96 protein-coding genes, 2 tRNA genes and 1 riboswitch are annotated in these 94,455 nt (G+C 71.3%); of the genes, 48 read left to right on the plus strand and 50 right to left on the minus strand.

The features are described 5' to 3' along the window. Positions 1-386: 386 nt before the first annotated feature. The 6 genes from ACIBF7_RS28990 to ACIBF7_RS29015 all read right to left on the minus strand — a co-directional run bounded on the left by ACIBF7_RS28990 (position 387) and on the right by ACIBF7_RS29015 (position 8,338). Positions 387-2,960, minus strand: a complete 2,574-nt coding sequence (locus ACIBF7_RS28990) for a valine--tRNA ligase (protein ID WP_397198593.1) — start codon at positions 2,958-2,960, stop codon at positions 387-389. Between the two features lie 70 nt (positions 2,961-3,030). After that, positions 3,031-4,314 carry an ATP-dependent Clp protease ATP-binding subunit ClpX gene (gene clpX, locus ACIBF7_RS28995; RefSeq protein ID WP_148029965.1) on the minus strand — a complete coding sequence of 428 codons (1,284 nt, stop codon included), beginning with the start codon at positions 4,312-4,314 and terminating at the stop codon, positions 3,031-3,033. Between the two features lie 176 nt (positions 4,315-4,490). Further along, on the minus strand, positions 4,491-5,114 hold the full coding sequence (locus ACIBF7_RS29000; protein WP_148029964.1) for an ATP-dependent Clp protease proteolytic subunit: 624 nt from the start codon (positions 5,112-5,114) through the stop codon (positions 4,491-4,493). Between the two features lie 9 nt (positions 5,115-5,123). Beyond that, the gene (locus ACIBF7_RS29005; RefSeq protein WP_148029963.1) at positions 5,124-5,756 is read right to left on the minus strand and encodes a ClpP family protease; all 633 of its coding nucleotides are present in this window, start codon (positions 5,754-5,756) and stop codon (positions 5,124-5,126) included. A gap of 183 nt (positions 5,757-5,939) precedes the next feature. Continuing rightward, a complete protein-coding gene (tig, locus tag ACIBF7_RS29010) occupies positions 5,940-7,322 on the minus strand; it encodes a trigger factor (protein WP_148029962.1) in 1,383 nt (460 codons plus the stop codon). Between the two features lie 149 nt (positions 7,323-7,471). Beyond that, a complete protein-coding gene (locus tag ACIBF7_RS29015; protein WP_397198594.1) occupies positions 7,472-8,338 on the minus strand; it encodes a helix-turn-helix domain-containing protein in 867 nt (288 codons plus the stop codon). Positions 8,339-8,571: 233 nt separating this feature from the next. On the opposite strand from ACIBF7_RS29015, the gene ACIBF7_RS29020 reads away from it, so the two are divergent. Further along, positions 8,572-9,048: an ATP-binding protein gene (locus ACIBF7_RS29020; protein ID WP_148029960.1), complete on the plus strand. Its 477-nt coding sequence runs from the start codon at positions 8,572-8,574 to the stop codon at positions 9,046-9,048. A 10-nt stretch (positions 9,049-9,058) separates the two neighbouring features. Here the strand turns inward: ACIBF7_RS29020 and ACIBF7_RS29025 are convergent, their stop codons facing one another. Together ACIBF7_RS29025 and ACIBF7_RS29030 are read right to left on the minus strand one after the other, a co-directional pair. Further along, positions 9,059-9,211, minus strand: a complete 153-nt coding sequence (locus ACIBF7_RS29025; protein ID WP_187281012.1) for a hypothetical protein — start codon at positions 9,209-9,211, stop codon at positions 9,059-9,061. 182 nt (positions 9,212-9,393) lie between these two features. After that, positions 9,394-9,470, minus strand: a tRNA-Pro gene (locus ACIBF7_RS29030). A gap of 90 nt (positions 9,471-9,560) precedes the next feature. Between ACIBF7_RS29030 and ACIBF7_RS29035 the strand changes: the two genes are divergently transcribed. From ACIBF7_RS29035 to ACIBF7_RS29055, 5 genes are all read left to right on the plus strand, one after another. Beyond that, a tRNA-Gly gene (locus ACIBF7_RS29035) sits at positions 9,561-9,634 on the plus strand. Between the two features lie 103 nt (positions 9,635-9,737). Beyond that, positions 9,738-9,893: a hypothetical protein gene (locus ACIBF7_RS29040; protein ID WP_187281011.1), complete on the plus strand. Its 156-nt coding sequence runs from the start codon at positions 9,738-9,740 to the stop codon at positions 9,891-9,893. Positions 9,894-9,982: 89 nt separating this feature from the next. After that, positions 9,983-10,615: a uridine kinase gene (locus ACIBF7_RS29045; protein ID WP_148029957.1), complete on the plus strand. Its 633-nt coding sequence runs from the start codon at positions 9,983-9,985 to the stop codon at positions 10,613-10,615. 9 nt (positions 10,616-10,624) lie between these two features. Next, positions 10,625-11,515: an LLM class flavin-dependent oxidoreductase gene (locus ACIBF7_RS29050; RefSeq protein WP_397198595.1), complete on the plus strand. Its 891-nt coding sequence runs from the start codon at positions 10,625-10,627 to the stop codon at positions 11,513-11,515. Positions 11,516-11,556: 41 nt separating this feature from the next. Beyond that, positions 11,557-12,867, plus strand: a complete 1,311-nt coding sequence (locus ACIBF7_RS29055; RefSeq protein WP_397198596.1) for a TrpB-like pyridoxal phosphate-dependent enzyme — start codon at positions 11,557-11,559, stop codon at positions 12,865-12,867. Between the two features lie 39 nt (positions 12,868-12,906). Here the strand turns inward: ACIBF7_RS29055 and ACIBF7_RS29060 are convergent, their stop codons facing one another. Next, entirely contained in the window at positions 12,907-12,984 is a 78-nt protein-coding gene (locus ACIBF7_RS29060) for a 50S ribosomal protein bL37 (protein WP_371252575.1), read from the minus strand. 142 nt (positions 12,985-13,126) lie between these two features. Between ACIBF7_RS29060 and ACIBF7_RS29065 the strand changes: the two genes are divergently transcribed. From ACIBF7_RS29065 to ACIBF7_RS29075, 3 genes are all read left to right on the plus strand, one after another. Further along, on the plus strand, positions 13,127-13,906 hold the full coding sequence (locus tag ACIBF7_RS29065) for a DeoR/GlpR family DNA-binding transcription regulator (RefSeq protein ID WP_148029954.1): 780 nt from the start codon (positions 13,127-13,129) through the stop codon (positions 13,904-13,906). Next, on the plus strand, positions 13,903-14,985 hold the full coding sequence (galT, locus tag ACIBF7_RS29070) for a galactose-1-phosphate uridylyltransferase (RefSeq protein WP_397198597.1): 1,083 nt from the start codon (positions 13,903-13,905) through the stop codon (positions 14,983-14,985). The genes ACIBF7_RS29065 and galT overlap by 4 nt, the downstream gene beginning before the upstream one ends. 70 nt (positions 14,986-15,055) lie before the next feature. Continuing rightward, positions 15,056-15,195, plus strand: a riboswitch (cyclic di-AMP (ydaO/yuaA leader). Between the two features lie 5 nt (positions 15,196-15,200). Then, positions 15,201-16,163: a hypothetical protein gene (locus ACIBF7_RS29075; protein WP_364237156.1), complete on the plus strand. Its 963-nt coding sequence runs from the start codon at positions 15,201-15,203 to the stop codon at positions 16,161-16,163. Positions 16,164-16,180: 17 nt separating this feature from the next. Here ACIBF7_RS29075 and ACIBF7_RS29080 read toward each other — a convergent pair whose 3' ends face one another. The 5 genes from ACIBF7_RS29080 to ACIBF7_RS29100 all read right to left on the minus strand — a co-directional run bounded on the left by ACIBF7_RS29080 (position 16,181) and on the right by ACIBF7_RS29100 (position 20,304). After that, complete coding sequence (locus ACIBF7_RS29080) at positions 16,181-16,825, minus strand: response regulator (protein WP_397198598.1); 645 nt, start codon at positions 16,823-16,825, stop codon at positions 16,181-16,183. Further along, a complete protein-coding gene (locus ACIBF7_RS29085; protein WP_397198599.1) occupies positions 16,822-18,081 on the minus strand; it encodes a sensor histidine kinase in 1,260 nt (419 codons plus the stop codon). The genes ACIBF7_RS29080 and ACIBF7_RS29085 overlap by 4 nt, the downstream gene beginning before the upstream one ends. A 36-nt stretch (positions 18,082-18,117) precedes the next feature. Beyond that, entirely contained in the window at positions 18,118-18,870 is a 753-nt protein-coding gene (locus tag ACIBF7_RS29090; RefSeq protein WP_397198600.1) for an ABC transporter permease, read from the minus strand. 26 nt (positions 18,871-18,896) lie between these two features. Continuing rightward, complete coding sequence (locus tag ACIBF7_RS29095) at positions 18,897-19,817, minus strand: ABC transporter ATP-binding protein (protein WP_397198601.1); 921 nt, start codon at positions 19,815-19,817, stop codon at positions 18,897-18,899. A 154-nt stretch (positions 19,818-19,971) separates the two neighbouring features. Continuing rightward, positions 19,972-20,304 (minus strand): hypothetical protein, encoded by a 333-nt coding sequence (locus tag ACIBF7_RS29100; protein WP_397198602.1) that lies wholly within the window; start codon positions 20,302-20,304, stop codon positions 19,972-19,974. 115 nt (positions 20,305-20,419) lie between these two features. Here ACIBF7_RS29100 and ACIBF7_RS29105 point away from each other — a divergent pair, with 115 nt between their 5' ends. After that, complete coding sequence (locus tag ACIBF7_RS29105; RefSeq protein ID WP_397198603.1) at positions 20,420-21,073, plus strand: response regulator transcription factor; 654 nt, start codon at positions 20,420-20,422, stop codon at positions 21,071-21,073. After that, complete coding sequence (locus ACIBF7_RS29110; protein ID WP_397198604.1) at positions 21,070-22,167, plus strand: sensor histidine kinase; 1,098 nt, start codon at positions 21,070-21,072, stop codon at positions 22,165-22,167. The genes ACIBF7_RS29105 and ACIBF7_RS29110 overlap by 4 nt, the downstream gene beginning before the upstream one ends. Before the next feature lie 9 nt (positions 22,168-22,176). Here the strand turns inward: ACIBF7_RS29110 and ACIBF7_RS29115 are convergent, their stop codons facing one another. The 3 genes from ACIBF7_RS29115 to ACIBF7_RS29125 all read right to left on the minus strand — a co-directional run bounded on the left by ACIBF7_RS29115 (position 22,177) and on the right by ACIBF7_RS29125 (position 25,050). Next, complete coding sequence (locus tag ACIBF7_RS29115; protein ID WP_397198605.1) at positions 22,177-22,530, minus strand: MmcQ/YjbR family DNA-binding protein; 354 nt, start codon at positions 22,528-22,530, stop codon at positions 22,177-22,179. A gap of 5 nt (positions 22,531-22,535) precedes the next feature. Further along, positions 22,536-23,840 carry a M50 family metallopeptidase gene (locus ACIBF7_RS29120; protein ID WP_397198606.1) on the minus strand — a complete coding sequence of 435 codons (1,305 nt, stop codon included), beginning with the start codon at positions 23,838-23,840 and terminating at the stop codon, positions 22,536-22,538. A 97-nt stretch (positions 23,841-23,937) separates the two neighbouring features. After that, a complete protein-coding gene (locus ACIBF7_RS29125; RefSeq protein WP_397198607.1) occupies positions 23,938-25,050 on the minus strand; it encodes a PP2C family protein-serine/threonine phosphatase in 1,113 nt (370 codons plus the stop codon). Positions 25,051-25,167: 117 nt separating this feature from the next. Between ACIBF7_RS29125 and ACIBF7_RS29130 the strand changes: the two genes are divergently transcribed. Together ACIBF7_RS29130 and ACIBF7_RS29135 are read left to right on the plus strand one after the other, a co-directional pair. Then, complete coding sequence (locus ACIBF7_RS29130) at positions 25,168-26,397, plus strand: GNAT family N-acetyltransferase (RefSeq protein WP_397198608.1); 1,230 nt, start codon at positions 25,168-25,170, stop codon at positions 26,395-26,397. 14 nt (positions 26,398-26,411) lie between these two features. After that, positions 26,412-26,558 (plus strand): hypothetical protein, encoded by a 147-nt coding sequence (locus tag ACIBF7_RS29135; protein WP_187281010.1) that lies wholly within the window; start codon positions 26,412-26,414, stop codon positions 26,556-26,558. Here the strand turns inward: ACIBF7_RS29135 and ACIBF7_RS29140 are convergent. Beyond that, positions 26,555-27,025, minus strand: coding sequence for a ribose-5-phosphate isomerase (locus ACIBF7_RS29140; RefSeq protein WP_148029941.1), 471 nt, complete (start codon positions 27,023-27,025; stop codon positions 26,555-26,557). The genes ACIBF7_RS29135 and ACIBF7_RS29140 overlap by 4 nt on opposite strands. A 105-nt stretch (positions 27,026-27,130) precedes the next feature. Between ACIBF7_RS29140 and def the strand changes: the two genes are divergently transcribed. Both def and ACIBF7_RS29150 read left to right on the plus strand, forming a co-directional pair. Next, the gene (gene def / locus ACIBF7_RS29145) at positions 27,131-27,616 is read left to right on the plus strand and encodes a peptide deformylase (protein WP_148029940.1); all 486 of its coding nucleotides are present in this window, start codon (positions 27,131-27,133) and stop codon (positions 27,614-27,616) included. A gap of 9 nt (positions 27,617-27,625) precedes the next feature. Next, the gene (locus tag ACIBF7_RS29150; protein ID WP_397198609.1) at positions 27,626-28,354 is read left to right on the plus strand and encodes an SDR family oxidoreductase; all 729 of its coding nucleotides are present in this window, start codon (positions 27,626-27,628) and stop codon (positions 28,352-28,354) included. Between the two features lie 3 nt (positions 28,355-28,357). Here ACIBF7_RS29150 and ACIBF7_RS29155 read toward each other — a convergent pair whose 3' ends face one another. Both ACIBF7_RS29155 and ACIBF7_RS29160 read right to left on the minus strand, forming a co-directional pair. Next, positions 28,358-29,761, minus strand: a complete 1,404-nt coding sequence (locus ACIBF7_RS29155) for an aldehyde dehydrogenase family protein (RefSeq protein WP_397198610.1) — start codon at positions 29,759-29,761, stop codon at positions 28,358-28,360. Between the two features lie 106 nt (positions 29,762-29,867). Next, the gene (locus ACIBF7_RS29160) at positions 29,868-30,488 is read right to left on the minus strand and encodes a DsbA family protein (protein WP_148029937.1); all 621 of its coding nucleotides are present in this window, start codon (positions 30,486-30,488) and stop codon (positions 29,868-29,870) included. Between the two features lie 81 nt (positions 30,489-30,569). Between ACIBF7_RS29160 and pepN the strand changes: the two genes are divergently transcribed. The 9 genes from pepN to ACIBF7_RS29205 all read left to right on the plus strand — a co-directional run bounded on the left by pepN (position 30,570) and on the right by ACIBF7_RS29205 (position 43,301). Then, complete coding sequence (gene pepN / locus ACIBF7_RS29165) at positions 30,570-33,098, plus strand: aminopeptidase N (RefSeq protein ID WP_397198611.1); 2,529 nt, start codon at positions 30,570-30,572, stop codon at positions 33,096-33,098. Positions 33,099-33,398: 300 nt separating this feature from the next. Further along, positions 33,399-34,622 carry an ROK family protein gene (locus tag ACIBF7_RS29170; protein ID WP_397198612.1) on the plus strand — a complete coding sequence of 408 codons (1,224 nt, stop codon included), beginning with the start codon at positions 33,399-33,401 and terminating at the stop codon, positions 34,620-34,622. A 95-nt stretch (positions 34,623-34,717) separates the two neighbouring features. Next, positions 34,718-35,563, plus strand: coding sequence for a carbohydrate ABC transporter permease (locus tag ACIBF7_RS29175; protein ID WP_397198613.1), 846 nt, complete (start codon positions 34,718-34,720; stop codon positions 35,561-35,563). Further along, complete coding sequence (locus ACIBF7_RS29180; protein ID WP_148029934.1) at positions 35,556-36,362, plus strand: carbohydrate ABC transporter permease; 807 nt, start codon at positions 35,556-35,558, stop codon at positions 36,360-36,362. The genes ACIBF7_RS29175 and ACIBF7_RS29180 overlap by 8 nt, the downstream gene beginning before the upstream one ends. Before the next feature lie 12 nt (positions 36,363-36,374). Continuing rightward, a complete protein-coding gene (locus ACIBF7_RS29185) occupies positions 36,375-37,634 on the plus strand; it encodes an ABC transporter substrate-binding protein (protein ID WP_397198614.1) in 1,260 nt (419 codons plus the stop codon). 28 nt (positions 37,635-37,662) lie between these two features. Beyond that, positions 37,663-38,760: a glycoside hydrolase family 15 protein gene (locus tag ACIBF7_RS29190; RefSeq protein ID WP_397198615.1), complete on the plus strand. Its 1,098-nt coding sequence runs from the start codon at positions 37,663-37,665 to the stop codon at positions 38,758-38,760. Beyond that, positions 38,757-40,967 (plus strand): TIM-barrel domain-containing protein, encoded by a 2,211-nt coding sequence (locus ACIBF7_RS29195; protein ID WP_397198616.1) that lies wholly within the window; start codon positions 38,757-38,759, stop codon positions 40,965-40,967. The genes ACIBF7_RS29190 and ACIBF7_RS29195 overlap by 4 nt, the downstream gene beginning before the upstream one ends. Positions 40,968-41,071: 104 nt before the next feature. Next, positions 41,072-42,364 (plus strand): protein kinase, encoded by a 1,293-nt coding sequence (locus ACIBF7_RS29200; RefSeq protein ID WP_364237203.1) that lies wholly within the window; start codon positions 41,072-41,074, stop codon positions 42,362-42,364. A 73-nt stretch (positions 42,365-42,437) separates the two neighbouring features. Then, a complete protein-coding gene (locus ACIBF7_RS29205) occupies positions 42,438-43,301 on the plus strand; it encodes a hypothetical protein (RefSeq protein WP_364237206.1) in 864 nt (287 codons plus the stop codon). On the opposite strand, the gene rarD is transcribed toward ACIBF7_RS29205, so the two are convergent. After that, a complete protein-coding gene (gene rarD / locus ACIBF7_RS29210) occupies positions 43,195-44,157 on the minus strand; it encodes an EamA family transporter RarD (protein ID WP_148029928.1) in 963 nt (320 codons plus the stop codon). The genes ACIBF7_RS29205 and rarD overlap by 107 nt on opposite strands. Positions 44,158-44,226: 69 nt before the next feature. Between rarD and ACIBF7_RS29215 the strand changes: the two genes are divergently transcribed. Continuing rightward, positions 44,227-45,174 (plus strand): hypothetical protein, encoded by a 948-nt coding sequence (locus ACIBF7_RS29215; RefSeq protein WP_148029927.1) that lies wholly within the window; start codon positions 44,227-44,229, stop codon positions 45,172-45,174. On the opposite strand, the gene ACIBF7_RS29220 is transcribed toward ACIBF7_RS29215, so the two are convergent. Both ACIBF7_RS29220 and ACIBF7_RS29225 read right to left on the minus strand, forming a co-directional pair. Further along, positions 45,171-45,533: a DUF5130 family protein gene (locus ACIBF7_RS29220; protein ID WP_187281009.1), complete on the minus strand. Its 363-nt coding sequence runs from the start codon at positions 45,531-45,533 to the stop codon at positions 45,171-45,173. The genes ACIBF7_RS29215 and ACIBF7_RS29220 overlap by 4 nt on opposite strands. Before the next feature lie 5 nt (positions 45,534-45,538). Further along, positions 45,539-45,829 carry a hypothetical protein gene (locus ACIBF7_RS29225; RefSeq protein WP_219547040.1) on the minus strand — a complete coding sequence of 97 codons (291 nt, stop codon included), beginning with the start codon at positions 45,827-45,829 and terminating at the stop codon, positions 45,539-45,541. A 257-nt stretch (positions 45,830-46,086) separates the two neighbouring features. On the opposite strand from ACIBF7_RS29225, the gene ACIBF7_RS29230 reads away from it, so the two are divergent. The 4 genes from ACIBF7_RS29230 to ACIBF7_RS29245 all read left to right on the plus strand — a co-directional run bounded on the left by ACIBF7_RS29230 (position 46,087) and on the right by ACIBF7_RS29245 (position 49,531). After that, the gene (locus ACIBF7_RS29230) at positions 46,087-46,908 is read left to right on the plus strand and encodes a nuclease-related domain-containing protein (protein WP_148029924.1); all 822 of its coding nucleotides are present in this window, start codon (positions 46,087-46,089) and stop codon (positions 46,906-46,908) included. 187 nt (positions 46,909-47,095) lie between these two features. Beyond that, entirely contained in the window at positions 47,096-48,064 is a 969-nt protein-coding gene (locus tag ACIBF7_RS29235) for a TIGR03885 family FMN-dependent LLM class oxidoreductase (protein ID WP_397198617.1), read from the plus strand. Beyond that, positions 48,061-48,303: a trehalase-like domain-containing protein gene (locus ACIBF7_RS29240; RefSeq protein ID WP_397198618.1), complete on the plus strand. Its 243-nt coding sequence runs from the start codon at positions 48,061-48,063 to the stop codon at positions 48,301-48,303. The genes ACIBF7_RS29235 and ACIBF7_RS29240 overlap by 4 nt, the downstream gene beginning before the upstream one ends. Beyond that, positions 48,275-49,531, plus strand: a complete 1,257-nt coding sequence (locus ACIBF7_RS29245; RefSeq protein ID WP_397198619.1) for a glycoside hydrolase family 15 protein — start codon at positions 48,275-48,277, stop codon at positions 49,529-49,531. Before ACIBF7_RS29240 ends, ACIBF7_RS29245 begins: the two co-directional genes overlap by 29 nt. Here the strand turns inward: ACIBF7_RS29245 and ACIBF7_RS29250 are convergent. After that, a complete protein-coding gene (locus ACIBF7_RS29250; RefSeq protein ID WP_397198620.1) occupies positions 49,510-50,199 on the minus strand; it encodes a TetR/AcrR family transcriptional regulator in 690 nt (229 codons plus the stop codon). The two genes, ACIBF7_RS29245 and ACIBF7_RS29250, sit on opposite strands and share 22 nt — an antisense overlap. 61 nt (positions 50,200-50,260) lie before the next feature. On the opposite strand from ACIBF7_RS29250, the gene ACIBF7_RS29255 reads away from it, so the two are divergent. From ACIBF7_RS29255 to ACIBF7_RS29275, 5 genes are all read left to right on the plus strand, one after another. Next, positions 50,261-51,070 carry a thioesterase family protein gene (locus ACIBF7_RS29255; RefSeq protein WP_397198621.1) on the plus strand — a complete coding sequence of 270 codons (810 nt, stop codon included), beginning with the start codon at positions 50,261-50,263 and terminating at the stop codon, positions 51,068-51,070. Between the two features lie 85 nt (positions 51,071-51,155). Further along, positions 51,156-52,994: a dihydroxy-acid dehydratase gene (gene ilvD / locus ACIBF7_RS29260; RefSeq protein ID WP_364237221.1), complete on the plus strand. Its 1,839-nt coding sequence runs from the start codon at positions 51,156-51,158 to the stop codon at positions 52,992-52,994. Positions 52,995-53,073: 79 nt separating this feature from the next. Next, on the plus strand, positions 53,074-53,568 hold the full coding sequence (locus tag ACIBF7_RS29265; protein WP_148029918.1) for a YafY family protein: 495 nt from the start codon (positions 53,074-53,076) through the stop codon (positions 53,566-53,568). A gap of 261 nt (positions 53,569-53,829) precedes the next feature. After that, positions 53,830-55,242, plus strand: coding sequence for a glycosyltransferase (locus ACIBF7_RS29270; RefSeq protein WP_397198622.1), 1,413 nt, complete (start codon positions 53,830-53,832; stop codon positions 55,240-55,242). Positions 55,243-55,333: 91 nt separating this feature from the next. Beyond that, positions 55,334-56,977: a polysaccharide deacetylase family protein gene (locus ACIBF7_RS29275; protein ID WP_397198623.1), complete on the plus strand. Its 1,644-nt coding sequence runs from the start codon at positions 55,334-55,336 to the stop codon at positions 56,975-56,977. Here the strand turns inward: ACIBF7_RS29275 and ACIBF7_RS29280 are convergent. Next, positions 56,974-57,180: a zinc ribbon domain-containing protein gene (locus ACIBF7_RS29280; protein WP_397198624.1), complete on the minus strand. Its 207-nt coding sequence runs from the start codon at positions 57,178-57,180 to the stop codon at positions 56,974-56,976. The two genes, ACIBF7_RS29275 and ACIBF7_RS29280, sit on opposite strands and share 4 nt — an antisense overlap. A 143-nt stretch (positions 57,181-57,323) precedes the next feature. After that, positions 57,324-57,830, minus strand: a complete 507-nt coding sequence (locus tag ACIBF7_RS29285) for an HNH endonuclease (protein ID WP_148034362.1) — start codon at positions 57,828-57,830, stop codon at positions 57,324-57,326. 294 nt (positions 57,831-58,124) lie between these two features. On the opposite strand from ACIBF7_RS29285, the gene ACIBF7_RS29290 reads away from it, so the two are divergent. The 3 genes from ACIBF7_RS29290 to ACIBF7_RS29300 are packed head-to-tail and all read left to right on the plus strand — an operon-like array spanning position 58,125 to position 61,338. After that, positions 58,125-60,188: a prolyl oligopeptidase family protein gene (locus tag ACIBF7_RS29290; protein ID WP_397198625.1), complete on the plus strand. Its 2,064-nt coding sequence runs from the start codon at positions 58,125-58,127 to the stop codon at positions 60,186-60,188. An 8-nt stretch (positions 60,189-60,196) separates the two neighbouring features. Then, complete coding sequence (locus ACIBF7_RS29295) at positions 60,197-60,997, plus strand: helix-turn-helix domain-containing protein (protein WP_397198626.1); 801 nt, start codon at positions 60,197-60,199, stop codon at positions 60,995-60,997. Continuing rightward, positions 60,994-61,338 carry a VOC family protein gene (locus ACIBF7_RS29300; protein WP_148029913.1) on the plus strand — a complete coding sequence of 115 codons (345 nt, stop codon included), beginning with the start codon at positions 60,994-60,996 and terminating at the stop codon, positions 61,336-61,338. Before ACIBF7_RS29295 ends, ACIBF7_RS29300 begins: the two co-directional genes overlap by 4 nt. 237 nt (positions 61,339-61,575) lie before the next feature. Here ACIBF7_RS29300 and ACIBF7_RS29305 read toward each other — a convergent pair whose 3' ends face one another. The 9 genes from ACIBF7_RS29305 to purU all read right to left on the minus strand — a co-directional run bounded on the left by ACIBF7_RS29305 (position 61,576) and on the right by purU (position 68,512). After that, positions 61,576-62,376, minus strand: a complete 801-nt coding sequence (locus ACIBF7_RS29305) for a polyphosphate polymerase domain-containing protein (RefSeq protein ID WP_148029912.1) — start codon at positions 62,374-62,376, stop codon at positions 61,576-61,578. After that, a complete protein-coding gene (locus tag ACIBF7_RS29310) occupies positions 62,373-62,918 on the minus strand; it encodes a DUF4956 domain-containing protein (RefSeq protein ID WP_219547127.1) in 546 nt (181 codons plus the stop codon). The genes ACIBF7_RS29305 and ACIBF7_RS29310 overlap by 4 nt, the downstream gene beginning before the upstream one ends. A gap of 155 nt (positions 62,919-63,073) precedes the next feature. Beyond that, complete coding sequence (locus ACIBF7_RS29315) at positions 63,074-63,652, minus strand: class F sortase (protein ID WP_397198627.1); 579 nt, start codon at positions 63,650-63,652, stop codon at positions 63,074-63,076. A 2-nt stretch (positions 63,653-63,654) separates the two neighbouring features. Continuing rightward, a complete protein-coding gene (locus ACIBF7_RS29320) occupies positions 63,655-64,176 on the minus strand; it encodes a hypothetical protein (RefSeq protein WP_397198628.1) in 522 nt (173 codons plus the stop codon). A gap of 95 nt (positions 64,177-64,271) precedes the next feature. Continuing rightward, positions 64,272-64,946 (minus strand): response regulator transcription factor, encoded by a 675-nt coding sequence (locus tag ACIBF7_RS29325; protein WP_271279716.1) that lies wholly within the window; start codon positions 64,944-64,946, stop codon positions 64,272-64,274. Beyond that, positions 64,943-66,325 carry a HAMP domain-containing sensor histidine kinase gene (locus ACIBF7_RS29330; RefSeq protein WP_219547011.1) on the minus strand — a complete coding sequence of 461 codons (1,383 nt, stop codon included), beginning with the start codon at positions 66,323-66,325 and terminating at the stop codon, positions 64,943-64,945. The genes ACIBF7_RS29325 and ACIBF7_RS29330 overlap by 4 nt, the downstream gene beginning before the upstream one ends. A gap of 12 nt (positions 66,326-66,337) precedes the next feature. Next, positions 66,338-66,685 (minus strand): hypothetical protein, encoded by a 348-nt coding sequence (locus tag ACIBF7_RS29335; RefSeq protein WP_148029908.1) that lies wholly within the window; start codon positions 66,683-66,685, stop codon positions 66,338-66,340. 70 nt (positions 66,686-66,755) lie between these two features. Next, a complete protein-coding gene (locus ACIBF7_RS29340; RefSeq protein ID WP_148029907.1) occupies positions 66,756-67,619 on the minus strand; it encodes an SDR family oxidoreductase in 864 nt (287 codons plus the stop codon). Between the two features lie 41 nt (positions 67,620-67,660). After that, positions 67,661-68,512, minus strand: a complete 852-nt coding sequence (gene purU, locus ACIBF7_RS29345; protein ID WP_148029906.1) for a formyltetrahydrofolate deformylase — start codon at positions 68,510-68,512, stop codon at positions 67,661-67,663. 133 nt (positions 68,513-68,645) lie between these two features. On the opposite strand from purU, the gene ACIBF7_RS29350 reads away from it, so the two are divergent. Together ACIBF7_RS29350 and ACIBF7_RS29355 are read left to right on the plus strand one after the other, a co-directional pair. Continuing rightward, positions 68,646-69,590, plus strand: a complete 945-nt coding sequence (locus tag ACIBF7_RS29350; RefSeq protein WP_219547005.1) for an inorganic phosphate transporter — start codon at positions 68,646-68,648, stop codon at positions 69,588-69,590. Next, entirely contained in the window at positions 69,587-70,237 is a 651-nt protein-coding gene (locus tag ACIBF7_RS29355; protein WP_261808368.1) for a DUF47 domain-containing protein, read from the plus strand. The genes ACIBF7_RS29350 and ACIBF7_RS29355 overlap by 4 nt, the downstream gene beginning before the upstream one ends. A gap of 61 nt (positions 70,238-70,298) precedes the next feature. Here the strand turns inward: ACIBF7_RS29355 and ACIBF7_RS29360 are convergent, their stop codons facing one another. After that, complete coding sequence (locus ACIBF7_RS29360) at positions 70,299-71,183, minus strand: TIGR03620 family F420-dependent LLM class oxidoreductase (RefSeq protein WP_148029904.1); 885 nt, start codon at positions 71,181-71,183, stop codon at positions 70,299-70,301. A 34-nt stretch (positions 71,184-71,217) separates the two neighbouring features. Here ACIBF7_RS29360 and ACIBF7_RS29365 point away from each other — a divergent pair, with 34 nt between their 5' ends. After that, entirely contained in the window at positions 71,218-71,571 is a 354-nt protein-coding gene (locus tag ACIBF7_RS29365; protein WP_148029903.1) for a helix-turn-helix transcriptional regulator, read from the plus strand. Beyond that, the gene (locus tag ACIBF7_RS29370; protein ID WP_271279711.1) at positions 71,568-72,014 is read left to right on the plus strand and encodes an NUDIX hydrolase; all 447 of its coding nucleotides are present in this window, start codon (positions 71,568-71,570) and stop codon (positions 72,012-72,014) included. Before ACIBF7_RS29365 ends, ACIBF7_RS29370 begins: the two co-directional genes overlap by 4 nt. A 53-nt stretch (positions 72,015-72,067) precedes the next feature. Here ACIBF7_RS29370 and ACIBF7_RS29375 read toward each other — a convergent pair whose 3' ends face one another. Both ACIBF7_RS29375 and ACIBF7_RS29380 read right to left on the minus strand, forming a co-directional pair. Further along, on the minus strand, positions 72,068-72,844 hold the full coding sequence (locus tag ACIBF7_RS29375; RefSeq protein WP_148029901.1) for a hypothetical protein: 777 nt from the start codon (positions 72,842-72,844) through the stop codon (positions 72,068-72,070). Positions 72,845-72,893: 49 nt separating this feature from the next. Next, positions 72,894-73,523 (minus strand): TetR/AcrR family transcriptional regulator, encoded by a 630-nt coding sequence (locus tag ACIBF7_RS29380; protein ID WP_271279710.1) that lies wholly within the window; start codon positions 73,521-73,523, stop codon positions 72,894-72,896. An 89-nt stretch (positions 73,524-73,612) separates the two neighbouring features. Between ACIBF7_RS29380 and ACIBF7_RS29385 the strand changes: the two genes are divergently transcribed. Beyond that, positions 73,613-74,557, plus strand: coding sequence for a zinc-binding dehydrogenase (locus ACIBF7_RS29385; RefSeq protein WP_271279709.1), 945 nt, complete (start codon positions 73,613-73,615; stop codon positions 74,555-74,557). A 69-nt stretch (positions 74,558-74,626) separates the two neighbouring features. Here ACIBF7_RS29385 and ACIBF7_RS29390 read toward each other — a convergent pair whose 3' ends face one another. The 4 genes from ACIBF7_RS29390 to ACIBF7_RS29405 all read right to left on the minus strand — a co-directional run bounded on the left by ACIBF7_RS29390 (position 74,627) and on the right by ACIBF7_RS29405 (position 80,047). Continuing rightward, positions 74,627-76,333 carry a tetratricopeptide repeat protein gene (locus ACIBF7_RS29390; RefSeq protein ID WP_364237457.1) on the minus strand — a complete coding sequence of 569 codons (1,707 nt, stop codon included), beginning with the start codon at positions 76,331-76,333 and terminating at the stop codon, positions 74,627-74,629. 193 nt (positions 76,334-76,526) lie between these two features. Then, the gene (locus ACIBF7_RS29395) at positions 76,527-77,750 is read right to left on the minus strand and encodes a DMT family transporter (RefSeq protein ID WP_364237455.1); all 1,224 of its coding nucleotides are present in this window, start codon (positions 77,748-77,750) and stop codon (positions 76,527-76,529) included. 279 nt (positions 77,751-78,029) lie between these two features. After that, positions 78,030-78,509, minus strand: coding sequence for a GNAT family N-acetyltransferase (locus tag ACIBF7_RS29400; protein ID WP_271278058.1), 480 nt, complete (start codon positions 78,507-78,509; stop codon positions 78,030-78,032). Continuing rightward, complete coding sequence (locus ACIBF7_RS29405) at positions 78,506-80,047, minus strand: XRE family transcriptional regulator (protein ID WP_271278057.1); 1,542 nt, start codon at positions 80,045-80,047, stop codon at positions 78,506-78,508. The genes ACIBF7_RS29400 and ACIBF7_RS29405 overlap by 4 nt, the downstream gene beginning before the upstream one ends. A 306-nt stretch (positions 80,048-80,353) precedes the next feature. On the opposite strand from ACIBF7_RS29405, the gene ACIBF7_RS29410 reads away from it, so the two are divergent. From ACIBF7_RS29410 to ACIBF7_RS29425, 4 genes are all read left to right on the plus strand, one after another. Continuing rightward, complete coding sequence (locus ACIBF7_RS29410; protein ID WP_271278056.1) at positions 80,354-80,632, plus strand: hypothetical protein; 279 nt, start codon at positions 80,354-80,356, stop codon at positions 80,630-80,632. A 405-nt stretch (positions 80,633-81,037) separates the two neighbouring features. Then, the gene (locus tag ACIBF7_RS29415; protein ID WP_271278055.1) at positions 81,038-82,015 is read left to right on the plus strand and encodes a mechanosensitive ion channel family protein; all 978 of its coding nucleotides are present in this window, start codon (positions 81,038-81,040) and stop codon (positions 82,013-82,015) included. Positions 82,016-82,030: 15 nt separating this feature from the next. Continuing rightward, positions 82,031-82,411, plus strand: a complete 381-nt coding sequence (locus tag ACIBF7_RS29420; RefSeq protein WP_364237451.1) for a globin — start codon at positions 82,031-82,033, stop codon at positions 82,409-82,411. 5 nt (positions 82,412-82,416) lie between these two features. Then, on the plus strand, positions 82,417-83,937 hold the full coding sequence (locus tag ACIBF7_RS29425; protein ID WP_271278054.1) for a glycoside hydrolase family 13 protein: 1,521 nt from the start codon (positions 82,417-82,419) through the stop codon (positions 83,935-83,937). On the opposite strand, the gene ACIBF7_RS29430 is transcribed toward ACIBF7_RS29425, so the two are convergent. Next, positions 83,930-85,111, minus strand: coding sequence for an MFS transporter (locus ACIBF7_RS29430; protein WP_271278053.1), 1,182 nt, complete (start codon positions 85,109-85,111; stop codon positions 83,930-83,932). The genes ACIBF7_RS29425 and ACIBF7_RS29430 overlap by 8 nt on opposite strands. Then, a complete protein-coding gene (locus ACIBF7_RS29435) occupies positions 85,108-85,482 on the minus strand; it encodes a thioesterase family protein (protein WP_246640532.1) in 375 nt (124 codons plus the stop codon). The genes ACIBF7_RS29430 and ACIBF7_RS29435 overlap by 4 nt, the downstream gene beginning before the upstream one ends. A 151-nt stretch (positions 85,483-85,633) precedes the next feature. On the opposite strand from ACIBF7_RS29435, the gene ACIBF7_RS29440 reads away from it, so the two are divergent. After that, positions 85,634-86,539: an SDR family oxidoreductase gene (locus ACIBF7_RS29440; RefSeq protein ID WP_148029891.1), complete on the plus strand. Its 906-nt coding sequence runs from the start codon at positions 85,634-85,636 to the stop codon at positions 86,537-86,539. Here ACIBF7_RS29440 and ACIBF7_RS29445 read toward each other — a convergent pair. Further along, positions 86,526-87,128, minus strand: coding sequence for a TetR/AcrR family transcriptional regulator (locus tag ACIBF7_RS29445; protein ID WP_148029890.1), 603 nt, complete (start codon positions 87,126-87,128; stop codon positions 86,526-86,528). The two genes, ACIBF7_RS29440 and ACIBF7_RS29445, sit on opposite strands and share 14 nt — an antisense overlap. A 104-nt stretch (positions 87,129-87,232) precedes the next feature. Here ACIBF7_RS29445 and ACIBF7_RS29450 point away from each other — a divergent pair, with 104 nt between their 5' ends. Further along, entirely contained in the window at positions 87,233-88,387 is a 1,155-nt protein-coding gene (locus tag ACIBF7_RS29450; RefSeq protein ID WP_148029889.1) for an acyl-CoA dehydrogenase family protein, read from the plus strand. Positions 88,388-88,430: 43 nt separating this feature from the next. Here the strand turns inward: ACIBF7_RS29450 and ACIBF7_RS29455 are convergent, their stop codons facing one another. From ACIBF7_RS29455 to ACIBF7_RS29475, 5 genes are all read right to left on the minus strand, one after another. After that, entirely contained in the window at positions 88,431-89,561 is a 1,131-nt protein-coding gene (locus ACIBF7_RS29455; RefSeq protein WP_148029888.1) for a thiolase C-terminal domain-containing protein, read from the minus strand. Continuing rightward, positions 89,558-89,959 carry a Zn-ribbon domain-containing OB-fold protein gene (locus tag ACIBF7_RS29460; protein ID WP_148029887.1) on the minus strand — a complete coding sequence of 134 codons (402 nt, stop codon included), beginning with the start codon at positions 89,957-89,959 and terminating at the stop codon, positions 89,558-89,560. Before ACIBF7_RS29460 ends, ACIBF7_RS29455 begins: the two co-directional genes overlap by 4 nt. A gap of 56 nt (positions 89,960-90,015) precedes the next feature. After that, complete coding sequence (locus ACIBF7_RS29465; protein WP_364237443.1) at positions 90,016-90,525, minus strand: VOC family protein; 510 nt, start codon at positions 90,523-90,525, stop codon at positions 90,016-90,018. A 120-nt stretch (positions 90,526-90,645) separates the two neighbouring features. After that, on the minus strand, positions 90,646-92,310 hold the full coding sequence (gene ettA / locus ACIBF7_RS29470; RefSeq protein ID WP_219546977.1) for an energy-dependent translational throttle protein EttA: 1,665 nt from the start codon (positions 92,308-92,310) through the stop codon (positions 90,646-90,648). Positions 92,311-92,396: 86 nt separating this feature from the next. Next, positions 92,397-93,590, minus strand: a complete 1,194-nt coding sequence (locus ACIBF7_RS29475; RefSeq protein ID WP_246640523.1) for a GGDEF domain-containing protein — start codon at positions 93,588-93,590, stop codon at positions 92,397-92,399. Between the last annotated feature and the right edge of the window lie 865 nt (positions 93,591-94,455).

The following is a 94,455-nucleotide window of genomic DNA, read 5'->3' on the forward strand; positions in this document are numbered from 1 at the left end:
TGACGGGGTTGTGCATCATGCACTGGCTTTTAACACACTGTTGAGTTCTCAAGAAACGGACGCGTACACCCCGGCAAGACCCGACCAGCGGCCCCCGCCGAAGAGGCGTTCATTCGTTTCGTCTTCCGAAGTTTACCAGATCTGGACGATTTTCGCAAACCGCCTGATTCCGGGATCTTCCGGACGCCTCTTCCGAGGCAACCCTTCTAACTTACCTGAACTTTCAGCCTCTGTCCAATGACGCGCATCGAACCAGACCGGAAGCCCCGGGCCATCAGTTGGGTTGTCGGGGCGAGCTCCGCCCCACACAGAAAACTCTAGCAGCCCCTGCGGGGTCGGAAGACCTGTTCTCGGTAACGAATAGGCCTTCCCCCCGTCCGTATGGCTCAAACCCTCAGAGCGGCGAGCTGCCCTTCGAGGCGCGCGATGTCGGCCTCGGCCTGGTCGGCACGCGCCCGGACCTTTGCCACGACCTCGTCGGGCGCCTTGGCCATGAACTGCTCGTTGCCCAGCTTGGCGGCCGCCTGAGCAGCCTCCTTGCGCGCGACCGCGAGGTCCTTCTCCAGGCGCTTGCGCTCGGCGGCCACGTCGATGGCGCCGGCGGTGTCGATCTCCACGGTCACGCCGCCCACGGTCAGCCGGGCCGTCGCCGAGAACGTCTCGGCCGGCTCGGTGAGGCGGAGCAGCGAGCGGATCGCCGCCTCCTGCCGCTCCACGGCGCTGCCCGCCAGCCCCAACCTGGCGGCCACCTTCTGGCCGGGCTTGAGACCCTGGTCGGAGCGGAACCTGCGGACCTCCGTGACGACCTCCTGGAGGGCGGCGACCTCCGCCTCCGCCCGCGGATCGGCGTAGCGGGGGTCGGCCTGGGGCCAAGGGGCGACGACGATGGACTCGGCGCCGGTCAAGGCCCGCCACAGCTCCTCGGAGACGAACGGCACCAGCGGATGGAGCAGCCGCAGCAGCGCGTCGAGCACCTGGCCGAGCACCAGCCGAGTGTGGTCGAGGCCCTCACCGAGCTGGATCTTGGCCAGCTCCAGGTACCAGTCGCAGACCTCGTCCCAGGCGAAGTGGTAGAGCAGCTCGGAGGCCTTGGCGAACTCGTAGTCCTCCAGGGCGGCGTCGGCCGCCGTGATGACGCTCTGCAGCCGGGAGAGGATCCACCGGTCCGCCGCGGTGAGCTCGGCGTCGTCGAGCGGGCCCACGGCAGCGCCGTTCATCAGCGCGAAGCGGGTCGCGTTCCAGATCTTGTTGCAGAAGTTGCGCGAGCCGGCCGCCCATTCCTCGCTGATCGCCACGTCGGCGCCGGGGTTGGCGCCGCGCAGGAGCGTGAAGCGGGTGGCGTCGGCGCCGAAGCGCTCGATCCAGTCGAGCGGGTCGACGACGTTGCCGAACGACTTCGACATCTTCTTGCCGTACTGGTCGCGGACCATGCCGTGCAGGGCGACGACGCGGAACGGCGGCTCGCCGTCCATCGCGTACAGGCCGAACATCATCATCCGGGCGACCCAGAAGAACAGGATGTCGTAGCCCGTCACCAGGACGGAGGTCGGGTAGAAGCGCTCCAGCTCGGGGGTGCGCTCGGGCCAGCCCAGGGTGGAGAACGGCCACAGCCCGGAGGAGAACCAGGTGTCGAGGACGTCAGGATCCTGGATGTAGCCCTCGGGCGGCGTCTCGTCGGGGCCGACGCAGACGACCTCGCCGTTGGGGCCGTACCAGACCGGGATGCGGTGGCCCCACCAGAGCTGGCGGGAGATGCACCAGTCGTGCATGTCGTCGACCCAGTCGAAGTAGCGCTTGGCCATCTCCGGCGGGTGGATGCTGGTGCGGCCGTCACGCACCGCGTCGCCGGCCTCCTTGGCCAGCGGGCCCACGTTGACGAACCACTGCAGCGACAGCCTCGGCTCGACGACGGTCTTGCAGCGCGAGCAGTGGCCGACCGAGTGGACGTACGGGCGCTTCTCCTCGACGATGCGGCCCTCGGCGCGCAGCGCGGCGACCACGGCCGGGCGTGCCTCGAACCGGTCGAGGCCCTGGAACGGGCCGTGGGCGGTGATGACGCCGCGCTCGTCCATGACGGTCATGGACGGCAGCGAGTGGCGGCGGCCGATCTCGAAGTCGTTGGGGTCGTGGGCGGGGGTCACCTTGACCGCGCCGGTGCCGAACTCGGGGTCGACGTGCTCGTCGGCCACGACGGGGATGCGGCGGCCGGTCAGCGGCAGCTCGACGGTCGTGCCGACGAGGTGCGCGTAGCGCTCGTCGGACGGGTGGACGGCCACGGCGGTGTCGCCGAGCATCGTCTCGGCCCGGGTGGTGGCCACCACGATCTCGTCGGAGTAGCGGATCGAGACCAGCTCGCCGTCGTCCTCGCTGTGCTCCACCTCGATGTCGGACAGCGCCGTCAGGCAGCGCGGGCACCAGTTGATGATGCGCTCGGCGCGGTAGACCAGCCCGTCGTCGTACAGCTTCTTGAACATGGTGAGGACGGCCCGCGAGAGGCCCTCGTCCATGGTGAAGCGCTCGCGCGACCAGTCGACGCCGTCGCCGAGCTTGCGCATCTGGCCGAGGATCTTGCCGCCGGACTCTTCCTTCCACTCCCAGACCCGCTCGACGAACGCCTCGCGGCCCAGGTCGTGGCGGGACATGCCCTGCTTGGCGAGCTCACGCTCGACGACGTTCTGGGTGGCGATGCCGGCGTGGTCCATGCCGGGCAGCCAGAGCGTCTCGTGGCCGCGCATCCGGGCGCGGCGGGTCAGCGCGTCCTGGACCGAGTGGTCGAGCGCGTGGCCGATGTGGAGCGAGCCGGTGACGTTGGGTGGCGGCAGGACGATGCTGTAAGGCGTGCGCGAGCTGCCCGGGTCGGCGTGGAAGTAGCCTTCGGTTACCCACCGCTCGTAGCTGCGGGTCTCGACGTCGGCCGGGGTGTACTGGGTGGGCAGCTCTGGCGTTGTCACGGTGACCAATTCTAGGGAGACGGGAAAGGGAAACGCCCCATGGAGGGTGTCCACGGGGCGCTGGCCTTGCCTGGGAGGCTCAGGCCGACTTCTCTCGTGGAGTGCGTTGCTGCTTGGCGGCGAGCTGGTCGCGGGGTACGAGGGTCGGGATCGCGTGTTCGAGCACGGACTCGCGGGTGATGACGACCCGGGCGACGTCCTGCCTGGAGGGCACCTCGTACATGACGGACTGGAGCACCTCCTCCAGGATCGCGCGCAGCCCGCGGGCGCCGGTGCCGCGCAGGATGGCCTGGTCGGCGATGGCCTCCAGGGCGCCGTCGGTGAACTCCAGCTCCACCCCGTCGAGTTCGAGCAGCTTGCGGTACTGCTTGACCAGCGCGTTGCGCGGCTCGGTGAGGATCTGGATGAGGGCCTCGCGGTCGAGGTTGTGGACCGAGGTGATGACCGGCAGGCGCCCGACGAACTCGGGGATCATGCCGAACTTCAGCAGGTCCTCGGGCATCACGTCGGCGAAGATGTCGGCCGTGTCGGCCTCTTCCTTCGACCGGATGATGGCGTTGAAGCCGATGCCCTTCTGACCGACCCGCGACTCGATGATCTTTTCGAGGCCGGCGAACGCGCCACCGCAGATGAACAGCACGTTGGTGGTGTCGATCTGGATGAACTCCTGGTGCGGGTGCTTGCGGCCGCCCTGCGGCGGCACCGAGGCCGTCGTGCCTTCGAGGATCTTCAGCAGCGCCTGCTGCACGCCCTCGCCGGAGACGTCACGCGTTATCGACGGGTTTTCGCTCTTGCGGGCGATCTTGTCGACCTCGTCGATGTAGATGATGCCGGTCTCGGCCTTCTTGACGTCGTAGTCAGCGGCCTGGATGAGCTTCAGAAGGATGTTCTCGACATCCTCGCCGACGTAGCCGGCCTCGGTGAGGGCCGTCGCGTCGGCGATGGCGAAGGGCACGTTGAGCATCTTCGCCAGGGTCTGCGCGAGCAGCGTCTTGCCCGAGCCTGTCGGTCCGAGCAGCAAGATGTTGCTCTTGGCCAGCTCAAGGCCGTCGTCTCTGCCCCGGTCGCCGGACTGCACCCGCTTGTAGTGGTTGTAGACCGCCACCGAGAGCGCCTTCTTCGCCTTGTCCTGACCGATGACGTAGGCGTCGAGGAACTCGTAGATCTCCCTCGGCTTGGGCAGGTTGTCCCACTTGAGCTCGGAGGACTCGGAGAGCTCCTCCTCGATGATCTCGTTGCAGAGATCGATGCACTCATCGCAGATGTAGACGCCTGGACCGGCGATGAGCTTCTTGACTTGCTTCTGGCTCTTTCCACAGAACGAGCACTTCAGCAGGTCTCCCCCGTCGCCGATGCGTGCCACCCCAGATACTCCTTTGCGTGGGACCGCCCTGCTCTCCGCGATCCGTATCCTCCGGACCCGGTCCGAACCGCTCAGGTTTCGACGTTACCGTCTTCTGGGCCCTCAGTGAGCCCCCTAGCGGCGAGTCGCACCGGAACGTGCCCTCTTGGGCAGCGCTCCGGTGCCTCACGTCTCGTCTAGGAAGCTACGGGCTGAGCTCGCTTCTTCCTTGACGGGATTATGTCATCGATCAGACCATACGCCTTCGCCTCATCGGCGTTGAGAATTTTGTCGCGTTCGATGTCCTTTCGGACCTCGGCGGCGGACCGTCCGGCATGCCGCGCCACGATCTCCTCGAGGAGCGAGCGCATGCGGAGGATCTCCCTGGCCTGGATCTCGATGTCGCTGCCCTGGCCGCCGCCCTCGGTGGACGGCTGGTGGATCAGCATCCGGGCGTTGGGCAGCGCGAACCGCTTGCCCGGCGTGCCGCCGGCCAGCAGCACAGCCGCGGCGGAGGCGGCCTGGCCGAGGCAGACGGTCTGGATTTCCGGCCGGACGAACTGCATCGTGTCGTAGATCGCCGTCATGGCGGTGAAGGACCCGCCGGGCGAGTTGATGTAGATGCTGATGTCACGGTCGGGATCGAGCGACTCCAGCGTCAGCAGCTGGGCCATGACGTCGTTGGCCGACGCGTCGTCGATCTGCACTCCGAGGAAGATGATGCGGTCCTCGAAGAGCTTGTTGTACGGGTTCATCTCCTTCACGCCGTAGGACGTGCGTTCGACGAAGGAGGGGAGAACGTAACGGCTCTGGATGTTCACTTGCTCCCCCTAGGAGACGGGGCCCTGCGAGGGCACCTGCCGAGCGCTGCGCACGACGTGGTCGATGAAGCCGTAGTCCTTGGCCTCGTCGGCCGTGAACCAGCGGTCGCGATCGGAGTCGCGCTCGATGACCTCGAGCGGCTGCCCGGTGTGGGCGGCGATCCGCTCGGCCAGCATCTTCTTCACGTAGAGCATCTGCTCGGCCTGGATGGCGATGTCGGCGGCCGTGCCGCCGATGCCGCCGGACGGCTGGTGCATCATGACCCGCGCGTGCGGCAGCGAGTAGCGCTTGCCCCTGGCGCCCGCCGACAGCAGGAACTGCCCCATCGAGGCGGCCATGCCCATGACGACCGTGGAGACGTCGTTGGGCACGTATTCCATCATGTCGTAGATCGCCATGCCGGCGCTGACCGAGCCGCCCGGCGAGTTGATGTAGAGAGTGATGTCGCGCTCCGGATCGTCAGCGGCCAGGAGCAGCAGCTCGGCGCAGATCCGGTTGGCGATCTCGTCGTTGACCTCCTGACCGAGCACGATGATGCGCTCGCGCAGCAGGCGCTGGTAAAGCTGATCCTCAAGCCGGAAGGCCGAGCCGTTTTCACGGCCTCGCGACTCAGGCTGGAAGAAGGTCGGCGGGCTGCTCACAGCTTCACCTTCCGATGCGTCGTAATCGATGGGCTTTGCTTGTGACCCTAACGCGCGCCGCCCACAGGTCATGCCCGGTCCACGGGGTGTTCGCTGACGGCGCATGCCGCCGGGAACGCACGAAGCCTCCGGCCCGCCCGCGACATCGGGCCGGCCGGAGGCTCCGGACGGGCGTGTGCGTGGCTACGCCTCGGCCTTCTGCTCCTCGGACTCCTCAGCCGGCTCCTCGGAGGCCTCTTCGCCGTTGATCTCGGTGTAGATGGCCTTGAGGTCGACCTCGCCGCCCTCGCTGTCGACGACTTTGGCGGCATCGCCGAGCACGGCCTTGGCCTTGTCGCGGACGATCTCGACCATGGCCAGCGTCAGCTGGTCGTTGTCGGCGAGGTGCTGGGCCAGCTGGTTGGGCTGGACGCCCATCTCCATGGCGCGGCGGACCACGAAGTTGGTGAGCTCCTGCTCGGAGACGCCGAGCTCCTCAGCCTTGACGATCTTGTCGAGCACGAAGCCGACCTTGATGGCGCGGGCCGAGGCGGTCTCGAACTCGGCGAAGCGCTCCTCCTCGGTCGTCTGGTAGAGCCGGAAGTAGGCGTCGCGGCTCAGGCCGCTCTCGGCGATCTGGTGCTCGAGGTTGTGCTTGCGGGCGTCGATCTCGGCCTTGAGCGCGCTCTCGGGGATCGGGACGTCGATCTTCTCCAGGAGCGTGTCGAGCGCCTTGTCGCGGGCCTGCACCACCTGGTCGATGAGCTTGGTGCGGCGGACCTGCTCGCGGATGCTGCCCTTGAGCTCGTCGAGCGTGTCGAACTCGCTGGCGAGCTGCGCGAACTCGTCGTCGAGCTCCGGAAGCACCTTCTCCTTGACCGACTTGACGTTGATGATGACGTCGGCCTCCTGGCCGGCGTTCTCACCGCCGACGAGCTCGGTGCGGAAGCTCTTCTCCTCGTCGGCGGACATGCCCACGAGGGCGTCGTCGAGGCCCTGGAGCACGGAACCGGCGCCCACCTCGTAGGAGACCTCGCTGGCCTGCTGCTCCTCGATGTTCTCGCCGTCGATCTCGGCCCGCAGGTCCATGACGACGTAGTCGCCGACGGCGGCCGGGCGCTCGACGCCGGTCAGCGTGGCGAAACGCTGGCGGAGCGCGTCGAGCTGCTCGTCGACGTCGGAGTCGGCGACCTCGGCGGAGTCGACGGTGATCTCGACGCCCTGGTAGTCGGGGACGTCGAAGTTGGGACGGATGTCGACCTCGGCGGTGAACTCGATCTGCTCACCGTCCTCGATCTTCGTGACCTCGATGTCCGGCTGGCTGACCGGGAACACGTCGACCTCGTCGACGGCCTGGCCGTAGAGCTTGGGCACCGCTTCGTTGAGGGTCTCCTCCAGGACGACCGCCCGGCCGAAGCGCTGCTCGATGATGCGCGCCGGGACCTTGCCAGGGCGGAACCCGGGGACCCGCACCTGCTGCGCGACCTTCTTGTACGCCGCATCCATGCTCGGGCGCAGCTCGTCGAACGGCACCTCGACAGTGAGCTTCACCCGGGTCGGGCTGAGCTCCTCGACAGCGGTCTTCACGGGGTGGTCTCCTTGATCAAGCTTCGAGTGTTCGCAGGCGCGTCCATTCGGTACGGCTCGCGCGCCGCGCCCACGTAATCGGTGCTGGGCATGCTCCGCAACGGCGGCATCCAAGCGCCACGGTCAGTCTAGGGCAGACCCAGCAGCTCTCAGAACTCATCCGCGATGGCGCGCAGCAGCTCCACAGTCTCGTCAGGCGTGGTGCTGACGGCGCACAACCGTTCCATGACCTCGGTGTAACGATCGACGTCCTCACGCTTGTCCAGGTAGAGGGCGCCGGCGAGCTGCTCGACGTAGATGACGTCGGGCAGGTCGTTGTCCGGGAAGCGCAAGATGGCGAACGCGCCGCCCTCCGCGCTGTGACCGCCGAAGCTGAACGGCATGATCTGAATCGTGATGCTCGGCTGGCGCATCAGATCGATCAGATGCTCGATCTGGGCGCGCATGACCTCGGCGCCGCCGATGGGCCGGCGCAGCGCCGCCTCGTCGATGACCGCCCAGAACACCGGGCCGTCGGGCTTGTCGAACAGCCGCTGACGTTCCAAGCGCAGGTCGACGCGCCGGGAGATCTCGTCGGGGCTGAGTCCGGCGGAACCGGCGGTGACGACCGCGCGCGCGTACTCCTTGGTCTGGAGCAGGCCGGGGACGAACTGGACCTCGTACGTCCTGATCCGGGCGGCCGCCTCTTCGAGGCCGACGTACGCCTGGAACCAGGTGGGGAGGATGTCGTTGAAGCGGTGCCACCAGCCCGGCTCGTTGGCCGTGGCCACCAGGTCGAGCACGGCGCCGCGCGCCTGGTCGTCGGTCACCCCGTACAGCGTCAGCAGGTCGGCGACGTCACGCTCCTTGAAGCCGACCCGGCCGAGCTCCATGCGGCTGATCTTGGATTCGGAGCCTCTGATGAGGTGCCCCGCCTCCTCGCGGGTGACGCCCTTGCTCTCCCTGAGCTTGCGGAGTTGGGAGCCCAGAAGGATGCGCAGCGCCGTAGGGCCGGAACCCGGCTGGTTCTGCGTCACTTTGCCTCCTATCAAGGTCCGCACCACACAGTGACACCACATCGCCGGGTATGACAAGGTCTCAGCTCGGTGTCCGATTCGGATATGTTCCGGTACATCGACCATGCTGCTGCACCTTGCGAATGCACGTGCATTCGGGTCTTGCAGCGACGCCCGGTCGTGACCCATGATGGCTTAGTGCATTTTGGGCCAAACATGCACTAAGCCGATGGCAACTGGGAGGTAACGGCGGGATGGTGGAGGATCCTCTGGCCACTGCCGACTGCCTCCAGATCACCCGTGAGGTGGGGTTCGACCAGTTGCTCACGTCGGCCAAGCCGTACACCACCGCGTGCCCCCTCCCGTTCCAGGCCGACTCGGTCAAGACGGCCAGAGACGTCACCCGCTCCACCCTCGCCCGCTGGGGCCTGTCCGAGCTGGGCGACGACGCCGCCCTGGTGGTCTCCGAGCTTGTCACGAACGCCGTCAGGTACGGCATGTACGCGCACGGCAGCAACGAGATCACCCTGCTGCTGATGAGGGTGGCGCCGCACGTGCTGCTGGCGGTCGCCGACCCCAGCGACGACGTGCCGCGGCGCAAGGAGCCCGACTTCATCTCGGAGAACGGCCGCGGGCTCTACATCGTGGAGACGTACAGCCAGTGCTGGGGCTGGGACCCGCTGAGGCGCGGCGGCAAGGCCGTCTGGGCGCTCTTCCACGCCGGCCCCTGACAGACCGGCCCTAGGAGCCGCGGCGGTCCAGGAAGAACCACGCGCCCAGGCAGAGCAGCGCCATCACGCAGAGGAACGCCACCAGCCCTCGCCCTTCCACGACGAAGGCGGTCACCACGAACACCGCGGCCGCGCCGGCGGCCAAGGAGGAAGTGCGTATCACAGGGGCATTGTGCCGCACCGGGCGAACCATGCGACTCCGGACCGGCCTCTCAGGCCACGGCGGACGAGCACACCACCCGACCTCCTACGACCCGGGCCAGGCGTCCCGGCACAGGGTCGTCCGAGAACCTGTGACGGCCGGCTCCGCCGGTCGCTCCCGGTCTCAGGAAGCGGCTTTCAGGCTGGTCGGGGCGACAGGATTTGAACCTGCGACTTCTTGCTCCCAAAGCAAGCGCGCTGCCAAGCTGCGCCACGCCCCGTGGCGCCGGGGTACGCACGCGCTCCGGGACTCCGGTACGCTTACGCCCTGACGACCGGATGCAGTCTAGACCAGACTTCGACCGGTTCGCGCGGACGTAGCTCAATGGTAGAGCCCTAGTCTTCCAAACTAGCTACGCGGGTTCGATTCCCGTCGTCCGCTCCACATGCGAAGGCCCAGGCCAGGGAGACGATCCCGCCGCCTGGGCCTTGCTGTTGTCTGATGGAACCCCGGGTCGCCTATGATCAGCACGACGGCAGGAGGCCCCGTGATCTTCCATCCGTACGCGCTCTGCGCCCTCGTCATCATGCTCGGCGGAGTCGCCCTGTTCGTCGTGATGAGCATCCATCTCTGGAAGCTGTTCTGCGGAAGCGCCCCCGGCGGGGACACTCGGCTCTCGGACGATCGCGAAGACTCCGGGTAGTCAGTGGCCGGGGTGAAGCCAGTGCGATCTATCACAAGGCACTCGGTGAGGCCCGCCGTCCTGGAGCGGGCGGCTCGTAGGCTCGGGTGATGGGTGTACGACCGATCTCGGCCGAGGGGCTGGCCGAGGAGCTCGCCGACAGGGTCGCGGGGTGGCCGCGCGAGGCGTGGGTGCGGGTGGTGGTCGACGGGGCGCCGGCGGCCGGGCCGGGCGAGCTGGCCGATCGGCTCGCGGGGCCGTTGCGGGTGCGCGGGCGGGAGGTGCTGCGGGTGTCCGCGGACGACTTCCTGCGGCCCGCGTCGCTGCGGCTGGAGTTCGGGCGCACGGATCCGGACGTGTTCTACGACGAGTGGCTCGACACCGGGGCGCTGCTGCGCGAGGTGCTGGAGCCGCTGGGGCCGGGGCGCTCGGGGAGGGTGCTGCCCGCGCTGTGGGACAGCGGGGCCGACCGCGCCTACCGCGTGCCGTACCGGACGCTGCCGCCCGGCGGGGTGCTGCTGCTCGACGGCACGCTGCTGCTGGGCCGGGGGCTGCCGGTCGAGCTGGCCGTGCACGTGTGGCTCTCCCGGGGCGCGCTGGAGCGCCGCACGCCCGCGGAGGAGCGGTGGCGGTTGCCGGCGTACGAACGGTACGAGCGCGAGGTGCGGCCGCAGGAGGCCGCGGATGTGGTGGTACGGGCGGACCATCCGGATCGGCTGGCGATCCGGGCCGTGAACGGGTAGGTGACGGTTATGGCTGATTATGGACGTCCGCTGGAGTTCGGCTACTTCCTGGTGCCCTATGCCGATGATCCGCTGGTCGAGTACGCGCGGCTGGCCGACGGACTGGGGCTGGACCTGATCGGTGTGCAGGATCACCCGTACCAGCGGCGCTACGTGGAGACCTGGACGCTGCTGAGCGTGATCGCCACGGCCACCGAACGGGTGCGGGTGTTCCCTGACGTGGCCAGCCTGCCGATGCGGCAGCCGGCCGTGCTCGCCAAGGCGGCGGCCACCCTCGATTTGCTCAGCGGCGGCCGGGTGGAGCTGGGGCTGGGCGCCGGGGCGTTCTGGGACGCGATCGAGGCGTACGGAGGAGCGCGGCGCACGCCCGGGCAGGCGATCGGCGCGCTGGAGGAGGCCGTCGCGGTCGTCAGGGCGATCTGGAGCGGCGAGCGCAACCGGCGGTTCGACGGCGAGCACTACCGGCTCAGCGGCGCGCAGGCGGGGCCTGAGCCCGCGCACCCGATGGAGATCTGGCTCGGCGTCGGCGGGCCGCGGGCGCTCGCGCTCACCGGCAGGGCCGCCGACGGGTGGCTGCCGTCCTCGTCGTGGGCGCCGCCGGAGCGGCTGCCCGAGCTGCAGGCGCGCATCGACGAGGCCGCGGAGAAGGCGGATCGCCGGCCGCGGGACGTGCGCAGGCTCTACAACGTCAACGGCACCATCACCGGAGGCCCGAGCGAGGGCTTCCTCAAGGGCCCGGCCGGGCAGTGGGTGGACGAGCTGACCGACCTGGCGGTGGCCTACGGGATGGACACGTTCATCCTGTGGCCGGAGGGCGACCAGCGGGAGCAGCTGACCAGGTTCGCCGAGGAGGTCGTGCCGGAGGTGCGCCGCCAGGTCGACGCGGAGCGACGCGCCTGACGGGACTGGATCGTGACCGGCGGCGGGAGCAGACTGGGACGATGATCCCCAGCAACTGGTACAACATCGTTCCCGATCTGCCCGCCCCGCCTCCCCCGCCGCTGCACCCGGCGACCAGGCAGCCGATCGGTCCCGATGACCTGGCGCCGCTGTTCCCGATGGAGCTCATCCGTCAGGAGGTCGGCCAGGAGCGGTACGTGCCCATTCCCCAGGAAGTGCTCGACGTCTACCGGCTGTGGCGGCCGACCCCGCTTATGCGGGCCCGCAACCTGGAGAAGTCGCTGGGCACGCCGGCGCGCATCTACTACAAGTACGAGGGCGTCTCCCCGGCTGGCTCGCACAAGCCGAACACGGCCGTCCCGCAGGCGTACTACAACGCCCAGGAGGGCGTGCGCAGGCTCACCACCGAGACGGGCGCCGGGCAGTGGGGCAGCTCGCTGGCCTTCGCCTGCGCCCAGTTCGGCCTCGACTGCGAGATCTGGATGGTGCGGGCCTCCTACGACCAGAAGCCGTACCGTTCGGCGCTGATGCGCGTGTACGGGGCGAGCGTGCACGCCAGCCCGTCGCCCGTGACGCAGGCCGGCAGCAAGGTGCTGGCCGAGTACCCCGGCTCCCCCGGCAGCCTGGGCATCGCGATCAGCGAGGCGGTCGAGGTCGCCGCGTCGGCCGACGACACCCGGTACGCGCTCGGGTCGGTGCTCAACCACGTGCTCATGCACCAGACGGTGATCGGCGAGGAGGCGCTGGGGCAGCTGGAGGAGATGCCGGACGTCATCGTCGGCTGCACCGGCGGCGGGTCGAACTTCGGCGGCCTGGTCTTCCCGTTCCTGCGCGAGAAGCTGGCCGGGAACATCGACCCGGTCATCCGGGCCGTCGAGCCGGAGGCGTGCCCGTCGTTCACGCGCGGCCGCTACGCCTACGACTTCGGCGACACGGCGGGCCTCACCCCGCTCATGAAGATGCACACGCTGGGCCACGACTTCGTGCCCGACCCCATCCACGCGGGCGGGCTGCGCTACCACGGCATGTCGCCGCTGCTGTCGCACATGTACGAGCTGGGGATGTTCGAGGCGGTCACCCGCTCGCAGAGGGAGTGTTTCGAGGCGGGGGTGCGCTTCGCCAGGACGGAGGGCATCCTGCCCGCACCGGAGCCGACGCACGCGCTGGCCGAGACCATCGCGGAGGCGCTGCGCTGCAAGGAGAGCGGGGAGGAGAAGGTGATCCTGACCGCGCTGTGCGGGCACGGCCACTTCGACCTGGCCGCCTACGAGCGCTACCTGTCGGGCGAGATGGAGGACTTCGCGCTGCCGCAGGAGCGCATCGACGAGGCGCTGAGCGGGCTGCCGGCGTGAACGAGGACCCGCCGCCCGCCGGGCGGGCGGCGGTGTCCGTCAGCGCGCGGTGGGGCGCTTGCCGTGGTTGGCCTTCTTCTTCTTGCGTGCCTTGCCCTTGCGTGCGCGCCTGGCCATACGGTCACCTCCCGGTGGTCGGGGTACGGGATCCGACCCAACGTCCCTCTTCACCGGCTTCCCGGCAAGGCCTGGGGTTACCTAACATTCCCCAACATATTCGTGTCATAATTTGGTGGAATCTGTTGGAAGGAGCGGGGGCGTGCTCGCACAGCAGCGCCAGCAGGCGATCCTCGAACGCGTGCGCAGCAAGGGCGGTGTCCGGGTGGCCGACCTCGTGCGCGAGCTCGGCGTCTCCGACATGACCATCCGCCGGGACCTGGAGGTGCTCGCCGACCGGGGGCTGCTGGAGAAGGTCCACGGCGGCGCCACCGCGGTCGGTCCCGGCTCCACCGAGGAGCCCGGCTTCACCGCCAAGTCGGCCAGGCAGCAGCAGGAGAAGGAGGCCATCGCGCGCCGCGCGGCCCAGCTCGTGCGCCCCGGCACCGCGGTCGCCCTGTCCGCCGGCACCACCACCTGGGCGCTGGCCCACCATCTGATCGGCGTGCCCGAGCTCACCGTGATCACCAACTCGATCCCGGTGGCCGACGTCTTCCACCGCAACGCCCGCGCCGACCGCACGGTCGTGCTCACCGGCGGCGTGCGCACCCCCTCCGACGCGCTCGTCGGCCCGGTCGCGGTGGCCGCGATCCGCCGCCTGCACGTCGACACGCTCTTCCTCGGGGTGCACGGGATGAGCCTGCGCGCCGGGTTCACCACTCCCAACCTGCTGGAGTCCGAGACCGACCGTGAGCTGGTCAGCGCCGCGCACCGGCTCGTGGTGCCGGCCGACCACACCAAGTGGAACACGGTCGGCATCAGCACCATCGCCGAGCTGACGGAGGCCGACGTGGTCATCAGCGACGCGGGGCTGCCCGAGGAGGCACGCAGGGAGCTGGCCGACAGGGCCGGAGAGTTGATCATCGCAGAGGGGGCAGCGTGAAGCGCACCATCACCGAGCTGGCCGACGGCCGGGAGCTCATCTACTTCGACCGGAGCGACGGCGCCGACCGCAGCGCGATCGACCGGCGGCCGCTGGACCCTCGGCCGGTGGCGTCGGAGCTGCGCTACGACCCGCTGACCGAGGAGTGGATCGCGATGGCGGGCCACCGGCAGACCCGGACGTTCCTGCCGCCGCCCGACGAGTGCCCGCTGTGCCCGTCGTCCGACACGCGGGCGTCGGAGATCCCGGCGTACGACTACGACGTGGTCGTGTTCGAGAACCGCTTCCCCTCCTTCTCCGGCAATCTCGGGACTTATCAGGATGTCGGGGGGCTGAGCGAGGTCCGGCCGGGCATGGGGCGGTGCGAGGTGGTGTGCTTCACCTCGACGCACGACTCGTCCTTCTCCCAGCTCTCCGACGACCGGGTGGAGCTGGTCATGGATGCCTGGGCCGACCGTACGGCCGAGCTGTCCGCGCTGGAGGGCGTCGAGCAGGTCTTCTGCTTCGAGAACCGGGGCGAGGAGATCGGCATCACGCTCTTCCACCCGCACGGGCAGATCTACGCGTACCCGTACGTGACGCCGCGCACCAAACTGCAGCTCGGGGCGGCCCGGCGGTACGCGGAGCGGCGACAGGGCCGCAACCTGTACGCGGACGTGCTGGCCGCCGAGCGGGAGGCCGGGGTCCGGGTGGTGGCGGCCAACGAGCTGTGGACGGCGTTCGTGCCGGCGGCCGCGCGCTGGCCGTTCGAGGTGCACCTCTACCCGCACCGGCAGGTGCCCGACCTGGCGGCGCTGTCGGAGGCCGAGCGGTCCGCGTTCGCCCCGCTCTACACCTCGGTGCTGCGCGCGCTGGACGGGCTGTTCGGGGTGCCGATGCCGTACATCTCGGCCTGGCACCAGGCGCCGGTCCGGCAGGACCGCGAGCTGGGCTACCTGCACCTGGAGCTGTTCTCCATCAGGCGGGCCCCGGGCAAGCTGAAGTATCTGGCAGGATCCGAGTCGGCCATGGGCGCGTTCGTCAACGACGTGCTCCCCGAAGAAGCCGCACGCATGCTTCGATCACAGGTAGATCACTAAGAGATTTCCGTTTGACTCGCATTACTTGTGATCTACCACTACTATCCCTTCCAGCACGACCGTAAAGCGCCGTGTGAACATGCCTAATCCTGGGCGAGTTGCCCAGGAGCCGGGGACCCAATCGCACTTGGGGTGAATCCACTTCGGTGGTAGGGAGCGCTCCCGTACCCGAACCCGTCAGCTAACCCGGCCGGCAGAGGGAGAGGACCCATCACGTGGCGGCAGCGTCCCCCGCGCATCTTGCCATCGGTTTCGTCACCGCCGCGGCGGTGCTTTTCACCCCGGCCCTTACCACGTCCGCGGCGGCGGACCCCAAGCCCGGCGAGCAGCAGCTCCGCAGGGAGCTGAAGCAGCTCAACGCCAAGGTCGACAAGCTGATCGAGCGCTACAACCTCAAGCGCGTCGAGCTGGCCGAGGCCCGCAAGGCGGCGGAGGAGGCCGACAAACGGCTGGCCACCGCCGAGCAGACCCTGAGCTCCGCCGAGGACCGGGTCGCCGAGCTGGCCCTGCTGCAGTACCAGAGCGGTGGCATGCAGCTGCCGAGCCTGATCCAGTTGCCCGACGGCCGCAACGCCGCCCTGCTGGCGCAGCTCACGGCCGAGCAGCAGGCGCTGGTCGACAAGGTGGCCGAGGCCCGCGACGAGACGAAGAAGGCGGCCGACGAGGCCACGGCGCTGACCAAGGAGATCGAGTCCGACGCCGCCGAGGTGGCCGGCCAGCGCGAAGAGGCCGAGGGCGTCATCAAGGACATCGAGAAGAAGCTGGAAGATCTGGTGCCGATCGCCACCGGCCGCCGTTCCGACGGCACCTGGGCGCCGCAGCTCCCGTCGGGCGCCGACAACATCACGCCCCGCACCCGGCTGATGAAGACCGAGATCGCGAAGAACTTCGCCCTGCCGTTCAGCGTGGGCTGCTTCCGCTCCGGGTCGAGCGGCGAGCATCCGCTGGGCCGGGCCTGCGACTTCATGATGAGCACCGGCGGCTCGATGCCGTCAGGGACCAACACGGCCCTCGGCGACCGCATCGCCGAATGGGCCGTGCAGAACCGCGGCAAGCTGGGCGTGAAGTACGTGATCTGGAAGCAGCGGATCAACCACGGCTCGGGCTGGAGCGGCATGTCCGACCGGGGCAGCATCACCGAGAACCACTTCGACCACGTGCACATCTCGATGCACTGAGAAGGGGATCTCCAGCGTCATCGCGGGACGAGCAGCCCTCGGTGGAACGCCTCGGTGACGGCGGCGGCGCGGTCCCCCACGCCCAGCTTGGCGTAGATGTTCAGAAGGTGACTCTTGACCGTGGCCTCGGTGATGAACAGCCGGGCGGCCGCCTCACGGTTGGTGTTCCCGGCCGCCACGAGTTCGAGGACCTCGAGCTCACGACGGCTGAGCAGTTGCGGCGCGGGGGTCCTGACCCGGTTCATCAGCCGTGCCGCCACCGAGGGGGACAGCACGCTCTCGCCCTTGGCGGCGGCACGCGCGCCTCGCAGCAGCTCCTCCCGGGGAGAGTCCTTGAGCAGGTAGCCGGTCGCACCCGCCTCGATCGCCGGGAGGACATGGGTGTCGGTGTCGTAGGTCGTCAGGACCAGCACGCGCGCGGTGGCGCCCAGCCTGGTCAGCTCGTTGATCGCGGTCAACCCGTCCATGCCCGGCATGCGCAGGTCCATCAGGATCACGTCGGGCCGGAGCTCCTGGGCGAGCCGTACGGCCGCGGCGCCGTCCGCCGCTTCGCCCAGCACCTCGAATCCCGGCGCGGAGGCGAACATGCTGCTCAGCCCGTCCCTGACGACGGGATGGTCGTCCGCGATCAACAACCGGACCGTGGCCGCGTGATCGGTCATGCGTGGCTCCCGGCCGGCAGGGTGGGGACGCAGGCCGAGATCCCGGTGCCGGCTCCGGGCTCGGACTCGATCCGCAGCGTGCCGGACAGTCCTTCGACGCGCTGACGCATGATGGTCAGGCCGAATCCGCCGCCGCGGGGCGGCGGTGACCCGCCGTCCGTGTCGAGACCCGCGGGGTCGAAGCCCCTGCCGTCGTCACGTACGTCCAGCGCGACCTCGTGGTCCAGGTAGGACAGGGTCACGCCGACCCTGGTCGCGTGCGCGTGCTTGGCCACGTTGGCCAGTGCCTCCTGGGCCGTGCGCAGCAGCGCGAACTCGGCCTCCGGTGTCATCGGCAGCGCCGTGCCGGTCGTCGTGACCTGAACGGCGAGCCCGTGCAGCCTCGACCACCGGCCGGCGACGTCGGCGAGGGCGTCGCTCAGGCGCGCGGTCCGCAGCGGCTCGGGCCGGAGCGCGTCGACCGAGCGCCGCGCCTCGGCCAGGCTCTCCCTCGCCAGGTTCTTGACGGCGTCGAAGGGCCGGCGCCACGGCGCCGGGACCTCGTGCATCTGCTCGGCCGCCTGGAGCTGCGCGATGATGCCGGTGAGCCCCTGCGCCAGGGTGTCATGGATCTCGCGGGCCATCCGCCGGCGCTCGTCGAGCACGCCCGCCTCCCTCGCCTGGGCGAGCAGCTGGGCGTGCAGGCCGGCGTTCTCGGCGAGCGACGCCTCCAGCAGCCGGTTCGTCCGGCTCAGCTCTCCGAGGGTCTGCTCGCGCCGCTCCTCCTCCTTCTCGGCGAGCCACAGGCCCCAGGCGCAGGCGCACATCATGGCGATGTTGAAGGCGATGACGATCACGTGCAGCGTCAGGCCGAGCGCGTCGGTCTTGGGGATGTTGGACGCCTGCGCCGTACCGGCCAGGACCGCCGTGGCGGCCACCCCCAGCAGCCGCCACGGCCAGCGCAGGACCGTGAAGGAGTAGATGTAGGCGGCGGGGGTGAAGAGCCCGAAGAGGGGGTGACGGATCACCAGGACCGCGGTGATCACGAGCAGCCCCGCGACGAACGCCCCCATGCTCCGTGGCCGGCCCCACCAGCCGGGACGCAGGGTGAACATGCCGAGCATCCACGCGGCGGCCAGGGCGCACAGGCCGAGGTCGACGAGCAAGGAGCCGCCCGCCCAGTCCTCCACGACCAGCAGGATCGCGACGAGGAGCGCCAGCAGCGCGTAGGGCACCACGTTGACCAGAAGGAACGGCGGCTGTGGCGAAGTCTTCAAGGCTCCCTCTCCCTTACGGGATTCTATTCCGGGCGGCTATTCCCAGCGGAACCAGCGGATCGCGACGGACGCGCACACCACCGTGTAGGCCGCCAGGGTCAGCAGCGGCACGGCCGACGGGAAGTGACCCTGGTACGCGTCCTGGAACGCCCCCATGCCGGCGCCGAGCGGGGTGTAGTGGGCGATGTCCCGCAGCAGCGGCGGCATCTGCGAGATCGGCACCCACAGTCCGGCGAAGAACATCATCGGGAAGAACAGCACCGTGCCGATCGCCGTGGCCGGGCCCCGCCCGGGCGCGAGCGCGGTGATCAGCAGGCCGATCGCGAGCAGCGCGGCCGCCGCGAGCAGCCAGGCGAGGGCGAAACCGGGAAGGTGCTCCGGCAGTCCGACGCCGAAGCCGAACCCGGCCACCGCGAGGAACAGGACCATCGCGACGACCGCGATGGCGAAGTTGGCCACGAGCTGGGCGGCTAACACGCGGGCCGGGCCGACCGGCGTGGTCCGCATGCGCCGCAGCACGCCGTTCTCCCGGTATCCCGCGAGCGTGGTCGGCAGGGAGGCCGTGGCCAGGATGGCCAGATTGAACAGAACCAGAACAGGGACGTAGAGGTCGAAGTACGTCAGACCGCCGCCACCCTCCACGGGCGTCCGCAGATCGGAGACGCTGCCGAGGATGACCAGCAGGATCAGCGGGAAACCGATGCCCCACAGGGGGCCGACCTTGTCCCGGACGCACAACGTGCTCTCGGCCTTGATGAGCCGCCAGGTCGCGCCCTGAGATGCTGCCATGGGTATGAGGGCCTCTCTGTGATGTGTTACCGGGGGCCGGGTTCGGGACGCCTGCCGGTCAGCCGGACGAACGCGTCCTCCAGGCTGGCCTGCTCGACGCGCAGTTGATGGGCCACGATCTGGTTGCGGGCCAGCACGGTGGTGACGGCGTTGAGCGCGTTGTCGTTGCCGTTGACGATGACCAGCTCTCCCCGGCGGGTGACGCCGGAGACGTCGGGCAGGCTCGTCAGCAGGCGGTCGTCCATCGGCCTGGACGGGCGGAACTGGATCCGCTGCCCGGCGCACGCCCGCTCGGTCAGACCGGCCGGGGTGTCCACCATGACGACGCGGCCGGCGTCGATCAGCGCGAGCCGGTCGCACAGCCGCTCGGCCTCCTCCATGAAGTGGGTGACCAGCACGATCGTCACCCCGCGAGAGCGCACGCCCTCGATCAGGTCCCAGGTGTCGCGCCGGGCCTGCGGGTCGAGACCGGTGGTGAGCTCGTCGAGGATCGCCACCCGAGGGCTGCCGACGAGCGCCAGCGCGATCGAGAGCCGTTGTTTCTGGCCGCCGGACAGCTTGGCGTACCTGGTCTTCGCCTTGTCCGCCAGGCCGAGGCCGTCCAGCAGCTCGCGCCAGTCGGCGGGCTCGGGATAGAAGGAGCTGTAGAGCTCCAGGGCCTCGGCGACCTGGAGCCGCTCGGGGAGGTGGCCGGCCTGCAACTGGACGCCGAGCCGCCGGGTCAGCTCGGCGCGGTCCCTGAGGGGGTCCAGCCCGAGCACCTTGATCTCACCGCGATCCGGGGTGCGGAGGCCCTCGACGCACTCCACGGTCGTCGTCTTGCCGGCGCCGTTCGGGCCGAGGATCCCGAAGATCTCACCCTCCTGGATGGTGAGCGAGACGTCGTCGACCGCGATCTTGTCGTCATAGCGTTTGTGGAGGTCGCGTACCTCGATCACTGGTGACATGCGCGCGTCCCTTCGGTGGTTGGCGCATTCAGCCTGCTACGACCGGCACGTCCGCCGACACCGACCAGGAGACGGGACCTAGCCGCCGGACGGTGGAGGCGGCGATCCACCGATCGGTGGATCGCCGCCCGGACGTAGCCCAGTGCCCTGCAGGTCAGGACGGGACCGGCGGCGCTGTCGGCGCTGTCGGCGCTGCCGGCGCGCTCGGCAACCGGGAACCCGCGGGCAGCAGTGACTCGCACGCTTCGACCGCCGCCCCGTACTTCCCGGACAGGACGTCGACGCGCTCACCCTTGATGTCGAGGTTGACCAGACCGTCCGAGGAGAGCGCGACCTCGGGGAAGCCGGGCAGCCCGTGAGCGCGCATGCAGGCGGTGAACTGCTCGCCGTCCCTGACGGGCTCCTCTTCCGAGCCGGCCGTCCAGCCCAAGCCGGCGGCGAGGACGACGGCGGCCAGGACGAACCTGCTGATCTTCGAGCCGAACATGATGTCTCCGTTTCGGTCGGCCGTGTGTGCCTCCAGAAAAGCGGCGGGCCGGTTACAGGGCCGGAACGGTGACGGTTACCCCGCTGTAACCGGCGATGGGGGCATTCTGGGGATCATGAGGGTGTTGGTGGTCGAAGACCATGAGGAGCTGGCCCTGACGGTCGCGGCGGGGCTGCGCCGCGAGGGCATGGCCGTCGATGTGGTCCTGGACGGCCGGAGCGCGCTCGACCGCACCTCGGTGACCCGTTACGACGTGATCGTGCTCGACCGGGATCTGCCCGGCCTCCACGGTGACGAGGTGTGCGGGTCGCTGGCCGGCACCGGCTATCCGGCGCGGGTGCTGATGCTCACCGCCGCCGGGACGATCGACGACAGGGTGACGGGGCTCGGCGCGGGCGCCGACGACTACCTGCCCAAGCCGTTCGCCTTCGCCGAGCTGGTCGCCCGGATCCGAGCGCTGGCCAGGCGGTCGCACCGCGCTCTCCCGCCGGTGCTCGTCCACGGCGACCTGCGGCTCGACCCGTCCACCCGGATCGCCGTCCGCGACGGGCGCCGGCTGCCGCTGAGTCCCAAGGAGTTCGCCGTCCTGGAACTGCTGCTGACCGCCGGGGGCGCGGTGGTCTCCGCCGAGGAGTTGCTGGAGCGCGGCTGGGACGAGTTCGCCGACCCGTTCACCCACACCGTGAAGGTCACGATCAGCCGGCTGCGCCGCAAGCTCGGCGATCCGCCGCTGATCGAGACGGTCCCGCAGGCGGGATATCGCATATGAGGCGGACCGTACGGCTTCGCCTGACCTTGCTTTACGGGGGTCTGTTCGCGCTGGCCGGGGTCGTGCTGGTCGCGCTCATCTACCTGCTGGTCCAGTACTCGCCCTTCCCTGGACCGCCCGCCGCGCCGGCGCCGCCCGGCGGGTTCGACGTGTCCGTCCGGACGCCCACGGTGGAGCGGGCGGCGGACCCGCTCCGGCTGCTGGTCAACTCCCTGATCGCGCTGGCCTTCATGACGTGCGCGGCGATGGTGCTCGGCTGGCTCATGGCCGGGCGGGTGCTGCGGCCGCTGGGCGAGATGACGGACACCGTCCGGCGCATCACGGCTGACCGGCTCGACCGGCGGCTGGCCGCCTCCGGGCCCGACGACGAGCTGAAAAGGCTGGCCGACACCTTCGACGCGCTGCTGGACCGGCTGGAGGCGGCCTTCACCGCGCAGCGGCGGTTCGTCGCCAACGCCTCCCACGAGCTGCGCACGCCGCTGACGCTGCAGCGGGCCATGGCCGAGGTCGCGCTCGCCGACCCGGAGGCCGACGCCCGGGCTCTGCGGGCCGTGCTGGAACGCGTCGTCGCCGCGGGGAAGCACCAGGAACGGCTCATCGAGGCCCTGCTCGTGCTGGCCCGCAGTCAACAGGGGCTGCACCACCGCCGCCCCCTCGACCTGGCCGCGATCACCGGACAGGCACTCGGCCGATACGAGGACTCGGAGATCCGCGTCGAATCCTCCCTCCGCCCGGCGCCCGCCTCCGGTGACCCCGCCCTGATCGAGCGCCTGGTCACGAATCTGCTGGACAACGCGGTGCGCTACAACGTGCCCGATGGGTGGATCGCGGTGGAGACGGCCGGGCGTTCCGGCCGCTCCGTCCTCCGGATCTCCAACAGCGGCCCGCTGATCCCGCCCGAACGGGCGCACCTGCTCACGCGGCCCTTCCAGCGCCTGGAGACCGGCAGGAAGGCCGGCGGCGACGGATCGGGGCTCGGGTTGTCGATCGTGGCCGCCGTCGTCGAGGCCCACCGCGGCACGCTGGAGGTCCGGCCGCTTCCGGACGGCGGGCTCGACGTGACCGTCACCTTGGTGACACCTGGCCGAGCATGAGGGCCGCCGTCAGGGCAGGCGGGCGAGGAGCGACTTGGGCGCCGTCTGCCGGTAGGCGTCGGTGACGAGTTCGGCGATCTCGTCCCAGTCGACGCCCTCGACGTCCAGGTAGACGCCCAGCCAGCCGCGGTGTCCCACGTACGGCGGGCGGAAGAAGCGTGCCGGGTCGTGCGCCATCAGCTCCTCCTGGGCGCCGGGCGGGGCCGCGCACCAGAAGGCCAGCCGGTCGTCGTGGTGGTGGTCGGCGTACATGACGAACGTCTTCTTGCCGCGCACGAACCAGGTGGGCTCGCCGTGGCTGAGCCGCTCGGTGACCTCGGGCAGGGCCAGGCAGACCGCGCGCAGCCGCTCCAGGGGGTCCATGCGGGTCAGCCGGTGAGGCGCAGCGGGTTGATCAGGTCGGCGTAGACGAGCAGCCCGGCCATGACGATCATGACGATGGCCAGCGCGTACGTCAGCGGCAGCACCTTGGCGATGTCGACGTAGGACGGCTCGGGGCGGCGCAGGATGCGCGCCCAGGCGCGCTTGAGGCCCTCCCACAGCCCGCCGGCGATGTGGCCGCCGTCGAGCGGCAGCAACGGGATCAGGTTGAACATGCCGATCGCCAGGTTGAAGCCGGCCAGCAGGTTGACGAAGACGAACAGCTTCTGCACGCCGGTCAGGTCGGAGGCGAGGATCTCGCCGCCCATGCGGCCCGCGCCGACGACGCCCACCGGGCCCTCGGGATCGCGTTCGGCCCCGGAGAACGCGGCGTCCCAGACGCCGACCATCTTCTCCGGCAGGTTGACCAGCGAGACCGCGACGCGGCCGGTCAGTTCGGCCATGTAGGGGAACACCGCGCCGAAGCTCTGCTGCTGCATGACCTTGGTCGGCAGCACGCCGAGGAAGCCGACGTTCTTCTCGATCACGTCGGGCTCGCCGGGCTTGGGCCGGTCCTGGGCGATGAGCGTGGTCTGCAGCGTCATGGGCCGGCCGTCGCGGATGATGGCCAGCTCGGCGGGGCCGGCGCCGTGGGAGCGGATGACCCGGGTGGCGTCCTCCCACGTCTCGATCTTGTGGCCGTCGAGGGCGACGAGCTTGTCACCGGCCTTGAGCCCGGCCTGGGAGGCAGGTGTGGGCTGGTCGCCGGGGCGGCACTCGGTGCGGTGCTCGCTGATCGGGATGACGCAGGTGTTGGTGTCGGGCGAGACCACCGGCGCGTAGGTGGGCACGCCGATGCCGACCAGCAGGAGGGCGTAGAGGATGAAGGCCAGCACGAAGTTCATCGCGGGGCCGCCGGACATGACGATGACCTTCTGCCACCACTTCTTGCGGTAGAAGACGCGGTTCTCGTCGCCGGGCCTGACCTCCTCCAGGGCCACTTCCCTGGCCTGCTCGATCAGGGCCTGGAACGGCCCGGTGGAGCCGCCGCGCAGCTTGCCGGGATCCTCGCCCGGCTTGGGCGGCAGCATGCCGATCATCCGGATGTAGCCGCCGAGCGGGATCCACTTGACGCCGTACTCGGTCTCGCCCTTGCGGCGGGACCACATCGTGGGCCCGAAGCCGACCATGTACTGGGTCACCTTGATGCCGAAGAGCTTGGCGGGCACCAGGTGGCCGATCTCGTGCAACCCGATGGACGCCATCAGCCCGATGAAGAAGATGGCGATCCCCAGGAGGAAGAGCCAGTCCATATACGCGCGCTCCAGACCGGACGATTCGACGTCCCAAGCGTAGTCGAACTCGACGGGCGCGGACGCTTACGTGACATACGAGGTATGCGAAGGACGGCTACGGGCGCCAGATCAGCACCAGCGCGCAGTCGTCGCTGTGGCCCGAGGCCATGGCGTTGACCAGGGCGCGCGCCCCGTCGCGGAACCCGGAGGGCAGCAGCCGCTCGGCCTCGCCGAGCAGCCGGTCGAGCCCGGCGTCGATGTCGCGCCCCGGCTGCTCGATCAGGCCGTCGGTGTAGAGCAGCAGCGCGTCGCCCTTGTGGAGGGTGCCGGTCTCGGGCTCGCAGTGGAGGTCGGGCACCACGCCGAGGACCACGCCCTTGGCGGAGGCGACCTCCCAGTTGCCGGTGCCGGCGTCGAACTTCACGACCGGCGGGTGGCCGGCGGAGGTGATGGTGTAGTCGCCGGTGGCCAGGTCGAGCCGGACGTGCACGGCGGTGACGAACCCCTCGTCGCCGCGCTGGCGGTGGAGGTAGGCGTTGCAGGCGGGCAGGAAGTCGTCGACGGAGCCGAGCAGCCCGCCGAACGTGCCCGACAGCAGCAGCGCTCTGGTGCCGGCGTCGACGCCCTTGCCCGAGACGTCGACCAGCGCGATGTCGACCCGGTCGCCGTCGCGCATGGACACCAGGAAGTCGCCGCCGAAGGAGGAGCCGCCGGCCTGCTTGAGCACGACCTTGCCGCCCCAGTCCTTGGGCAGCGGGGGCAGCTCGCCCTGGCTCTTGAGCCGGTCGCGCAGCTCCAGCAGCATGGCGTCGCCGCGCAGCCCCTGGACGCCGAGCTTGCCTCGGGTGCGGGCCATGAGCAGCGCCAGCACGGCGGTGAACCCGATCGTCACGGCGAGGCCGACGCCGACCCTGCCCGGGCCGAGCGTGACGGCGATGTAGCCCAGCGAGACGGCCACCGCGACCAGCAGCGTGACCAGGCTGCGCACCCGCAGCTGCAGGCCGCCGACCAGGGTGACGAGGATGAGCAGCGAGGGCGAGAACCACTCGGTGGACACCTGGGCCGCGAGCAGCCCGACGACGAGCGTGACCACGGTCAGCGCGACCAGCAGGTTGCGGTCCCTGGCCGCCCCGCGCCTGAGGAACCGGACGAGCTGCACCAGGAACGGCACCCGCACCAGGATCGCGCGGAGCCGTGGCGGGATCAGCGGCGCCGGTCGGGTACTCATGATGCGCTCGACTGTATCGGTCCGGCTCGCGTTTGGGCAGCCGACTTGACCAGAGCCTTGATCGTTTACCAGGGATATTCGGTGGCCCCGGCGAGGGCTCGCTCGTACCGTGGACGGATGACGTATCCGATCCGTCCGATCGCCGAGAGCGAATGGCCGGCGTTCGCCGGCGTGCTCTCCGAGGGCTTCAACTGGACGCCGCATCCGCGGCAGACCGAGCGGTGGAAGGCGCAGACGGAGTTCGACCGCACGCTCGCCGTCTTCGACGGTGACACGATGGTGGCCTCCACGTCGGTGCACAGCTTCACCATGACGGTGCCGGGCGGGCGGCTTCCCGTCGCGGGCGTGACGGCCGTCGTCGTGCTCTCCTCGCATCGCCGCCGCGGCATCCTGTCGTCGCTGATGCGCAGGCAGCTCGCCGACGTGCGCGAGCGCGGCGAGCCGGTGGCGGCGCTGTACGCGTCCGAGGCGCCGATCTACGGGCGGTTCGGTTACGGGCGCGCGGCGGGGCAGATGTCGTTCACGATCGCCAGGCATGGCGCGGCGTTCGTCCCCGGCGCCCCGGTGGACGCGTCGCTGCGGCTGCGGGTGGTCAAGCCGGCCGAGGTCCGCGGCGAGTACGAGCGGCTGTTCGGCTCCGTCGCCGGCTCGCGGCCCGGCCTGTACGACCGGAACGCGGCGTTCTGGGACGCCATCCTGGCCGACGAGGAGTTCGACCAGAACGGCGCGGGCCCGCTGCGGTCGCTGCTGGCCGAGGACGACGACGGGGTGCGCGGTTACGCGCTGTTCCGGATCAAGAGCGGCTGGGACGGCGACGGCATGCCCGACGGCGAGGTGCGGTTGCAGGAGCTGTTCGCCGCCGATCCGGCCGCGTACGCGCTGCTGTGGCGCGGGGTGCTCGACCGTGACCTGGTGACGCGGATCGTGGCCCACGCCAGGCCGGTGGACGACCCGCTGTTCGCGCTGATGGCCAACCCCCGCCAGCTCCGCCCCAGCTGGTCGGACGAGCTGTGGGTACGCCTCGTGGAGGTCGACAGGGCGCTGGAGTCGCGCGCCTACGCGGCGCCGGTGGATCTGGTGCTGGAGGTCGCCGACGAGGTGTGCCCGTGGAACGCGGGCCGCCGGCGCCTGCGCGCCGACACCGCGGGGGCGGAGTGCAAGCGGGTGGACGAGGAGCCGGACGTCACGCTGGACGTGGCGGCGCTGGGCTCGGCCTACCTCGGCGACGGCGATCTGGGCGCGCTGCACGCGGCCGGGCTGCTGGGCGAGCGGACGCCCGGCGCGGTGCGGGCGCTGGCGACGGCCATGGCCTGGCAGCCGAAGCCGTTCGCCGGTCTCGTCTTCTGACGTACAGTCGCCGTATGGCCCTGCAGAGCTTGCAGATCACCGCGATCACGGCGATGCGCGCGCGTGACGTGTCGCGCCCGTCGAAAGAACAGCAGGAGACCGCCGACCGGCGGCCCCTGCGTGACGAGACGCCCAGGCGCGAGGGCAAACGGCGGGGTTAGCCCGGGAGCGAGGGCAGCTGCCCTATGGTCTCGTAGGCCTCGACCTGGGCGATGCGGCGGCTGTGGCGCTCGCTGCCGGAGAACGCGGTGGTGAGGAAGACCTCGACGAACCTCGTCGCGTCCTCGGTGGAGTGCATGCGCGCGCCGATGGAGACGACGTTGGCGTTGTTGTGCTCGCGGGCCAGGGAGGCGGTCTCCTCGCTCCAGGCCAGCGCGGCCCGGATGCCGCGCACCTTGTTGGCGGCCATCTGCTCGCCGTTGCCGGAGCCGCCGATGACCACGCCGAGGCTGCCGGGGTCGCCCGCGACGCCCTCGGCGGCGCGCAGGCAGAAGACGGGATAGTCGTCCTCGGCGTCGTAGACGAAGGGACCGCAGTCGGTCACCTCGTGACCGTGGTCCTTCAGCCACGACGCCAGGTGGTTCTTCAGCTCATAGCCGGCATGGTCGGCACCGATGTAGACACGCACCTGACCAGTCTTCCACAGCGGGGCCGAGGCGGCTCCGACCGCGGCCCCGATCGCTAGAGTAAGGAACTCCTATGGCCACTGGTCCTTACTGAGAGGGGAGCCTCCATGCGCGAGATCCGCGTGCTCGGCGATCCGGTCCTGCGCACGCCCGCCGAGCCCGTCGGGAGCTTCGACCGCGAGCTGCGCCGGCTGATCGACGAGATGTTCGAGGCGATGTACGCGGTCGGCGGGGTGGGCCTGGCGGGCCCGCAGATCGGGGTCGCGCGGCGGCTGTTCGTCTACGACATCAGCGGGCGCAAGGGCCACGTGGTCAACCCGGTGCTGACCGTCGACGACCCGGCGGAGGTCGTCGACGAGGAGGGCTGCCTGTCGGTGCCCGACCGGCGGACGAAGCTGCCGGCCTACGCGCCGGTGGCCCGCGCCGCGGGGGTGACGGTCGCGGGCGTCGACCGGCTGGAGCGGCCCGTACGGATCAGCGCGCGCGGCTCGCTGGCCCGCTGCTTCCAGCACGAGACCGACCACCTCGACGGCCGGCTGTTCGTGGACCGGCTGCCGAAGAACGACGCGCGCGAGATCATGCTCCGAACCTAGGGTGGGCGCATGACTGTGCTTTCCGGGAAGGGCGCGCTGGTGACCGGGGGCTCGCGCGGCATCGGCAGAGCCGTGGTGGAGCGGCTGACGTCCGACGGGGCCGAGGTGGTCTTCAGCTACCGGCAGGGCGCGGCGGCCGCCGAGCGGGTCGCCCAGGAGACGGGCGCCCTCGCCGTGCGCTGCGACCAGGGCAGCGAGGACGACCTCGCCCGGCTGCTCGCCACGGCCGAGGACCGGCTGCCGGGCGTCGACATCCTGGTCAACAACGCCGCCGAGACCGGGCCGGCGCTGATCGCCGACGTGACGCCGGAGTTGTACGAGCGGATGTTCGCGGTCAACACCCGGGCCGTCTTCCTGGCCGTCCAGTGGGCGGGCAGGGTGATGCGCGACGGCGGCCGGATCATCAACGTCTCGACGCTCAACACCGAGGTCCCCGCGCCCGCCATCGCGCTCTACGCCGCCACCAAGGCCGCCGTGGAGCAGTTCGCCAAGGTGGCGGCGCGGGAGCTGGGCGGGCGCGGCATCACGGCCAACAACGTGCTGCCGGGCGCGACCGACACCGACATGCTGCGCGCCGCCAACCCGCCGGAGGCGCTGGAGCGGGCGCCGGAGTTCACCGCGCTGCGACGGCTGGGCACGCCCGGCGACGTGGCGGCCGTGGTGGCGTTCCTGGCCGGCCCCGACGGGCGATGGATCACCGGGCAGAGCATCCGGGCCACCGGCGGGATGATGCTGTAGCGGCTAGAGCTGCAGCGCCTTGATCTCGAAGAACTCCTCCAGGCCGTACTCCCCCAGCTCGCGGCCGACGCCGGAGCGCTTGTAGCCGCCGAAGGGGGCCATCGGGTTGAAGTTGCCGCCGTTGACGGCGACCTGCCCGGTGCGCAGCCTGCGCGCCACCGCGACGGCGCGCTCCTCGGTGGCCGCCCACACCGCCCCCGCGAGCCCGTACGGGGTGCCGTTGGCGATCTCGACGGCCTGGTCCTCGGTGGTGTAGGGGATGATCGACAGCACCGGGCCGAAGATCTCCTCCTGCTCGATCACCATGCCGGGCTCGACCCCGGCGAAGACGGTCGGCTCGACGTAGTAGCCGCGCGGCAGCGGCCGGTCGGTGCCGCCGGCCACGAGCCTGGCGCCCTCCTCCTGGCCGCGGTTGATGTAGCGGACCACCCGGTCGCGCTGCGCCGCCGACACCAGCGGGCCGACCCTGGTCGTCTCGTCGAACGGGTCGCCGACGGTGTACTTGGCGGTCGCCTCGACGGCCAGGCGGACGGCCTCGTCGTAGCGGTCGCGGTGCACGATCATGCGGGTCAGCGCCGAGCAGGTCTGGCCGGCGTTGATGAAGCAGTTGGCGACGCCCACCTTGACGGCCGCGCCGAGGTCGGCGTCGGGCAGGATGACGTTCGCGGACTTGCCGCCGAGCTCCAGCGCGACCCGCTTGACGCCGTCGGAGGCCAGGGCGGCGACCCGCCGTCCGGCGACGGTGGAGCCGGTGAAGGAGACCAGGTCGACGTCGGGGTGGCCGGCCATGGCCTCGCCGACGACCGGGCCGCGCCCGCTGACCAGGTTGAACACCCCGGCGGGCAGGCCCACCTCGTGAAAGATCTCGGCCAGCGCGTACGCGGCCAGCGGCGCCACCTCGCTGGGCTTGAGCACGACCGTGCAGCCGGCGGCGAGCGCGGGGGCCACCTTGGCGACGATCTGGTGCAGCGGGTAGTTCCACGGCGTGATCGCGGCCACCACGCCCACCGGCTCCTTGACCACCAGCGAGTTGCCGACGCGGGTCTCGAGCGGATGGCTGTCGGCCAGCTGGGCGTAGGAGGCCAGCACCCCGGCGGGCATGAGCGTCTGCACCTTCAGCGCGAACCCGAGCGGCGAGCCCATGTCGGTGGCGATCGTCCTGGCCACCTCGTCGGCCCGCTGCTTCAGCAGCTCGGCGGCGGCGGCCAGCAGCTTGCCCCGCTCGGCGGGCGGCATGGCCGACCAGCCGGGGAAGGCGCGCCGCGCGGCCGCCACCGCGGCCTGGACGTCGGCCGGCGCACCCGCCGGCACCCGGTCGATGATCTCCTCGGTGGCCGGATTGACGACATCGATGGCCTCTCCCGAGGCGGAGGCGGCCCACGAACCGCCGATGTATAGCTGACGCATAGCTTCATCCTGGCGTGCCGCGGGTCACATTGCGAGACCGCGGCTCACCACGGAGTGAGCTGTATCAACCGGCTTGTCACGTTCTCCTACCGAGTGGAGTCGAAAATCAGTCGAAGCGGGGCTCGCTCGTACGGGAGCGCTTGAGCTCGAAGAACTCGTCGAAGCCGGTGACGAGCAGGACGCCGTCCCACATGCGTCCGGCGTCCTCGCCGCGCGGGATGGAGGTGATGACGGGGCCGAAGAACGCGTTGTCGCCGACGCGGATGACGGGCGTGCCGACCTCCTGGCCGACGAGGCCGATGCCCTCGTCGTGGGAGCGGCGCACGGCCTCGTCGTGTTCGGTGGAGTCCATGGCGTCGGCGAGGGCGGTGTCGAGGCCGGCGGCGGCGAGGGCGTCCTGGACCGTGTCGCGCAGGTCGCCGAGGCGCCTGATCGCGCGCTGGTTGTGGAAGCGGGTGCCGAGCTCGGTGTAGAGGGGGCCGACGACGTGGTCGCCGTACTTGGCGGCGGCCGCGGCCACCACCCGGACCGGGCCGATGGCGCGGACGATCTGCTCGCGGTAGGCCTCGGGGACGTCCTTGCCCTCGTTGAGCACGTTGAGGCTCATGATGTGCCAGCGCGGCTCGATGGGGCGAACCTTCTCCACTTCGAGAAGCCATCGTGACGTCACCCAGGCGAACGGGCAGAAAGGATCGAACCACAAATCCACAGGAGTCTTCTCGCTCATGTGGGCCATAACCTGGGGAGGCTCGAATCCTATTCCAGGGATCCGGCTGACCCCGACGAAGTGGTTGAAAAGGAGCGCAACTTGGCAGGCAACCTGACCCGGGACGAGGCACGCGAGCGGGCCCGCCTGTTGAAGGTCGAATCTTACGCGGTGGCGCTCGACCTGACAGCGGGCGAGGAGCGCTTCGACAGCGTGACCACGGTGCGTTTCGCCTGTACCAGGCCGGGCGCCGACACGTTCATCGACCTGCACGGCGCGCGCGTGCGCAAGGTGACGCTCAACGGCGCGGACCTCGACGTGTCCGCCTACGACGCCGACCAGGGCCGCTTCCCGCTGCCCTCGCTGGCCGAGTCCAACGAGCTGGTCGTCGACGCCGACTGCGTCTACATGCGCACCGGCGAGGGCCTGCACCGTTTCGTCGACCCGGTCGACCAGAAGGTCTACCTGCACAGCCAGTTCGAGACGGCCGACGCCCACCGCATGTACGCCTGCTTCGACCAGCCGGACCTCAAGGCGGCCTTCCAGCTGACGGTGCTCGCGCCGGGCGACTGGGAGGTGGTCTCCAACGCGGCGGCCTCCGCCGTGGACGAGCAGGGCGCCACCAAGCGGTGGACGTTCCCGCCCACACCGGTGATGTCCACCTACATCACCGCCCTGGTGGCCGGGCCTTACCACAAGGTGACGTCCGAGCACGACGGCATCCCGCTGGGCGTCTACTGCCGGGCCTCGCTGGCCGAGCACCTCGACGCGGACAACATCCTGGAGGTCACCCGCCAGGGGTTCGACTTCTTCCACAAGGTGTTCGGGGTCCGCTACCCGTTCGGCAAGTACGACCAGCTGTTCGTGCCGGAGTTCAACGCGGGCGCGATGGAGAACGCGGGCTGCGTGACGTTCCTGGAGGACTACGTCTTCCGCTCCCGGGTCACCGACGCGGTGGTGGAGCGGCGCGCCGAGACGATCCTGCACGAGATGGCCCACATGTGGTTCGGCGACCTGGTCACCATGCGCTGGTGGGACGACCTGTGGCTGAACGAGTCGTTCGCCACCTACATGTCCGTGCTCGCCCAGGCCGAGGCCACCCGGTGGGGCAAGGGCGCGTGGACCACGTTCGCGAACGTCGAGAAGGCCTGGGCCTACCGGCAGGACCAGCTCCCGTCCACCCATCCGATCGCCGCCGACATCCCCGACATGCAGGCGGTCGAGGTCAACTTCGACGGCATCACCTACGCCAAGGGCGCCTCGGTGCTCAAGCAGCTCGTCGCCTACGTCGGGCTGGACAACTTCCTGGCGGGCGTGCGCGACTACTTCAACGAGCACGCCTGGGGCAACACCGAGCTGAAGGACCTGCTCACCGCCCTGGAGCGGACCTCGGGGCGTGACCTGTCCGCGTGGTCGAAGGAGTGGCTGGAGACCGCCTGGGTCAACACGCTGCGGCCGTCGTTCGAGATAGCCGACGGCAGGTTCACCCGGTTCGAGGTGCTCCAGGAGGCGCCGGCCGACTACCCGACGCTGCGCTCCCACCGGGTCGCGATCGGCCTCTACTCGCTGGCCGGCGGGGAGCTGACCCGGACCAAGCGGGTCGAGCTGGACGTGGTGGGCGCCCGCACCGTCGTGGCCGAGCTGGCCGGCGAGGAGCAGCCCGACCTCGTGCTGATCAACGACGACGATCTCACGTACGCGAAGATCCGGCTGGACGAGCGGTCGCTGCGCACGCTCGTCGACGGCGGCATCGCGACGTTCACCGAGTCGCTGCCGCGGGCGCTGTGCTGGTCGGCGGCGTGGGACATGACGCGCGACGGCGAGATGTCCACCCGCGACTACGTCAAGCTGGTGGCCTCCGGCGTGGGCACGGTCAAGGACCTGACCGTGCTCCAGACCGTGCTGCGGCAGGCGCGGCAGGCCGTCCAGCAGTACGCCGACCCGGCGTGGCGGCCCGAGGGGATGGCGCTGCTGGCCCGCGAGCTGCGCGCGCTGCTGGCGGCGGCCGAGCCCGGCTCCGACCACCAGCTCGCCTACCTGCAGGCGTTCGCGCCCGTCGCGACCTCGGCCGAGGACCTGGCCGTGCTGCGGGCCATCCTCGACGGCACCGACGTGCCCGACGGGCTGAGCGTCGACGCCGACCTGCGCTGGACCCTCACCTCCGCGCTGGTCAGCGGCGGCGAGCTGGGCGCGGACGACATCGAGGCCGAGCTGCGGCGCGACCCGACGGCCACCGGCGAGCGGTCGGCGGCGCTGTGCCGGGCAATCGTCCCCACGGCCGAGGCCAAGGCCGCGGCGTGGGAGCGGATCGTCGGCGGCGAGCTGCCCAACCACATCGCCCGCACCACGATCACCGGGTTCCAGGACCCGCACCACCCTGAGCTCCTGGCGCCCTACCGGGAGAAGTACTTCGCCGAGGTGGGGCGGATCTACCGGGAGTGGACGTTCGACCAGGCCTCCACGTTCGCGGTCGGGTGCTTCCCGTCGCTGCTGATCGAGGAGGAGACGGTCCGGGCGGCGCAGGCGTACCTGGACGCGGAGCGGCCGCCGCAGGCGCTGCGCCGGCTCATCCTGGAGGGCGCCGACGGCGTGAGCCGCGCGCTGCGCAACCGCGCGCGCGACGCGGCCTAGCGATCCTCCGTAACGGCCCTCTCCCCCATCGGGAGGGGGCCGTCACACGTACGCCCAGCCGCTCCCGGGGAGGGGCTGGGGCTCACATGTCCCCGCCCCTTTCCCCGCTAGGAGAGGGGCGGGGCGACCGCCACACATCCCGCCCCTTCCCTGCTGGGAGAGGGCTAGGCCGATCGCTACTCACATGTCCCGCCCCTCTCCCTGATGGGAGAGGGGCTTTCGTGTTTCCGGGGGTTGACAGGGGTGTTGCGCGGGGCTCATATTTTCAGCACTAACTTTATTGCTGAAGAAAGTGAGCTCATGGCCGGTAGCGACCGCGGAGATCTCACCCGTACGGCGATCCTCGCCCTGCTCGGCACCGTGGGGCCGCTCAGCCGCAGCGAGATCGCCCGCGAGCTGGACGTCAGCCCGGCGACCGTCACGCAGCTGACGCGCGAGCTGATGGGGCACGGCATGGTCGAGGAGCTCGACCTCAAGCCGTCGCGCGGCGGACGGCCCGCCCAGCGGCTGGGGCTCGTCGGCGGCGCCGGGCACGCGCTGGGCGTGAAGGTGACCGCCGACCACCTCGTGCTCGTGGACGTGCGGCTGGACGGCGAGGTGCTCGGGTCGTGGGTGCGGCCGTTCGACCCCGGCGCGGCCGACGCGCCCGGCGACCTGGCGGACGCCATCGAGTCGGTGCTGTCGGCGATCACCGACGGGCCGCCGCTGCTGGGGGTGGGCGTCGGGGTGCCCGGCGGGGTGGACGACCAGGGCGTGGGCACGGTCAACGCGCCCACGCTGGGATGGCAGGCCATGCCCGTCGGGGAGCGGCTGCGGCGGCGGCTCAACCTGCCGGTGCTGGTGGAGAACGACGTGAACGCGCTGGCGGCGGCCCAGCGGCTGTACGGCAGGGGGCGTACGCACCGGGACTTCCTCGTCCTGACCATCGGGCGCGGGGTCGGCGCGGCGATCGTGGCCGACGGGCGGGTGTACCGGGGGGCGCGCGGCGGCGCGGGCGAGTTCGGCCACCTGTGCGTGGACCCGCGGGGGCCGGCGTGCGGGTGCGGGGCCCGCGGGTGCCTGGAGGCGTTCGTGGGGTCCGCGGGGCTGCTGGCGGCGGCCCGCTCACGGTCAGGTGACGCGCCGGCCCCGGACGGCGTGGCGGATCCGCTGGGGGCCGTGGCCGCGCTGGGCCGGGCGGCCGTGGGCGGTGACCCGGTGGCGTGCGAGGTGTTCGCCGAGGCCGGGGAGATCCTGGGACGGGCCACCGCCGGGCTGGTCAACGTGGTGGATCCGGAGGTCGTGGTGGTGCTCGGCGAGGGCACCGCCGACTGGCCGTTCTGGCAGGTGGGGTTCGACCGGGCGCTGCGGGCCCAGCTCTACCCGGGGCGGCGGGACATCTCGGTCGAGGTCGAGAGCTGGGACGAGACGAGCTGGGCGCAGGGGGCGGCGGCGCTGGTGCTGGCGACCCCGTTCGACGCGGCGGGGGCGGCCGGTGAGCAGGGCCGCCTGGTCCGCGCCCGCCTGATCGGGACGACCCCTTGACCCCCCAGGCTCCTCCGGCGCCGGCCGCTCCCCGCACGGCTCCCGCCCCAGGTGGTGAGGCGAAGGCGCGGCGGCGGTGGCGGTACGCCGCGACCGTGGCCGTGTTCCTGCTGCCCAGCCTGGTCCCGCTGACGCTCTACACGCTGGTGCCGATGGTCGCGTCGCTGTGGACGAGCCTGCACGAGTGGGACCTGATCACCGAGATGCGCTGGGTCGGCCTGGACAACTACGCCGAGCTGCTGGGCGACCCGGGGACGAGGGCGGCGTTCGGCCACACGCTGTACTTCATCGCGGGCTACCTGCCGCTCGTCTACGCGGGCGGTCTCGGCCTGGCGCTGCTGCTCAACAGGGCCATGCCCGCCAGGAGCCTGCTGCGCGGCGTCTACTTCCTGCCGGTGATCACGAGCTGGGTCGTGGTCGCGCTGATGTGGAAGTGGCTGCTCAACCCGGCCTCCGGCATCGTCAACTGGGTGCTCGGGCTGATCGGGGTCAGCGGGCCCGGCTGGTGGACCGACCCGGACTGGGCGATGCCGTCGATCATCCTCGCCTCGGCCTGGAAGGACCTGGGCTTCGTGATGATCATCCTGCTGGCGGGCCTGCAGGCGATCCCCCGCGAGTACCAGGAGGCCGCCATGGTCGACGGGGCGGGGGCGGTGCGCCGGTTCCGGCACATCACGCTGCCGCTGCTGTCGCCCTCGACGTTCTTCGTCGTGGTGATCTCGCTGATCAACGGCTTCCAGGTGTTCGACCAGGTGCAGATCATGACCGGCGGCGGGCCCGGCGGGGCGACGCAGGTGGTGGTGTCGCAGATCTACGACCTGACGTTCCGGTACGGGCGCGCGGGGGCGGCCTCGGCGCTGTCGTGGCTGCTGTTCGCGCTCGTCCTGCTGGTGACGATCGTGCAGATCCGCGGCCAGAGGCGGTGGGTGACCTATGGGTAAGGCGCTGCGTCACCTGGTGGTCGGGCTGGGCGCGGTGGTGATGCTGTTCCCGTTCGCGTGGGCGGTGATCACCTCGCTCACGCCCGGCGACGCCGTGCTGGCCGTGCCGCCCGACCTCACCCCCGAAGGGGCGAGCCTGGACGCGTACGGGAAGCTGCTGGAGACGCTGCCGTTCTGGCGGATCGTGGCCAACAGCGCGTGGATCGGCGCCGCGTCCACGACGATGCAGCTGGTCACCAGCGCGATGGCCGCCTACGCGTTCGCGCGGCTGCCGTTCCCCGGCCGGGGCGCGCTGTTCGCCGTCTATCTCGCGACGCTGATGATGCCGCTGCCCGTGCTGGTGGTGCCGCTCTTCATCGAGATGCGGATGTTCAACCTGGTCGACACCTACTTCGCGCTGCTGGCGCCGACGATCGCCTCGGCTTTCGGGGTGTTCCTGCTGCGGCAGGCGATCAATCAGGTGCCGAAGGAGTTCGACGAGGCCGCCGTCCTCGACGGCGCCGGACATTTCAGGATTTTTCTGTACGTGGTGCTCCCGCTGATCAGGCCGGCCCTCGCGACCTTCGCCATCTTCGGCTTCATGGCCAGCTGGAACAGCTACCTGTGGCCGCTGATCATCATCCGCTCCCCCGAGTTCATGACGCTCCCGCTGGGCCTGGCCACGCTGCACGGCCAGTTCACCACCGAGTGGGACGTCGTCATGGCGGGCTCGGTGATCAGCGTCGTCCCGATCCTCATCCTCTACGTCTTCGCACAGAAACACGTGATCGCCAGCGTCGCGCAAAGCGGGCTCAAGTAAAGGAATCCCCCCATGCTCAGTAGAACCAAGGTCGCCGCCCTCCTCGCGACCGCGCTGCTCGCCTCCGCCTGCTCCCAGGGCTCGGCCACCCGGGCCCCCGCCGCCGGGGACGGCAGGACGACGCTGCGGTACTTCACGTTCTCGGCGGCGCCGGACCACGTGAAGGACCTGGACGCCATCGTGGCCGCGTTCGAGAAGGAGAACCCGAAGGTCGACGTGGTGGTGGAGACCGCGCCGTTCGACGAGTACTTCACCAAGCTGCAGACCAGCATCGCGGGCGGCACCGCGCCCGACACCTTCGAGCTGAACTACGAGAACTTCGTCACGTACGCGAGCGCCGGGTCGCTGCTCGATCTCGGCACGGTCGCGGGCGACGGCGACACCTCGGTGTACGCCGGGGAGTCGCTCGCCGCCTTCCAGCGCGACGGCAAGCAGTACGCGCTGCCGGCCTCGTTCTCGACCGTGGTGCTCTTCTACAACAAGGACCTGTTCGAGGCCGCCGGGGTCGAACCGCCCACGAGCGACTGGACGTGGGCCGACGAGAAGGCGGCCGCGGCCAAGCTGACGGACCGGAAGAAGGGCGTGTTCGGCGACTTCCAGCCGGTGCAGTTCTTCGAGTTCTACAAGACGCTCAAGCAGGCGGGCGGCGAGTTCCTGTCGGCGGACGGCAAGAAGGCAGCGTTCGACAGCCCCGAGGGCGCGCGGGCGGCCGAGTGGCTGGTGTCCAAGGTGGGCGAGGTCATGCCGACCGAGGCCGAGATCGGCGGCACCGCCGACTACGACACGAACCTGTTCAAGTCCGGCAAGCTCGCCATGTGGCACAACGGCATCTGGCAGTTCGCGGGCATGAAGGACGCGCCGTTCCAGTGGGACGTGGTCGTCGAACCCGGTGACAAGGCCAAGGCCAGCGCCGTCTTCCACAACGCGGTCGCGGTCTCGGCCGGCGCCAAGGCGGGCAAGGAGGCGTACGCCTGGGCAAGGTTCCTGTCGTCGTCCGACGTCGCGGCGCGGACCCGTATCAAGAGCTCGTGGGAGCTCCCGCCGGTGTCCGACCAGCAGCTCCTGTCCGGCTACCTGCAGGACCCGGTGCCGGCCAACCGGCAGGCGGTGTTCGACTCGCTGGAGTCGATCGCGCTGCCGCCGGTCATCGAGCGCCAGCAGGAGATGCAGGACGCGGTGACCAAGGAGCTGACCGAGGCCGCGTCCGGCCGCAAGTCCGTGGCGGACGCGCTCAAGGCGGCCGCCGCCGAGGTCGACGCCCTGCTCGGCTGAACCACTCAACATCCAGGAGACAGATCCCGTGACGCTCGTGTCGCACAGCCTCGACCTCATCCGCCGGCTGCAGGCTCCCACCGGGGCCTACCCGGCCTCGCCCACCTTCTCCGCCTACCGGGGCTACTCCTGGCTGCGCGACGGCGCGTTCATCGCCGAAGGGGTGAGCAGGCACGGGGACGCGTCCGGCGCGGACGCCTTCCACGCGTGGTGCGCCCGCGTGGTGGGCGACCGGGCCGGGCAGGTGGACGCCCTGGTCTCCCGCGCCGCCCGGGGTGAGACCGTCTCGCCGGCGGAGATGCTGCCGACCCGGTTCACGCTGGAGGGGGCTGACGGGACCGAGGAGTGGTGGGACTTCCAGCTCGACGGGTACGGGACGTGGCTGTGGGCGCTGCTGGAGCACGCGCGCAGGCACGGGCGGACGGTGGCGGGGACCGACAAGGGGGTGCGGGCGGCGGCCCGCTACCTGACGGCGTTCTGGCACCTGCCCTGTTACGACTGGTGGGAGGAGCACCTCGACCGGCGGCACGTCGCCACCCTGGGCTCGGTGCACGCGGGCCTGCGCGCGGCGATCGGCCTGGGCGTGCTGAGCCGGCCGGAGACGGAGGCGGCCGAGGGTGCGGTGGCGGGCATCGCCGCCCTGGTCGCCGCCGAAGGCGTCACCCGGCCGGTGGACGGTCGCCCGCATCTCACCAAGTGGCTCGGCACGGACGCCGTGGACGCCAGTCTGCTGGCGTGCGTGACGCCGTTCGGGCTGTACGGGGCCGACGACCCGGTGGGCGCGGGCACCGTGGCCGAGGTGGAGCGGCGGCTCGCCAGGGACGGCGGGGTGTACCGCTACCTGGACGACACCTTCTACGGCGGCGGCCGGTGGGTGCTGCTGGCCGGGTTCCTCGGCTGGAACCACGCGCGGGCCGGGCGGCCCGGGGAGGCGCGGCGGTATCTGCGGTGGATGGAGGCGCAGGCCACCCCCGCGGGCGACCTGCCGGAGCAGGTGTCCGACCTGCTGCTCGATCCCGGACGGCGGCAGGAGTGGCTGGACCGCTGGGGGCCGGTGGCGACGCCGCTGCTCTGGTCGCACGGCATGTACCTGATCCTCGCGGACGAGCTGGAGGTGGGGGCATGATCCGGCACCACCCCTTCGGGTCCGGGCACCCGTACGCGGAGACCGAGGACCAGCGCGTCCCGGCGCGGCCCCTGGACGGCGAGCCGGTGGAGCTGCGCGTCCGGGCGGCGCCCGGGGTGACGTCGGTGGTGTGCGAGTGGGTGACGGACGGCGGCCCGCCCGTGGAGCTCCCGCTCACCCGAGCCGGGTCCCCCGGGGCGGAGGCGTCCGGCGGGGACGGCGGGCATCTGGCGGCGGCGCAGGCGCGGGCGACGAGGGCCGCCGCCGGTGCGTGGGCCGTCAGGACTCCCGTGCTCGAAGCGGGCCGCCGGTACTCCTACCGGTTCCGGGCCGCCGACGGGCGGGGCGGGATCCGTACCGGCAGGTGGTTCCACGTGACGGCGGCGCGGTGGTCCGGCGGCGGCGGGAAGCTGGTCGTGCGCGGACGGGACCGGGTGGTGCCGGGGAGCGTGCGGTGGCTGGCCGATGGGGACGGCCCGCTGCGGGTCAGGTTCGCGCTGGAGCTCGGCCGGGAGGCGCACGTGGTCGGGTTCGGGGAGCGGTTCGACGCGGTGGACCAGCGCGGGCGCACGCTCGACGCGGTCGTGTTCGAGCAGTACAAGAGCCAGGGCGCGCACGGCAGGACGTATCTGCCGATGCCGTTCGCCCTGGTGGTGGACACCGGGGCCACCTGGGGGTTCCGGATCGACACCTCGCGCAGGACCTGGTACGACGTCGGCGCGTCCGAGAGCGACCGGATCGCGGTCGAGGCCGAGGTGGGGCCGGACGGCGAGGTGGCGGTCGACCTGTACGACGAGGGGACGCCGGCCGGCGTGCTGCGGCGGTTCCTGGACGACGTGGGGAGGGCTGAGGAGCTGCCCGCGTGGGTGTTCAGGCTGTGGGCCAGCGGCAACGAGTGGAACACCCAGGCCAGGGTGATGGCCGAGATGGACCGGCACCGCGAGCACGGCGTCCCGGTCGGCGCGGTGGTGATCGAGGCGTGGAGCGACGAGACCACGTTCACCGCCTTCCGAGGCGCGGAGTACGAACCGTCCGAGGAGCCGCACCGGCTGGCCGACTACACCTTCCCGGCGGACGGCCCGTGGCCGGACCCCAAGGGCATGGTGGACGAGCTGCACCAGCGCGGGATCAAGGTGCTGCTCTGGCAGATCCCGCTGCAGAAGACGCGCCCGCACCCGAGGCACCAGGCCGCCGTGGACGCCCGTCAACTCGTGGAGCGCGGCTACGGGGTCAAGGAGGCCGACGGCCGGCCGTACCGGAACCGGGGCTGGTGGTTCCCGCTGGCGCTGATGCCGGACCTGTCGTCGCGTGAGGTGCGCGACTGGTGGACGGCCAAGCGCGCCTACCTGGTGGCGGAGGTCGGCGTCGACGGGTTCAAGACCGACGGCGGCGAGCACGCGTGGGGCCACGACCTGCGCTACGCCGACGGCCGCCGGGGCGCGGACGGCAACAACCTGTTCCCCGTCCACTACGCGCGCGCGTTCGGTGACCTGCTGCGGCGGCACGGGAAGGCGCCGGTGACGTTCAGCCGGGCCGGGTTCGCGGGTTCGCAGCCGCACGGCGCCTACTGGGCGGGGGACGAGGACTCGACCTGGGAGGCGTTCCGGGCCTCGATCAGGGCCGGGATCACCGCCTCGGCCTGCGGGGTCGTGTACTGGGGCTGGGATCTGGCCGGGTTCTCCGGTGACGTGCCGGGCGCGGAGCTGTATCTGCGGGCGGCGGGCGCGGCCGCGTTCATGCCGATCATGCAGTACCACTCCGAGTTCAACCACCACCGCGAGCCGCTCCGGGACCGCACGCCGTGGAACGTCGCGGAGCGGACCGGCGACGAGCGGGTGGTCCCGGTCTTCAGGCGGCTCGCCGAGCTGCGCGAACGGCTGGTGCCCTACCTGGCCGAGCAGGCCGGGCGGGCGCTGGACGGGCCGCCGCTGATGCGCGGGCTGTTCTTCGACCACCCGGACGACCCGGCCGTCTGGCGGTATCCGCTGCAGTTCAAGCTGGGCGACGCGCTGCTGGTCGCCCCGGTGACCGATCCCGATGTCTCGGAGATGCCGGTCTACCTGCCCGGGGGCGACTGGGTGGACGTCTGGACCGGCCGCCCGCTGCGCGGCGGCCGCGAGGTCGTGCTGCCCGCCCCGCTCGACCGCCCCCCGGTGGTCTGCACGGCGGCGCACTGGCCCGGTCTGTCCCCCGTTTTCACGACCTGAGCCGACGACCCGTGGCAGGACCGCTCCTGCCTCGGGAAACGGTGGTGTGACGACCGGATCGTTCCGAGCGCGGGCACCTCCGAGCCGGTGTTAGCGTGGATGACGTGCTGGGTGCCGGAACCACGCTGAACGACCGCTACCTGCTGACCGAGCGGGTCGGCGGTGGCGGCATGGGCGAGGTGTGGCGTGCCACCGACACGGTGCTCGGCCGCACGGTCGCCGTCAAGGTGCTCATGCCCGCGCTGAGCGAGGACGCCGCCTTCCTCCAGCGGTTCCAGAACGAAGCCAGGGCCATGGCCACGCTGCGCCATCCGGGCGTGGTCGACGTCTACGACTACGGGAGCTGCGAGGTCGGCGGCCGCCAGGTGACGTTCCTGGTGATGGAGTTCGTCGAGGGCGAGTCGCTCGACAAGCACCTGCGCCGGGCCGCGCTCGACCCGGTGGCCACCATGCGGCTGGTCGCCGAGGTGGCCGACGCGCTGGCCGCGGCCCACGCGCAGGGCATCGTGCACCGCGACGTCAAGCCCGCCAACCTCGTCGTGCGGGCCGGCGGCTCGGTGGCGCTGACCGACTTCGGCATCGCCCACTCGGCGTCGGCCGCCCAGCTCACCGCCACCGGGTCGATGCTCTGCTCGGCCGGCTACTGCGCGCCCGAGATGGCGACCTCCAGCGAGATCACCCCGGCGGTCGACGTCTACGCGCTCGGCGTGGTGGCCTACGAGTGCCTGACCGGCCGCCTGCCCTACGAGGGCGACACCCCGGTCCAGATCATCTACAAGCACCTGCACGCGCCCGTCCCGCCGCTGCCGCCCGAGGTGCCGCGCGGGCCGCGCGAGGTGGTGGCCAGGGCGCTGGAGAAGGCGCCCGACCGGCGCTACGCCTCCGCCGAGGACATGGCGCGGGCCGCCCGCACGGCCATGACCTCGCCGGGCGCCGCCCCCGCGCCGCGGCGCAGGCGCGCGATGTCCGCCATGCTCGCGACGGTGCTCGCGATGCTGGTCACCGCGGGCGTCGCGGCCATGGTGTGGATGCGCCCGGCCGAGACCGCCCAGCAGAACCCCGTCCTCCCGCCCGCGAGCTCGTCCGAGCCGCACACCTCGGCGACGGCGACCGGGCGGCCGACCGAGGCGGGCAACCAGGCGTCCGACGGCAGGCCGACGCGGGTCCCGCCGCCGGCCGTCACCGGCAGGCCCAGCCCGACCGGCACCCCCACGGTGTCCCCCTCCCCGACGGACCCGCCGACGACCCCCTCCCCCGACCCGACCACCGAGCCGGAGCCCGACCCCACCGGCGAGCCGACCGACGAGCCGTCCGAGCCGGACCCGCACGAGCCGACCCAGGAGCCCACGGCCAAGCCGACCGGCGACATCCAGTGCATCACGACACCCTGTCCTTGACGGTCCGGGTGACAGCGGTCAAGATCGGCTATCGTCGCGTCTGACCACCGTCGCTCACCCCCTGGAGCCCTTGGTGAAGAGGCCCGCCAAGCAGAAGTCGGTCATCGTCGATCCGGTCCTGATCATCGGCACGGTCCTCTCGGTCCTGCTGGCCGTGATCTTCTACGTGCGTGAGGACACCGCGCAGGCCCTCGGCACCGTGGCCGGCCTCCTCGGCGGCGTCATCACCCTCCAGGTCCAGACGCTGCTGCGGGAGCGCCGCCGGGTCGACCACGAGACCCGGGTCGGCGCCATGGTGTCCACGATCGAGAAGATCCCCTGGCTGCCCGACCTCATGGAGCCGATGCTGCGCGCCGCCAAGCACGTCGAGCGCCAGTACAAGGGCACGCCCGCCGACGACGCCTGCCGCGACGCCTTCGAGGAGTGCCTGCGCACGCTCGCCGACCTGGAGCGCGGCCACTTCCGCGCCCCTTATGGCGACAACGGGGTGTTCCTGCGGCTCATCCGGCAGGCGAAGCGGCAGATCTGCGTCACCAGCGTGCCCTCCGTCGACCTGGAGTGGTGGCTGGAGCCGGTCGGCCGCGAATACTGGCGGGCGCAGGCCGACGCGCTGGCCAGGGGCGTGGTGATCAGGCGGGTGTTCATCTACCGCGAGTGGAGCGACGCCCTCGACGCGCTGGCCCGCGAGCAGGCCGAGGCGGGCGTGAAGGTGCGGCGCATCCACGCCGACCGGCTGTCGCCGGCGTTGCGGGTGATCAGCGGCCTGTGGGACGACGCCTGCGGCCACGAGCTGAGCTACACGGCCGGGGGCGAGGCGGTGTACGACACGTTCACCGTGTCTCCTCCTGATCTCGAACGGCTGATGCGGCAGTTCGAGATGATCGAGCGGATCGCGGTGGAGCTCGACGATCCGCGCTCTCCCGAGCCCGTCGCCTGAGGCCGTCGGCCGCCAGCAGCGCGAGCGCCGCCCACAGCACCGCGAACGCGAGCCACCGGGTCGCCGGCATCGGCTCACGGAAGACCAGCAGCCCGACGAGGAACTGCACGATCGGCTCGATGTACTGCAGCATGCCGGTCACGCTCAGCGGGATCTTGGTGGCCGCGGCGCTGAACAGCAGCATCGGCACGATCATCACGAACCCCGACCCGACGCCCAGCAGCGTGTTGGCGGCCGACACGTGCCCGAACGTCGCCTGCCCGCTCGCCTGCAGCACCACCGTGTACGCCAGCGCGAACGGGAACAGCACGGCGGTCTCCACCATCAGCCCCTCCACGGCGCCGACGGCCACCCTCTTCTTGATCAGCCCGTAGGTGCCGAACGTCACGGCCAGGCCCAGCGCGATCCACGGCGGCCCCCCGTACTCGATCGTGAGCACCACCACGGTGACGGCCGCGAGGCCGATCGCCGCCCACTGGGCGGGGCGCAGCCGCTCCCTGAACAGCACCACCCCGAAGGCGATGCTGACCAGAGGGGTGATGAAGTAGCCGAGCGAGGCGTCGACGACGTGGCCGTTCATGGTCGCCCAGATGAACAGCGCCCAGTTGACCGAGGTCAGCACGCTGGCGACGCTCAGCAGGGCCACGTCGCGGGGCCTGCGCAGGATCGCCGCCACCTTGCGGCGCCTGCCGAGGGCCAGCACCAGCAGGCCGATCGCGACCGGCGACCACAGCACCCGCAGCGCCAGGATCTCCACCGGCCCGGTGGGCTCCACCAGCGGCCAGTAGAGGGCGGACAGCCCCCACAGCACGTACGCCGCCGCGCCCAGCAGGACCCCGCGCCGCGCGACAGACATCGCCCCACCCTAACCCGGGGATTCCTCGCCGAGGGACCCGCCGGTGTCCGGTCTGAGTAGGGTGATCCGGTGGAGACGACTCGTGATCTTTTCGTGGCGCTGGCGCGCCGCTACGCGTTCGCCGACCTCGGGGCGCTGTCGCCCGACCCCCGGATCGCGGAGGCATGCGAGTTCGGGCAGCGGTTGCTGTCGCTCGACGCCGAGGACTTCGCCGTCGACACCAAGGCGGTGCCCTCGTCGCTCAGGCGGCAGGCCCGGGCGTGCCACATGCCGCAGACCCCGCGCGAGCAGCCGCGCGGGGCGCTGGAGTCGCTGCGCCCCGCCTACGGCCTGCTGCTGGAGGTCATCGCGATCCGCTGGCACCGCCGCGAGCTGAGCCCGATGATCGCCGCGGTGCACATCGCCGCCGAATACCTGCCGCTGCTGGCGTTCGAGCCGCACCTGGGCCACGCGGGCGACCCCGCCCGCTGGCCGGAGGGCCTGAGCGCGACCGGCAGCCGGTTCGGCGTGATCGGCGACCGCGACTGCGACCACACCAAGGCGGAGCAGTCGGCCACCAACCGGACGCTGCGGGTGGCGGGAGAGCCGTCCGAGGGCTGGCGCGCGTACTTCGACCGGCAGCACAGCCAGGTGGCGGGCGCGCTCGCGGTGTGCGTGGCCACCTGCCGCAACCCCTGCACGGCGATGGATTGGATCGCTCCCGAGCCGCGCGCCGGCCTTCAGGAGCGCGCCCGCGTCGCGCTCGCGTTCGCGGAGACCCCGCTGGTACGCCTGCGCCACGCGGCGCCGGTGGGCCACGGCTTCGGCGTGCCGTCGCCGGAGGAGGTGCTCGACGCGTGGGAGCGCAGCCGGAGCACGCTCGGCAAGAGCCCGGTGGGCGCGGCCGCGGCCCGCGACGACGGTTTCCCGCTGCCGGGCCTGCCGTCGTTCTTCGCCGCCGTCGCCGCGGCGCCGATCGAGCCGTCCACGCTGCTCAGGGGCGTGAGCGAGCACATCGCCGCGCTGATCGACGGCTAGCGGCGGGCGCCGGCCTGCTCGGCCAGGGCGCCGATCCCGTACAGCAGGCCGCCCACCAGGTCGCCCGCGCTGAACGCGGTGGCCATGGACATCGCCGTCAGCCGGCACGACGCGTCGGAGAGCCGGCGCCTGGCGTTCTCGCCGGTGACGATCTCCAGGGCGCGGCCCCGTACGTCGACCATGATCACGACGGCGTCGTCCGCCTCCTCGTCGAGCGCGGCGTGCAGCCGCTCGGCGAAGTGGCGCCGGCCGCCGACTGGCGAGCCGAGGAAGAGCGCGAAGCGCAGGGCGCAGCGCCGCTCCGCGGCCCGCAGGGCCTGCCGGACGTCGTCGGCCTGGGCCGCGGAGAGAGTTCGCATCCCGATCACCATCCCGCCGACGCGCCACCGACCCGCATGCCGGGCTCGGCGGTCTCCGCCGCCGCGACCCAGTCGGCCTCTCCCGGCGGCGCCCACTGCGGCGGCCGGTCGACCAGCACGAGCCCCGACGTGCTCACGCCGCGGTCGCCGCGGCCGGGTCCGCCGATCCACACCGGCCCGGCCTCCGCCTTGCGCGCGGCACCGCGCCCCGGTATCAGCACGAGCAGGCTGATCAGCACGAACAGTCCCAGCGACACCCCGATGAGGAAGAGCAGGATCTCCAGCGCGCTGTTCACATCACGAACGTAATCCCGGTCCGCCGGTCCGGCCAGACCCAGGTACGAGAGTCTCGACAGGAGATGCCAAAGACCCGGTCAACATGATCGCCACACCCTCCGGCAGGGCTAGGATCGCCTCGGGCTCTCCCTACCTCTCTAGAGAGGAACGTAATAAGTACCCGGAAACCGGGCGTAGGACACGGTGAGCCGGGCCATAAAACTATGGACAAGGCAGCACTAGGAATGCATCAGAACCCCGGGCTACGGTGAATCACGTGGACTCCGACCCTCAGCGTGAAGACGGTCACAACACGTCCCCGATCTGGGTGAGCGACAGACCGGAAAACGAGCAGACCGCCAAACCTGCGGCGCCCACCACCACCTATGCGCCGGTCGAGCGGGCCTCCATGCGCGAGCTGCTCCAGCAGCCTCGCTTCCGCCGCATGCGCAACCGCGCGCTGCTGGCCCTCGCCGTCGGCGTCGCCGTAGGTCTCCTGGTCATGGACTGGCGGGTGGGCGTGACCGCGGGCGTGCTCGCCGCCATCGGCGAGGCGATCTACCGCGCGCGTTCCAACTCGACGGTGCCGGCCTGGCGGCGCTCCTCGGTGGCCGAGCGCCGCACCGAGGCGCAGCTGCGCCAGCTTGAGCGCCGCGGCTACCGCACCCTCCACGCCCGCGCCATCCCCGGCACCGAAGCGCAGATCGACCACCTGGTCGTCGGGCCGACGGGCGTGTACGCGGTCGACTCGGAGAAGTGGGACAAGCGGCTTCCCGTACGGGTGCAGATGGGCAAGAAGCTCTTCCACGGCCCCTTCGACAAGAAGGACCGCCTCGTCGAGGCCAGGGGCGAGGCGACCCGGGCCGCCGAGCTGATCAGCAAGGCCTACGGCCACCAGGTGTCGGTGGTGCCGTCGCTGGCGATCTACGGCCCGCCGGTGCCCTGGAAGATCATGACGATCAAGGGCGTGGACGTCTACGAGGGCGTCCGGGCCCGCCGGTGGATCACCAAGCGGGAGCGCGCGCTCACCGACACGGAGATCGACAAGATCTACGAGATCGCGGCCCAGGTGCTGCCCCCGCGCTACGGCGAGGGCTGACGGGCAGGCGGAGAGGCCTCACGGGCATACCCGTGCCTCTCCGCGGCGACCAACCTTCTCGCGGATACGTCCCCGTACGCGTCGCGCCCACATAAGCGGGCCCCGGCGGGGAAGCGGAAACCGGAACACCGGGGCGGCGTGTGCCGCCCCGGATGACCGTCCGGACCCGCAGAAGGAGTGTCTCCCCATGGCCAGACTCGGTTTCCACGCCTCGCACGAACAGCTCGCGCCGAGCGCCCTGCTGGAGGCAGTGCGCCGGGCCGAGGAGGCGGGTTTCACCACCGCGATGTGCTCCGACCACTTCGCGCCCTGGAGCCACGCCCAGGGCCAATCCGGCTACGCCTGGTCCTGGCTGGGAGCCGCGCTGGCCGGCACCGGCCTGCCGTTCGGCGTCGTCACCGCGCCCGGTCAGCGTTACCACCCCGCGGTGGCCGCGCAGAAGGCCGCCACGCTCTGCGAGATGTTCCCCGGCCGGTTCTGGATGGCGCTGGGCAGCGGCCAGGCGCTCAACGAGCACATCACCGGCGACAGGTGGCCGGCCAAGCCTGAGCGCAAGGCGCGGCTGCGGGAGTGCGTCGACGTCATGCGGGCGCTGTTCGCCGGGGAGTGCGTGTCGCACCGCGGGCTCGTCACGGTGGACCGCGCTCAGCTCTACACCCTGCCCGAGACCCCGCCCCCGCTGATCGGCGCCGCCGTCAGCGCCGAGACCGCCCGGTGGGCCGGCTCGTGGGCCGACGGGCTCATCACCGTCAACCAGGACGTGCCGCAGCTGCGCCGGGTCGTCGAGGCGTTCCGCGAGGGAGGCGGCGCGGGCAAGCCGGTCTACCTGCAGGTCCACCTGTCGTGGGCCGAGGACGAGCAGACCGCGCTGCGGATCGCGCACGAGCAGTGGCGCACGGGCGTGCTCGGCGGCGACGTGCCCTGGAACCTGTCGACGCCGGAGGAGTACGAGCAGGCCTCCGCCACCGTCAGGCCCGACGACGTGCGGCGGGCCGTGCTGGTCTCCGCCGACCTGGAACGCCATGCCGGCTGGCTCGCCGAGTACGCCGACCTCGGCTTCGACACGCTCTTCCTGCACCACGTGGGCCAGGAGCAGCGCGGTTTCATCGACGCCTTCGGCCAGAAGGTGCTGCCGCAGCTGCGGGAACCGGCTTGAGCGCACGCTTCCCTCCGATCGACGGATACGCGTTCCTGTCGGACACCCACACCGCCGCGCTGGTCGCCCCGGACTGGGCGGTCGAGTGGTTCTGCGTGCCGGCCTTCGACGGCGAGAGCGTGTTCGCGCGCCTGCTCGACCGCGACCGCGGCGGCGCCCTCGACAACGAGGTGGCGGGCGCGGGAGCGCCGCTATCTCGGCGACACCCTGGTGCTGGAGAGCGTCCACCGCACCGGTGACGCGGCCGTGACGGTGACGGACTTCCTGGCCGTCGCCGGCGACGGCGACCCGGCCGGCCCGCTCGCCGCCCGGCACCTGCTCGTCCGCGTGGTGCGGGCTACCGGCGGGACCGCCGACGTCCGGATCGGGATCGACGCCCGGCCCGGCTACGCGCGGGAGACGGCCCGGTGGCGGCCGGACGGCGACGGGACGTGGGTGCACGAGGAGCCCCGGCTGTGGGCCGCCGCCGACCGGCCGCTGCTCCGCTCCGGCTCCGTCCTCGGGATCGAGACGTCGCTGGGGCCCGGTGAGGGGTTCGCCGTCGTGCTGGGGTACGCGGACGCGCCACGGCGTGCCGTCGGCGTCCGCAGGGCCGGCGAACTGCTGCGCGCGACCCGTACCGCGTGGGAGACGTGGTCGAGCCAGGGCGACGACATCGGGACCGGGCTGGCGCACGTCCGGCGCAGCGCGCTGGTGCTGCGCGGGCTGATGTACGACGAGTCGGGGGCGCTGGTGGCGGCGCCCACCACCTCGCTGCCGGAGACGATCGGCGGCGAGCGCAACTGGGACTACCGCTACACCTGGCACCGCGACGCGGCGCTGACGGTGCTCGCCCTGTTCCGGCTCGGCCACGCCGACGAGGGCGTGCGCTACATGCGCTTCCTGCTGCACGAGTGCGTGAGCGGCTCGGGCCGCCTGCGTCCCATGGCCGGGCATCAGGGGCGAGCAGGAGGGGGCGGAGGTCGTCCTCGACCATCTGGAGGGGTACGCGGGCTCGCGGCCCTGCTGCGCCGGTACGTCGACACGGTGAGCACGCTCTGGCGGGAGCCGGATCACGGCGTCTGGGAGATCCGCGGCCCGCTCCGCCACTACGTCGGCTCCAAGGTGATGACGTGGGTGTGCCTGGACCGGGGCGTGCGGCTGGCCGGGCTGCTCGGTGACGAGAGCGCGCCGGCGCACCGCTGGCGGCGGGCCGCTGCGCGTTCCTGCTCTGCTCCTTCGAGCTGGTCTCCGCGCTGGGGCCGGCGGGACGGGTCGAGCAGGCCGGCCCGGCTCTGCGCCGAAGCGGGGCCGCTCGGCCTGTTCTCGGAGGAGATGGCGCCCGACGGCACGGCGCTGGGCAACTACCCGCAGGCCTTCACCCATCTGGGGCTGATCGAGGTGGCGGCCAACCTGGACATGGCCGGCTCCAGGGAGGCCCTGCACCAGTGGGCGACCGGCAGGAGTCAGGGCCGCTCCGGGAGCTGATCACCGAGGCGGGCCTCGAAGGCGTCCAGCGCGGCGGCGAGCTCCCGGCTGGGCGGCAGGGCGCCCGCCATGCGCGGGCCGAGCGCGGCGCCGAACCCGCTGATCCGGACGATCAGGTCGATCATCGCGTCCCGGTCCGGCCAGGGGAACGACGGCTGCGCGATGAGCAGCGCGGCGCAGCCGTGCGCCGCCGACCACAGGGCCAGCGCGAGCCGCTCGGGCTCGCCGCGCATCACCCCCGCCTCGACGCACGCGCGCACGGCGTCGACCATGTAGCCGAAGCACGCCTGCGCGGCGGGCGGCACCCCCTCGCCCGCCGATGGGGTCATCATCAGCACCCGGTACTGCACCGGGTGGTCCAGCGCGAAACGGATGTAGGCCCGGCCGCACCGGCCCAGCCGCAGGAACGGGTCGGGGTCCCGGCACTCGGCCACGAGCCTGCCGAGCTCGTCCCACACCCGCAGGCACACCGCCTCCAGCAGTTCCTCCTTGTCGGCGAAGTGCAGGTAGACCGAGGGCGTGGAGACTCCCGCGCGGGCGGCGACCGCGCGGACGGTGAGCGCCTCCTCGGTGCCGGTCTCGTCCAGCAGTTCCTCGGCCGCGCGCAGGAGCTTCTCGCGCAGCAGTGCGCCGTCGCCGCGCCGGGCGCGGACCCGTTTCTCCGTCACCTCCCTAGGTTGACGCCGTTAGGTTAACGATGTCAATCTGATCCTCTGCGAAGGGGAGCACATGACGCGATTCGACGAGGCGACGGCGGTCAAGACCACCGGCCAGGGCACGTACGAGGCCAGGCTGGACGCGACGTGGAGCGTCGGCGACAAGCTGCACGGCGGCTACCTGATGGCGGTGCTGGCCAGGGCGGCGCTCGAAAGCGCGGCGGGCCCCGGGCACCCGCACGTGACCGCCGTGAGCGCGTCGTTCGCCGAGCCGCCGGAGCCGGGGCCGGCCGAGGCCCTGGTCGAGGTGCTGCGCGCCGGGAGGACCGTGACCCAGGTCAGGGCCGAGCTCGCGCAGCAGGGCAGGCCGCGGGTGGCCGCGCTGGTGACGCTCGGCCTGCTGGACGACGCCGATCCGCGCTGGACGTCGGCGCCGGCGGTCGAGATGCCCCCGGAGGAGTCCTGCTTCCTGGCGCCGAGAGAGGTGCCGGGCAACGCCTTCCCGGTGCCGCTCATGGACGTGCTGGAGCTGCGGCTCCACCCCGAGCAGGTGGGTTTCGTGTTCGGCGAGCCGTCCCTGCGCGGGCGGCTCGACACCTGGCAGCGGCTCAAGGACGGCGCCGCGTGGGACCCGCTCAGCCTGCTGCTGGCCCTCGACCCGGTACCCCCGGCCTCCTATGACCTGGGCCTGCCGGGCTGGGCGCCGACGATCCAGCTCACCGCGCACGTGCTGCGCCTGCCCGCCCCCGGCCCGGTCAAGGTGCGCCTGTCGGTCACCGAGGTGGGCGGCGGGAGGATGGACGAGACGGCCATGGTGTGGGACTCGCGGGACCGCCTGGTGGCGCAGGCGACCCAGCTCGCCGCGATCCGCGTCCCCGCCTGACGCCGTATCGGGTCGTGGACATCCGTCTCAGTTACCGGGCGGCTGGCCGTACCATGGATGGACGCTCGACGATGGGAGAAGCTCCATGCCCGCCCTCAGGTCTCGTACCGTCACCCACGGCAGGAACATGGTCGGTGCCCGGGCCCTGCTCCGGGCGACCGGCGTAGCCGGGAGCGACTTCGGCAAGCCGATCATCGCGGTGGCCAACAGCTTCACCCAGTTCGTGCCCGGCCACGTCCACCTGCGCGACGTCGGCGACGTGGTGTCCGGGGCGATCCGCGAGGCGGGTGCCATCCCCCGCGAGTTCAACACGATCGCGGTCGACGACGGCATCGCCATGGGCCACGGCGGCATGCTCTACTCGCTGCCCTCGCGCGAGCTCATCGCCGACGCCGTCGAGTACATGGTCAACGCCCACTGCGCCGACGCGATGATCTGCGTCTCCAACTGCGACAAGATCACCCCGGGCATGCTGCTGGCCGCGTTCCGGCTCAACATCCCGACGGTCTTCGTCTCCGGCGGGCCGATGGAGGCCGGCAAGACGCCCGGCCGCAAGCTCGACCTCATCGACCCGATGATCGCCTCCGCCGACGACTCCGTCACCGACGCCGAGCTGCTGGAGATGGAGGAGAGCGCCTGCCCGACCTGCGGCTCGTGCTCCGGCATGTTCACCGCCAACTCCATGAACTGCCTGGCCGAGGCCATCGGCCTGGCGCTGCCCGGCAACGGCACGATCCTGGCCACCCACAAGGCGCGCAAGGACCTCTTCGAGGAGGCCGGCCGCACGCTCGTCGAGATCACCCGGCGCTACTACGAGGAGGGCGACGAGTCGGTGCTGCCGCGCTCGATCGCCACCCGCGAGGCGTTCGAGAACGCGATGACGCTCGACGTCGCCATGGGCGGATCCACCAACACGATCCTCCACATCCTGGCCGCGGCCCGCGAGGCCGAGGTCGACTTCGGGCTCAAGGAGATCAACGAGATCTCCCTGCGGGTGCCGTGCCTGTGCAAGGTCGCCCCGGCGACCAGCAAGTACCACGTCGAGGACGTCCACCGGGCCGGCGGCATCCCCGCCATCCTGGGCGAGCTCGACCGGGCCGGGCTGCTCCACCGCGACGTCCCGACGGTCAACGGCGGCACGCTCGGCGACCTGCTGGCCGCCTGGGACCCGATGTCGCCCTCGGTCAGGCCCGAGGCGACGGAGCTGTGGCACGCCGCGCCCGGCAACGTCCGCACCGTCAAGCCCTACTCGCAGGACAACCGGTGGGACTCCCTCGACCTCGACCGCGCCGACGGGTGCGTGCGCGACCTAGAGCACGCCTACACCGCCGACGGCGGCCTCGCCGTGCTCTACGGCAACATCTCCCGCGACGGCGCCGTGGTGAAGACCGCCGGCGTCGACGAGTCGATCTGGAAGTTCACCGGGCCGGCCGTCGTGTTCGAGTCGCAGGAACAGGCGGTCGAGGGCATCCTCAACGACCGGGTCAAGGAGGGCGACGTGGTGATCGTCCGCTACGAAGGCCCCAAGGGCGGCCCCGGCATGCAGGAGATGCTCTACCCGACCTCGTTCCTCAAGGGCAAGGGCCTGGGCAAGGCGTGCGCGCTGATCACCGACGGCCGCTTCTCCGGCGGCACGTCCGGGCTGTCGATCGGCCACGCCTCACCCGAGGCGGCCGAGGGCGGCACGATCGCGCTCGTCGAGGACGGCGACATCGTCGAGATCGACATCCCCGCCCGCAAGCTGGAGCTGCACGTCCCCGAGGCCGAGCTGGCGGCCCGCCGCGAGCGGCTGCTGGCCGAGCTGGGCGGGTTCCGGCCGCGCGACCGCGACCGGCCGGTGAGCGCGGCGCTGCAGGCGTACGCGGCCATGACGACCTCGGCCTCCACCGGCGCCTCCCGCGACCTGTCGCAGCTGTCCAAGTGACCCTGTACGGCAGGCGACACTCCTGTCGCCTGCCGTACACACTTTCGAAAATGTCAGTGGCTTTACCTATGCTTGGGGTATGGCTGAAGTCGTGAAGCCCCAGACGCAACCGCTGACGACCGCCGAGATCGCCGCCCTCGCTCTGTCCCTGGCTCACCTGGGGTCGGGCCCGCAAGCCGTCACCGCCCGGCGCGGCCTGCAGCACGCCCTCGATCATCTCGACCTCGACGACGACGTCATCGCCGCCACCCTCGACACCCTCGTCGAGCCGCTGCCCGCCGAGGTGGCCGCGCGGGCCCGGCTCATCGCCGACGCCATCACCGGCCGCATGATGGTCCGCCTCCACTACCGCGACGCCGCCGGCACCGTCACCAGCCGCGAGGTCGAGCCGGTGACCTGCCTGGTCCACCGCGACTTCTGGTATCTCGTGGGAGTGTGCCGGATGCGCCGCGCGATCCGCGCCTTCCGCTTCGACCGCATCCTCGCCGTCGAGCCCACCCTCACCCCGTCCCGCCCCCACCTGGCCGACCGCTTCCTGCCGTTCCAGCGCCGCAAGCGCACCAGGGCCGCCTGACCTCCCCACGGGCGGCGTGCCCATCCCACCAGGCACGCCGCCCACCCTTGGGGATGTTCGCGGGGCCCAGTCTTCTACAAAATCACGGTGTCGATCCCCCTCCGGCCTCGGCGAAGCTGGTTAGGGTGCTTCTCGATCAAGCGGCGATGCTTGTTCACGCTCAGCACCGGGGATATCGTGCGCTCTCCATCAGTTGTCTCGCCTGCTGTCACCGCTTCCGACACACCCTGCCCTCGAAGATCCCAGACCGGCCCGCCGCGTATGGAAGGGGTCCGTGAGCGGCTGCGCCGCCTGGACCCCGGCATCCAGCACGGCATCCGGCGGGTGGCGACGCTGGTGCTGCTGTTCCCGCTGCTCCTGCTTCTCGGCCGCGCCATCCCGTCCCTGCTCCAGGCTCCGCTTCTGCTCGGCTACGGCTGCCTGGTGCTCACCTCCACGATCGTGATCTTCTATCTCGCCTACACCAGGTACGCCGACCCGGCCGTGCATCCGCCACGCGCGCACCGCCGCGGTCGCGACACAGACCTGTTCGTCCCGCTGCCGGCTCAGCCCACCGTCAGTTTCCTGGTCGCGGTGCGCAACGAGGAGTCGGGCATCGAGGCGTGCGTGCGGTCCATGGTGGCGGGAGACGCCGAGGGTGTGCAGGTCATCGTGGTGGACGACGCCTCCACCGACGGCACGCCGGACGTCCTGCGGGATCTCGCCCGCCGGTTGCCCATCGAGGTCCTCTTCCTGGAGGAGAACGTAGGCAAGAAACGGGCGCTCGTCCGCGGCATGGAACGTGCCACCGGCGACGTGGTCGCCTTCACCGACTCCGACTGCGTGCTGGCCGCGGACGCCCTGTCCCGCTGCGTCACCGCGCTCGTCCGGCACCCTGAACTGGGCGCGGTCAGTGGGCACACGCGCGCGCTCAACGCCGATCAGAGCATGCTCTCGCGTGCGCAGGACGTGTGGTACGAGGGCCAGTTCCGGGTGATCAAGGCGGCCGAGTCGGTCTTCGGCGCGGTCGTCTGCGTCTCCGGGCCGCTGGCCGTCTTCCGCCGGGACGCGATCTACAACTACCTTCCCGCCTGGGCCGAGGACCGTTTCCTCGGCGCGGAGTTCCGGTTCGCCACCGACAGGCAGCTCACCGGATACGTCCTCGGCCAGCGATACCGTGGGCGCGCGTTGAAGCGGCGACACGCCGATTCGCCGTTCGTGCGTGACGTCGACTACCCCGAGCTCGCCTGGCGCACGTCGTACGTCCGCTCGGCCCGTGTCTGGACCACGGTGCCCGCACGGTTCCGGCCGTTCCTGCGCCAGCAGATCCGATGGAAGAAGAGCTTCATCCGCAGCCTCTTCTTCACCGGCACGTTCATCTGGAGGCGCGGGGCGGGGGCCGCCGCCCTGTATTACGGGCATGTGCTGTGGGTGCTCGCCGCGCCGGTGCTCGTGCTCCGCCACCTGGTGTGGGAGCCGCTCAACGGCATGTGGCTGCTGACCTCGCTGTATCTGTCCGGAGTGGTGATCAAGGGATGCTTCTGGGGCCTGGCGTTCAAGTTCGGTGAGGGCGGCTCATCGCGCTGGCGTTATCGGCTGGTGATGAGCCTGCTGTCCTCGGTGCTGCTGTCGTGGCTGCTGCCGTATGCCGCCGTGACGATCCGGCGCAGGATCTGGTTCCGGGGCGCCTCGTGAAGCGGCTGCTCGGCGCCGTCGCCGGGGTGATGCTCGCCATGGCGATCGGCGCACTGTACGTGTTCGTGCTCAGCCGGGGAGGGTGGTCGCCATGGCAGAGCCTGTGACCGGACGCGGCGCCGCCGTGCGGGTGGTCAGGGGGAGCCTCACGCTCTTGGCGCTGGCGGCGTTGGCCGCGCCCTTCGTGGTGTCCTGGCGGCTGCACGAGCATCTGAGGTCGGTCGCCGAACAGGAGACCACCAGCCCCGTCCCGCTCCCGGCCGACGTGGTGGCCGGCTGGCGCGGCCTGACCGCCGGCCTGCCTGACCGCGCCGCGCCGGTCGTCCTCACCTACCACGACATCCGTCCCGGCGACGGCGGCCCGTACACCGTGACGCCGCGGCAGTTCGAGTCGCACATGAGCGCCTTGCGCGCGGCGGGATACGACACGCTGTCGGCGGCGGAGCTGGCCGCGTACGCGCGAGGCGGGCCGGTGCCTCGACGTTCGGTCGTGATCACGTTCGACGACGGGGCGCGCGGCCTGTGGATCCACGGCGACGCGATCCTGGCCCGTCACGGCATGCGGGCCTCGGCGTTCCTCATCACCGGCCTGGTGGGCCGCAGTCCGTACTACCTGTCCTGGGAGGAGGTCTCCCGGATGGCGGCATCGGGACGGTGGGACTTCCAGAGTCACACCCACGACCTGCACGCCCGGGTTGTGACCGGGCCCGGCGGGCGGACCGGATCGCCGCTGACCAACCGGGTCTACTCCGCCGCGGCCGGCGAGTGGGAGAGCCTCGCCCGCTATCAAGCGCGCATCCGAGCCGATTTCGCGGCGATGTTCCGCGCGTTCCACCAGCATGGGCTGCCCCGGCCGGTCCTGTTCTCCTACCCTTTCTCCGACTCCGGCGACGCGGCCATGGGAGCCCATGGCATGGAGCCGCGCGAGGCTCGGTTCTCGGTCAGCCCCGGGGCGGGGATCTCCACCGAAACGCCCACGCCAGAGGCGGAACGGCACGCGTCCGCCTTCGCCGACCGTGTGATCAAAGACTCGTATGCGCTGGCGATGAGCAACCACGCCTCGCGTCCGATGCCGCCCAGCCGCAGATCCTCGGTGGCGCAGGAGTACGAGCGGCTGGAGGTCCGGGCGGACACGACGGCCGACGTCCTGATGCGCGAGGTGGTGCGGCGCACCGAGATCCCGCCCCGCGGGACGCCGCTGGAAGACCACGAGCGGTGGACGTCCGTCAGTGGAGAACCCGTGGGGCCGGGCGACTTCCCGTTGACCGGCAGGCGCTCGCCAGCGGGCCGCGACACCTTCAGATACGCCGCCTACGCCCCCTACGGCTCGGCGGACTGGGACCACTACGCCGTGGACGTGCGGGTGTCCCGGCTTGCCGCGAACACGAACACCGCCGGCCTTTACGCCCGCGTCGGCGGGCGAGCGCCGGTGGCGATCCGGCTGTCCGCCCACACGGCCCAGCTCATCCGCGGCCGGAGCGGGGGGCGCGTCCTCGACGAGCAGCCGCTCGCACCCGGTGCCGCCCACCACGTGCTGCTCACGGTGCGAGGAAGCAGGATCGTCGCGCTGGTCGACGGAACGGTCCGGCTCAGCGCGCCGAGCCGCCACCGCGTCGGCGACACCGGCGGCATCGCGCTGTCGATCGTTCGCGACCGCGCCGACCGGCGCTGGCCGGTCTTCACCGGCCTGCGCGTGACTCCGAGGGGAAACCTGGCGGCATCCGCCGAGAGCTAGCCGCAGCAACCGCCGCCGCAGCAGCCACCGCCCGAGGCAGAGGGCGGGGTGGCGGCGGAGCCGGTCATGGCGACGGTGGAGAGCAGTTTGACCGTGTCGTCGTGGCCCTCCGGGCAGGCGGCCGGGTCGCTGGACGCCGACATCGGCCGGGACACCTCGAACGTGGAGCCGCAGGCGCGGCAGCGGTAGTCGTAACGCGGCATGCCATCAGAGTAGCCCGGAACGCCCTCAGGGCTGGAAAGTCACCCGGGCGTAGCCTGCCGGTTCGGTGAAGAGCACGAGCCGGCCCCGCACCTGGGAGTAGCCCGAAGGGCACGCGGGCCCGGCACGAGGTGCCGGGCCCGGGTCAGGCAGCCGCTTCAAGGTAGGGCGCCCATTGGGGGTCGCCGACGAGCGAGGCGCCGATCAACCGCCAGTGAGCGCCCCGTGGCACGGACGGGGCGACACTCAGGGTCCACCCCAGCTCCTCCAGGTACTTGTCGGCCTTCCTGTGGTTGCACGGCGAGCACGAGGCGACGCAGTTCTCCCACGTGTGGGCGCCGCCCCTGGAGCGGGGGACGACGTGGTCGATGGTCTCGGCCCGCTGCCCGCAGTAGGCGCACCGGTAGTCGTCGCGCCGCATGAGGGCGGCTCTGGTCAGGGGGATACGGGATCGGTACGGGATGCGGACGTATCTCCTGAGCCGGATGACCGACGGCACGTCGAGCGTCCGGCTGGTGGAGCGCAGCACGGCTCCGCGGCCGTCACGGTGGATGATGTCGGCCTTCTCCCGCAGCACGAGCACGATGGCGCGGTGCAGGGAAAGCGTGGTCAGGGGCTCGTAGGTGGCGTTGAGCAGCAGGACTTGGCGCATCATCGGGCCTCTCCCCGCCGCACCCAATTCGAAGGAGACATGCCGTGGCATGTCCCGGCTATTCGCCCCTCCTGGGGCTTCGGCACAACCATCACGTGGACCTCCGCCGGACGGCCCAGCGGATGGACACCACGGCACCGTCCTGTCAGCAAGTCTGGCGTTCACCGCAGCGTCCCCGCCACCCCTTAACGTCCGGCCCGGAATGACCAGAGGGACGCACGTTACGGTTTATTCCCGTATCACCAGGCCTTTACGCCAACCTCCGGGCCTCGTGCTTTGCCGTAGGGTTCGAGCATGACGCGAGAGTCCTATCCGGCGGCGCCACGCGAGGAAACCGCCGACGTCCTGCACGGCATCACCGTTCCCGACCCGTACCGCTGGCTGGAGGATCCCGAGAGCCCGGAGACGGAGCGGTGGCTGGTCGCGCAGGCCGAGCTGTTCAAGCGGGAGAGCGAGCCGCAGCGGTTCAAGTCGCGGATCGCCGAGCTGCTGAAGTCGGGGTCGGTGGGCGCGCCCGCGTGGCGCGGCGACCGCTACTTCTTCAGCCGCCGCACGCCGGAGCAGGAGCACGCGGTCTACTACGTGGTGGAGCCCGACGGGGCCGGCGGCACCGAGCGGGCGCTGGTCGACCCGATGGCGCTCGACCCGTCGGGGCTGACGACGCTGGACGCGGTGCAGCCCGACAAGGAAGGGCGGCTGCTGGCCTACCAGATCTCGGTGGGCGGCGACGAGGAGTCGGTGCTCTACGTGATCGACGTGGCGACGGGAACGCGGATCGAGGGGCCGATCGACCGCTGCCGCTACTCGCCCATCGCGTGGCTGCCGGGCGGCGAGGCTTTCTACTACGTACGCAGGCTGCCGAGCACGGAAGTGCCCGAGGACGAGCGTCAGTTCCACCGCCGCGTCTATCTGCACCGGGTCGGCACGTCCACCGAGGACGACGTGATGATCTTCGGTGACGGCATGAAGATGACCAACTACTACGGCGTGTCGGTGTCGCGCGACGGCCGCTGGCTGCAGATCTCGGCCAGCGAGGGCACCGCCCCGCGCAACGACCTGTGGGTCGCCGACCTGACCGCCTCCCCCGCCGACCGGCCGGAGCTGCGGGTGGTGCAGGAGGGCGTCGACGCGCAGACCGGGCTGGTGTTCGGCCGCGACGGCAGGCTGTACGTCCACACCGACCGTGACGCGCCCCGGGCCCGGGTGTGCGTCACCGACCCGTCCCGGCCGGAGTTCGAGGCGTGGCGCGACCTGATCCCGCAGGACCCGGAGGCGGTGCTGTCCGACTTCGCGATCCTCGACGACCTCGACAGCCCGGTGATGCTGGTGGGCTGGACCCGCCACGCGATCAGCGAGATCACCGTGCACGACCTGGCGACGGGCGAGCGGATCGGCCAGGTGCCGACGCCCGGCCTGGGCAGCATCGGCGGCATCTCGGAGCGGCCGGAGGGCGGCCACGAGGCGTGGTTCGGCTACACCGACAACACCACCCCGCCGACCATCCAGCGCTATGACGCGCGCACGGGCGAGACCACGCTCTGGGCGGCCTCGCCGGGCGCGGTGGACGTGCCGGAGGTGCGCACCGAACAGGTGGTATACCGCTCCGGCGACGGCACCGACGTGCGCATGCTCATCATCTCGCCGGCCTCCGGCGAGGGCCCGCGCCCGACGATCCTCTACGGGTACGGCGGGTTCGGCATCTCGATGACCCCCGGCTACTCGGCGTCGATCCTGAGCTGGGTCGAGGCGGGCGGCGTGTACGCGATCGCCAACCTGCGCGGCGGCGGCGAGGAGGGCGAGGACTGGCACCGGGCGGGCATGCTCGCCCACAAGCAGAACGTGTTCGACGACTTCCACGCGGCGGCCGAGCACCTCATCGAGACCGGGGTGACCACGGCCGGGCAGCTCGGCATCTCGGGCGGCTCCAACGGCGGCCTGCTGGTGGGCGCGGCGCTCACCCAGCGCCCCGACCTCTACCGGGCCGTGGTGTGCTCGGCGCCGCTGCTCGACATGATCCGTTACGAGAAGTTCGGGCTGGGCGCGACCTGGAACGTCGAGTACGGTTCGGCCGACGATCCCGAGCAGTTCGGCTGGCTGCGCTCCTACTCGCCCTACCACCACGTCGAGGAGGGGGTGCGCTACCCCGCGACGCTGTTCACGGTGTTCCAGTCCGACACGCGGGTGCATCCGCTGCACGCGTGGAAGATGTGCGCCGCGCTGCAGCACGCCACCGCCGGCGACGGGCCGATCCTGCTGCGCAACGAGACCGAGGTGGGCCACGGCGCCCGCTCGATCAGCCGGACCGTCGACCTGTCGGCGGACACGCTCACGTTCATGGCCAGGCAGCTCGGCCTATAGTCGAAAGCATGAGCGAGCGGGGGCTGACCATGACCGGGTCGGCCCCCGGTCCTGCCCTGCGGCCCTACGTCCACCGCCTGGCCGCCTACCGCGAAGACCACGGCGAGCCGTTGACCCGGGCCGAGGCGGCGGTCACCGGCGGAGTGCTGATCCTGGGGTTCGCCGCGCCGATGGAGGTGGACGGCGAGCGGCTGACCTCGTTCGGGGCGGGGCCGTCCGACCGGTTCACGCTCACCCGGATGACCAGGCCGACCGAGGGGGTCGAGGTCGCTCTGACCCCGTTCGGGGCCAGGCGGCTGTTCGGGATGCCGCTGCGGCTCCTGGTCAACCTGGCGGTGCCGGCGGAGGAGCTGCTCGGCCCGTGGGCGGCGGAGGCGGCCGGTCGGCTGGCCGCGGCGCCGTCCGCGCCTGAACGGCTGGCGCTGGCCGAGCGGCTGCTCACCGAGCGGTTCGCCGCCGGGCCCGAGCCCGATCCCGAGGTGCGGTGGGCGTGGGCGCGGCTGCTGGAGTCGGGCGGCGCGGTCCCGGTGGCGTCGCTGGCCGTGTCGCTGGAGCGCAGCCACCGCCACCTGGTGTCCCGCTTCCGCGACCAGGTCGGGCTGACGCCGAAGGCGGCGGCGCGGGTGATCCGCTTCCACCGGGCGGCGGCGCTGCTGCGCTCGGGCAGCGCGATCGCCGAGGCGGCGGCCGCGTGCGGCTTCTACGACCAGGCCCACATGAACCGCGAGTTCCGCACGCTCGCGGCGGTCACGCCCGGTCAGATTTCTCCAAGACCCCAGGCCGGCGGCCGTCCGACACTGGGCCCATGAAGGTTTACGCACTCGCCCGCTACCACGACTGCGCGGCCGCGGTCGACTTCCTCACCGGCGCCTTCGGCTTCGAGGTGCGCGAGGTGTCCAAGAACGACGAAGGCGTGGTCAGCCATGCCGAACTCCTGGTCGGCGACGACGTCATCATGCTCGGCCTGGGCAGCCCGGGCGGCCCGGGCGTCTACATCGCGGTCGACGACGCCGACGCCCACCACGACCGTGCCAGGAAGGCCGGCGCCCGGATCACCATGGAGCTGGTGGACCAGCCGTACGGGTCGCGCGAGTACGCCGCCGCGGACCCGGAGGGCAACATCTGGTTCTTCGGCACCTATCGCCCGTGATCCGGCCCGGGGCAGTGATCACGCATGCGCGTGCTCACCATGAACCTCCGGGCCCGCCACGGCGGCGGGGGACTTCGACGCCACGCCCGAGTCGGCGAGGAGTACGTGCTGGTGCGCTGCGGGCCGCACGGCCCGCAGCTGCGGCTGGAGGCGTATTTCCGGGAGTTCGACCGGTGTGGGCGAGCGATCACTCCGGGGTGGTGGCCGGCTTCGGGAGGATGCCGTAGACCCGTGAGATCAGGTGGTCGGCGTTGCGTACCGTCCTCTGAAGTAGTGGCGCAGCACCCGGTGCCAGGGGTTGGCGCGGACGTCCAGCAGGGCGGCGACGCCGAGGCAGTACTTGCTGACGCTCACCGGGCGGACGCCCAGGCGGCGCAGCACGCGGTCGGCGGCGGCGTCGCCGTCGGCGGACTTCGACTCCAGCAGGACCCGGTCGCGCCGGGCCGGGAGCGCGCGCCGGCCGTCGTGGCAGACGAGGCCGCTGTCGCAGGTCAGCCGCGCGGCCCCGGACCGGTCGACCAGCGTGACCCGGCGGTAGTCGGTGGACAGCACCGGACCGAGCGACGCCGGGCGGGGCAGCCGCAGGCCGGTGGCCAGGGTGGTCGACAGGTAGTCGAGCGCCTCGGGGGTGAGCGCGTGCGCGGGCGCGCCGTCGTACGGGACGCGGTGCTTGTCGGTGCCGCCGCCCGCGCCCTTCAGCTTCACTTCCAGCCAGCGCCCGCCGCCGTCCAGGTACGTCCGCGTACGGATCTTGAAGCGGCGGCGGCGCTGCTGGCGGTGCTGACGGAACGTGAGCAGGTCCGGCGTGTCGAAGTAGGTGGAGGTGTAGCGGAACTGTCGCCGCCCGCCGATCTCCAGCACCTCGAACCGGTCCCCCAACTCTCCGGCCAGGCGGGTCATGACCGAGGCGGGCACCAGATACTTGTGGTCCACCCGGGTCATCAGCTTGGCGCGGGCGCTGACCTCCTCCAGCGTGACCGGGTCGAGGCCGGCCGCCACCCCGGCGAGCAGGACTCCCGCGTCGGGCCACTCGGTCATCGCCACGCCTCCGCCCGCCGCTCCGCCGGGACCTCGTAGCGGACGTCCACCACGGTGACGTCCCGTACATAGTCGACCTGGCTCACCACGCACTGCAGCACCCGCCCGCCGAGCCGGCTCTCCAGGTCGGCGCGGAGCAGCGCGGGGTCGGTGTGCACCACGTCCAGCGTCACCAGCTGCTGATGGGTACGGCCCAGCAGGCGGGGATGGTCGGCCACGTACATCACCGCCAGCAGCACCACGTCGAGGAAGAGCGCGGTCAGCGGCCAGCTCGCGGCGATGCCGTTGACCAGGCCGAGCGCGATGGCGACGAAGTAGTATGCGATCTCCTGCTGGGTGATCTCCGAGGAGCGGAGCCGGATGATGGCCAGCACGCCGAACAGGCCGAAGCCGACCGCCAGGTCCACCCGCTGGACCAGCATGAGCGAAACCACGGCGAAGATGCCCGTGTTCAGCGCCACGTAGGCGAAGAGCAGGTCGCGCCGGTGGTGGCGGCGGTAGTACAGGCCGTACGCGAGCGTGATGATCGCGGCCAGGTCCATCGCGAGGGCGAGGAGCGTGGTCGGTCTCAAGAGGTCCTCCCGGGTCTTTCGCTGTCATGAACAGCGTCTCGCCCGGCGGTGAAGCGCCTGTGAGCCGATCGTGAGGACGTTCTCATCGAAGAAGTGCCGCCGGGGGCCCGGCGGCACTTCCGTTGTCAGCGGGCGAACACCACGACGTTGTCGCGGTAGCTGCGGCGGGCGCGGTCGAACGTGCCGCCGCAGGTGATGAGGCGGAGCTGGGCGCCCTCGCCCGAGTTGTACACCTCGTCGGGCACGCGGTCCTTGGGGTAGCGGGCCAGGCGTGACACGGTGAAGGTGACGGTGCTGCCGTCCGCCCTGTCCACGTGCACGCGGGCGCCCTTGCGCAGGTCGCGCAGGCGGAAGAACACGGCGGGGCCCGTCCTGGAGTCGACGTGGCCGGCGATGACGGCCACTCCCCGTTCCCCGGGCTCGGGGCCGCCCTCGTGCCATCCCACCCGGTCGAACGGCTCGGGTGCGATCAGGCGGCCCGCCTTGTCGAGCTTGAGCGGGATCACCTTGGTCGAGACGCCGATGGACGGGATCCGCAACCGCACGGGGTTCGCCGCCTGCGGGACGACCGCACCGGCCAGGGCACCCGCCACCTGTGGGGCAGCCGCACCGGCCAGGGCACCCGCCGCTCGCGGGGCGCCGGGGGCGCACGCGACCGTCGCAACGAGAGCACCCGCCACCAGGGCGAGACTCCGGCGCCGCACGCTCACCGCCTGACCAGCCTGCGGCCGGCCCACGCGCCACCGGCGATCAGCACCGCTCCCACGCCCGAGGCGAGCGCGAGCGGCAACGCCGCCCCCTCCTCCCCACCCATCAGCAGCGCCGCCCCACCGGCCCCGGTCTCGACCCCACCAGTCGGCCGATCGTCGTCATCGTCGGCCGCCCCACCTGCGCCCGTGTCCACTCCGCCCTGCGGACGATCGTCATCGTCGTCGGCCACGCCACCGACCCCGGTCTCCACCCCGCCCTGCGGACGATCGTCGTCATCGTCGGCCACGCCACCGACCCCGGTCTCCACCCCGCCCTGCGGACGATCGTCATCGTCGTCGGCCGTCCCACCGACCCCTGTCTCCACCCCGCCCCTCGGGCGGTCGTCGTCATCGTCGGCGGTCGTTATGACGGTTGACGGGGTGGTGGCGGTCGCCGGGGTGGCGAGGGTGGTGGCGGTGACGCCCATGCCCAGCACGATCCCGATGGCCGCGAGCGCGCGCCGCAGTTCCTGGCTCATCTCGTCCTCCTGGATTCCTCCGCACTTCCCGTGCGGACGACTCCAAGCCTGGGATCCACCGGTTGGCCCCCCGTGAGCACGTGATGAGAGTCCCTTCACCTAGGGGCGCCCTCGGCCTTCAGCCGGTAGCCGGTCCCCCGTACCGTCTCGATGCGGTCGGCGCCGAGCTTGCGGCGCAGGTAGCGCACGTACACGTCCACCACGTTCGAGCCCGGGTCGAAGTCGAACCCCCACACGTGGCTGAGCAGTTGCTCCCGCGTCAGCACCTGGTCGGGATGGCGGCAGAACACCTCCGCGAGCGCGAACTCCCGCGTCGACAGATCCACCGACCGCTCCCCCACGTACGCGCGCCGGGTCCGCAGGTCGAGCGCGAGGTCGGCGACCCGCAGCACGGTCACCTCGGGGCTGCGGTCGGCGCGCAGCCGCAGCCGCACCCGGGCCAGCAGCTCCTCGAAGGCGAACGGCTTGGCGATGTAGTCGTCGGCCCCGCCCTCCAGCCCCGCCACCTTGTCGGTGACGCTGTCACGGGCCGTCAGGATGATCACGGGGATGCCGACCTTGGACTCCCTGAGCCGCCGCAGCACCGTGAACCCGTCGCTCAGCGGCAGCCCGATGTCCAGGATGAGCAGGTCGAAAGCGCCGCTTCCCGCCATGTCGTAGGCGGCCAGGCCGTCGCTGACCACGGCGGTGACGAAGCCGTTGCCGCGCAGCCCTTTCTCCACGAAGGAGGCGATCCGCGCCTCGTCCTCGGCGATCAGGATCCGGTTCACCGCAACTCCCGCATCGGAATGGTCATCACGAAGCACGCCCCGCCTCCGGGGGCGTCCTCCACCTGGACGGTGCCGCCGTGGGCCTCGGCGATGGACCTGACGATGGCCAGGCCGAGCCCGGCGCCCTCGTGCGTACCGGAACGCTCGCCGGCGCGCATGAACCGCCGGAAGATCCGCTCCCGGTCGGCCGGCGGCACTCCCGGCCCGTCGTCGCGCACCCACAGCCGTACGAAGCCGTCCTGGACGGCGGAGCCGACGGCGATCTGGCCGTCGTCGGCGGTGTGGCGCACGGCGTTGGCCGCGAGCTGCATGAGCGCCTGTGTGAGCCGCTGCCGGTCGGCGGGAATGCGCGCCTCGGCGACCTCGTCGACCCGCCAGCGCCGTTCGCCGAGCGCCCGCGCCTTGGCGACGACGCTGACGGTCAGGTCGGCCAGCTCGACCTCGTCGATGTCGAGGAAGCCGGGCTGTTCGGCCTTGGCGAGCGTGAGCAGGTCGTCGACCATGCGGTTCATCCGGTCCAGCTCGTCGGTGACCAGGGCGAGGGTCTCGGCCCTGTCGTCGGGGTCGTCGCCCATCAGCTCCAGGTGGCCGCGGATCACCGTGATGGGGGTGCGCAGCTCGTGACCGGCGTCGTCGACGAAGTCCCGCTGCACGGCGAAGGCGTGCTCCAGCCGGTCGAGCATCCGGTTGAAGGTGCCGGCCAGCTCGGACACGTCGTCGTCGCCCGGCACGTCGAGCCGTCTGGTGAGGTCGGAGGAGCCGCTGATCCGTTCGGCGGTCTGCCCCACCAGCCGGATCGGCGCCAGCACCCGCCCCGCCACGAACCAACCGGCCGCGCCGGCCAGCGCGAGTGCGGCCAGCGAGGCGAGGGCGAGCACGCGGATGGCGTTCAGCACCTCCTCGCGGTAGTGGTCGTAGAAGACGGCGATGACCAGCTGGCCCCGGCGGGCGTCGCCGTTCACCTGGACCGGGATGACGGCGTAGCGGACGGTGCCGGCGGCGCTCTCGGTCTCGCCGCTCGCCGGCTCGGTGACCTGCCCCAGACGCGCCACCAGCGCGTCGTCGGTGTCGAGCCGGGCCAGCGGCGGAATCCCGGTGATCTTGTGCGGCCGGTCGTCGAGGATCGTGAAGAACGTCTCCCATTCGTCGGGCGGGTTGTAGGAGAGGTATCCGCTGAGCAGGGTGTCCACGTCCCGGACGTCGACGGCGGTCGCGGCGTAGCGGCGCAGCTTCTCCGCCTCGTTGCCGAACTCGGCGTCGATCCGGTCGTCGATCAGGCGGTCGAGGATCGCCCAGGTCGCGAAGATCGCGATGAACAGGGCGAGGGAGACGACCGCGAGCATCCAGCCGACGATCCGGCCGCGCGCGGTCACCCGCATGCCGGCGAGCCGTCAGTCGTCGTCATCGTCATCATCGTCGTCGTCATCGTCGTCGCCGCCCGGCCTGGGTGACGGGGGCCTGACGGGCTCGGCCTTCGTCTCGCGCGGCGACGGAGACGCTGACGGCGTCTTCTCGGCGGTGGCGGGCGTGGCCGTCTCAGCGGCGGCGGACGTCTCGGTCCCGGCGTCCGGCGTCGCGGCGCCGTCCCCGGTCTCCGTGGCCCCCGGCGGCTCGTTCGAGACCACGACGGGCCCGCCGAGCTCGGGGCCGCCGGCCGCGACCCGCATGAACCCGATCGTCACGGCCACGGCCACGAGCAGCCCGGCCAGGATGGCGAGGAGAGGTGCTCGGCTCTTCATACGCTCCAGCATGCCGGGACATGAGGAGAGAGACCTGAGTCTGAGATGAGAGAACTCTCATCTGACGTGGTCAGCCGGGCAGCGTCTCCCCGCCGATCGGGGCCAGCACCTCGCCCGTGTAGTACGACGACATCAGGTCCGAGGCGAAGAACACGTACGAAGGAGCGATCTCGTCGGGGTCGGCCGCCCGCTTCATCGGCACCTGCTTGCCGAACTGCTCGACCTTCTCCTCGGGGAAGGTGGCGGGGATGAGCGGTGTCCAGACCGGCCCAGGCGCCACCGCGTTGACCCTGATGCCCCGGTCGACCAGGTTCTGCGCCATCGCGTAGGTGAAGGCGTTGATCGCGCCCTTCGTCGCGGAGTAGTCGAGGAGTGTCTTGTTGCCGCGCAGGCCGTTGATCGAGGAGGTGTTGACGATGGCCGAGCCCTCCCCGAGGTGGGGCAGCGCGGCCTTGGTGACGCGGTAGTAGCTGTGGATGTTGACCGCGAACGTGTGCTCCCACTGCTCGTCGGTCAGCTCCTCCAGCGAGTCGACCGGCTGCTGGTAGGCGACGTTGTTCACGACGACGTCCAGGCCGCCCAGCTCGGAGACGGCGCGCTCGACGACCTGGACGCAGTGGTCGCGGTCCGCCAGGTCGCCGGGGAGCAGCACGCAGCGCCGCCCTTCGGCCTCCACCAGCTTCCTGGTGTGGTCGGCGTCGTCGTGCTCGCTCAGGTAGGCGATCGCGACGTCGGCGCCCTCCTTGGCGAAGGCGACGGAGACGGCGCGGCCGATGCCGGAGTCGCCGCCGGTGACGAGCGCCCGTTTGCCGGACAGCAGGCCCCGGCCCTCGTAGCGGCGCATCTCGTCGCGTGGTTCCGGAGCCATCTCGCCGGTGCCGCCCGGGTACTGCTGGGTCTGCGGCGGTGGTGTGGAGTTCGGTTCTTCAGGCATGTCCAGCGCGTGCCCCGGCTGGGGCACGGCTAACACCGGGGTCAGCGGGGGAACACGATGGTCTTGTGGCCGTCGAGCAGGACCCGCTGCTCGGTGTGCCATTTGACCGCCCTGGCCAGGGTCAGGCTCTCGACGTCGCGCCCGATGGCGGCGAGATCTTCGGGTGAGTGGCTGTGGTTGACCCGGGCGACCTCCTGCTCGATGATCGGCCCCTCGTCGAGGTGGGACGTCACGTAGTGGGCGGTCGCGCCGATCAGCTTGACGCCGCGGTCGTGGGCCTGGTGGTAGGGCTTGGCGCCCTTGAAGGACGGCAGGAACGAGTGGTGGATGTTGATCGCCCGCCCGCTCAGCTTCGCGCACAGCTCCTCGGACAGCACCTGCATGTAGCGGGCCAGCACGACCAGGTCGACCTGGTAGCGCTCGACCAGCGCCAGCACCTCGGCCTCCTGCTTCGGCTTGGTCTCGGGCGTGACCGGCAGGTGGTGGTAGTCGATGCCGTGGGACTGGGTGAGCGGGCGCAGGTCGGGATGGTTGGACACGACCGCGACGACCTCGAGGTCGAGCGCGCCGCTGCGGACGCGGTAGAGCAGGTCGTTGAGGCAGTGGTCGAACCGGCTCACCATGATGAGCACCTTGGGCTTCCTCGCCAGGTCGCGGAGCTGGAACTCCATGCGGAGGTCCGAAGCCAGGGCGGCGAAGGCGGCCCGCACCTCGTCCTCGCCGACCGGCGAGGTGAACTGCACCCGCATGAAGAACCGCTCGCTCTCGCGGTCACCGAACTGCTGGCTCTCGGTGATGTTGCAGCCGTGCCTGGACAGCAGGCTCGACACGGCGGCCACGACTCCGGGCCGGTCGGGACAGGACAACGTGAGGACGTACTCGGCAACGCTCATGGATCGCTCTCGGTGAGGTCTGCGCGACTGAATCCATCGAGGTTACCGCCCCCGGGAAGCGCGGTCTCCCCTGCCTTATGCGCCCGATCTTGGGTAGATATCCGCTATACACAGCTTTTGCAGGAGGTTGCCCATGCCCGCAGACGTCGTCGTGCTCGTCGCGGTCGCAGGGCTGTTCGCGATCGTGTCCGGCATGAACGACGGCGGGGCGCTCCTGGCGACCGGGCTCAAGCTGCCGGCGATGCGACCGGCGACCGGGATCCTCGCCATGGTCGTGGTGATCGCGCTGGTTCCGCTGGCCACCCACCAGGTGGCGCTGACGTTCGTGAACCGGCTGGCCTCCTTCGACGGGCCCGGCGGGCGGGCGGCGACCTCGATCGCCGTACTGAGCGCGATGGCCGTGGTCACCTTCCTGACCATGAAGGGCCGCCCGACCAGCCTCACGCTGGCCCTCGTCGGCGGGCTCACCGGGGCGGGCCTGGGCTGGGGCCTGCCCGTCTCGGGGCCGTACGTGGCGCTGGTGCTGGCCTTCGGCCTGGCCGCGCCGATCGTGGGCGGCCTGGTGGCGTGGGCGGTGACGACGCTGGTGGTGCGGTTCGCCAGCGCCGACCGGCTGAGCGGCCTGCACCGCGCCGGGTTCGTGGTGCAGATCGTCGCGTACGCTGCCAACGACGGACAGAAGATGCTCGCCATCTTCATGATCGCGCTGAGCTTCTCCGACGCGCCGCTGCCGTACACGACCCTGACGGCCGTGCTGTTCGGGCTCGGAGCGATGTACGGGCTCCCGAAGGCGGGCCGCACGCTCAGCCGCGAGATCATCGCCTTCCGCCCGCTGCACGGCGTGGCGGCGGAGCTGTCGGCAGGGTCTGCCGTGCTCGGCTGCTCCGCCGTGGGCATGCCGGTCAGCATGACGCAGGCGATCGCCGGCGGGCTGATCGGCGCGGGGGTGGTGCGCGGCAGCGGCCGGGTCCGCTGGTACGCGGCCGTGAAGATCGTGGTCGCCTGGCTGCTGACGCTGCCGGCCAGCGGCGTGCTGGGCGCGGTGGCGGCCTACGCCGGAAAGGGAGTGATGATGTGAAGGGCGGCAGGCTGGTGAGGCGGCTGCGCAGGATCCGTGACCTGCTGACGGGGCACATGGACACCGCGCTGTCGGACGCGCTGCTCGGGCAGCTGAAGGCCACCAAGGAGGGCGCGTGGCTGGCCATGGCGATGATCGGCGGCGAGGTGGGCAGGACGGGCGCGCACGAGCAGATGCGCACCATCGAGCACCTCGGCGACGAGGAGCGCCGCCAGCTCGTCGAGGAGCTGGAGTCGGCCCTGATCACGCCCATCGACCGGGAGGACCTGTTCAGGCTGTCGCGCTCGATCGACGACGTGCTGGACTCGCTGCGCGACTTCGTCCGCGAGTCGCACCTCTATCGCGTGCCCGACCAGATCCGCTTCACCCCGCTGCTCGACCAGGTGATCGTCGGCATCGACGCGCTGGAGACCGCCGTCCGCGACCTCGTCTCCAGCCCGTCGGCCGTGCCGCACGACGCGCTGGAGGCCAAGAAGGCCGGCAGCGCGATCCGGCGGATGTACCAGTATGAGATCTCGCGCATCTTCTCCGGCGAGCTCACGAACGACCGCATGAAGGAGCGCGAGCTCGTGCGCCGTCTGGAGATCGTGGGCATCGCCATCGGCGAGGCGGCCGACGCGATCGCCGACGGCGCGATGAAACGCTGAGTCATGCCGGGCCGCCCGGCGCCCACGCTCCCCGGACCGTCTTCAGGACGTCACAGGTCCCTCACCGCAGGCCGAGCGCGGGGGCGAGGAGCTCCAGCTGGCGCAGGGCGTCGTCGAGGTCGGGGCCGCCGGGCGACAGCGGCTGGATCGCCACGTGGTCGGCGCCCGCGCCGAGGTGCGCCCGCACCCGCTCGGCCACCGCGTCCGGGCTCCCCCAGCCCACGATCGCGTCCACCAGCCGGTCGCTGCCGCCGCCGGCGAAGTCGTCGTCGGTGTAGCCGAGATCGCGCAGGTTGTTGAGGTAGTTGGGCAGGGAGAGGTAGACGGACATGTGGTCGCGGGCGATCTCGCGGGCCCGCGTCGGATCGGTCTCGACGAGCACCGCCTGCTCGGGCATGAGCAGCTTGCCCGGCCCCAGGATCTCCCTGGCCCGCTCGCTGTGCTCGGGCGGCACGAAGTAGGGGTGGGCGCCGTCGGCGCGGTCTCTGGCCAGCTCCAGCATGCCGGGGCGGAGCGCGGCGAGCAGCCGGGGCGCGTCGACCTCCCGGTGGTGCTTCGCCGTCTCGTCCATGCCGTCCAGATAGCGGCGCATCGCGGTGAGCGGCTTGGCGTAGTCGTGGCCGCGCGCGTTGACCAGCGGCGCGTGGCTGACGCCGAGCCCGGCGATGAAGCGGCCGGGGAAGGCTTCGCCCAGCGCGAACCTGCTGCCCGCCATGGCCGCCGCGTCGCGTGACCAGATGCTGGCGATGCCGGTGCCGACGGCGATCCGGCGGGTGGCCGCCAGGAGGATCGCCGCGGACACGAGCGGGTCCTTGCTGCCTGGGCCCTCGCCCACCCAGACGGACCCGTACCCGAGCTCCTCGGCCCGGGCGGCCGCCCGGCCGCCGGTCTCGCCCGGCGCGTTGCCGAAGAGGGGATGCCAGACCCCGACATGTCCGATGTTCACCGCGCGCTCCTCGCGACTAAGATGTTCGATCGAGATGGAACACTACACCGACGTTCGATCCCCATCGAACACGACACGCGGCCCCGTCCACGTCTCCCCCGCCGAGGCGACCCTCCAGGCCGCCCTCGACGCGCTCGGCGACCCCGTCCGCCGTCGCATCGTCCGCGAGCTGGCCGGGGTGCCCGACTGGAGCCGCGCCTGCGCCGCCTTCCACCACCTGCCGGTCGCCAAGTCCACGCTCAGCCACCACTTCGCGGTGCTGCGCGGCGTGGGGCTGCTGGAGCAGCGCGAACAGGGCGCGCGCCGGCTCAACCGGCTGCGCCGGCCCGAGTTCGACGCCCGCTTCCCCGGCCTCCTGGCCCTGGTCCTCGACGAGGACGAGACGTGACGGCCGTCAGCGCCCGCCCGGCCGCCAGGGTCGTCTGCCTCGACCGCGACGGCAGGGTGCTGCTGCTCCACTGGCACGACAAGGTCAGCGGCGCCGACCTGTGGGAGCCGCCGGGCGGCGGCCTCGACCCCGGCGAGACGCCCCTGCAGGCCGCCCGACGCGAGCTGACCGAAGAGACGGGCCTGCCGGGCTCGGCCGTCGAGGACCGCTGGGTCGCCGTCGACCGCGACTTCCCGTGGCTGGGCGTACGTTACGTCAAGAGCGAGCGGTTCTACCTCGCCCGCTTCCCCGAGGCCCGCCCGCCGGTGGACCCCGGCGAGCTCACGGAGGAGGAGCGCGAGGCCTACCTGGGCTGCGTCTGGGCGGAAGACCTGCCGGACAGCGTGCAACCGCCGAACCTGGCGGAGGTGATCGGCGAGCTCACCGGCGTCCGGCCCCGCTGAGGGCCCACAGCTCACCGCCGGCACGGGTTCGGGCGGTGCGACCGTCCGGACGGTCACGCCTGGTAGCCCAGTTCGGTCAGCGACATGGTCAGGAGCGAGCGCAGCAGGGGCCCCGCCACGCGCTCGTGCTCGGCCTCGACGGACAACCCGGCCAGCACGTCGGCGCGGTAGGCGTCACGTTCGCCCGCGTCCGCGTAGGGCTGCGCGGTCAGCGCGACCACCACCGTCGCGCGGGTGTCCTCCGACGGCAGCACCGCCACGGCGTGGGTGCGCAGGCAGGTCTCGTCGGGCTCGCCGAACCACCCGCACTTCACCCCCGACCCGGGCGCGGCCAGCGCCTCCCTGACGCCGAACGCCTGCTGACCCTCCACCTGCCGCATCCACTCCAGCACGTCGCCGGCCACCGGGTCGCCGGCCAGCGCCGCCTGGGCGAGGGCCGCGTACGCGGTGGCCACCTCGTCGGCGGCCACCTCGATGGACCCGAACCTGGAGGGGTCGCCGTTGTGCATCGGCCAGGAGACCCCGGTGCGCTGGTAGATGTCGTCCAGGATGACCAGCGGCCCGACGGCCAGCCACAGGCTGCGGGTGTCGGCGTTGGACGAGATGACCACGGCCGGCTCGGCGTGGCGTCGCCACCGCTCGGCGTCGGGGATGCGACCCGCGGTGACCCACGCGTACAGCGGCTTGAGCAGGGAAGCGCAGCGCAGCCGGTGCGGGCCGGAGCGGACGGCGAGGGTCCGGGCGGGCGGGCCGCCGTGCCCTCGGCTGATGCCCGCCGTCTGCGCGCTCGCGCCCGGCTGGAGATCGCGTAGCAGCTCGTTGAAGCCCACGCACCCACGGTAGTCCCCAAGGCCCGTCCGGGCAGGGCATTCCGATGCCTCACGAAGTGTCGGGGGTCCAGCGGCCTTCGTACCAGTCGAGTGACGGCGGGTCGCCGGGCAGGGGCGTGGCGCCGGGGGCGCGCAGGCCGTCGAGCGCGATGGCCAGGAGCCGCTGCTTGAACCGGTCCTGCAGCTCGTCCGGTGGCCCGGGAGCCGGCCTGCTGAACTGCTCGATCAGCAGCGACACGTCCAGCTCCGTCACGTCAGCCCGCAGCGCCCCGGCCTCGCGGGCCCGCGCGACGAGCCGGCCGGCCAGCTCGGTGGCCTGTCTCGCGGTGCGCGACATCTCGCCGGTGACCTCGATGGTGCCCGCCACCGGCGCCAGCGCCCCGGACCCGAAACCCACGCAGGCCCGCACGTACCCGGCGAACCCCTCCCACGGGTCGTCCTCCGCGAGCCCGGCCGAGGCCGCCTCCACCACCCGCTCCATGGCGATCAGGCACAGCCGCTGCAGCAGCTCCTCCTTGGTGCGGTAGCGGCGGTAGAGGCTGCCCATGCCCAGCCCGGCGCGCTTGGCGATGGCCGACACGGGGGCGTCGAAGCCCTGGGTGGTGAACACCTCGTGCGCGGCCCGCAGCAGCCGCAGGTCGTTGCGCGCCGCCTCGGCCTGCCTGCCGCGCCTGCTCATGCCGTACAGGATAGCCGCCTTGCGGAGCGCAGCGCTCCGATATACCGTCGCGATCGGAGCGGAACGCTCCGGTTGAGGAGAGGTGTGTCATGCGTGCGGTGATGTTGAGGAAGTTCGGCGGCCCGGAGGCGCTGGTCGCCGAGGAGGTGCCCGATCCGGTGCCCGGGCCCGGGCAGGCGCTGATCGAGGTGGCGGTCGCCGGTGTGACATTCGTGGAGACGCAGGTACGGGCCGACCGGGGGCCGCGCACCGCCGAGCTGCCCGCGATCCTCGGCAACGGCGTGGCCGGCACCGTGAAGGCGGTGGGCGAAGGCGTGGCGGGGTCGCTGGTGGGCGCCCGGGTGGTGAGCACGCTGGGCGGCTACGGCGGTTACGCGGAGCTGGCCGTGGCGGGCGCCGGCGACGTGATCCCGATCCCCGGCGGCGTCTCGCCGGAGCACGCGGTGGCGTTGCTGGCCGACGGCCGCACCGCCATCGGCCTGGCCCGCGCCGCCGGGCCGAAGCCGGGCGAGTGGGTGCTGGTGGAGGCGGCGGGCGGCGGCGTCGGCAGCCTCCTGGTCCAGCTCGCGGTGGCCGCCGGCGCCCGGGTGATCGGTGCGGCGAGCAGCGCGGCCAAGCGCGGGCTCGCCGCCGAGCTGGGCGCCGAGCTGACCGTGGACTACACCGAGCCGGGCTGGGCCGACCGGGTCCGCGACGCGGCCGGTGCGCTGGACGTGGTCTTCGACGGGGTGGGCGGCGAGATCGGCGCCACCGCCGAGACGCTGCTGCGCGACGGCGGCCGGATGAGCGTCTACGGCATGGCGGGCGGCCCGATGACCACTCCGGGCCCGCGCGTGACGGCGGTCCCCTGGCCCGCCACCGACCTGCGCGAGCTGTCCAGGGCCGCGCTGGAGGAGGCCGCGGCGGGTCGGCTCCGCCCCACGATCGGCCTGGCACTCCCGCTGGAGTCAGCCGCCGAAGCACACGCCGCCATCGAGGCCCGCCAGGTAACCGGCAAAACCCTCCTCATCCCCGCACCCTCCGCCGACGCCTGACCAACGCGGCGGGCAACCGGGGGACGCTTTCCCTCGGCGAGGGGACGTGGCAGTGGAGCCGGGGTTGGGTCAGTGGTGGGTCGCGCGGGTTTCGTCGGCTTCGGCCTCTTCGGTGCGGCCGAGTGCGCGCAGGGCGACCGCCCGGTTGGCGTACAGGTCGGGCTGGGGGCCCAGCTCGATCGCCCGGGTCAGGTCGGCGACCGCCCCGGCCGGATCGCCGGCCTCGTACCGGAGGACTCCCCGGTTGCCCCAGGCGGCCACCAGCGAGGGCGCCCGGTCGATCGCCAGGTCCAGCGCCCGGCGCGCCTCCCGCAGCCGTCCCGCCGCGGTCTCCAGCTGGCCGAGCACCGTGAGCAGGTGCGGGTTCCCGGGCGCGCAGGCGAGCCCGGCCTCGACGTCCGCCCGCGCCTCCGCGTCCCGCTCCAGCGCGGCGAGCAGCCCGGCCCGGTTGATGTACGCGTCCACGTAGGCGGGATCGAGCTCGATCACCCTGGCCAGGTCGGCCAGCGCGCCCGTCACGTCGTCCTGGGCGATGCGGAGCTCCGCCCGGTTGTAGTGCGCCTCGGGCAGCGGCGGCCCGGCCGCCAGCGCCGACTCGTAGTCCGCCAGCGCCTCGGCGTGCCGGCCCAGCTTGAACAGCAGGTTGCCGCGGTCCACGTAGTAGTCGGGGAACATCGGGTCGACGGCGATGGCGGCGGAGAAGTCCTCCAGCGCCTCCTTGGTCCGCCCCAGCCCGGCCAGCAGCTGGGCCCGGTTGGCCAGCAGCACCATCCGGTGCACCGGGTGCCGCTCCCCGAGCTCCCCGGCCAGCTCGATGGCCGACTCGACCAGCGCCAGCGCCTCGGACAGGCGGCCCTCGCGCAGTTCGACGAGCGCCAGCCCGTTGCGGTCGAAGCCGAGCTTGAACGCCCGCTGCCCGGGGTCGGGCAGCAGCGTCGAGATGGCGATCGCCTGGTTGATCCACCCGCGCGCCCTGCCCAGGTCGCGCCGCGCCCGGTCGGGGTCGCGGGCGTCCAGCATGGCCAGCCCGTACGCGGTCGCGGCGTGCACGGCCGGGTCCTGACTGGACCGGCGCGCCCCCTCCCACACGACGCGCGCCTCGGCCCGCCGGTCGAGGCCGCCGAGCGCGGTCGCGGTGCGCTGGGCGAGGCGCCACCACGGCTCGCCGCCGGGCCCGGCCAGCGTCAGCGCGCGCTGCCCCAGCTCGGCCACCGCGTGCAGGAAACCCTCCCGTACGCACCGGTCCACGAGCGTCCACAGCTCGGCGGCGTCCCGGGTGTCCGGCGGCGGCTCCGGACCGTCCGCGTACACGGTGATCGCCAGGACGGCCGGCGGGATCCTGCGCATGAGCACGTCGAGCAGCTCGGTGTCGGTGGGGTCGGCGTGGTCCCCGTTGCAGACGGCCAGGGCGAGGCCGGGCTGCACGACCTGCCGGACGAACTCGGCGATCCCGTTGGCCAGCCGGAGCGTGCGGCGGGGCGCGGGGACGAGGATGCGCTCCTCGTCGGACAGCCGCGCGTCGAGGGTCACCCGCCTGGCGGGCACGAGATCCGCCAGCGCGGGCGCGACGGCCCTGATCTCGATGTCGTGCTCGGCCACCAGCTCGGGGCGCCGGTCGAGGGCCTCCGGCACCAGTCCCCTCAGGAGCGCCGCGCCGACGGTGTAGGGGCCGAGCGGCTGCCGATGACCGTCGATCACGGGCATCAGCAGCCGCGCGTTCCCGAACCGTACGGGCGGACCGCCCGGAGCTCTGAGGTGGGACCGTTCCTCTGTCACCCCTTGTGAATGACGCTGGAGGTCCCACCGAGCCGCGCGGTTCCGGGCTTGCGGACGACGATGCGCTTCATCATGCACCTCTTCACTGGAGTAATATTCATTATTCGGACACTCCAGCGAATATCAAGATATATACCCAATAAGTCAGAGTATAATTACTGAGAAGCGTTCATTATTTCTCCCGCCTATAGCCCTATTGTGACCGAAACCGGCAGGGGTACGTCGCCCCCGATCTTTTGCCGCCGGGTTCGTTCATGAGCTCACACAGGCAACGGCCCAGCCGCGGCACCGAATCGCAGCACCCCTCCGCGTTCTCGTTCCTGGCCCGGACGATGCGGCTGGCCCGCTCGATGAGCCGCTCCAGGCTCGGCTCCCCCGTCCCCTTGGCCGCACGGCCAGGCCACAGGCACGCGTCGGCGCCCGCGCACGGACCGGGCGGGAGCGCCGGCGGCACCTTGCCGTTCAGCATCAGCGGGTCCCCGCGCTTGACCTTCAGCTCGCCCAGCACCCAGGACGCCCGCCGCGAGACCATGAGCAGGTCACGGCGGCGCGACTGGGGCTCGTCCAGCGCGGCCCCGGGCGACGGCACCGCCAGCAGCATCGCCGCCGCCATCAGCCCGCCGCCGAGCAGCATGCTCCAGCCCAGCTGCTCGCCGAACCAGATCACCGCGATGGCCGCCACCCAGAAGGGCTGCGACGACATCAGCACGGCGCTGGGCACCGCGGACACGTACGCCTGCCCGTACGAGCGAGCCAGGAAGCCGAGCGCGCACGACACGACGGACAGGTGGCCGAGCACCACCCAGTCGGACGCGGTGCCCGGCAGCGTGATCCCGTCGCGCACGGCCAGCCCGCCGGTCAGCAGGCCGATGACCCCGAGCTGGATGACCGTCAGCGCGTACGCGTCGAACTGCTCACCCTTCCTGGACAGGCGGCCCAGCAGCAGCGTGTGACCCGAGTACAGCGCCGCGGCGCAGAGCGTCACACCGAGGGCCAGCAACGAGAAGCCCCCGCCCTCGATACCGCGCAGCAGCGTGAACACGGTCATGCCGGCCATCGCCAGCACCACCCCGATCCACACCCGGTAGGGCACCTTGGCCTTGAACAGCGCCAGCGCCATGACCGGTGTGATCACGACACTGCACCCGACGGCGAACCCCGAGACAGCCGCGGGCAGGCTGTAGAGTGCCACGGCCTGCGCGCTCTGCCCCACGCCGAACATGGCCCCCAGGATGAGCCCGTTGATCCACGTCCGCCGCGACAGCCCTCTCAGGCACCTGGGCCGGATGAGGAGCAGTGTCAGAGCCGCCAGCGTGTAGCGCTCGGCGAGCAGATCCTCGACCGGTAAGCGGTGGATGAGATCCTGCATCAGCGGGAAGGCCGACCCCCATGCGGCGCTGACGAACAACAGAAGCACGGCTCCCATAAGGGGTCGGGGAGCGGGCACGACTGCCATGCACGGAAGCATCTCACTACGGATCACGGCAGCCGGATCGCCGATGGTCTGCGGTGATGTTCCTCTACCACCGGGAGTGAAGACCCTCACCCAAGGGACCGGACATCCTTATCCTCCAAATCCGGAGATCCGGCAATTCCCCACATACCGCCACCCCCTCTTCGGCCGTATCTGCCAACCGCCCAGGGCGCACATCAAAAGGAGAAAGCGCCCGAAACGGGCGCCTTCTCCGACATATCCTTAAATTTCAGCAGGTGCGGGTGACAGTCGCTTCTCCCCGTAGACGACAGTGAGCTCGCCCACCTGCTCCCGCGCGACCTCCCGCCACCCGTGCCGCTCGTACAGCACCAGCGCGGCCCCCTGGTTGAGCGTGGTGTCACCGCTCAGCCGGCGGAAACCCAGCTCGGCCGCGCGCTGTTCGAGCGCGGAAAGCATGGCGGAGCCAAAGCCGCGCCCCTGGAACGCCGGGTGCACGCGCAGCCGGCACACCTCGGCGGTCGCGCTGTCGACCGGTTTCAGCCCGCCCATGGCGACGACCCTCCCGCCGGTCTCGCCGACCAGGAAGTCGCCCCCGCACGCCAGGTAGATCTCCTGGATGCGGGGGAAGTCGTCGTCGTAGTAGACCCCGTCGCCCGGCACCAGCCCCACCTCGGCGAGGCAGATCTGATGGAGGGTGAGGATGGTGTCGAGGTCAGACCACCGGTAGCGGCGGATCCTCATGCACCGCCGGCCCCTTCTCCCCCGACGGGCTGCGGGGGCCGCAACTGCTCCTCGTAGGCGGCCAGGCCCGGGTGGGCGGGCTCACGGGCCCGGATCGCCTGCGCCAGCGCGAGGGCCGGACGCATGATGAAGTCGGTGCGGTATTCGGGGCCGAGCAGGCGCAGCGCCTCGGTGCCGATCCGCAGCGCCTCGCCCGACTCGCCCTCGATCAGCCTGCACTGCGCCTGGTCCAGCCTGATCAGCGTCTGGTCCAGGATGTGGTCCTGGTACTGGTGGAGCGCCTGATCGAGCACCAGGTCGGCCTCCAGTGTCTGCCCCAGCTTGGTCAGCACGTCACCCTGGTAGAAGTAGAGCTGCTTCTCCGTGTAGCCGAAGGCCATGTCCTCGCGCTCCTTCCCCTTGATGTGGGAGAAGGCGCTGCGCGCCCGCGCTAGAGCGCGCTTGGCCTGGTCGACGACCTCCTTGCGGCTGTCTGTGCCCGAGAGCATGGCCAGCGCCCTGGCCTCGACGACGGGAGCCATGGCCTGCGCCGCGCACGGCGTCTGGCCCGCCAGGTCGCGGCTCTTCTTGGCGAGGTTGAGCGCCTCGCGGGCGTCGCCGTAGTAGAGCGGGACGAGCGCCTCGCGTGCGGTCACCCACGCGCGCAGGGCCCGGTCGCCGGTCTCGTCGGCGGCGGTGCGGCCGGTGCGGAAGAACGACCGGGCGAGCCGGTGGTCGCCCAGGTTGATCATGATCATGCCGCTCAGCCCGGAGAGCTGGGCGGCCATCCGGCACAGCCGCTCCTGCAGGTCGATGGGCTGGCGCCGGGTCATCGCGTTGCGTACCGCGCTCAGCTCCAGCAGCACGTCGCAGAGCAGCCGGAGCGGCGCCGTGGTCGTGTACTGCCGGCCGAACGCGAGCGTGGCCTCCTCCCACTGGTCGAGCATGGCGGGAGAGACGCTGGACGACACGAGCGTGTAGTCCATCCGCCGGCGGATGCCCTCGCAGGCGCCCAGCACCGGGCCGGTGAGCTTGGTCGCCCCGGCGTCGTTGTTGAGCAGGTTGAGGAGTGCGCGCCGGAGGATGTTCTCGTCCTCCTCGCTGTCGACGTTCTTGTCGGGATGCAGCGACGGGGTGCGCAGCTCGGTCGGCTCGGGCAGGGCCGCGCCGTGACGGCCGTTCACGTCGGCGCCGCCCGCGAGGACGCCGGGCATCCGATGGCCGTGGCCGCAGATGCACGGCCCGTCGTAGCCGAGCGAGGGGGGCTCGACGCGGTAGACGGTGCACAGGTAGTGGAGGTATTCGGGGCCGGGGCGTTTCAGCCCGCTCTCGTACGCCGACAGCAGGGTCTCCCCGATGCCCGGGGCCGGCTTCTCGTCGCGTTCGAACAGCGCTCTGACCTGTTCGATGACGTCGGCGAGCGCGATGCCGTAGGCCAGGCGGTGACACTTGATCTTGGTTGTGCCGAACTGCGCGCCACAGGCCTCGTGGATCTCTTCAGCGATCTGGGCAGCGGTGCGGCCGACGGCAAGGCCCTTGGCCCTGATCCGGCGAGCCATTTCCGTTTCCCTGTGCTGTCTGCCGGACATCCCGGCCCCTCTCACGCATGTGTCCCGACCGGCTCATCACCCTAGTCACTGAGAGTAGCGTCCAGGTTGCAGTCCGCCTAGCCTCGACTATGGCTCAATGATGGCGTGTTGAAAACGCCTCCTTGAAGGCTACGGATAAGGATCGTCCTCCGGCGGACTGTTTCTTACATTCCGGGAGTGACAAGGCGACTCCCTGTGAGCATGTATGTCGCGTTGCGCAACCAGCCGACATGAGTCATCTTTGGCCCACCGCAACGATTCGAGGGAGGACGAAAGGTGGGGGACGACAACTTCGGGCATCTTGAGCGCCTGGTGTCGGAGCTCGACGCCCGCGGATTGCTCGCGCGAGTGGTCCGGACCCAGAGCGGCAGGCTCTTCGTCAGGGTCATCAATCCGAAGGCGACGAGCCTGTCCGAGAACGTCACCTGTCGCGTCGCGACCGACATTCCCGACTGGTGGTACTGCTGGTCCTGGGGGGAACGGCTGCACACCGTCGACGACCCGGCTGGTGCGGCGACCAAGGTCGCCCGCGTGCTCGCCGCGGTGGGAGAGTGACCGGGCGGTGAACCGGGTGGAGCGCAGCCACCGCGGCTCACCGTCATCACCGCGGCTCCACGGAGCCGGCGGGACGGCCGGTGCGGAGAGCCGCGCGCCAGCGCGGACTCTGGCCGTCCCGCCGGTTCCCGTCACTCTGCGTAATAACCGAGACCCGCTTTTCGGCCTGGCCGGAAAGCGTTCGGGGACCCCTCCCCGGAAACGGCACGGGACACGCTTCCGGGTGCGTGACCCGTCCGAGCCGACCGTCATCGGAGCGTCAGGTTCCTCCCTCCGCGGCCCAGGGCCTGATGACCCCGTCTTCCCCGGCGTGATGTGACGGCGGCCGGTTCGACCGGCGGTAAATTTGGGGCGTATCCGGCCTCGTACCGCCGGTCGAATCGTTTTCCGGAGGAGGACCCTTCAGTGTTCCTGCTGTCGCCGCCATCGCCCGAACCGACCACGTCCATGGTCCCGGACCTCGACAAGGTGGGCACCAAGATGGCGGAGATCTGCGAGGGGGACACACTCCTCTGCTCAGTGCTGGCCGGCTGGATGGACAACGCGAGCTGGGCGCCGCTGGTGGCCAGCATGATCACGATCGTGCTGATTTTGATCATCGGCTTCCTGGTCCGCAACGTCGTCAACCGCGTCATCACGCGGGTCATCAACCGGGCCGCGACCCGCCCGGTCGGACGCTTCCGCAAGGGCACGGTCACGGCCGGCGTGGACGCCCTGCTGCACGAGCGCCGCAAGCAGCGGGCCGAGACCATGGGCTCGGTGCTCAGGCACATCGCCACCATCGTCATCATCGGCACGACCCTGCTGACCGTGCTGGACCGGCTGACGATCCCCATCGCGCCGCTGCTCACCAGCGTCGGCATCCTCGGCGTGGCCATCGGCTTCGGCGCCCAGGAGCTGGTCAAGGACTTCATCGCGGGCATGTTCATGCTGCTGGAGGACCAGTACGGGGTGGGTGACGTGATCGACGCGGGCGCCGCCATCGGCACCGTCGAGGCGGTCACCCTGCGCGTCACCCGGCTGCGCGACGAGGACGGCCGGGTGTGGTACGTGCGCAACGGCACCATCACCCGCGTCGGCAACGAGTCGCAGGGCTGGTCGCGCGCCTACGTGGACGTGCCGGTCCCCTACGACAGCGACATCACCACCGTGCGGGTGGTGCTGGAGAACGTCGCCGAGGAGATGTGGGCCGACGCCGAGCTGCGCGAGGCGGCCGTCGTGGAGCCCCCGCAGGTGTTCGGCGTGGAGCAGCTCTCCGACAGCAGCATGGTCTTCCGCCTGTCGGCCAAGACGCTGCCGGCCAGGCAGGAAGAGGTGGCGCGGGAGCTGCGGCTGCGGGTCAAGGCGGCGCTCGACGCGGCGGACATTGCGATGGTCGGCTGAGCATAGGCTGGGGTCGTGACTGAAACCTCCTTCTACGAGGCCGTCGGGGGCGAGGAGACGTTCCGGCGGCTCGTGCGCCGTTTCTACGAAGGGGTGGCGGAAGATCCCCTGCTGCGCCCGATGTATCCCGAGGCCGACCTCGCCGGCGCGGAGGAGCGGCTGCGCATGTTCCTCGTCCAATACTGGGGCGGCCCCGGCACCTACAGCCAGCAGCGCGGGCACCCGAGGCTGCGGATGCGCCACGTGCCGTTCGTGATCGGCCGGCAGGAGCGCGACGCCTGGCTCAAGCACATGCGTGACGCCGTCGACGACCTCGGCCTGACCGAGGAGCAGGAGAGCCGGCTCTGGACCTATCTGGTCAACGCCGCCCACAGCCTGGTGAACTCTCCGACGTAGCGGGCATGACACGCCACATGGACATCCCCTGGTGGCGTGATGCCGTCGTCTATGAGATCTACGTCCGCAGCTTCGCCGACGCCTCCGGAGACGGCGTCGGCGATCTCGCGGGGATACGTGAACGCCTGCCCTACCTGAGAGACCTGGGGGTCGACGCCGTCTGGCTGACCCCCTTCTACCCCTCCCCCATGGCCGACGGCGGCTACGACGTGGCCGACTACCGCGGCGTCGACCCGCTGTTCGGCACACTGGCCGACTTCGACGCGCTGGTGGCCGACGCGCACGCGCTCGGCCTGCGGGTGCTGGTGGACGTCGTGCCCAACCACAGCTCCTCCGAGCATCCCTGGTTCCAGGCCGCGCTGCGGGGCGAGGGCCGCGACCGTTACATCTTCCGCGACCGGCCCAACAACTGGCAGTCCACCTTCAGCGGCCCGGCCTGGACCCAGGTGGACGACGGGTCGTGGTACCTCCACCTGTTCGCGCCCGAGCAGCCGGACTTCAACTGGCGCAACCCCGAGGTCCGGGAGGAGTTCCTGGACATCCTGCGGTTCTGGCTGGACAAGGGCGTCGACGGGTTCCGCATCGACGTGGCGATGGGGCTGTTCAAGGCGGAGGACCTGCCGGACGTGCGCGACCAGTCGTTCATGTCCAAGTCCCCGGTCTGGGGTCAGCCGGAGGTCCACGACGTCTACCGCGACTGGCGGGCGCTGCTCGACACCTACCCGGACGAGCGGATGGCGGTGGGCGAGGTGTGGACCGACACGCTGGAGGACCTGGCGCTGTACGTGCGCCCGGACGAGCTCCACCAGAGCTTCAACTTCGCCTGGCTGCAGGCGCCCTGGTCGGCGACCGCGTTCAGGAAGGTGATCGACGACACGGTGGCGACGGTCCCGTTCGCCACCTGGGTGCTGTCCAACCACGACGTGGTACGCCACCGCACCCGTTACGGCACGGCCGACCCCGGCACCGGCATGGCGCGGGCGCGGGCCGCTCTCCTGGCGACACTTGCCCTCCCCGGGTCGGCATATCTCTACCAAGGGGAGGAACTCGGACTCCCTGAGGTAGAGAATCTTCCTCCGGAGGCGCGGCAGGACCCGGTCTTCAAGCGCTCGAAGGGCGAGCTGCCGGGCCGCGACGGCTGCCGCGTGCCGATCCCGTGGTCCGCTCGGGGCGACTCGTACGGGTTCTCGCCCGAGGGGGTGAAGCCGTGGCTGCCGCAGCCCGACGAGTTCGCCGAGCTGAGCGTGGCCCGGCAGACCGGCGATCCCGGTTCGATGCTGGAGTTCTACCGGCGCGCCCTGGCCTGCCGGCGGGAGCTGGCCCGGACCGTACCGTACGGGCTGGAATGGCTGGAGTCGTCCGAGGACGTGCTCGTGTTCGCGCGCGGGCCGCTGGTGTGCGCGATCAACTGCGGCACCGAGCCGGCGCCGCTGCCGCCGCACGAGAGCGTGCTGCTGTCCAGCGGCCCGGTCGGCGGCAGCCTGCCGCCCGACACGGCCGTGTGGCTCCGGCGCGCCGTCAGCTAGCCCGGGTGGCGCGCTCGTCGCGGACCGGGATGACCGGTAGCGAGACCAGCGCGCACGCCAGACCCGCGGCGAAGGCCGCCCAGTAGCCCGACTGGGTGATCAGCAGTCCGGCGAGGGGGGTGACGGCCAGCGCCACCGTGTTCTGCACCGTGTTGTGGACGCCGAGCACCCGGCCGGCCGCCGCGGGCCCGGCCAGCTCGCCGGCGGCGAGGTAGGCCAGCCCGTTCCCGGCCACGGTGATCACCGCGGCCAGCGCCAGCATGGCCACGCCCAGCCCGGATCCCGCGTACGTGCCGAGCACCAGCAGGGCGAGGGCGGCGAGCGCGGTGAGGGTGAGCAGCCGCAGCGGCGCCATCCGCAGTCCGGTCACGTCGGACCAGCGGCCCGCCGCGACCCGCGTGGCGGCCCCGGCGACGGCCGCCCCCGCGAACAGCTGCCCGGCCGCCACGCCGTCCCACCCGTACACCTCGACCAGGCAGGCGACCCCGTACGTGCCGACGACGACCTGCGGCACCACGTGCAGCCCGCTCGTGGCGTGCACGCGCCAGAGCGCGGGCTGCCGGTACGGGGACCCGGCGGGCTTCCTGGCGGCCCCGGCGACGGCGTGCGGCGGTTCGGCCAGGAACACGCCCGCCAGCACGGCGGCCAGCAGGCTCACGCCCGCGCAGACCAGCATGACGCCGGAGATGCCGTACGCCCGCGCCACGGGCGGCAGCGTGAACCCGGCCACGGCCATGCCGAGCGTGTACGAGACCTGCCGCACTCCCATGGCCACGCCGCGCTCGGGCGGCTCGAACCAGCGCAGCACGATGCGTCCGCCGCCCACCATCGCGGCGCAGCCCGCCGCCCCGGCCCCGGCGAGCAGCGCGACCACCGCCCAGGCGTTCCCCGCGAAGGAGGCTGCGGCTAAGAGCAGGGCGGCACCGCCGACGCCCAGGCCGAGGATCAGCCGCTCGCCGTACCGGTCGGCCAGCGCGCCCCAGGCGACCAGGGCGAGCAGGATGCCGATGCCGGGCGCGTTGGCGATGATCCCGGCCACCGGCAGGGAGACGCCGAAGTGACGCTGGATGTCGGGGATGACCAGAGGCAGCCCGGCCAGGCCGAGGGTGACGCCGGCGTGCGCGTTGACCCCGAGGGCCAGCATGAGCCAGCGCCGTCGGTGCGGGGCGCTCACGCGAAGCGTTTGAGGTACGCCATCTCGTCCTCGGTGAGCCGGCGCGGTGCCGCCCGCTCGGCGTCGTAGGCCACCAGCTTGGAGGTGGCCGTGACGTACAGCTCGTCGTCGTCGAGGATCTCGTACTTCAGCGTGAAGCGCACCGGGCTGATCTCGGTCACCCACGACTCGACCCGGACCGGCTCCGCGCGGAGGCCGAGCGGCCGCAGGTAGTCGATCTCGTGGCGGGTCACGACCAGGCCCTTGAAGGGGGGTTCGCCCGCCTTGTACGGATCGACGTGGAGCATTCCCCAGCGGGCGTCCTCAAGGTAGTCGAAGAAGCGGACGTTGTTCACATGTCCTTGCGAGTCGATGTCCGCGAATCGCACCATTCGGAGAAAGACGTGCCGTTGCGCCAGGGAGTGTTCAACCACGAGGCAACGGTACCGGTTCGCCGTCAAGACCCCGACAGGGCCTACCATTTCTAGATTTGCTTACTAGAATTTTGTTCGCATCAGTCAGCCGAGGGATCGAGGTGTCGAGATGAGCGGGATCGCCGAGGGCCGCGTGGTGATCGTCACGGGCGCGGCCAGGGGCATCGGCCGGGGGCACGCGCTGGAGTTCGCCCGGCAGGGCGCCAAGGTGGTGGTGAACGACCTGGGCGCCGAGGTGGACGGCACCGGCTCGTCCGGGGCGGCGGCGGAGGTCGTCGCGGAGATCGAGGCCATGGGCGGGGAGGCGATCGTCAACGGCGAGGACGTCGCCGACTTCGACGGCGCCAGGCGGCTGGTCGAGGCCGCCGTCGAGCGCTTCGGCGACCTGCACGTGCTGGTCAACAACGCCGGGATCCTGCGCGACCGGATGCTGTTCAACATGAGCGCCGAGGAGTGGGACGCGGTGGTCCGGGTGCACCTGGGCGGCACGTTCGCCCCGCTGCGCCACGCCGCCGCCTACTGGCGCGAGCAGGCCAAGGCCGGTCGGCCCGTCGACGCCCGGATCATCAACACCACCTCGTCCTCCGGCATCTACGGCAACCCCGGCCAGGGCAACTACGGCGCGGCCAAGGCGGGCATCGCGGGCCTGACCGTGATCGCCGCCAGGGAGCTGGAGCGCTACGGCGTCACGGTCAACGCCATCGCGCCGACCGCGCTGACCCGGATGACCGACGGGATCATCCCGGGCGACGCCGACGCGGACCCCGACGACGTGGCGCCGCTCGTGGTCTGGCTGGGCAGCGCCGAGTCGCGCGGCGTCACCGGCCGGGTGTTCAACGTGCGGGCCGGGCGGATCAGCGTGGCCGAGGGCTGGCACGCGGGCCCGGAGGTGGACAAGGGCTCCCGCTGGGACCCGGCGGAGCTGGGCGCGGTGATCCCGGCGCTGGTGGACAAGGCCGCGCCGAACGCGCTGACCAACGGGAAGATCCCCGGCCGGGAGGCTAGCGGATCCTGAGCGGGTCGAGGCGGCGGATCAGCGTCATCGCCGCCTCGGCCACCTCGCGCGCGTCCTCCTCGGAGTCGCTGGTGGCCACCTCGCGGGCGGCCTCGCCGATGATGCTGGTCAGCACCGTCACGGTGAACCGGTCGAGCGGGTCGCCGCCGGAGCCGAGCAGCACGGCGTTCTGCCGTACCCACTCGCGGTTGCGCGTGCGGCGGATCAGCTCGAAGCCGGGCGGCCCGTCGCCGTCGATGAACAGCCGGACCAGGTCGCGCCGCTCCCACGCGCCGTCGAGGTAGGCGCGGGCGCCGGCGATGAGCAGCTCGACCGGGTCGGTGACGCCCTCCTGCTTGGCCCGCGCCACGCTGGCGCCCGCGGCCTGCTCGTGGGCCGCCTGATGGTCCTCGTAGAGGGCGAGGAACAGCTCGGTCTTGCCGCCGAAGTGGTGGTAGAGGCTGCCGACGCTGGAGCCGGCGCGGGCGACGACCTCGGAGACCCCGGCCTCGGCGAAGCCGTGCTCGCCGAACACCTCCCGCGCCGCCTGGAGCATGCTCTTGCGGGTCTGCGCCGTACGGCTCCATTCCCACGAGGTCTTGCGTGCCATGCGAACATCTTAGAGGCGAGAAATTCTAGAATCATATTCTTGACAGCCTGCCGCACGAGAGCCGAACCTTCTCCTAGAGGTTTGTTCTAGGAAGTGAGGCGGCCGTGGACTTCTCGCTCAGCACCGAGGAACGGCAGATCAGGGACACCGTCCGGGCCTTCGTGGAGAAGGAGATCATGCCGCTGGAGCCGGACGTGCTGCGCAACGAGCGCGCCGGCCACCCCGCGCTCGACCCCGGCGTCACCCAGGAGCTGCGGGACAAGGCGCGCAAGACCGGCCTGTGGGGCATCAACACCCCCGAGGAGTACGGCGGCGCCGCGCTCGGCCCCATCATGTCGGCGATCATCGCCATGGAGGTGGGCCGCACGTTCGTGCCGTTCACCTTCGGCGGCAGCGCCGACAACATCCTGTACGCCGGCACCGACGAGCAGAAGCGCCGCTACCTGATCCCCACCATCGAGGGCGAGCGCCGCTCCTGCTTCGCCATCACCGAGCCGGGCGCGGGCTCCGACGCCCGCAACATCAGCGCCAGGGCCGTACGCGACGGCGCCGAGTGGGTCATCAACGGTGAGAAGACGTTCATCACCGGCGGCAGCGAGGCCGACTTCGTCATGGTGTTCGCCGTCGCCGAGCCGTACGGGGTCACCTGCTTCCTCGTCGACCGCGACATGGGCTGGACGTCCGAGCCGATCCCCACGATGGGCGAGTGGGGGCCCGCGTCGCTGGTGTTCCAGGACGTCCGGGTGCCGGAGGAGAACATCCTGGGCGAGCTGGGCAAGGGCTTCGAGCTGGCCATGCAGTGGATCGGCCAGGGCCGTTACATGATCCCCGCCAGGGCCATCGGCTCGGCCGAGCGGATGCTGGGCATGGCCGTCGAGTACGCGAAGATCCGCAAGTCCATGGGCCAGGCGATCGCCGGATACCAGGCGATCCAGTGGATGATCGCCGACTCGCAGGTGGAGATCGAGGCGGCCAAGTGGCTGACGCTCTACGCGGCCTGGCGCGTCCAGCAGGGCATGGACGCCCGGCACGCCTCCTCGATCGCCAAGCTCAACGGCGCGGTCATGGCGAACCAGGTGGTCGACCGGGTGCTGCAGATCCACGGCGGCATGGGCTACACCAAGGAGCTGCCGATCGAGCGGTGGTACCGCGAGCTGCGGCTGCTGCGCATCTTCGAGGGCACCGACGAGATCCAGCGCCGCACGATCGCGCGCAACCTGATCAAGGGCCACGCCCGGCTCGGCACGATCGGGGAATGACCCCGGCTCAGGAAGCGGCGGTGTACCACCGCTTCCTGAAGCCTCACGGCAGCCGGTTCGACAGCACCAGCGTGGCGGCCGAGGCGAACATGCCGCCGTTCCCCAGCACGACGCTCACCTCCACCCCCGGCACCTGCGCGGCCGCCTCACCGCGCAGCTGCCGCACCGCCTCCTGGATGGCGAACATCCCGTACATCCCGGTATGCGTGTACGACAGGCCGCCGCCGTTCGTGTTCAGGGGCAGCCGGCCGCCGGGTGAGGTGTGACCCTCGGCGATGAACGCGCCGGCCTCGCCCCGCTTGACGAACCCCAGGTCCTCCAGCCCGTAGATCGGCACGTGCGCGAAGGCGTCGTACACCATCAGGTGGTCCACGTCGTCGTGCGAGATGCCCGCCTCGGCGAACGCGGCCTCCCCCGACAGGCGGAACCCCTTGGCCGTGGTGAAGTCCTCCATCTGCGAGATCATCGGCGAGTCCATCGCCTCGCCCGAGCCCAGCAGGTAGACCGGGTCGTCACGCCGGGCCAGGTCCGCGCTCGTGACGACCAGCGCGCCGCCGCCGTCGGTCACCAGGCAGCACTCCAGCAGGTGGAACGGGTAGGCGACGATCCGCGAGGCCAGCACGTCGTCCACCGTGATCAGGTCGCGGTGCATCGCCCGCGGGTTCAGGTGCGCCCAGCGCCGCTGCGCCACCGCGACCTCGGCGAGCTGCTCGTGGGTGAGGCCGAACTCCTTCATGTAGCGCAGCGCCGTCAGCGTGAACGTGGTCGTCGGGCCCATCACCCCGTACGGCATCTCGAACTGGCCCATCAGCGAGTCGGGCGCCATCGAGAACCGCGGCGCCCCGATCCGGGACCGGCCCGACTCGCCATGCGTGATCAGCACCGTACGGCAGAGCCCCGCCCGGATGGCGGCGGCCGCGTGGCGCACGTGGAACAGGAACGACGAGCCGCCGACCCCGGTGCCGTCGAGCCAGGACGGGGTGATGCCCAGCGCGTGGGCGACCTGGATGGGGCCCGGGGTGCCGACGGTGGCGATGCCGTCGATGTCGTCCTTGGTCATGCCCGCGTCGGCCAGCGCGTTGCGCGCGGCCTCCAGGTGGAGCTCCATCGTCGAGTGGCCGGGCAGCCTGCCGACCGCGTCGGTCTCGGCGGCGCCCGCGATCACCGGGTTCACTGGGCACCGCCCGCCGGCTCGAAGAGGGGCACGTGCACCTCGCCACGTTCCTCGAACGTCACCCGCAGCGGCATGTCGAGCTCCAGGTTCTCGGGCGCGGGCTCGACGCCGACCAGGTTCGTCATCATCCGCACCCCCTCCTCCAGCTCCACCACCGCGATCGCGTACGGCCCCTCGAACCCGGGCGCCGGCCGGTGGTTGATCACGTACGAGTAGAGCGTGGCCCTGCCGCTGGCCCGCACCCACTCGACGGAGCCGGAGCCGCAGCGGGGGCAGCTCGGCCGGGGATAGAAGTAGTGACGCTCGCAGGCCAGGCAGCGCTGGATCCTGAGCTCTCCGGCCGCCGTCCCGTCCCAGAAGGGCTGGGTGTCGGGAGTGGGGCGTGGTACGGGCTTCATGGGGCTCCCGCCTCTCGGTTTTAGAACCCCACTCTAGATTTTTCTTCTGCGTTTGCTCAAGGGCTCGGGATCCCGTTCCCGTTCCTGCCCTCGCCGGCCAGCACCTCCTCCAGCGTCGCCCTCGGCCCGTCCGGGCGCGGACCCACCTGGGCGAGCTGGATCAGCACCCCGTGCGCCTCCTTCGGATGCAGAAACACCTCCCGCCAGCGGGGATCCGACAGGTTCAGCCCGTGCAGCCGGTAGCCCTTCCCCCTCAGTCCGGCCACGGCCGCGTCGATGTCGCTCACGTGGAAGTTGAGATGGTGCACGCCGCCCCTGCCCCGGGTCAGCTCGAAGAAGCTGTCGAAGAACGTCGAGCCGGGCAGCGGCTCCATCAGTTCGATCTTGCTCCCGTTGGTGTAGGTGAGCTGCAGGGTCCGGTATCCGGCCTGCCGGTTGTCGCCCCCGCCCCCGAGGTGCCGCCCACCGAGCAGGTCGCGGTAGATGGGCAGCAGGTCCCTGATGCGCGGCGCGGCCACGGCCGTGTGGTCGAAGGCCACCTCGACGCCGTCCAGTTCGAGCTCCACCCGGACTCCTTCCCCTCAGCGAATCTAGAATCTGATTCTAGACATCCCTCGTGCACCCAGGAAACGCGAGATCCCGCACGGAGACGGTCTCCGTGCGGGATCCGGGGTGGAACCACGTGATCAGTCGCGGTGCAGCTTGCGGTAGGTCACCCGGTGCGGGCGGGCCGCGTCGGCGCCCAGCCGATCGATCTTGTTCTTCTCGTAGTCGGCGAAGTTGCCCTCGAACCAGAACCAGTTGGACCCTTCCTCCCACGCCAGGATGTGCGTGGCGATCCGGTCGAGGAACCACCGGTCGTGGGAGGTGATGACGGCGCAGCCAGGGAACTCCAGCAGCGCGTTCTCCAGCGAGGACAGCGTCTCGGTGTCGAGGTCGTTGGTGGGCTCGTCGAGCAGCAGCACGTTGCCGCCCTGCTTGAGGGTCAGCGCCAGGTTGAGCCGGTTGCGCTCGCCGCCGGACAGCACGCCCGCCTTCTTCTGCTGGTCGGGCCCTCTGAACCCGAACGCGGCGATGTAGGCGCGCGACGGCATCTCGACGTTGCCGACCTTGATGTGGTCGAGCCCGTCGGAGACGACCTCCCACACGTTCTTGTTGGGGTCGATGCCGCCCCGGCTCTGGTCGGCGTACGAGATCTTGACGGTGTCGCCGACGGTGATGGCGCCGCCGTCGGGCTGCTCGTCGCCCGTGATCATGCGGAAGAGCGTGGTCTTGCCGACGCCGTTGGGGCCGATGATGCCGACGATGCCGTTACGCGGCAGGTCGAAGGTGAGCTTCTCCATCAGCAGGCGGTCGTCGAAGCCCTTGGTGAGATCCTCCGCCCTGATCACCGTGGTGCCGAGGCGCGGGCCCGGCGGGATCTGGATCTCGTCGAAGTCGAGCTTGCGGTGCTTGTCGGCCTCGGCCGCCATCTCCTCGTAGCGCTGGAGCCGGGCCTTGCTCTTGGTCTGGCGGGCCTTCGGGTTGGACCGGACCCACTCCAGCTCGTCTTCGAGGCGCTTCTTGCGCTTGACGTCCTTCTGGCCCTCGACCCTGAGCCGGGCCGCCTTGGCCTCGAGGTAGGTCGAGTAGTTGCCCTCGTAGGCGTAGGCACGGCCGCGGTCGAGCTCGAGGATCCAGGTCGCGACGTTGTCGAGGAAGTAGCGGTCGTGGGTGACGGCCAGGACGGTGCCGGCGTACTTCTCCAGGTGCTGCTCCAGCCACTGGACGCTCTCGGCGTCGAGGTGGTTGGTCGGCTCGTCGAGCAGCAGCAGGTCGGGCGCCTCCAGCAGCAGCTTGCAGAGGGCCACGCGGCGGCGCTCGCCACCGGACAGCGTCGTCACGTCGGCGTCGGGCGGCGGGCAGCGCAGGGCGTCCATCGCCTGCTCCAGCTGGCTGTCGAGATCCCAGGCGTTGCGATGCTCAAGCTGCTCCTGCAGCTTGCCCATCTCGTCGAGCAGCTCGTCGCTGTAGTCGGTGGCCATCTGCTCGGCGATCTCGTTGTAGCGCTCGAGCATCCGCATCGTCTCGGCGACGCCCTCCTGGACGTTGCCGAGCACGGTCTTCTCCTCGTTGAGAGGCGGCTCCTGCTGGAGCATGCCCACGGTGAAGCCCGGCATCAGCCGCGCCTCGCCGTTGGACGGCTGCTCCAGACCGGCCATCATCCGGAGCAGCGTCGACTTGCCCGTGCCGTTGGGCCCCAGGACACCGATCTTGGCCCCTGGCAGGAACGACAGGGTGACGTCGTCAAGGACAACCTTGTCGCCATGCGCCTTGCGCACGCGCTGAAGCGTATAGATGTACTCCGGCATGGTATCTAGCTTAGGGGCTCCCGCCCGAGCTTCCGAACGCGACGGCGAAGGGCCTTCCTGGCCGGGCCTGCCAGGGGGCCGCGAGGTCAGCCGGCCGGGTCGCCCTGGAGACGGGGCGGGACGGCGGGGACGCAGACGCGGTTTCTGCCCAGCTCCTTGGCCCGGTAGAGGGCCAGGTCGGCGGCCGCCAGGAGCTCGATGAGGTCGTCGCCGTGCTCCGACATCAGGGCGACGCCCGCCGAGACCGTGACCGAGATGACCGCCTCGTCGGCGGGGACGGACATGCGGCCGATCCGGGCACGCAGGCGCTCGGCGACCCGGCGGGCCTCGTGCAGGTCGGCCCCCGGCAGCAGCACGACGAACTCCTCGCCGCCGAAGCGCCCCACCAGGTCGTAGTCGCGCAACTGGCCGCGGAGCACGTCCGCCACGTTGACCAGCACCAGGTCTCCGGCCAGATGCCCGTGGGCGTCGTTGACCCGTTTGAAGTGGTCGATGTCGATGATCAGGAGCGCGAGCGTCTCTCCCGTACGGCGCGCGCGGACGATCTCGGTGTCGGCCTCCCGCTGCCAGGCGGCGGCGTTGAGCAGGCCGGTCTTCGCGTCGGTGCGGGCCGCCGCCTGCAGCTGGGCGTGCAGGAGGCTGCGCTGGAGCAGCACGACCGGGGGGAGGGCCAGCAGCAGCAGGATGGGATGCAGGCCGCACCCGACGGTCACCGTGACGCCGAGGCACAGCTCCACCACGTCCAGCGTGAAGCTCTCCCGGTCCCAGAGCACCGCGCGCCAGCCGAGGTCGGGGTTGGCGGTGTGGGCGGCGATCGCGATCAGGGCGGTGTTGATGAGCGCGAACACCACGGCGGCCAGGATCGCCAGCATGATGGTGGCGCTGTCGCTCCCCGAGAGCGGCCAGGCTTCCGGGGCCAGCCCGTGGAACAGCAGGGACGCCGCGCACCCGGCCAGGCCGATCGCGGCCGCGCTGAACACCCGCCGGTGCAGCACTGCCGCCCGGACCCGCAACTGCAGCAGCGTCTGCAGCACGATCGGCGCGAGCAGCGCGTACACCGGCGGCAGCAGCAGCGCTACGGGCAGCCACCAGGCCGACAGCAGGTCACGCGACACCCCTGCCGGCATGCCGAGCCGTCTGGTGGCCTCGATGCAGACCGCGCCGCAGCCCATCAGCGCCGCGAAGACCATCAGGCTGCGCCAGTGGAAGGGGGTGGTGAGGGCCGTGGCGGCGATCGCGGCCAGGTCGGCGACGACGATCACGCTGATGTAGGCGACCAAGGCCCGGCGTTGGCCGAGAAATGGCCATCGGGAGACCAATGCGGACAGACCGTCACGTCGCTTTATCGAGGTGTGACTGGCCGCCGCCATGTGGTCTCCCCTCCCACTAACGATGTGTAACACAATAGTTGCGGAGTGTGCGGTGCGCGATGGGAAACGATAGCTTTGCCAGAGAAACCGCAGAGGTTATGTGGTTGGCTAGATGTGGACACGGTTCGCTTCCGCGAACAAGCCACTGCGAAGGGAGCACATCATGATGCGGGGCGTCATCTGGACTTGACGACCGCCCTTGCCCTCCACGCGGGCGACCCATCGGCCCCGGCGCTCACCACTCAGCGCGCCACCGATGCCCCCTCCCCCCACCTTCCCGGGGCCCGGTTCGTCCTCCCGCATCCCTCGTGTTCCAGCATCACCCGCGCGACCTCTCGCCAACGCCGAGGTCATCTCATCGACCTCTTCGGGAAACCCCCGGGCTAGGCACCGTGAGGCATGCCCCCGGCCCGCTCATCCCGCCGTAACCCCGGGGGCGCATGCGGAGAGCCGGTGAGATCCCGGCCGGACGCCGCCACCGACTACGCGACATCGGCGCGCCGTTTCGGCACCGGACCTCCTGGTCGGACGCCGGGATCGGCGCGCCACTTCCGGCACCGGACCATCTGACCGGACACCAGGATCGGCGCGCCACCACCAACACCGGACCACCTGACCGGGCACCAGGATCGACGCGCCGTTCCGGCACCGGCCCTCCTGGCGGGACGCCGGAGGCAGCGCGCCACTTCCAGCGCCAGACCACCCGACCGGACACCAGAGACGGCGCGCCACCACCAACACCGGACCACCTGACCGGGCACCAGGATCGACGCGC

The organism is Nonomuraea sp. NPDC050478, from assembly GCF_044458265.1.
Lineage (GTDB): Bacteria > Actinomycetota > Actinomycetes > Streptosporangiales > Streptosporangiaceae > Nonomuraea > Nonomuraea ferruginea.

Coding starts and splice junctions, on each gene's coding strand:
- ACIBF7_RS29020 (WP_148029960.1), top strand. CDS start 8,572: ATGGTGGAGGATCCTCTGGCCACTGCCGACTGCCTCCAGATCACCCGT.
- ACIBF7_RS29045 (WP_148029957.1), top strand. CDS start 9,983: ATGGGTGTACGACCGATCTCGGCCGAGGGGCTGGCCGAGGAGCTCGCC.
- ACIBF7_RS29050 (WP_397198595.1), top strand. CDS start 10,625: ATGGCTGATTATGGACGTCCGCTGGAGTTCGGCTACTTCCTGGTGCCC.
- ACIBF7_RS29055 (WP_397198596.1), top strand. CDS start 11,557: ATGATCCCCAGCAACTGGTACAACATCGTTCCCGATCTGCCCGCCCCG.
- ACIBF7_RS29060 (WP_371252575.1), bottom strand. CDS start 12,984: ATGGCCAGGCGCGCACGCAAGGGCAAGGCACGCAAGAAGAAGAAGGCC.
- ACIBF7_RS29080 (WP_397198598.1), bottom strand. CDS start 16,825: ATGACCGATCACGCGGCCACGGTCCGGTTGTTGATCGCGGACGACCAT.
- ACIBF7_RS29090 (WP_397198600.1), bottom strand. CDS start 18,870: ATGGCAGCATCTCAGGGCGCGACCTGGCGGCTCATCAAGGCCGAGAGC.
- ACIBF7_RS29095 (WP_397198601.1), bottom strand. CDS start 19,817: ATGTCACCAGTGATCGAGGTACGCGACCTCCACAAACGCTATGACGAC.
- ACIBF7_RS29100 (WP_397198602.1), bottom strand. CDS start 20,304: ATGTTCGGCTCGAAGATCAGCAGGTTCGTCCTGGCCGCCGTCGTCCTC.
- ACIBF7_RS29105 (WP_397198603.1), top strand. CDS start 20,420: ATGAGGGTGTTGGTGGTCGAAGACCATGAGGAGCTGGCCCTGACGGTC.
- ACIBF7_RS29110 (WP_397198604.1), top strand. CDS start 21,070: ATGAGGCGGACCGTACGGCTTCGCCTGACCTTGCTTTACGGGGGTCTG.
- ACIBF7_RS29115 (WP_397198605.1), bottom strand. CDS start 22,530: ATGGACCCCCTGGAGCGGCTGCGCGCGGTCTGCCTGGCCCTGCCCGAG.
- ACIBF7_RS29120 (WP_397198606.1), bottom strand. CDS start 23,840: ATGGACTGGCTCTTCCTCCTGGGGATCGCCATCTTCTTCATCGGGCTG.
- ACIBF7_RS29125 (WP_397198607.1), bottom strand. CDS start 25,050: ATGAGTACCCGACCGGCGCCGCTGATCCCGCCACGGCTCCGCGCGATC.
- ACIBF7_RS29130 (WP_397198608.1), top strand. CDS start 25,168: ATGACGTATCCGATCCGTCCGATCGCCGAGAGCGAATGGCCGGCGTTC.
- ACIBF7_RS29135 (WP_187281010.1), top strand. CDS start 26,412: ATGGCCCTGCAGAGCTTGCAGATCACCGCGATCACGGCGATGCGCGCG.
- def (WP_148029940.1), top strand. CDS start 27,131: ATGCGCGAGATCCGCGTGCTCGGCGATCCGGTCCTGCGCACGCCCGCC.
- ACIBF7_RS29150 (WP_397198609.1), top strand. CDS start 27,626: ATGACTGTGCTTTCCGGGAAGGGCGCGCTGGTGACCGGGGGCTCGCGC.
- ACIBF7_RS29155 (WP_397198610.1), bottom strand. CDS start 29,761: ATGCGTCAGCTATACATCGGCGGTTCGTGGGCCGCCTCCGCCTCGGGA.
- ACIBF7_RS29160 (WP_148029937.1), bottom strand. CDS start 30,488: ATGAGCGAGAAGACTCCTGTGGATTTGTGGTTCGATCCTTTCTGCCCG.
- ACIBF7_RS29170 (WP_397198612.1), top strand. CDS start 33,399: ATGGCCGGTAGCGACCGCGGAGATCTCACCCGTACGGCGATCCTCGCC.
- ACIBF7_RS29180 (WP_148029934.1), top strand. CDS start 35,556: ATGGGTAAGGCGCTGCGTCACCTGGTGGTCGGGCTGGGCGCGGTGGTG.
- ACIBF7_RS29185 (WP_397198614.1), top strand. CDS start 36,375: ATGCTCAGTAGAACCAAGGTCGCCGCCCTCCTCGCGACCGCGCTGCTC.
- ACIBF7_RS29195 (WP_397198616.1), top strand. CDS start 38,757: ATGATCCGGCACCACCCCTTCGGGTCCGGGCACCCGTACGCGGAGACC.
- rarD (WP_148029928.1), bottom strand. CDS start 44,157: ATGTCTGTCGCGCGGCGCGGGGTCCTGCTGGGCGCGGCGGCGTACGTG.
- ACIBF7_RS29220 (WP_187281009.1), bottom strand. CDS start 45,533: ATGCGAACTCTCTCCGCGGCCCAGGCCGACGACGTCCGGCAGGCCCTG.
- ACIBF7_RS29235 (WP_397198617.1), top strand. CDS start 47,096: ATGGCCAGACTCGGTTTCCACGCCTCGCACGAACAGCTCGCGCCGAGC.
- ACIBF7_RS29255 (WP_397198621.1), top strand. CDS start 50,261: ATGACGCGATTCGACGAGGCGACGGCGGTCAAGACCACCGGCCAGGGC.
- ilvD (WP_364237221.1), top strand. CDS start 51,156: ATGCCCGCCCTCAGGTCTCGTACCGTCACCCACGGCAGGAACATGGTC.
- ACIBF7_RS29265 (WP_148029918.1), top strand. CDS start 53,074: ATGGCTGAAGTCGTGAAGCCCCAGACGCAACCGCTGACGACCGCCGAG.
- ACIBF7_RS29270 (WP_397198622.1), top strand. CDS start 53,830: ATGGAAGGGGTCCGTGAGCGGCTGCGCCGCCTGGACCCCGGCATCCAG.
- ACIBF7_RS29275 (WP_397198623.1), top strand. CDS start 55,334: ATGGCAGAGCCTGTGACCGGACGCGGCGCCGCCGTGCGGGTGGTCAGG.
- ACIBF7_RS29280 (WP_397198624.1), bottom strand. CDS start 57,180: ATGCCGCGTTACGACTACCGCTGCCGCGCCTGCGGCTCCACGTTCGAG.
- ACIBF7_RS29285 (WP_148034362.1), bottom strand. CDS start 57,830: ATGCGCCAAGTCCTGCTGCTCAACGCCACCTACGAGCCCCTGACCACG.
- ACIBF7_RS29290 (WP_397198625.1), top strand. CDS start 58,125: ATGACGCGAGAGTCCTATCCGGCGGCGCCACGCGAGGAAACCGCCGAC.
- ACIBF7_RS29295 (WP_397198626.1), top strand. CDS start 60,197: ATGAGCGAGCGGGGGCTGACCATGACCGGGTCGGCCCCCGGTCCTGCC.
- ACIBF7_RS29300 (WP_148029913.1), top strand. CDS start 60,994: ATGAAGGTTTACGCACTCGCCCGCTACCACGACTGCGCGGCCGCGGTC.
- ACIBF7_RS29305 (WP_148029912.1), bottom strand. CDS start 62,376: ATGACCGAGTGGCCCGACGCGGGAGTCCTGCTCGCCGGGGTGGCGGCC.
- ACIBF7_RS29310 (WP_219547127.1), bottom strand. CDS start 62,918: ATGGACCTGGCCGCGATCATCACGCTCGCGTACGGCCTGTACTACCGC.
- ACIBF7_RS29320 (WP_397198628.1), bottom strand. CDS start 64,176: ATGAGCCAGGAACTGCGGCGCGCGCTCGCGGCCATCGGGATCGTGCTG.
- ACIBF7_RS29330 (WP_219547011.1), bottom strand. CDS start 66,325: ATGCGGGTGACCGCGCGCGGCCGGATCGTCGGCTGGATGCTCGCGGTC.
- ACIBF7_RS29335 (WP_148029908.1), bottom strand. CDS start 66,685: ATGAAGAGCCGAGCACCTCTCCTCGCCATCCTGGCCGGGCTGCTCGTG.
- ACIBF7_RS29340 (WP_148029907.1), bottom strand. CDS start 67,619: ATGCCTGAAGAACCGAACTCCACACCACCGCCGCAGACCCAGCAGTAC.
- purU (WP_148029906.1), bottom strand. CDS start 68,512: ATGAGCGTTGCCGAGTACGTCCTCACGTTGTCCTGTCCCGACCGGCCC.
- ACIBF7_RS29350 (WP_219547005.1), top strand. CDS start 68,646: ATGCCCGCAGACGTCGTCGTGCTCGTCGCGGTCGCAGGGCTGTTCGCG.
- ACIBF7_RS29365 (WP_148029903.1), top strand. CDS start 71,218: ATGGAACACTACACCGACGTTCGATCCCCATCGAACACGACACGCGGC.
- ACIBF7_RS29380 (WP_271279710.1), bottom strand. CDS start 73,523: ATGAGCAGGCGCGGCAGGCAGGCCGAGGCGGCGCGCAACGACCTGCGG.
- ACIBF7_RS29385 (WP_271279709.1), top strand. CDS start 73,613: ATGCGTGCGGTGATGTTGAGGAAGTTCGGCGGCCCGGAGGCGCTGGTC.
- ACIBF7_RS29400 (WP_271278058.1), bottom strand. CDS start 78,509: ATGAGGATCCGCCGCTACCGGTGGTCTGACCTCGACACCATCCTCACC.
- ACIBF7_RS29405 (WP_271278057.1), bottom strand. CDS start 80,047: ATGGCTCGCCGGATCAGGGCCAAGGGCCTTGCCGTCGGCCGCACCGCT.
- ACIBF7_RS29425 (WP_271278054.1), top strand. CDS start 82,417: ATGACACGCCACATGGACATCCCCTGGTGGCGTGATGCCGTCGTCTAT.
- ACIBF7_RS29435 (WP_246640532.1), bottom strand. CDS start 85,482: ATGGTGCGATTCGCGGACATCGACTCGCAAGGACATGTGAACAACGTC.
- ACIBF7_RS29440 (WP_148029891.1), top strand. CDS start 85,634: ATGAGCGGGATCGCCGAGGGCCGCGTGGTGATCGTCACGGGCGCGGCC.
- ACIBF7_RS29445 (WP_148029890.1), bottom strand. CDS start 87,128: ATGGCACGCAAGACCTCGTGGGAATGGAGCCGTACGGCGCAGACCCGC.
- ACIBF7_RS29460 (WP_148029887.1), bottom strand. CDS start 89,959: ATGAAGCCCGTACCACGCCCCACTCCCGACACCCAGCCCTTCTGGGAC.
- ettA (WP_219546977.1), bottom strand. CDS start 92,310: ATGCCGGAGTACATCTATACGCTTCAGCGCGTGCGCAAGGCGCATGGC.